Here is a 115,343-nt window from a genome sequence, read left to right as displayed (position 1 = left end):
AGCAGTTGTTAAATTTTGATATAAAATAGGTTTCATGATAAAAGCGAAATTGTTATTGCTGAGCCTGCTGTTTTTTAGTTTTGCAGTAAATGCCCAGCAGGTTTTTAGTACTCAGAAATATCCATTGGTAGATTTCAGGTCACCGTTGGATATTGTTCCTCCAGCACTGGCCGGTTCTTTTGGAGAGCTCCGTCCTAATCATTTTCATTCAGGAATGGATTTCCGCACCAATCAGCGGGAAGGCTATCCGGTATATGCCATCGCCGACGGCTTCGTTTCCCGGTTGAGGGTACAAAATAGCGGCTTTGGACTGGCAGTTTACCTGACACACCCGAATGGCTACACTTCCGTGTATGGCCATTTATCGCGTTTTAATTCTAAAATTGCACAGCAGGTGAAAACCTTACAGTATCAAAAAAAATCTTATGAAATTGACACCTTTCCCTCAAACCTACTATTACCTGTCCGCAAGGGAGATATTATAGCTTACACAGGCAATACAGGAAGCTCCGGTGGTCCTCACTTACATTTTGAGATCAGGGATACGAAGACAGAAGCCATCATTAACCCACAATTATTTGGTTTTGAAATCCCTGATAATATCCCTCCGGTAATTTATGCGATGTACACCTACCGTTTAAACCATTTACCTTTTAATGAACTGACACCAAAACAGTATTTTCAGGTAGTGGGTGGTTCCGGCAATTACGCCCTGAATCAGGTAAACACAATTCATTTAGATGGAGAAGTTGGATTCGGAGTAATCAGCACCGACAAGCACAATGGTGCTTCGGGCACCAATGGCGTATATTCTATTGAATTGGAGCTGGATGGTAAAATCATTTTCACCTCTGCGATGGAACGTTTCAAATTTGAAAACAGCAAGGCGATCAATTCACACATTGACTATCCTACATTTATAAATACAAAAAGAAGCATTCAAAAGAGTTTTGTAGATCCTGGAAATCCATTGGGCATCTACAGCAATCTTGTGAATAATGGCAGGATCGAGTTTAATGATGACAAACTGCATCAGTTAAAATACATCATTACTGATGGTAAAGGAAATAAAAGTGTGCTGCAGTTTAAGGTGCAGTCGGATCCGAAAGCAGTGATTAAAACTCCAGATATGGCCACAGGAATTCGTTATGCGTATGGCAATGTAAACGAATTTAACAATTCAGAAGTAAAAGTGATCTTTCCTAAAGGCACTTTATACAATGATCTGAACTTCCAGTATAAAGCTTTTCCTAAACCTGCAGGCAATGCTTTCTCTGCAGCACATCAGATTCATAACAGCCTGACGCCGCTTCACCTTGGTTTTGAGCTTTGGATTAAAGCCGATAGCAGTTTGTTGAAGTATAAAGAAAAAGCATTGATCGTTAATTCTGGTGGTGGTTCTCAAGGCGGTAGTTTTGACAATGGTTACGTGAAAGCTACACCAAGAAACTTTGGCCGTTTCCACATCGCGATAGATACCATTCCCCCAACACTGACGCCGTTAAATATCAGTGATGGAAAGAATATGGCCGGAATTAGTAAGATGTCATTCAAACTAAGAGATAACCTTTCCGGATTGAAAAGCTTTAATGGCTATGTAGACGGCAAATGGATTTTGATGGAGTTTGATGCTAAAACTGCCAGTTTATGGCATACTTTTGATGGCAGTATTGCGCCAGGGAAACATAGCCTGGAACTGATTGTGAGCGATATGAAAGGCAACAATAGAAATTATTCAATTACATTTTATAAATAGTATGATGACTGAATTAACAGCAGGTCAGGCAGCGCCTGATTTTACCGCAACGGATCAGGATGGAAATGCAATTTCCCTGAACCAGTTTAAAGGAAAAAAGGTGGTACTTTACTTCTATCCAAAAGACAATACTCCGGGTTGTACTGCGGAGGCATGTGATTTCAGAGACAATTACCAGGGCTTAATTTCGAAGGGCATTGTGGTATTGGGTGTAAGTGTAGATTCTGAGCAATCTCACCAGAAATTTGCCAGCAAATACGAACTTCCTTTTACATTAATTGCTGATCCCGACAAAAAGATCGTGGAGGCTTATGGTGTTTGGGGCGAGAAGAATATGTATGGTAAGAAGTATATGGGCACTAATAGAAAAACCTTCCTAATTGATGAAAACGGCGTCATTACGCACATCATTGCGAAGGTGGATACCAAGAATGCGACAGCTCAGGTATTGGAATTACTGAACGCATAACTAACACTGAAAGAGCCAGATTTAGGATTTTTGATCGGAAACTATCCTGGATCTGGCTTTTTCTATGATGATTTCTATCTTTTGATACAGCTCTGAAGCATAAAAAGGCTTAGAGATATAATCATTCATTCCGATACTGACACATTTTTCCAGCTCACCTTTGATCGTATGGGCGGTCATAGCCACGATCGGGATCTCACCTTTATCGCCGGGCATCTTTCGGATAATCCGTGTGGTTTCATAACCATCCAATTCCGGCATCTGCAAATCCATCAGGATAATATCAAATGATTGCTTTTCGTATTGTTCCAATGCGATCCGGCCATTGCCAGCCAGGGTAATTTCATAACCTTGATTTTCAAGCACTTTAACAACCAGCAGTTGATTGATCGGATTGTCCTCCACGATCAGCACTTTAATTCCTTTTCCATTTTGCAGGATAGGCTGCTGCATTCTCGATTCCCGGCTATTTATGGTCTGTGTTTTCAATTCCTCCGATACTTTCTGAAAATTCATGGTAAAGTAGAAATCTGAGCCACGACCTACCACGCTGTCCATCGCCACTGCACCGCCCTGCAGCTCTACCAGACGTTTTACAATACTTAAACCAAGTCCAGTTCCCGCATACCTTCTGGAGGTATCATTGGTGACCTGCTCAAAGAAATCAAATACTTTCTGCTGTTTATTCATTGGAATCCCTATTCCTGTATCGTGCAATTGAAATCCAATGGAGATCGTATCTTCTTGCTCTTCTACTGCCCTCAAAGAAATTTTCACTTCACCTTTTTCAGTGAATTTGATGGCATTAGAGGTGAGATTCAATAAAATCTGCCCCAGACGAAGCGCATCACCGCTCAACACTTCGGGCAGGGTATCAGGAATCTCGTAGCTAAAGTTCAGATTTTTACATTTTGCGCTATGTTCCATCATCCTATAAATGGAATGCACAGTATCTTTAAGTGTGAAAGGAAGGTTTTGAAAATTGATGTCTCCGGATTCCAACCTGGAAAAGTCGAGGATGTCATTGAGGATGGCCATCAGCTGATCGGCCGATTTGATGATCAGCTGAAGGGATTGATGGTGGTCTTCATCCACCAAAGATGCTTCCAATAACTGTGCGAAACCCATAATTCCATTCATAGGGGTGCGTATTTCATGGCTGATATTGACAAGAAATATTTGTTTAGCTTTTTCAGAAGCTTCCCTGATTTCCTGCTCTTTAACCAGCTCCAGGGCCATTCCGTTTAATTTTTTGTTTTTTTGTGCTATGATTTGATGAAGCCGATCATTTTCCGGCATTTGCAGCTTAGTTTTAAAGACCTTTTTACACTGTTGGATCAGGAATTGACAGGCGACCAGGACTGCAATACAGGAAAAAATTGAAAACCAGATACGGAATTGCTGGTTGTCCGTAGAAAGGACTATCCAGTAACTGAACACCATACAAAGTACGATAAAGGACACTAAAAGATATATTGTCCCTAAAGCTGGAACACTATTCTCCCCCCTTCTAAAGGTAGAAATTGCCATACACACACATTAAAGTTAAGCCCCCCAGGCAAACAATAAGGACAAAAATACTGTTTTATGTGCGATTAAGACTTCTGATCGGGCATTCATTTTGTTCAGTATTAAGGAGATAAGCCCGGTTCAAAAAACTTACTGGAGCAACAACCATTTTGCATTTAAAGAATGGTTGTTCAGGATTCCTAAACCATAAAAAAGGGAGAAACGAATGTTTCTCCCTTTTTTATGGTTTAGGCTGTTTGCCGCCTATTTATATTATCCTTTAGTACGAACTTTATGTCCGGCTACTGCAAAATACCAGATGTATAAGTAACAAGGAAGCACGCTCACAAAGAATGCCAGCTGGAAATCCATGTGTAAATAATCTTTCAGGTAACCGTAAATCAATGGCCAAACCGCACCACCTGCAATACCCATTACCATAATCGCTGATCCGGTTTTAGTGAATTTACCCAGGCCTTTGATCCCTAGAGGGAAGATTGCCGGCCACATTAATGAATTCGCCAGTCCTAATAAACCTACGAAAATCACGGAGGTATAGCCATGCGTTAAATAAGCAGCACCTACAAAAATCACCCCCAAAATCGCACAGATTTTTAAAGCAAATTGCTGCGTAATATATTTAGGGATCACAATAATACCAATCACATAACCTACCAGCATACTGGCTAAGGTAAGGGTGGTAAAGTACTTGGTAATATCAGCACTGATACCTAATGATTTTCCATATACACCGATGATATCACCCGCCATAACCTCTGCAGCGACGTAAACGAAAATACAGAAGGCACCAAGGAAAAGGTGAGGGAATTGGAAGATCGAGGTTTTTGTAACTTTAACTTCTCCCTCAATTACTTCATCTTCTTTATCTAAGTCAACTTCCGGCAAATTTGAATATTTAATAAATACAGCAAAAAGTGTGAACACAATTGCCAATACGATATAAGGTGTGTGTACACGTCCTAAAACTTCTTGTAATAAAACTTCACGTTCTGCAGCTGTAGTAGCGATGTCAGCGATTTTGCTTTCAATTGCACTTGCATTTTTAAGGAAAATAGTACCCATTACAATTGGTACAATTACCCCGGCAAATTTATTACACAGCCCCATGATACTCATGCGTTTTGCTGCACTTTCTATTGGACCAATGATGCTGATGTAAGGGTTAGAAGCCGTTTGTAATAGCGAAAGGGCTGCTCCCTGGATAAAGATACCGGTTAAGAACAAGCCAAAACTTCTGCTGTCTGCCGCAGGAATAAAAATTAAAGATCCGAACGCCAAAATCAGTAGGCCTATAATAATTCCGTTTTTAAATCCCAGTTTTTTTAAGATCCATGAAGAAGGAAGGGCTAGGAAAAAGTAAGCGATGTACGACGCGAAGGTTACCAGAAAGGCTTCAAAATCTGTTTTAAGTCCGCAAGCTATCTTTAGAAACGGAATTAAGGTACTATTGGCCCAGGTCACGAAGCCAAAGATGAAGAATAAAGCCCCAATGGTTACAATGGGCGAAATGACTGATTTTTGTGTTTGGTTTGTCATGATTTATTTTGTGTGGTTTTAGTTATCAATTTTTTGAAGTTTGGTTAGTATTTTTATCAAAATCGAACATAAAAGTTCCTAAAAATATAGAATTCTACGGAATAACAAGCTTATATTGATAAATCGATAGAAAAATAAAACAAAAACCAGGTAATGGTTGTATTTCAAGCCTTTCTACCCAACTTTAGCTTAACATGTTACGTCCAAAGTATTTTTAATTACATTTGTCATATTAATCAACAACCCCAATTAATGAAACATACAATCAATGAATTAGAAGATATCGCTTCTCAAGTAAGAAGAGATATTGTTAGAATGGTGCATGGTTGCCAATCAGGCCACCCCGGAGGATCATTAGGATGTGCAGACTTTATGACTGCATTGTATTTTGATGTGATGAACCACACTACTGATTTTAAAATGGATGGAATAGGAGAAGATATATTTTTCCTTTCTAACGGACATATTTCACCAGTTTTCTATAGTGCCCTGGCGAGATCAGGTTATTTTGAAGTGAGTGAATTGGCGACATTCAGAAAATTAAATTCAAGATTACAAGGACACCCAACTACGCATGAGCACCTTCCAGGTATCAGAATTGCTTCCGGATCATTAGGTCAGGGCATGTCTGTAGCCATTGGAGCTGCACAAGCGAAGAAATTAAATAAGGACCATTCCACAGTTTATGTGTTATTAGGGGACGGAGAATTACAGGAAGGCCAAAATTGGGAAGCCATCATGTATGCACCATTCAATAAGGTGGATAATTTGATTGCTACTATTGATTATAATGGACAGCAGATTGATGGTCCTACAGAAAAAGTACTTTCATTAGAGAGTTTACAGGCTAAATTCGAAGCTTTCGGATGGCACGTGATCACGTCTAACGGCAACGATATGACTGATATTGTTAAAGCTTTACATTATGCTAAATCTTTAACCGGTAAAGGCAAACCGATTTTAAACTTAATGAGCACCATCATGGGTAATGGTGTAGATTTCATGATGGGATCACACAAATGGCATGGTATTGCTCCAAATGACGAGCAATTAGCCGCATCCTTAGCACAATTACCTTCTACCCTAAAAGACTATTAAGCATGAAAAAGTACACATATACTGAAAAGAAAGATACCCGTTCTGGTTTTGGAGCAGGATTACTTGAAGCAGGACAGAAAAACCCGGAAGTAGTTGCACTTTGTGCGGATTTGGTAGGTTCTTTGAAAATGGATGCCTTTATTAAAGAATTCCCTGAGCGCTTTTTCCAGATTGGTATTGCCGAAGCAAATATGATCGGTATCGCTGCTGGTTTAACTATTGGTGGTAAAATTCCTTTCACAGGAACTTTTGCCAACTTCTCTACAGGAAGGGTTTATGACCAGATCAGACAGTCTGTTGCTTATTCAAATAAAAATGTAAAAATCTGTGCTTCTCATGCTGGTTTAACACTAGGTGAAGACGGGGCAACTCACCAGATTTTGGAAGATATCGGTTTGATGAAAATGCTTCCGGGCATGACCGTGATCAACACTTGTGATTACAACCAGACTAAAGCGGCAACCATTGCGATCGCCGAATTTGAAGGTCCTGTTTACTTACGTTTCGGCAGACCAGTAATTCCTGTATTTACTGATCCTGATCAAAAATTTGAGATCGGCAAAGCATGGATGGTCAACGAAGGTACTGATGTGACTATCGTGGCCACCGGACACATGGTTTGGAAAGCAATTGAAGCTGGTGAGCAATTGGCAGAATTGGGTATCGATGCGGAAATCATCAATATTCACACGATTAAGCCATTGGATGAAGCTGCAATCTTAAAATCTGTGAAGAAAACAGGTTGCGTAGTGACTTGCGAAGAACACAATAAATTTGGTGGTCTTGGAGAAAGTGTAGCCAGATTATTGTCTACAGAACTTCCTTCACCTCAGGAATTTGTAGCTGTAAATGATAGCTTCGGAGAAAGCGGTACTCCTGATCAATTGATGACGAAGTACGGTTTAGATACGATCAATATCGTTGAAGCTGTTCAAAAAGTAATGAAAAGAGCCAATAAATAAGCCTTAACTGGCGTTAAATATATCTGTCCATATTAACAGATTAAACACTATAAATGAAGCAGGTTGAAGATTCAGAAATTTTAGAGAAATTCTCCAGTAAGGAGACTCGCAATGAAGCCTTTAACCTGCTTCTTCAAAAGTACCAGCAAAAGATCTATTGGCATATCCGCCGATTGGTGATCGACCATGATGATACGGACGACCTGGTTCAGGAAGTTTTCGTGAAAGTCTGGAAAAATCTGGACAAATTTCGCAGCGATTCCAAATTGTATACCTGGATTTATCGCATCGCCACCAATGAATCTATTACTTTCCTGAATAAAAAGAAACAGCGCAACAATACTCCCTTGGATGATGTTTCCGAAGAACTGGCCGAAAGCCTTGTTGCTTCTTCTTATTTCAATGGAGATAAAATCCAGATGAAACTGCAACAGGCACTGTTGACCTTACCGGAAAAACAACGCCTGATTTTTAACATGAAGTATTTTGACGACCTTAAATATGAGGAGATTGCGGAGATCACAGGAACCAGTGTAGGTGCCTTAAAAGCCTCTTTTCATATCGCAGTAAAAAAAGTGGAAACTTTTATGCTAAATGAGGACATTACCTTTTAAACCTTTTGCTCTGAAATGTATCAATACTTATGCAATGGAAAATGATTTAGAAAATAGCGAATGGATGAACGAAGCCCCTCACCTGGCCGGCTTAGACCTGAAACATCCTTTTTCTATTCCAAAAGGCTATTTTGAAGAACTGCCTACGCACATTCATGAGGCCATATTTTTGGATGATCTGAAAACAAGCAGACCAGAATCGGGATTTAGTATGCCAGAAGGTTACTTCGAATCACTTGCTGCGAAAATTCAGGCAGAAGTGGTTGGTTATACTGTCCCTCAGGATTATTTCCAGCAGCTGCAGGCAAAGATTGCTGCAAAAACGACGGAAGAGAAAGTGGCAAAAACCATTCGCCTATGGCATTCTAAGTCGCTTAAATATGCTTCCGCAGCCTGTTTTGTATTGGTGAGTGCCTTGGGTATGTATTTTTATCAAAATACAAATTCCACAGCAGCGCTTCCGCTTTCGGCTGAGGTCGCCACAGAACAGATGCTTTTTGATATTGACGAAAGTACCATTATAGAACATATTCAATCTAATCGCCTCACGCAGGAACAACCTTCGGTAGCAGATGCTGATTTAGAAAACTATATTCTCAGCAATTACAGCCAAAATGAAATTGCTTCAGATCTATAATTTTTGATCTCTTCATCACTAATAAAATAATACCTCAATGAAAAATATAATTGTTGCCTCAATTCTTTTTATGCTGCCCTTCTTTACTTCCGCACAGAAGTCCGGAAGTAGATCTCCTGAAATCGAATCTTTAAGAATTAGCTATTTAACACAGAAATTAGACCTTTCTGAGGAAGAAGCGAAGATTTTTTGGCCGATATACAATGACTACAAAAGAGAACAATCTGCGCTGCGTAAAGAAAAGTATCAAAATATGATCAGCTTTAAAAAGAGTACTGAAATAGACGATTTGTCAGATACAGAAATACAAAACCTGATTGTGAATGAGTTGGACTTTAAACAAAAAGACTTATTAATTGATAAAAAGTATTTTGGCAAATTTAAATCAAGCCTGCCGATCAAAACCGTAGGAAAATATTATCGCGCTCAGGAGACTTTTAAAAGAGAACTCCTATCGAGATACAAAAATGGCAGGCCTGAGCGGAATTAATTTGTATTTTTGTGTATGCTTACACAACGTCAATTATTCCTTCAACATAACGCCCAAACTACACTAGAGCCACTTCTTTTAGAATTCACTAAAGCCAGCGGTATGTATCTTTACGATACTGCAGGCAAAAAATACCTGGATTTAATTGCCGGTATTGGTGTGAGTAATGTTGGCCATTGTCACCCTGCAGTAGTAAATGCGGTGAAGGAGCAAGTGGAAAACTACATGCACATCATGGTTTATGGCGAATTTGTTCAGAGTCCGCAGGTAAACTTTGCTAAAGCCTTAGCAGATGTGCTCCCAAGTCATTTAAACTGTACCTATTTCGTGAATTCCGGTGCAGAAGCCGTAGAAGGCGCCATGAAGCTGGCCAAAAGATATACCGGTCGCTCGGAAATAATTTCCTGCCATAATTCTTACCATGGCAGTACCCAGGGGGCTTTAAGCCTAATGGGCAATGAAGAATTCAAACAAGCCTACAGGCCATTACTTCCCGACATCCGATTTATCAATTTTAATGTAACCGCAGACCTTGATCTGATTACAGAACGCACCGCAGCAGTATTTATGGAGACCGTACAAGGAGAGGCTGGTCTTAGAACTGCCGATAAAGCCTATTTTGAGGCGCTAAGAGCAAAATGTACTGCCACAGGCACCTTGTTAGTACTGGACGAGATTCAATGCGGTTTTGGACGTACAGGAAAGATGTTTGGTTTTGAACATTACGGGATTGCTCCTGACATTCTTTTACTAGCTAAAGGTATCGGTGGCGGTATGCCAATCGGTGCATTCATCAGTTCTACGGAGATCATGAGGGCCTTGGCAACAAACCCTATTTTGGGACACCTCACTACCTTTGGCGGCCACCCAGTGAGCTGTGCAGCAGGCTTGGCGACTTTGCAAACCATCCAAAAAGAAAACATCGTAGCTGGTGTGGAAGAAAAGGGAGAATTATTTAAAAAACTATTGGTTCACCCTGCCATCAAAGAGGTACGTGGAAAAGGTTTAATGATGGCCATTGAATTTGAAAATTTTGAGATCAATAAAAAAATCATTGATGCCTGTATTTCCGATGGTGTGATCAGCGATTGGTTCCTGCATTGCAGTAACTCTATGCGCGTAGCTCCACCATTGATCATTACACATGAAGAAATTGAATATGCCTGCGAAGTGATGCTAAGAAATGTAGCAGCAGTAGTTGCATCCACTTAACTCATTTTTTGCCTTTTGATCAGATAGGCCTCCAATATAGGTTGAAATCCAGCAGCAATATCGGCATCGATCATGTCGATTTTGTATTGGTTGCATTTCAGCTGGATGGCCTGTCTGTATTTGCTCATTCTGCTGAGGTATTCTGTTTTCAGATTTGCAGCATGTGCTTTAATAGTAGCCCCCGTTTCCATATCTATAAATTCATACGGCCGGTTTTCAAATTCGAAATCTACTTCCCTGGATTTGTCTGTCACATTAAAAATCACCACTTCATGTTTGTTGAACTTCAAGTGCTGAAGCGCTGAAAACAATGTTTCCAAGTGCTCCTCCCCCTGATTACTATTCAGCATATCACTAAAAATCACGACCAATGAACGCTTATGGATCAGTTCTGCCACCTGATGTAAGGCTTGTGCCACATTGGTTTTTAGGTTCATTTCTGTTTTACTTAAGGCTTTTTCCAGGTGACTGAACAGGTATTTCTGATGAGCAGTGGTAGATTTAGCAGGGGTATTCAGTAATAAATGATCGGAAAATAAGCTGAGCCCGAAAGCATCTCTTTGTCTTTTCAATAAATAGATCAACGCCGCAGTCGCCTGTACAGAAAAATTAAGTTTATTATATTCTCCAGACGGGAAGTACATGGAAGATGAAACATCCACAATAAACTGACATCTCAAATTAGTTTCTTCTTCGAAGCGTTTACTAAAGAGCTTGTCTGTTTTTGCGAAAAGCTTCCAGTCGATGTTTTTTACGCTATCTCCTACATTATATAGTCGGTGTTCCGCAAACTCCACAGAAAAACCATGGAAAGGACTTTTGTGAAGCCCGGTTATAAAGCCTTCTACAACTTGTTTGGCTAATAATTCAAGATTGCCATGAAACGAGATGCCTTGCTCATCAATTGGATACTGCATAGGGTAAATATAAAAAAAGCGTTCATAAATCTATGAACGCTTTTCTAACTAGTATATGTTGAGTTGATTACAACTGTGCATCTAATTTTTGTGCCAATACTGATTTTGGAACAGCACCAACTTGTTTATCTACAACTTCACCGTTTTTGAAGAACAATAAGGCTGGAATGTTGCGGATACCGAACTGAGTAGAGATTTGAGGGTTATTGTCCACATTTACTTTACCTACGATCGCTTTTCCTTCGTATTCTTTTGAGATCTCGTCTACTACTGGTCCTACCATGCGACATGGACCACACCACTCTGCCCAAAAATCAACCAAAACGGGTTTATCTGATTTTAATACAACTTCCTCGAAGTTTGCATCTGTAATTTCCAAAGCCATAATTCTTATTTTTTAATTAGTTTTTTATTGTATCGTCTATTAGTTTGAATCGGCAAATCTAATCTTTAAATCCAAACTCTGTGCAAAGATATAATCAATTGTAATGCCATCACCCTGACAATGCCAAAATGACATTAGTTCAACTTAGGATTTACATTCAAAGCAGTTAACTGCTCCAAAAAGTCATTATTAGGATTTATCTTCAATGATTTGGAAGGCAGTTTCACGTTTACGTTCTGTTCTCTATCATAAACATCGAACAGCAACTGACAAGTCTGGTGGTCAGTACTGGCCTTGTTCTCTTCCAGTATCGCATTGATTTTCAACATGAAATCATCGGTAATCTTTTCAATAGGCACTTGAATCGTCACACTTTTCGCCAGTTTATCACGCAATTCAGAAAGTAAATGAATAGAAGTGATTTTGAACTCCCAATCTCCTTCTTTTCTGAAACGTTCTCCTACCCTACCTCTGATCTGCAAGAAATAGCCATCGGTCAGGAATTGTTTAAACTTGATAAAATCATCACCAAATAGGGCCAGTTCACAGGTATCTTCATAGTCTTCGAACACAATGGTTCCAAAGGGTTTACCGGTCTTTGTCATTCTTTGCGCAGAAATCACCACTAATCCACCTACTACCAGTTCTTTATTCTTGATGCCTTCGAACTCCGCGAGGACTTCCTCGGTAGAGTCGCCGGTTCTGATCTTATTGACTACAGAAAGGTGTCTGACTTTATGCTGGCAAAATTCTTTAAGTTCTAATTTATAATTATCGAGCGGGTGCCCACTTAAAAAGATCCCAATGGCATCTTTCTCATATTTTAGCCTGTCGATCAGACTCCATTCGGGAGATACTGGTAAACTAGGTTCGTACACCATATCAGAAGCCGTTCCACCAAATAAAGAAGATTGTGCAGAAGACTCGTTGTTCTGGAAGTCATTGGCAAACTTGATCATCTTCTCAATGCCATTCATTTTATCATTAATGCCAACAAAGAAATACTGTGCCCTATGGTACCCGAAGCCATCAAAAGCACCGCTATAGACAAAACTTTCATAAGCTTTCTTATTAACGGTACGGGTATTGGAACGTTTGGCAAAATCATAAACACTCTTATATTGACCATTTTCATTGCGGTCAATGATGATACTTTCTACCGCTTTCTCTCCTACTCCTTTGATTCCAGAAAGCCCAAAACGCACTTGTCCACTCGTGTTTACAGAGAACTTAGTACCCGATTCGTTTACATCTGGTCCCAGTACAGAAACGCCCATCTGCTTGCATTCTTCCATAAAGAAGGCGACTTGCTTGATGTCACTCATGTTGTTGGAAAGTACCGCAGCCATGTATTCGGCTGGATAATGGGCTTTTAAATAGGCCGTTTGGTAAGCAATCCAAGCATAACAAGTAGAGTGAGATTTATTGAAAGCATAAGAAGCAAATGCCTCCCAATCTTTCCAAATCTTCTCTAGTACTATAGGATCATGTCCTTTTTCTGCAGCCTGAGCTACGAACTTAGGCTTCATCTTATCCAGTACATCTTTTTGCTTCTTACCCATCGCCTTACGTAATACGTCGGCCTCACCTTTGGTAAATCCGGCAAGTTTCTGTGAAAGAAGCATCACCTGTTCCTGGTATACGGTAATTCCGTAAGTTTCTTTTAAATACTCTTCGCAAGCATCAAGGTCATATTTGATCTCCTCTTCGCCGTTTTTTCTACGTACAAAAGATGGGATATACTCTAATGGCCCCGGACGATAAAGTGCGTTCATGGCAATTAAATCCCCAAAAACTGTAGGTTTTAATTCCTTCATGTACTTCTGCATCCCGTTAGACTCATACTGGAAGATTCCGATAGTTTCTCCACGCTGGAACAGTTCATAAGTCTTCGCATCATCAATCGGGAAATTATCCGGATCGAGGTCTATCTTATGTCTGAATTTAACCAGTTTTACGGTGTCTTTAATCAGTGTAAGTGTTTTTAGCCCCAGGAAGTCCATTTTCAACAGACCGGCACTTTCTACAACGGAGTTGTCGAATTGAGTGACATACAGGTCTGAATCTTTGGCGGTGGCTACTGGTACAAAGTTAGTAATGTCGCTTGGTGTAATGATTACCCCGCAGGCATGAATCCCTGTATTTCTTAGTGAGCCTTCCAGGATTTGCGCCTGTTCTAATGTTTTTGCACCCAAATCATTGGCACCTGCCAAAGATTTTAACTCCAGCACCTTTTCATATTCATCTGCCCGAAGTGCGCCTTTCAGGCTCTTCTCATCCAGTGTGAATATTTTTGCCAGTTTCATGTTAGGAATCAGCTTGGCAATTTTCTCTGCCTCATAAAGCGGCAAATCCAGCACCCTTGCCGTATCCTTCACAGAAGATTTGGCGGCCATAGTACCATAGGTGATGATCTGTGCCACCTGATTGGCTCCATATTTATTAATTACATAGTCCATTACCCTTCCACGGCCCTCATCATCAAAGTCGATGTCGATATCGGGCATGGAAACACGGTCTGGATTCAAAAAACGCTCAAATAGCAAATCGTATTTTATGGGGTCAATATTGGTAATCCATAAACAGTAGGCCACCGCAGATCCCGCTGCAGATCCCCTTCCAGGTCCTACAGACACATCAAGTTCCCTGGCTTTGGCAATAAAATCCTGTACAATCAAAAAGTATCCCGGATATCCGGTCTTCTCAATCGTCTGTAATTCAAAGTCCAGACGCTCGGCAATGTCGTCCGTAATTATTCCGTAACGTTTTTTCGCTCCCTCATAAGTCAGGTGGCGTAAATATTTATTCTCCCCTCTTTTACCACCATCTTCTTCATCCTCTTTTACAAGGAATTCTTCAGAAATATCGAACTTAGGCAAAAGGACTTCACGGGCGAGCTTGTAGATTTCTATTTTATCTACAATTTCCTGTATGTTGATAATCGCCTCTGGTAAATCAGCGAAAAGGTTTTTCATTTCTTCAGGAGTTTTGAAATAATACTCCTGATTTGGTAAGCCAAAACGGTATCCACGGCCACGACCAATTGGTGTTGCTTGTTTCTCTCCGTCTTTTACACACAATAAAATATCATGGGCATTGGCGTCTTTTTTATTGATATAATAGGTATTGTTCGTGGCAATCACCTTTACATCGTGTTTTTTAGCCAGCGCGACTAAAGAAACATTGACAATGTCTTCATCCTCCTGGCTATGGCGCATCACTTCAATATAGAAGTCTTCACCAAATTGCGATTTCCACCACAACAATGCTTCTTCAGCTTGTTTTTCACCAAGGTTCAGCAATTTGCTGGAAATCTCACCATATAAGTTACCAGACAGGACAATGATATCGTCTTTATATTGCTCTATAACAGCCTTATCAATCCTTGGGATATAGTAAAATCCTTTCGTATAAGCGATAGAAGACATTTTTGCCAGGTTATGGTACCCTTGTTTGTTCTTCGCCAGTAATACGACCTGGTATCCGTCATCCTTTCTTTTCTTATCTAAATGGTCGTCACAGACAAAGAATTCACAACCAACGATGGGTTTAATAATGACCTCATCAGGTGTTTCTCCTTTTTCCATGGCTTCCTTATTCCTGGTCTCCACTCCCTTATTATGGTTCAGAATCTGCGCCACAAAATGGAAAGCCCCCATCATATTCGCATGGTCGGTCATTGCTACAGCTGGCATTTTATGCGCGGCTGTGGCTTTGATTAAAGAAGGAATATTGATGGTGGATTGTAAAACCGAAAATTGCGTATGGTTGTGCAAATGGGCAAAGGCGACATTGGCCAGTTCCTGCTTGTTCTCTTCCAGTGTCTTTTTAGATACTTTCGGGGCCTCAGTTTTTTGCAGCCTTTTTCTGATTTCATCAGAAGCGGATTTAAGGTTTACATGGTTTAAACCTATCCTTTCTATTGTCCCTGGATTTTGCTTATTAAAGGTCGGAATATAGTTGGCATCCGCCTGTAATTGCTCCAGCGTAAACACCTCCATCTTGATCAGCTGCAAGAAGCAACGCGTGGTTGCCTCCACGTCTGCTGTAGCATTGTGGGCTTCTGAAAATGGGGTTCCAAAAAGGTATTGGTGTAATTCTGTAAGTGTAGGCAGTTTAAATTTACCTCCTCGACCTCCTGGAATCTTCAATAATTCTGCCGTTACTTCCGTACAAGTATCCAGCACAGGCATGGTACTCATCGGGCTTTCTACACCTAAACGGTGAAACTCACATCCCATAATATTGACATCAAAGCCAATATTTTGTCCAACAACAAATTTAGATTTTGAAAGGGCAACATTAAATTTATCTAATACTTCTGCTAGTGAAATACCCTGTTCGTCGGCTAATTCTGTCGAAATACCATGAATTCGTTCTGCGTCATAAGGGATATTGAAGCCTTCAGGTTTTACCAGATAATCCTGGTGTTCGATCAGATTTCCAAGTTCATCATGTAACTGCCAGGCAATTTGAATACATCTGGGCCAATTATCCGTATCTGTAATCGGCGCATTCCAATTGCGTGGCAATCCCGTCGTTTCGGTATCAAAAATCAAATACATAGCTAGGTAATTAGAAAATCGTCTTTTTAGAAATCAATATGATTGCTCAAAAATACGGAAATTTCAGTTCTTCCAATAATTGAAGCAGGGAATTTTACCTAGAAGAACCGTAATTTTTACATAGAATGGACTGCCGGAATTGGTCCGGAAGATTTGTGTTCCTGAGAAACCAGTTTACTGGTATCGTAACCCTTTTTCTGACAGCGGTCTATAATTTCTATAAGTAAATCTTCAGGAATATTAGGCTTCCTCGCCATAATGAAAAGGTATTTGAATTTCGGATGGCCAACTACTACATAAGAGTAATCCTCAGCCAGTTCGATCACCCAGTAATCCACTTTTACCGGCCAGATAAATTCAGCTTTAAAGCGGGCATTCCGACTTCCGCGTACTACAAAAAGTTTAGACCTGAAGTACTTTTGTTTATCCTCTCCCTGTACTTTATAACCAGTAAAAACAGCATAATAGCCATCAGGATGGATCACATAAGTCTCCACAGTTTGGCGCCAATGTTTATCAATGAAAGTGGGAATCGAATATAAAGAGTACCACTTCCCTGCATACAACATAATATCAACTTTTTCTACAGGTACATTATCCATAATAGGTTCTATTTGTTTGCGACTATTAAGCAAATGTAAATTCTTTATCATAAAACCAGCAAGGTTGAAGAAAGTTTTAAAAAGCGTTTTTTAAACTGACCTAAATTTATAACTTCGGCAGGAGGCGTAACCAGGTTGGCTTTGCTTTAATAATTAATAATATTGTAAATTACTTTATCAATGCGCATTTAAAAACAATAGATTTAACCCCTGTAAACAAGCCCTAAGCTTGTTGCTATTAAAATAAAATCAGATTCATTATGAAAATAACGGTTGTAGGTGCCGGCGCTGTAGGCGCCACTTGTGCAGATAATATTGCCAGAAAAGAATTAGCAGAAGAGCTTGTTTTATTAGACATCAAAGAAGGTTTTGCAGAAGGCAAAGCAATTGACATGATGCAAACGGCCACTCTATTGGGCTTTGATACAAAAATAAAAGGGGTTACAAATGATTATAGTCAGACTGCAGGATCAACAGTAGCAGTCATCACTTCAGGCTTACCGCGTAAACCGGGAATGACACGTGAAGAACTGATTGGAATCAATGCAGGAATCGTTAAAGGTGTCGCAGAAAATATTCTTAAATACTCTCCAGAGGCCATCATAATTGTGATCAGCAATCCAATGGATACCATGACTTATCTGGCCTTAAAATCACTAGGATTACCTAAAAACAGAATTATAGGTATGGGCGGAACTTTAGACAGCGCCCGCTTCAAATACTATTTAAGCGTAGCCTTAAATTGCAATTCAAATGACCTTCAGGGTTTTGTAATTGGTGGTCATGGCGATACAACCATGATTCCATTGACACGCTATGCCACTTATCAAAGTTTACCGGTAACGGAATTGCTGGATAAAGCAACTTTAGACAAAGTAGCCGCAGATACAATGGTTGGTGGCGCTACATTAACTGGTCTTTTAGGCACTTCTGCCTGGTATGCTCCAGGAGCAGCAGGTGCAGCTTTGGTAGAAAGCATTGTACGTGATGAAAAGAAATTATTTACCTGCTGTGTAGCCCTTGATGGTGAATATGGCCAGAAAGACATCTGTTTAGGTGTCCCAGTAATTGTTGGCCGCAATGGCTGGGAAAAAGTAATTGATTATAAATTGAATGATGAAGAACAAGCATCCTTCAATAAAAGTGCAGATGCAGTCCGTGCCATGAACAGTGTTTTACATGACATGAAACTAGTATAAATTTAATGAGAACGATTACTGTTCCCTTAACCTTAATAAATTTACACGATGACGGTTTCCACCTTTTGGTGGAAATTGTTGTTTTTGGGAAGAAGTGTTTTGCTGTTTTAGACACAGGAGCCTCCCGTTCCGTCTTTGACGTGGCATTGATCAAGAACAATATTTCAGAACTTGCGTATACTGAGGAAACCCAGGCTACTACACTTTTTGCTACCTCCAGCACAATTCAGGCGACCATCCCAAAAATCAAAATGGGGAGATTGATCATTCCTGACTATGAAACTGTAGCCCTGGATCTGGAGAGTGTGAACCAGGCTTATGATCAAATGGGACATCCCATGATTGCGGGCATTATTGGCAGTGATGTGCTCCTGAAATACCAGGCAGTGATCAATTATAAAAAGCTGAAGCTGTTTTTATACAGTGAATAGGCCCTGCACTTCCCTAGAAAAGCTTTCAATAAGCTCAATAAAACCAGTTTATACAAAAGGAGGTACCTTTATCGGGCACCTCCTTTTGTATTTTAATTGTTATTTTGAACTGCTAATTAAGCGTCAATCTTAGCATATTTAGCATTTCTCTCAATGAAATCTCTTCTTGGACCAACTTCATCACCCATTAACATGGAGAAGGTATGGTCACATTCAGCAGCATTTTCAATAGTTGCCTGTAATAAAGTACGTGTTGCAGGATTTAAAGTAGTATCCCATAACTGCTCAGCGTTCATCTCTCCAAGACCTTTATAGCGTTGGATGTGTACACTTTCTTCTTTACCTGCACCTTTTAAGCGTTGTACTGCCTGATCACGCTGCTGATCATTCCAGCAATATTCATGTTCTTTTCCTTTTTTAACCTGGTATAACGGTGGCGCTGCGATGTACACATACCCCGCTTCAATCAATGCTTTCATGTATCTGAAGAAGAAAGTAAGGATCAGGGTGGTAATGTGTGATCCATCGATGTCCGCATCCGTCATGATCACTACCTTATGGTAACGAAGTTTGGTTAAGTTCAGCGCTTTATCATCTTCCGGAGTTCCGATGCTTACCCCTAAGGCCGTAAACATATTCTTAATCTCGTCATTTTCATAGATCTTGTGCTCCATTGCTTTCTCTACGTTCAGGATTTTACCTTTCAGTGGAAGAATAGCCTGGAAATTACGGTCTCTACCCTGTTTGGCAGTTCCACCCGCGGAATCTCCCTCGACCAGGTAAATCTCACATTTTTCCGGATCACTATCAGAACAATCGGCTAACTTACCAGGTAAACCTGAACCGCCCATTACGCTCTTACGCTGTACCATCTCACGTGCTTTACGTGCAGCAGCACGTGCAGTAGCGGCAAGAATTACTTTATTAACAATCAGTTTTGCTTCTCTAGGGTTTTCTTCCAGGTAATTATTCAGCGCTTCACCAACGGCGATATCCACTGCTCCCATTACCTCTGAGTTACCTAACTTTGTTTTCGTCTGACCTTCAAACTGTGGTTCCTGTACTTTCACGGAAACTACGGCTGTCAATCCTTCTCTAAAGTCATCACCGGTAATCTCAAATTTCACATTTTTCAGTAAGCCAGATTTATCAGCATACGCTTTTAAGGTTCTGGTTAAACCTCTTCTGAAACCTGCAATATGTGTACCACCTTCATGTGTATTAATGTTGTTCACATAAGAGTGTACATTTTCTGCATAGCTATCATTGTACTGTAAAGCCAGCTCTACTGGAATACCATTTTTGATACCTTCTACATAAATCGGCTCTGCAATCAGGGAAGGACGACCTCCATCTAAAAACTGAACAAATTCTTTTAAACCACCCTGAGAATGGAAAAGTTCCGTAATCGGATTTCCTTCTTCGTCTAATTCACGCTCATCAGTAAGTGTCAGTTTAATTCCTTTATTCAGGAAAGACAATTCTCTTAATCTGCTGGCTAAAGTATCATAACGGTACTCTAATGTTTGGGTAAAGATTTCAGGATCCGGAGAAAACGTAATTACCGTTCCTCTTTTATCGGTTGTACCTACGATTTTAACATCGTATTGCGGCTTACCTTTTTCATATTCCTGTTCCCAAACTTGTCCATCACGGTGAACTTCTGCTTTTAAATGCGTTGATAATGCGTTCACGCAACTTACCCCTACACCATGCAGACCTCCGGAAACTTTATAAGTATCCTTATCAAATTTACCCCCGGCATGTAATACCGTCATTACGATCTCCAGCGCTGACTTTTGCTCTTTCTGCATAATTCCCGTAGGAATACCACGACCGTTATCTTCAACTCTAATCGAGTTGTCTTGAAGAATATTTACATATATCGTGTCAGCATGACCTGCTAACGCCTCATCAATAGAGTTATCTACTACCTCGTAAACTAAATGGTGTAATCCTTTTACTCCGGTGTCTCCTATATACATCGAAGGGCGCTTACGCACCGCTTCTAAACCTTCTAAAACCTGTATATTATCTGCCGAATAATTTGACTTTGGATCCTTTTCTTCGCTCATAATTTTTAAAAAAACAATTAGATTCAAAAATAACCATTTTAGCCCAATTAACCGCAAATGTGGATAACTATTTGACCAAAAAACCACTAAAAATGAGCTAAAAATCGTAGTTTTTTAGGATACTAAATTTGAAATTTTATATTTGTTGAAATTTATCATTCCAAAGGGAAAACAATATCCGAAAAAAGTAAAACAAAAAATCAATTATACTCATTAGATGAAAAGATCAACATTAAAACTTGGCAGCATTGCTACTGCAGTTGCATTAGTTTCCGTAATGGCTTCTTGCCAGAACAAAGAAAACGCAGGGACTACTACTGCTCCAAAATCTGAGTCGGCCACAGTAACAAGCGCAGAGAAAATCGTCTATGTTAATTCTGATTCCCTGTTAACAAAATATCAGTATTTCAAAGACTTAAAAACTAAACTTGACGCGAAGTCAAAAACAGCACAAACAGATCTTGCTTCTAAACAACAAGCTTTCCAACGTGAAGTCACTCAATATCAACAACAGCAAAACACTTTGCCTGCTGATCAAAGAGCTGCTACTGAAGAAAGATTAGCACGTAAACAACAAGAGCTACAAGCTTATTCTCAAAATGCAGGTGCTGCACTTCAAAATGAGCAAGCTACTGAGAATGAAAAATTATACGATAAAGTTGCAGAATACTTGAAAACTTATGCCAAAGGAAAAGGTTTCAAAATGGTATTAACTTATTCAAAAGGTAACAGCGCAATTTTATTTGCTGACGAATCTTTAGATGTAACCAGCGAAGTAATCGTAGGATTAAACGAAGCTTACTCAAAAGACAAAAAATAATCATCATCTGATGAATTTTAAATGCTCCGCTTAATCGGGGCATTTTTTTTGTGCTCCTATTTTTAGCATAAACATTGAGCTATCTATACTGGCAGCAGTATGATCCTCATTTCTAATCTCAATAAATCGACAATATGGACGTTACAACGCAGCAGCACGAAAAATTTATGAGAATGGCCATTGGCCTTTCAGAGAAGAATGTGACCGAAGAACTAGGTGGCCCATTTGGTGCAGTAGTGGTCAAAGATGGAAAAGTGATCGCAAAGAGCGGCAATAAAGTGACCAGTACAAATGATCCAACAGCCCATGCAGAGGTTTCCGCGATTAGAATGGCCTGCAAAAAACTGAAGACTTTTGACCTGAGCGGATGTGTGATTTATACCAGCTGTGAGCCTTGCCCGATGTGCCTAAGTGCGGTTTATTGGTCCAGAATCAACACGATTTATTATGCCAATACAAAAGTAGATGCAGCGAATATTGGCTTTGATGATCAATTCATTTATGAAGAATTGGAAAAACCAATGGCAGCGCGCAGCTTACCTATCCAGCAAATGCTAAGAGACGAAGCCCTCCAGGCTTTTAAACTTTGGGAGCAATCTTCCATGAGGGTCACTTATTAAATTCAACCGTTTAGGAGCTTAAAGAAATAATTATTGTAATATACACCCTGTGAATTACGAAGAGAAAATAACCATTGAACTGGAATTCTGGAAGCGAAAAATGAGGCTTAAACCCTCATTTTTCAATAAAATCACCAATAACGTTCAAAAGAAAATCAATAGCTATATTCCTAAAAAAATTCATACCGCGATCACGGTGACCATTAAAAATATGATCAAAGGGGTGTTGTACGGCTCTACCTATACCACTTCAAATATGCCTGCAATGGAAACGAGTCTGGTCCATAGAGAGGCTTTGGTAAAGCAGAAAATTGACAATTATTGCAGAACTGGAGCTGCAGAAGGAGGCATTACAGGTGCAGGCGGCTTCCTGATGAGCATGGCCGATTTCCCTATTCTCATTGGCATAAAAATGAAACTGCTATTTGAAATTGCAGCCCTGTATGGCTTTGATGTAAAGGATTATAGAGAACGCTTATATTTGCTCTATATTTTTCAGCTCGCTTTCTCCAGTCAGCAGGGAAGGACGAAGGTTTTCATGCACCTTGAAAACTGGGAAGATAAACTACATATCCTCCCGGAAAACGTAGACAGTATCGACTGGAAAACCCTTCAGCAGGAATACCGCGATTACATCGACCTCGCCAAACTAGCGCAGCTGTTACCAGTAGTTGGTGCAGCTATAGGTGCAATTGCCAATTATCAATTGATCAAACAGCTGGGAGAAACAGCAATGCAAGCTTATAGAATGAGATTATTAAAATAACACCCACTATTTTTCGCCTTCTTCCTCTTCAAAAAGACCACCAGTCAGGTCGTCGATTTCCCTGCGGTCTTTCTTTGTAGGCCTTCCTGCACCACGATCTCTGATCAATACCGGTGAATGGAACATTGATTTATAACCATGAGTCTCCTCTAAAGGGGTAATATCTTTATATTTAGTGACCGCTATTTTAGCCTCTACCCTATTGTATAAAAGCTCCACCACTTCAATTACTTTCTTCTCTATTCCTTTGGATACCTGATACACATCTCCAGGTTTGACTATTGCAGAAGCTTTAAGATTATTCCCATTGAATTTCACCCGACCCGCTTTACAAGCCTCTGTCGCTAAACTCCTGGTCTTAAATAATCTGATTGCCCATAAGTACTTATCTATCCGTAATTTTTCTTGCTCTGCCATAAAAAATCAAAAATACATTATAGAAAACAATGGTCTATACATAAAATTGATTTATTTTGTCAAAAAATAACTTAAAACATGATAGCACAATTAAAAAAGTTAGTAGAAGCCGCTTGGGAAGACAGAACTTTATTAGGATATAGTGAATATTGCGAAGCAATAGAAACGGTAATTATGCAACTTGATAAAGGTGAATTGCGCGTTGCTGAACCAGTACTGAACTCGTGGGCTGTGAATGAATGGATCAAAAAGGCAGTAATCCTTTATTTTCCAATCAGAGAAATGAAAGAAATTGAAGTTGGTCCTTTCGTATTTCATGATAAAATGAAATTGAAAACCAATTATAAAGAACTAGGTGTAAGAGTAGTACCTCATGGTATTGCACGATATGGCGCTTATTTGGCCAAAGGTGTGATCATGATGCCATCTTATGTAAATATCGGTGCCTACGTTGACGAAGGTACAATGGTGGATACATGGGCAACTGTAGGTTCATGTGCGCAAATCGGTAAACACGTTCACTTGAGTGGTGGTGTAGGTATTGGTGGTGTGTTAGAGCCAATTCAAGCTGCTCCGGTAATCATCGAAGACAATGTTTTCATTGGTTCAAGAGCAATCGTTGTGGAAGGTGTTCGTGTGGAAAGAGAAGCAGTGCTAGGTGCAAATGTAGTTTTAACAGCCTCTACTAAAATCATCGACGTTACAGGCAACACACCCGTTGAATATAAAGGTATCGTTCCTGCACGTTCAGTAGTAATTCCAGGTAGCTATGCGAAGAAATTCCCAGCTGGTGAATTCCAAGTTCCATGTGCATTGATCATTGGTCAGCGTAAAGAATCTACAGATAAAAAGACTTCTCTAAATGATGCATTGAGAGAAAATAATGTAGCAGTATAATATAATGAAGATTGGTTTTGACGGAAAGAGGGCAGCGAATAATTTAACAGGACTAGGGAATTACAGCAGGTCTTTAGTTACCCACCTGGCAGAATTTTTTCCTCAAAACCAATACTTTGTTTATACACCCAAAGTAAAAAATCATGCTCAGATTTCTCGATTTTTGAAAATAAAGGGGATTAAAACGGAGCTTCCTGATCGTCCGGGATGGTTCTGGAGAACTTCCGGAATCAAAAAACAATTACTAAAAGATCAGATTGACTTATTTCATGGCTTGAGTCATGAGATCCCCCTGGGTATCAAAAATTCAGGAATAGCAAGTGTAGTCACGATACATGACCTGATTTTCCTCAGGTTCCCCCAATATTACGGAAGGATAGACCGATTCATCTACCAGCTGAAATTTCGCTATGCCTGCAAACATGCAGACAAAATAGTAGCCATCAGTGAATGTACAAAAAGAGATCTTATCCATTTTTTCCATACCGACCCTGATAAAATTGAAGTCGTTTACCAAAGCTGTGACGACAGTTTTAAATCTGCAACTGATCAAAAGAAAAAACAGGACGTCAGGGATAAACACGAGCTGCCGGAAAAATATATTCTGAATGTAGGAACGATTGAAAGCCGGAAAAACCTGCTAACGCTAATCAAAGCATTGCCAGAAATTCATCCGGATTATCACCTCGTGGTTGTAGGAAAAAAAACAGCTTATACCGAACTGGTTAACAAAGAAATTGAGGTACTTGGCTTAAAATCAAGGGTCACCTTTTTACAGAATGTACCTTTCGAGGACCTACCCTCTATTTATCAAATGGCTAAGGCCTTCGTTTATCCATCATTATATGAAGGATTCGGAATTCCAATCATTGAAGCCTTGTATTCCGCTGTCCCGGTCATCGCCGCAACAGGTTCTTGTTTAGAAGAAGCAGGAGGCGAAAACAGCTTATATGTGGCCCCTTATGACAAAATTGCACTCTCTAACGCCATAAATAGAGTATTAAACAGTCCTGATCTCGCCACAAAGATGACAGTAAAAGGGCTGGAATATGTTAAAAAATTTGATACCCGGGTCCTCACAGAGGAAATGATTAAAATTTATACCCAGGTACTTTCCAACCAATAGAAATAACAGGTTATGCTTAGAACAGAAATTGAAAAGACCCTTCAGGTATTAAAAAACGGAGGGGTGATTCTTTATCCTACAGACACGGTTTGGGGGTTAGGATGTGATGCGACAAATGAAGCCGCAGTAGCCAGAATAAATGAGATCAAACAACGCAGCGCAGATAAAAGCTTTATCGTCCTGCTCGACAATGATGCTAAACTTCAAAGTTATGTCACGGAGATTCCTGAAGTCGCTTACGACTTAATCGAATACGCGGAAAACCCATTGACGATCATTTTCTCAGGTGCTAAAAATTTGGCTAAAAACGTGATCAATGAAGATGGCAGTGTAGGGATTAGAATTGTAAAGCATGATTTCTGCAAGGAGCTCATTCAACGCTTCCGTAAACCGATTACTTCCACTTCTGCTAATAAATCTGGTGAACCTTCCCCAGTCATCTTTGATGAGATTTCAGAAGAAATTAAAGCAGCAGTGGATTACGTAGTTGATTGGGAACAAGCACTGCAGACTCCGAAGAAACCTTCTACCATCATGAAATTAGCTCCCGGAGGTCAATTTTCCTTTATTAGAAAGTAAGTTTTATTACTTTTGTAACTCATTAATGGAAAAACATTTACAAAATCCAATATTTAAAGTCCTTGCCGATATTGCTCAAACACATCAGATTGAAGCATACGTAATAGGTGGGTATGTGCGCGATATTTTCTTGAAAAGACCCTCTAAAGACATCGATGTTGTGGTGCTGGGGAATGGGATTGAGTTTGCTGAATTAGTAGGTAAGCAACTCAAAACCAAGGTTGCGGTATTTAAAAACTTCGGCACTGCCATGTTAAAAACCCGCGATCTGGAAATAGAATTTGTTGGGGCCCGAAAAGAGTCCTATCGTGCAGATTCCCGCAAGCCTATCGTAGAAAACGGCACTATCAAAGACGATCAGCTGAGAAGAGATTTCACGATCAATGCCCTGGCCATCTCCCTGAATAAAGAAAATTATGCACAACTTGTTGATCCATTTAACGGAATTAACGACCTGGAGCAAAAACTCATCAGAACACCCCTTGATCCTGAGCTTACTTTTTCAGATGATCCATTAAGGATGATGAGGGCAATTCGTTTTGCCACCCAATTGGAGTTTAGCATAGACGAAAGTGCAATCAATGCCATCAAAAAACAGAAAGAAAGAATCAATATCGTATCAAAAGAGCGCATTACTGATGAACTCAACAAGATTATTCTTTCTAAAACACCTTCTATAGGTTTTAAATACCTGTTTGATACCGGTCTTTTGCACCTGGTATTTCCACAAATGGCCAATCTTTACGGAGTGGAGATCATTAATGGAAAAGGGCATAAAGATAATTTTTATCATACCTTGCAAGTTCTTGATAATATTTGTGAGGCTACCGACGACCTTTGGCTCCGTTGGGCGGCCATTCTTCATGACATTGCCAAACCAGCAACCAAGCGTTTTGAAGAAGGACATGGCTGGACTTTTCATGGTCATGAAGACAAAGGTGCAAGAATGGTACCTCAGATTTTCAATCAATTGAAACTTCCATTAAATGAGAAGATGAAATTGGTTCAGAAATTGGTACAGCTTCACCTCAGACCGATTGTTCTGGCACAGGAAGTGGTTACAGATTCGGCAGTCAGGAGGTTATTATTTGACGCCGGTGAAGATATAGAGAGTCTGATGATGCTCTGCAACGCCGATGTCACTACTAAAAACGAGTACAAAGTAAAAAAGTACCGTAATAACTTTGAGCTGGTTAAACAGAAGCTTAAAGACGTAGAAGAACGCGACAAGGTAAGAAACTGGCAACCGCCGATCACAGGTACCCACATCATGGAGATCTTTGGTTTAGGCGCAGGCAAAGAAGTAGGGCTCATCAAAAATGCCATCCGTGAAGCAATTCTGGAAGGTGAGATCAAAAATGACTATGATGAGGCACTACAGTTTATGCTGGAAAAAGCCAAAGAATTTGGCCTTCAGCCCGTAAAGCACTAATACAAAGTACAATAATATTTTATAATTTTATAGCTAGAAAAAAAGCTCAGATGGCAATTTATAGATTTAGAATAAGTTTCGAGGATTTCGATGAGGTAGTTAGGGAAATCGATATTAAACCAAGCCAGACATTTGAAGATTTACATCGTGCGATACATCGCTCAACAGGATATTCTGCTGAAAAATCCTCTTCTTTTTATGTGAGTACTGACCATTGGATCAAAGGGGACGAAATTGCCTACCTGCCAAATCAACGTAAAACAGATAGAGGGGTAACTTTAATGGAAAAAGCCAAACTGAGCAGCTTCATCGAAGATCCGCACCAGAAATTCTATTATATCTACAACTTCGATCGTCCGTTTGATTTTCATGTAGAATTGATCAAGATCATTCTGGAAACTGATCCGAACCTAGAGTACCCTGTACTGGTTAAAAGTGTTGGAGAAGCGCCTAAAATCATTGATAAAGACAATTTCAACGCAGTTGCAGTATCCTCAAATGAGGCATCTACTGAATTTGACTTCTTAAATGAGCTGGATTTTGTTCCTGGTGATACGGAAGAATTAGCCGCCATGGACGGAAGAGGCATCAATACGGAAGAAAAAACGATTGATGACGACGCTGATGAAGATTCGGCTGATGCAGATGAGTATGGCAGCGACGAAGACAGCTATGAAGATGATGAGTACGGTGGTAAAGACGACGATTACTAGGATTCGATCATGCTATTGAATAAAACCTTAATTGTAATTGTAGGCCCTACCGGAATAGGAAAAACTGCATTGGCTATTGAACTGGCCAGACACTTTTCTACAGAGATCATTTCGGCGGATTCCCGTCAGTTCTTTAAGGAGATGCAAATTGGGACTGCAAAACCTTCCCAGGAAGAGTTAAATGCGGCCCCTCATCATTTCATTAACTCCCATAGTATAACAACCCTGTTTAGCACCGGAGACTTTGAAGTACAAGCCTTACAGCTGATGGAAGAACTTTTTAAAAAACAGGATCTGCTGATGATGGTCGGCGGATCCGGTTTATACATTGATGCTGTATGCAATGGCCTCGATGACCTTCCGGATACAGACCTCAACATCCGCGAACAATTAAAACAAAAGCTGGAAAATGAAGGGATTGAATCCATCAAACAGCAGCTAAAAATCCATGATCCTGAGTATTATGAAAAAGTAGATCAGGCCAACCCACAAAGGATGGTCAGGGGATTGGAATTCTTCCTGTCTACTGGCGAGAAACTCTCCTCCTATCAAACCAACAGTAAAAAGCAAAGACCTTTCAACATCATTAAAATAGGGCTCAATATAGACCGTATAGCACTCTATCAGCGCATCAACCATAGAGTTGACCAAATGATGGACGCAGGTTTGCTGGAAGAGGTAAAAGGGCTACAGGAGTATAGAAAGTACAATGCCTTAAATACGGTAGGTTATTCGGAATTATTCGACTTTCTTGATGGTCATACCCCACTAGAAGCTGCGGTAGATAAAATCAAGCAAAACACACGTCGCTTTGCGAAACGCCAGCTGACCTGGTTTAGAAGGGATGACAACACTGCCTGGTTCGAACCCAATGCCAGCAAAGCCGTCATCCTTCATATCAATAATGCATTAAAATCTTAAGCCTGAGCTGTTGGTCCTCCAAAATTCATTGGAAATCCAGGAGGCTCATCCTGCGTTTTAATTTTGCCATAAGCAGTTTCATATTTTTCGAGATTATCTTGCATTGCCGCCATTAACCTTTTAGCATGTTCCGGTGTCAGTATAATTCTTGATTTCACTCTCGCCTTAGGCACCCCAGGCATCACTCTGATAAAGTCCAGTACAAACTCCGTATTGGAATGTGTGATGATGGCTAGATTCGAAAAAATCCCTTCTGCGATCTCTTCAGAAAGTTCAATACTTAATTGGTTGTCATTTTGCTGTTCTTCCATAGCACAAAACTATTACTTTAATCCATATGGAGGTAGTGGATGGCCAATTATTTTCCAAAGCATTACGCATAAAAAAAGTCCCCCGACTTTATCAGAAGGGGGACTTTTCAAAAGATATTTAAATATTAAGCATCTACTTCTTCTTGTTTCGAAGCTAATAATTTATCGTATTCTTCTTGTGAACCTACAATGATACGCTCATATCCACGTACACCTGTACCTGAAGGAATTAAGTGTCCAACAATTACGTTTTCTTTTAATCCAAGCATGTTATCACGTTTACCAGCGATTGCTGCTTCGTTTAACACTTTTGTAGTCTCCTGGAAGGATGCTGCAGAGATGAACGATTTCGTTCCTAATGAAGCACGTGTAATACCTTGTAACATTGAACTCGCAGTTGCAGGTCTTGCATCACGAACTTCAATTTGTCTCAGATCTTTACGTTTCAATTGAGAATTTTCATCTCTTAATTTACGTAAAGAAAGGATTTGTCCAGGTTTCACTGTGTTAGAATCACCAGCTTCTACCACAACTTTCTTGTCATAGATCTCGTCATTCTCAATCATGAAGTCCCAACGATCTGCAAGATTATTCTCTAAGAAAGTGGTATCTCCCGGATCTTCAATATGGACTTTTTGCATCATCTGGTGTACAATCACCTCAAAGTGTTTATCATTGATTTTCACACCTTGTAAGCGGTAAACCTCTTGGATACCATTCACTAGATATTCTTGTACAGCAGCAGGGCCTTTAATCGCTAAGATATCCGCTGGAGAGATAGAACCATCAGACAGAGGCATACCTGCTTTCACAAAGTCATTATCCTGAACCAGGATGTGTTTAGACAATGGAACAAGGTATTTTTTAACTTCGCCGTCTTTAGATTCGATCGTCATTTCGCGGTTACCACGTTTAACGCCACCTAAGGTTACCACACCATCAATCTCTGTTACTACAGCAGGGTTTGAAGGGTTACGTGCTTCGAAAAGCTCCGTTACACGTGGTAAACCACCCGTGATATCTCTAGTTTTACCAGTTGCACGAGGAATCTTAACCAGGATCTGACCAGTTTTAACTGCGTCACCTTCATCGATAGCGATGTGGGCTCCAACAGGGATGTTATATCCTCTGATCAATTCACCTTTTTTATCCACAACCCGTACAGAAGGGTTTTTAGTTTTATCACGTGTATCGATAATTACTTTCTCACGGTGACCAGTTTGCTCATCTGACTCTTCACGGAAGGTTACACCTTCAACGATCGCATCAAATTCGATTTTACCAGCGAACTCAGAGATAATTACCGCGTTATATGGATCCCATGAACAAATCTTATCCCCTTTAGTGATTTTAGCACCATCCTCAACATATAAGAATGAACCGTAAGGAATGTTATTGGTCATGATCACTTTGTTTGTACCAGGCTCTACAATTTTGAACTCACCTGAACGACCTAAAACAATTTGTTTCACACCATCTTCAGTATCATTCTCAACTGTACGAACATTTTCAAACTCGATGATACCATCAAATTTAGCATTGATTTGAGATTCTGCAGCAATGTTCGATGCAGTACCCCCAACGTGGAACGTACGAAGTGTTAACTGTGTACCCGGCTCACCGATGGATTGTGCAGCAATTACACCGACAGCTTCCCCTTTTTGAACACGTTTACCAGTTGCTAAGTTACGACCGTAACAAAGCGCACAAACTCCGCGTTTATTTTCGCAGGTTAATACCGAACGAATTTCAACACCTTCTAATGGTGATTCTTCAATTGCTTTTGCAATATCTTCATCAATATCCATTCCGGCTCCCACTAACAGTTCACCATTCATAGGATTGAATACATCATGTAGAGAGATACGACCTAATAATCTGTCATATAACGGCTCAACAATGTCTTCATTATCTTTCAATGCAGTAGTGTACATACCTCTTAAAGTACCACAATCTTCTGCATTAACGATCATATCCTGTGCTACATCATGTAAACGACGTGTCAAGTAACCCGCATCCGCCGTTTTTAACGCCGTATCCGCAAGACCTTTACGCGCACCGTGAGTAGAGATAAAGTATTCTAATACCGATAGACCTTCCTTAAAGTTAGATAGAATCGGATTTTCAATAATCTCACCACCTGAACCTGATTTCTGAGGCTTAGCCATCAAACCACGCATACCGCATAGCTGACGAATCTGCTCTTTCGAACCACGGGCTCCAGAATCCAACATCATGTAAACTGAGTTGAAACCTTGATTATCGCTCGATAACTGAGTCATCACGAATGATGTTAAACGGTTATTGATACGAGTCCAGATATCGATAATTTGGTTGTAACGCTCGTTGTTGGTAATGAATCCCATGTTATAGTTATTCCTTACTTCTTCAACTTCAGCAGAAGCTTGTTCCAATAGCGCTTGTTTCTCAACAGGAATGTTTACATCTTGTAAATTAAATGATAAACCTCCTCTGAATGCCATTTGGAAACCTAATTCTTTGATATCATCTAAGAATCTTGCTGCGCGAGACATACCGGTAACTTTTACTACGTGACCAATGATATCTCTAAGAGATTTCTTAGTCAATAGTTCATTGATGTAACCAACTTCTGCCGGAACCATTTGATTAAATAGTACACGACCTACAGTTGTATCCAACAATTTATTAACGATTGTTCCGTCTTCCAGTTTCACATTTACCTTCACTTTGATAAACGCGTGAAGATCAATTCTCTTCTCATTGTAAGCAATGATTACTTCTTCAGGAGAATAGAAGGAGAAATCTTGTCCGTTAACTACACGTTTATCGTCTGTTCTACGGCCTTTAGTAATGTAGTAAAGACCCAAAACCATATCCTGTGAAGGTACAGTAATCGGCGTTCCGTTTGCAGGGTTTAGAATGTTGTGCGCAGCAAGCATTAATACTTGTGCCTCTAAGATTGCGGCGTGTCCTAATGGCAAGTGTACTGCCATCTGGTCACCGTCAAAATCCGCGTTAAATGCGGTACATACTAATGGGTGTAATTGGATCGCTTTACCTTCCACCAATTTAGGTTGGAAAGACTGGATACCCAATCTGTGTAGTGTTGGTGCACGATTCAGTAATACCGGGTGACCTTTTAAAACATTCTCCAGAATATCCCAAACTAATGGGTCTTTTCTGTCTACAATTTTCTTTGCAGATTTTACTGTTTTAACGATACCTCTTTCTATCATCTTGCGAATGATAAACGGTTTGAATAGCTCAGCAGCCATATCTTTAGGTAAACCGCATTCATGTAATTTAAGGTTTGGACCGACAACAATTACCGAACGAGCAGAATAATCCACACGTTTACCTAATAAATTCTGACGGAAACGACCTTGTTTACCTTTCAGGATGTCTGAAAGAGATTTTAAAGCACGGTTACCTTCAGTTTTAACTGCATTTACTTTTCGTGAGTTATCAAATAACGAATCTACCGCTTCCTGTAACATACGTTTTTCGTTACGTAAAATTACTTCCGGCGCTTTGATCTCGATTAAACGTTTCAAACGATTGTTACGGATAATCACACGACGGTATAGATCATTTAGATCTGAAGTCGCGAAACGACCACCTTCAAGAGGTACTAACGGACGCAATTCCGGTGGAATAACTGGAACGATCTTGATGATCATCCACTCTGGGTTATTCTCAATACGGGTTCTTGCACCACGGAAAGCTTCCACTACCTGTAAACGTTTCAAAGCTTCGTTTTTACGTTGCTGAGAAGTTTCGTTTGCAGCCTGGTGGCGTAAATTATAAGATAAAGTATCTAAATCAATACGTTTCAATAAATCTTCTAATGCTTCAGCACCCATTTTGGCGATGAATTTATTAGGGTCTTTATCGTCTAAATATTGGTTTTCTTTTGGCAACTTATCAAGAATATCAAGATATTCCTCTTCAGTTAAGAAATCCATGTATTGAATGCCTTCTTCTGCCATGAAACCAGGTTGAATTACTACATAACGCTCGTAGTAAATGATCAAATCTAATCTCTTTGTAGGCAATCCTAATAAGTATCCAATTTTATTTGGTAAAGAGCGGAAATACCAGATATGCGCCACAGGAACTACCAGATTGATGTGTCCCATACGCTCTCTACGTACTTTCTTTTCTGTAACCTCAACACCACAACGGTCACATACAATACCCTTATAACGGATACGTTTGTATTTACCGCAATGACATTCGTAATCTTTAACCGGACCGAAAATACGCTCGCAGAACAAACCATCACGCTCAGGTTTGTAAGTACGGTAATTGATCGTCTCAGGTTTTAACACCTCCCCACTAGAGCGCTCTAAAATAGCCTCCGGCGATGCCAAACTAATGGTGATCGAGGTGAAATTGCTTTTTAATTTATTATCCTTTTTGTAAGACATAGCTCTTTTGTTTGAATTTGAAAATTTAAAAAGCCGGAACGGACACCAGCTTAACTGCGGTCCGTTCCAGCATTAAAAAATTCAACATTAGTCTAACGTAATATCTAAACCTAATCCGCGTAACTCATGTACCAATACATTGAATGATTCTGGTACACCTGGCGTAGGAAGGTTTTCGCCTTTTACAATCGCCTCATAAGTTTTGGCCCTACCGATCACATCATCTGACTTAACAGTTAAGATCTCTTGTAGGATATTAGCCGCACCGAATGCCTCTAATGCCCAAACCTCCATCTCACCAAAACGCTGTCCACCGAACTGAGCTTTACCACCCAATGGCTGTTGTGTAATTAATGAATATGGTCCGATTGAACGAGCGTGCATCTTATCATCAACCATGTGCCCTAATTTCAACATGTAGATAATACCTACAGTTGTTGGCTGGTCAAATTTCTCACCCGTTAAACCATTATGTAAGTAAGTTCTACCTGAAGCAGGTACACCAGCTTTAGCGATCCAGTCTTCTACCTCGTCATGTTTAGCACCATCAAAGATTGGAGTGGCAAATTTCACACCCAACTCTTTACCGGCCCATGCCAATACAGTTTCATAGATCTGGCCCAAGTTCATACGTGAAGGTACACCCAGTGGGTTCAACACGATATCAACAGGTGTTCCATCTTCTAAGAACGGCATATCTTCATCACGAACGATACGGGCTACAATACCCTTATTACCGTGACGACCAGCCATCTTATCACCTACTTTTAATTTACGTTTTTTAGCTACATAAACCTTAGCCATTTGTACAATACCTGATGGCAATTCATCACCAACACTGATGGCGAATTTATCACGTTTGTAAGCACCTAGTTCTTCGTTCACACGAATACCATAGTTGTGCAACAGCAATTTAATCTGGTCATTTTTCTCTTCATCAGTAGTCCATTTGTATGGGTTGATGTGAGCATATTCCAGATCAGCAAGACTTTTCTGCGTAAATTTAGCGCCTTTAGGGAACAATAATTCCTTGTAAACATTGAATACACCTTGAGATGTTTTACCGTTTACAATCTGGAATAACTTATCTACAAGCTCATTTTTCAGATTAGTAGTTGCAAGGTCATATCTCTTATCTAATTTCTCTATCGCCGCTTTTTCTTCAGCTTTAGTAGTTTTCTTAGCTCTAGAGAATAACTTCGTATCAATTACCACACCTTTAATCGATGGTGGAGTTTTCAAGGATGCATCTTTCACATCACCTGCTTTATCACCAAAGATCGCACGTAATAATTTCTCTTCCGGCGAAGGATCAGATTCTCCTTTAGGAGTGATTTTACCAATCAGGATGTCTCCTTCTTTCACTTCAGCACCTACACGGATGATACCGTTTTCATCTAAATCTTTAGTAGCTTCTTCAGAAACGTTAGGGATATCTGGTGTTAATTCCTCTTCTCCACGTTTTGTATCACGTACTTCTAATTCAAACTCTTCGATGTGTAATGAAGTAAAGATATCTTCACGAACAATACGTTCGCTAATTACGATCGCATCCTCAAAGTTGTATCCTTGCCAAGGCATGAAAGCAACTTTTAAGTTTCTTCCTAATGCCAACTCCCCATTTTCAGTAGCATAACCTTCACATAGTACTTGTCCTTTTACTACTTTCTGACCTTTCTTAACGATTGGTTTCAAGTTGATACAAGTATTCTGATTGGTTTTCTTGAATTTGATTAATTTATATGTTTTGCTATCACCTTCGAATGAAACCAAACGATCTGCATCGTTTCTTACATACTTGATGGTGATTTCATTTGAATCCACATATTCTACTACACCTTCACCTTCAGCATTGATCAGTGTTCTTGAATCGCGGGCTACGCGACCTTCTAAACCTGTACCAACGATTGGTGCTTCAGGACGTAACAATGGTACGGCCTGACGTTGCATGTTGGATCCCATCAAGGCCCTGTTCGCATCATCATGCTCCAGGAACGGAATCAACGAAGCAGCGATCGATGTAATCTGATTAGGTGCCACGTCCATTAAGTCTAATTTCTCAGGCTCAATAACCGGGAAGTCACCCTCGTAACGTGCTTTAACACGTGCAGTGGTGAAATTACCTTGATCATCATAAGCAGCATTCGCTTGTGCAATAGTTTTACCATCTTCATCTTCTGCAGACAGGTAAATCACATCCTCATCTACCTGAACAATTCCGTCTTTAACTTTTTTGTATGGAGTTTCAATAAAACCTAAGTTATTGATCTTCGCGTGAACGCAAAGAGAAGAGATCAAACCAATGTTTGGACCCTCCGGAGTTTCAATCGTACAAAGACGACCGTAGTGAGTATAGTGAACGTCACGTACCTCGAAACCGGCACGTTCACGTGAAAGACCACCTGGGCCTAAGGCTGAAAGACGACGCTTGTGCGTAATCTCTGCCAGAGGATTCGTCTGGTCCATGAACTGCGACAACTGGTTGGTACCAAAGAATGAATTAATTACCGACGATAAAGTACGGGCATTAATTAAGTCTGTTGGCGTAAACACCTCGTTATCACGAATGTTCATACGTTCACGAATGGTACGAGCCATACGCGCTAAACCAACACCAAATTGAGCGTATAATTGCTCACCTACTGTACGAACACGACGATTCGACAAGTGATCAATATCATCCACTTCTTCTTTTGAGTTGATCAATTTGATCAGGTATTTAACAATCGCAATAATATCCGCTTTTGTCAATACTTTAACGTGATCTGGAGTATCCATTTTCAACTTACGGTTGATGCGGTATCTACCTACATCTCCTAAGTCATAACGTTTATCCGAGAAGAACAAACGCTCAATGATACCTCTTGCAGTTTCCTCATCAGGCGGTTCTGCGTTACGCAAAGCACGATAGATGTTTTCAACAGCCTCTTTTTCAGAGTTTGAAGTATCTTTTTGTAATGTATTATAGATAATGGTATAATCAGCTTGGCTGGCACCATCATCTTTAGATAAGATGATCGTTTTAACGCCCGCATCAATGATCATATCAATGTGCTCATCTTCTAAAACAGTATCTCTGTCTAAGATTACTTCGTTACGATCAATGGAAACTACCTCACCGGTATCTTCATCCACAAAATCTTCAACCCATTTTCTTAGAACCCTTGCAGCAAGTTTACGTCCGATATATTTCTTTAAACCTGATTTGCTAACTTTTACTTCATCAGCAAGATCAAATAATTCAAGGATGTCTTTATCAGAATCGTAACCGATCGCACGCAATAACGTAGTTACCGGGAATTTTTTCTTACGGTCGATGTAAGCATACATCACGTTGTTCACGTCTGTAGCAAACTCGATCCATGATCCTTTGAAAGGAATCACACGCGCAGAATAAAGCTTAGTACCATTTGTGTGACGGCTCTGGCCGAAGAACACACCTGGCGACCTGTGTAATTGCGAAACAATTACGCGCTCTGCACCGTTGATTACGAAGGTACCTTTAGGGGTCATATATGGAATAGTTCCCAGGTACACATCTTGAATGATGGTTTCAAAATCTTCGTGTTCTGCATCATTACAAGAAAGTTTCAGCTTCGCTTTTAATGGAACACTATACGTTAACCCACGGTCAATACACTCAGGTATATCGTAACGCGGTGGATCAATAAAATAATCTAGGAATTCTAAAACAAAGATATTTCTAGAATCTGTGATTGGGAAGTTTTCAGCAAACACCTTAAATAAACCTTCTGTGTGACGATTATCTGAAGTGGTCTCGATCTGAAAAAATTCTCTGAATGATTGCAACTGTACATCTAGAAAATCCGGGTAATCTATGATGTGCTTACTACGTGCAAAATTTACTCTTTGGTCGACTTTATTTGCCAATGGACTAAAGTTAATTTAGTTTAAGAATAAACTATTTGTTTGGTTTGCCGTTAAACGTTTTCACCAGCCAAACAAGATGAAATGTTTATAAACAGGTATAGACTCCGACTATACAGTCGGAGTCTATGTTTAAAGTTATATTAAAATTAAGTGATTACTTAATTTCAACTACAGCTCCAGCTTCTTCTAATTGTTTTTTCAAAGCTTCAGCTTCGTCTTTAGAAACACCAGCTTTTAATTCTTTTGGTGCGCCATCAACTAAATCTTTAGCTTCTTTCAAACCTAGACCAGTTAAGTCTTTTACCAATTTCACAACTGCTAATTTCTGACCACCAGCTTCTTTCAAGATTACATCAAAAGTTGATTTTTCTTCAGCTGCAGGAGCAGCATCAGCAGGACCTGCAACAGCAACTGCAGCAGCAGCTGGTTCGATACCATACTCGTCTTTTAAGATTTGAGCTAATTCGTTAACTTCTTTAACTGTTAAGTTTACCAATTGCTCAGCAAACGCTTTTAAATCTGCCATATTTATAGATTTTAAAAAATTTTACGTAAAATAATAATTTATAATTTGAACTTTTAAGGTGTTCCTTAACCTTCTCTCTCTTGAAGAGTTTTAACAATTCCTGCAATTTTGTTACCGCCTGACTGTAAAGCTGAAACCACATTTTTAGCTGGTGATTGTAATAATCCAATGATGTCTCCAATAAGCTCTTCTCTTGATTTCAAGCTTACTAAGGTATCTAATTGGTTATCGCCAACAAATACTGTAGAATCGATATAAGCTGCTTTAAGTTGTGGTTTATCAGATCCTTTTCTCAAGGCTTTGATCAGCTTAGCTGGACCATTACCTACTGTAGAGAACAATAATGCTGATTGACCTTTAAGCGCAACATAGATTTCTGATGCATCACCTTCTAATCCTTCGATCGCTTTTTTGATCAAAGTATTTTTAGCTACCTGCATTTCAATCCCGCTTTCGAAACATTTGCGACGGATGTTGTTTACTTTCTCAACAGATAAGCTTGATGTATCGGCAATATAAAAGTTACCGAATTCCTGCATCTTCTCTAGAAGTGCTGAAACTACTACGTGTTTTTCTTCTCTGTTCATAATTAAATCCCCGCTACTGATTTAGTTTCGATTGCAATTCCAGGACTCATAGTTGAAGAAACATGAATGCTCTTAAAATAAGTTCCTTTTGCAGCAGATGGTTTTAGCTTAGAAATTACTTGAAGTACTTCTAATGCGTTTTCATATATTTTTTCTGCTGGGAATGATACTTTTCCTATTGAAGCGTGTATAATACCACTTTTGTCAACTTTAAAATCAATCTTACCGCCTTTTACATCAGTTACTGCTTTACCAACTTCGTTAGTTACAGTACCTGACTTAGGGTTTGGCATAAGGTTACGTGGACCTAAAACGCGGCCCAGTTTACCTACTTTTGCCATACAAGCAGGAGTAGTGATAATAATGTCAACATCAGTCCATCCACCTTCAATCTTGGCTACATATTCGTCTAAACCTACAAAATCTGCACCTGCTGCTTTAGCTTCTTCTTCCTTATCAGGATTACAAAGAACTAATACACGTACAGTTTTACCTGTACCGTGTGGTAAAGTAGCAATACCACGTACCATTTGATTGGCTTTACGTGGATCTACTCCTAATGCTACATCGATATCAACCGATGCATCAAATTTAGTAGTAGTGATATCTTTTACCAAAGCAGCCGCATCCTGTAAAGAATACGTTTTACCAGATTCTAGTTTAGCATGTGCCTTTTTTTGATTTTTTGTTAATTTAGCCACTGTTGTAAACTGTTTTTTGTTAATTAATTTGTCCAAGGTGCATCACCACTAACGGTGATTCCCATACTGCGTGCTGTACCTGCAACCATACTCATTGCAGATTCGATAGTGAAAGCATTTAAATCAGTCATTTTATCTTCAGCAATTGACTTAACCTGATCCCAAGTCACCGAACCAACTTTCTTACGGTTGGGCTCAGCAGAACCACTCGCTAATTTAGTAGCATCCTTTAACTGGATAGCAACCGGAGGGGTTTTGATGATAAATTCGAAAGACTTGTCAGCATAAACAGTGATTACAACTGGTAATACTTTACCTGGCTTATCTTGGGTACGAGCATTGAATTGCTTGCAAAACTCCATAATGTTCACCCCCTTAGCACCTAAAGCAGGTCCTACTGGTGGTGATGGATTTGCAGCTCCACCCTTGATTTGTAACTTAACAAGTGCACTGACTTCTTTTGCCATTTTCTGTTTTGTTAATTTTAATACTCAATGTTATAATGTTGGAAGCAAGTAACATTTAAGATCTTATATAATATTTCTATTCTTTTTCTACCTGCATATAGTTAAGCTCCAGTGGAGTTTTTCTTCCGAAAATCTTAACCATTACTTTCAGTTTTTTCTTCTCTTCGTTCACCTCTTCGATCACGCCGGTAAAACCATTAAATGGTCCATCCATTACTTTTACGTTCTCTCCAACATAGTAAGTTACGTTCATGGTTTCACCTTGCTGGCTCATCTCATCAACTTTACCTAAAATGCGATTAACCTCTGCTTGACGCATAGGCACCGGGTTTCCGCCTTTATCTCCTAAAAAGCCAATTACACTATTCACATTCTTAATAATGTGTTCTAGCTCTCCATCCAAATTCGCTTCAATTAAAACATATCCGGGGTAGAAGTTACGTTCTTTCGCAATCTTTTTTCCCTCTTTCATTTGATAGTATTTCTCCATTGGGATCAATACCTGAGGAACAAGGTGAGAAAAACCTAAACGGCTAATTTCAGAATCGATATACTGTTTTACCTTCTTCTCTTTACCGCTTACCGCCCTAACTACATACCATTTCAACTGATCGTCCATTTAGCTATATTAATTAGAAAGTGATTTATAAAAAGTATCTAAAACAAAAGTAGATCCCTTATCCATTGCAAAAACGACTAATGCAATGATAAACGAAGCTACTAGAACCAGCACTGCAGAATTTTGCAATTCTCCCCATGTAGGCCAAGTAACCTTCTGGGTCATTTCTTCATACGATTCTTTAATAAACTGAACTACTTTAGCCATAATCTTTTATTAGCACGGGAACAAGGATTCGAACCCTGATCAAAGGTTTTGGAGACCTCTATTCTACCGTTGAACTATTCCCGTGTATATTATGCTTTATCTCTTCAACTAAGATTTAGCAGCTTTATTAGAAACAAAGTAGTGGGTTTTTAAAGCCCAGCTACTTTGCTTTATTTTTGTGCTTTAAGGCCTATTGGCTTTAAATTACTTTACAATTTCAGTTACCTGACCAGCACCTACTGTTCTACCACCCTCACGGATTGCGAAACGTAGACCTTTTTCCATTGCGATTGCGTTGATCAATTTAACATTGATAGTCACGTTATCACCTGGCATTACCATTTCAGTTCCTTCAACTAAGGTGATTTCACCTGTAACGTCTGTGGTACGGAAATAGAATTGTGGACGGTATTTGTTAAAGAATGGAGTGTGACGTCCACCTTCTGCTTTTGATAATACATAGATCTCAGCTTTGAAATCTGTGTGAGGAGTTACTGAACCTGGTTTACAGATTACCATACCACGACGGATATCAGTTTTCTCAATACCACGTAACAATAGACCTACGTTATCACCAGCTTCACCATAATCAAGGATCTTACGGAACATCTCAACACCTGTTACAGTTGATTTAAGATTTTCAGCACCCATACCTAAGATCTCAACTGGATCTCCAGAGTTGATTACACCACGCTCAATACGACCAGTTGCTACAGTACCACGACCAGTGATCGAGAATACATCTTCAACAGGCATTAAGAATGGAAGGTCAGTTAAACGTGGAGGGATTGGAATGTAGCTATCTACAGCATCCATTAATTCCATGATTTTAGCAACCCAAGTAGGATCTCCGTTCAAGCCACCAAGAGCTGAACCTTGAATTACAGGGATATCATCACCAGGGAATTCATAGAAAGATAACAATTCACGAACTTCCATCTCTACTAGTTCTAGTAATTCAGGATCGTCAACCATATCCACTTTATTCATGAATACTACCAATGAAGGAACACCAACCTGACGAGCCAATAGAATGTGCTCACGAGTTTGTGGCATTGGACCATCTGTAGCAGCTACAACGATGATAGCTCCATCCATTTGTGCAGCACCAGTAACCATGTTCTTTACATAATCCGCGTGACCTGGACAGTCAACGTGTGCATAGTGACGGTTAGCTGTTGAATACTCAACGTGTGCTGTATTGATAGTGATACCTCTTTCTTTTTCCTCTGGAGCAGAGTCAATAGAATCAAATGAACGCGCCTCAGATAAACCAGCATCAGATAACACTTTAGTGATAGCTGCTGTTAAGGTTGTTTTACCGTGGTCAACGTGACCGATTGTGCCGATGTTTAAGTGCGGCTTGCTGCGGTCAAACTTTTCTTTTGCCATGTTTTTATACTTATTAGTAGGTTATAACTTTTTTATTTATTAATTGTTTTGATACAAATTCAACACAAAAAACCTTGTTCAACTGCTATAAACGACAGATTCAACAAAGCTTGTTTTTATCTTGAGCCAAAGATGGGACTTGAACCCACGACCTCTTCCTTACCAAGGAAGTGCTCTACCGCTGAGCTACTTCGGCTTTTAATCTCAGCTTCAATCTAATTTAAATTAAGTAGCTCAATTTTCATAATTGAATTGAGCTACTCAATTCCTTGCCGATTCTCCAGCTTTTCCAATTTTGAGCGAAAGACGAGGTTCGAACTCGCGACCTATAGCTTGGAAGGCTATCGCTCTACCAACTGAGCTACTTTCGCTTTTTTATTGTGGGGGGAGAAGGATTCGAACCTTCGAAGTCTTGCGACAACAGAGTTACAGTCTGTCCCATTTGGCCACTCTGGTATCCCCCCCTACCTTTAACTTGCCAATACTTTGCAGTATCGAAGTTAAAAGAGCCTCCTATCGGGATCGAACCAATGACCTACTGATTACAAGTCAGTTGCTCTACCAGCTGAGCTAAGGAGGCTAATATGATCATTGCAATGGTATGCACAATGATTTTTCTAAATGTTAATCTTTCACAGAACTAATCCGAATCTTTTAAGAGAAACGCCCTCTCTGATTGGGATTGCAAATGTACACCAATTTTAATATGATCCAAAATTATTTTAAAAAAAAAATGGCAGGACTTGATCCTGCCACCCTTTTTATTAAAAACCTCAAAAATATCAGCCTAATAATCAGATACTTCGTTGGCATTTAAAATTGCTTTATGTTCGCTTAATTTTTCTCGCGTTTTATCTTTGTGTTTAGTAATTTGTTTCCTCAGGGACTCAATTGCCAAATCTGTGGCCTCCTCAAAAGATTTACATTGCTCCTTTGCGAACATCGTAACTCCTGGAACCATCAGTTTGATTTCACTTATCTTGTTTGCTTCATCGTCTACATTTTCTAATTTTAAATAAACCTCCCCACTAATAATCTGGTCGAAGTACTGATCTAACTTATCTGTTTTCTTCTGAATAAACTCCAACAATTTCTGGTCTGCATTGAAATGGATCGATTGAACTGTAATTTTCATTGTTTCCTCCTTTTTTATGCCTTTGGATGGGCTTGTTTATATATTGATTTTAATCTCTCTATAGAGTTATGGGTGTATACCTGAGTTGCAGCCAGGCTGGCATGGCCCAATAACTCTTTTATTGCATTTAAGTCCGCCCCCCTGTTCAATAGGCTCGTCGCATAAGAATGACGCAGTACATGGGGGCTTTTTTTATCCTGTGTAGATATATATGTCAAATAACTGGTCACAATCCTGTAAATTAGTTTAGGATAAGCAGCTGCTCCCTTATCTGTAACGAATAAGGTGCCCGTTTTGTTATGAAAATTTTGTAATGTTTTTATGTCAAGGTAAGCTTTCAGCTGATCCGCAAGGAGTTTGCTGATGGGAATGATTCTTTCTTTATTCCTTTTTCCCAGTACACGGATTGTAGCCCCATAAAAATCGATGCTCTCTTCGCGTAGCGAAAGCATTTCTGCCAAACGCATGCCGGTTCCAAACAGCGTTTCTATCACCAGTTTATCACGAACAGAAGGAAAGCTGTCATTGAAAAATTCGCCGGAGTCCAGTAAAACATCCAGCTTCTGATCTTCGATAAATACAGGAAGTCTTTGAGGGATCTTTGGTGCCCTAACTAAGGTCATCGGACTCGCGCTGATCAAACCTTCGCGCAGCAGATACTTATAGAAACTACGGAGGGTAGACAATTTCCTGCCTATAGAACGCTCGGAAACCTCCTCCTCTAATAAGGCCACTATATAATTTCTTACCTGTATATGGCCGGCTCCTACCAGTGGCAGCTCAAAAGTCTGCTCCAGATAATCGCTGAACTGCAATAAATCCGTTTGATAAGATTTTAAGGTGTGTGGAGAATAACGTTTCTCGTGCTGGAGATAAAGGAGGAATTGCGCAACAACCATAGGCGTAGTATTTGTAAAACACGATAAGTGAATATACAAAAGATACGATGTGAAATGGTCAGAATTTTCACATTAAAAATAAAAAAGCGCTATCGGGTTCACCAATAGCGCTTTAATATCATAGAAACTTTTTTAGAAACTATACAGTTCCTTCAAGTTGCATGTTCTGCTTGTAAATTGCATGTTTAACTAACGTACGACGAGCTACAGATTTTTTCTCATAAGCTTGGCGGCTACGTAATTCTCTTAACACACCTGTTTTTTCAAATTTCTTTTTGAAACGTTTCAACGCCTTATCTAGTGATTCGCCGTCTTTAATATTAATGATAATCATAACGTAAATATACCCCCTCTCGTTGTTTTTAGGATTGCAAAGATAGAGCTTTGTTTTGAGAATCAAAACAATAACTGTATTTTTATTTAAAACAATGCTCATCTAATTTTGTCTATGATTTAACACTTACTTAAAAACCTATGAAAACAAAAAAAACGCTTTTCATCGTCCTCGGCATCGTCTTGCTCGTCCTGGCGGGATTTATCTACTTCCGCTTCTATTTTGTACTTGGAGAAGGCGTAAAGGCAGGAGAGCTCAACTATGTCGTCAAAAAAGGTTATCTCTTTAAGACCTACGAAGGGAAACTGATCCAGACCGGCTTAAGATCTAAACAAACCGGAAACATTCAATCCAATGAGTTTGAGTTTTCTGTGGAAAATGCCGCAATTGCTGAGAAAATGATGCTGAACAGTGGAAAAGTATTTGAATTGCGTTACAAAGAATATATGGGGGCTTTGCCATGGAGAGGCTATAGTAACTATGTCGTCTATGAGATCATTTCGATCCAGTAAAATAAAAAAATACGGCGACCCTAAAAGTCGCCGTATCCGTTCTTGGTTATATTTGGTTAGAATATGCTTTTATATATCAGGTAAGATATCAAATTAATCTCTTAATATCTCCCTTGCAATCACAATTTTTTGTATTTCGGACGTTCCTTCCCCAATCGTACACAATTTACTATCCCTATAAAACTTCTCTACCGGGAAATCTTTCGTATAGCCATATCCCCCAAAAATCTGTACCGACTCTGTCGCACAGCGCACCGACACTTCAGAGGCGAAGTATTTAGCCATAGCCGATTCTTTAGTCATCGGTAATCCTCGATTCTTCAAATCAGCCGCCTGTCTGATCAATAATTCTGCAGCCTCAATCTCTGTGGCCATATCTGCCAGCTTAAAGCTGATACCCTGGAAGCTAGAAATAGGCTGTCCAAACTGATGACGTTCCTTCGAATAGGCTACGGCAGCTTCATAAGCTCCTTTAGCAATCCCCAATGATAAGGCTGCAATAGAAATCCTGCCGCCATCCAACACCTTCATCGCTTGCTTGAATCCTTCACCTACCTTACCCAGCAGATTTTCTTTAGGTACCCTGCAATTGTCGAAAATCATTTCTGTCGTCTCAGAAGCGCGCATTCCCAGTTTATTTTCCTTTTTACCGGCAGCAAAACCTGGAGTACCTCGCTCTACCACAATTGCTGAAATTCCTTTTGAATCTCCTTTTTCACCTGTACGAACCATTACAACGGCGATATCACCGCTTTTACCATGGGTAATCCAGTTTTTAGCTCCATTGATCACATACTCATCGCCTTCTAAACGGGCGGTAGTCATCATGCCCAAAGCATCAGAACCCGTATTTGCTTCTGTTAATCCCCATGCACCAATCCATTCTGCACTCGCTAGTTTAGGCAGCCATTTATGTTTTTGTTCTTCCGTTCCAAAAGCTAAAATATGCCCGGTACATAAAGAATTGTGCGCTGCCAGCGATAAGCCGATAGAACCACACACTTTAGCCACTTCTACAATTACATCAACATATTCCTGATAACCGAAACCAGATCCCCCGTAAATTTCAGGAACCAGTACACCCATCAATCCTAATCCGCCAAGCTTTTTGAAAACCTCTACCGGAAATTGCTGCGTTTCATCCCATTCCATTACATGAGGACGAATATTTTTTTCAGCGAAATCTTTTACCATCTTCCTGATCATCTCCTGATTTTCTGAAATACTAAAGTTATAGCCTACAGAACTATCCATCGTTTCTAACATATCTTATTGTTTGAATTTCAACAATTATAAGGAATAAAAACGCTTCTAACCACAGTTGAAAATTCGCCTCCTGATAGAACGAAACGGTATTTAGTTCATTAACCGTACCCCTTCATTTTTAGAGAAAGCTATGAAGAAGATTAGTAGTTTATATTTTTTTTTAATTTAGTTTTGAAAAGACTATAAATTAAACGCAATCATGAGATTTATTACGAGAAAAGACATCCTCCAACAATTAAAAAATGACTTGATTGGAAAAGATGCCTACCGTGGAGTAACGCTTACCTACTCCTGGATGGCCAATCAGTTCGGCCACTTCTCACTCGGATTTATTCCAACCTTTATATTGTTTGCTTTTCTGACTTCCAAAACCGAAATGTCCAGGCCGGAAATCTGGGCACCAGTGATCATCTGGGGATGTTGGATCTTATTTGAACTCTATAATTTCCTTGGGCCATTACTTTTTAATGTCAACTCAAAAAGTCAGGGCCTGCAAAATAAGGACTATATCTTTCATCCGGAATGGGGGAATATCACTTTTGATACACTCACAGACCTTTGTTTTTTTGGCTTAGGCGCATTTGCCTGCAGCTTACTCTGTACTTACAGTCTGCCAACACTGCTTACTTTTCTAATTTTATGTGCCCTCGCCATCTATCCTTCTTATTATTGGTATTCCACTAAAATGCATTTGCAAAATGCCGGTTATCCCTTCCAGCTGCGACTGAGCCAATGGAAATTCAATATCCAGGAAAACCATAAAATGGTAATTGCAGATTTTGTAAAAAATCCACAATCAGGAAAACACCTGTTACTATTCGGATCTAAAGGCAGTGGAAAAACCTCTCTTTCTGTAGCCATCGCTACCGAATTATCCATTAAGAACAACCGATGCAGCTATGTGACCGCTACAAAATTACTGTCTATGTTTTTCGAGAAAGCAGAACGGGTGGCCATTTCACCGGGCTCATGGGCATGGCATGATTCCTCCCTACTGATTATTGACGACATCAATCCTGGCGGACAAATCAAAAAAGACATCTTGCGGGCTCCATTATTTTATGAATTACTAGACAATCCCGAGTATGGTCCTTTTAATAAAGAACACCTAAAAAAGATGAACACCATTTGGGTGATGGGAAATGAGGAATCTCCGGAACAGCAGGAAGAACGCTGGGAGCATTTATTTCAGCAGATTGGCATCGCCGATTCGAATGTACTCCGCGTCAATCTTAATCCCCCTTTAAGGTAAAATAGAATTGTCGTAAGCAAAACTCACCAGATGCGTGAGGCTTTTTACATTGAAACGCTTATATAAAGGAATGATCCGTTTCTCTATAGCAGAGTGCGACACCTTCAAATCACGGGCGATCTCTTTGAAGGAATAACCTTTTGCCACCAATTCTAATGCTTCGCGCTCCTTATTAGAAATGGCCAGGTAGCTGAATAAAATCTTGTTCAGCTCCTCTTCAAACTTTTCCTTTTCAGGGCCATAAGCCGCATAACGCATCACTTTCCCAAAGATCAGGCTTCTGTTCACCTGGAAACGACCAATAATTGCAGTGATCTTTCCATTTTCTGAACTGTATACCCCCACCCTTACAGACATTGGAACAGCTGTTCCGTCCTTATGGATCTTCTTCAATTCAATGCTGAAGCTATACTTTTCAAGATCTTTACTTTTTTGGTGGATAAACTGAAGCGCTTTATCGTTCAGTTCATGAGAAAAAGGAGCAAATTCCGGCGCCGACATATTCACCAAAGCCAGCATATTAATTTCACTGTCTTTATAGCCTAATATCTCTTCCCAGCCACCGGCATAAATCATGCGGTTTTCCTTAAAAGAGTAAATATAAATTGCTTCATCCGGGAATCTGGGTAAGGTTTTATCAAAAAAAATAGCCTGCTCACTTTCCATATCCGAAGGTATATCGGTGATGAATGTTTTAGAATAATCCCCAAAGTTCTCTCTCAGCTGCATTTTCATTGAAATATATTTCCATAAACTGCGTGTTTTCACAGTTGACAATCCTTAAATCTAGGAGTAATTTTACGCCAAATTAAATAAATAAACAAAAAACTATTCCAAGAATATAGAAAACAGACTATTTATCTATATAAATAATAAACCATGTATCTAAAAAATCTCAACAAATCTTATGTCACCCGATACACGATAGTCCTTTTAAAGGCGATCGCGATTATATTATTCCTCTTTTGCTTTTATCAAGCCTGTAAAATTACCAGCTAGCATATAACTCCCCCCTTTTATATATATGAATATGCAATCCTATCCTCCATAGGATTGCATTCATAAATCTTTTGAAAACACTTAGTACCCCGCCAGGGAATATACGCTGGCGTGGTAAGGAGTTAAACGGTCTTTTCCATTTAAAAAGTCAAGACTAATGATAAAAGAATAAGCCGCCACTTCTGCACCCAGCTGCATGATCAGCTTGGAAGCTGCTACTACGGTACCACCGGTAGCCAGTAAGTCGTCATGAATCAACACCCGCTGTCCTGATCGTAAGGCATCCTCATGAACTTCAATCGTTGCCGTACCATATTCCAGTGCATAAGACTCTTTTATCGTTTTATAAGGTAATTTTCCTGCCTTGCGAATCGGAATAAAAGGAACGTTTAAAAGTTGTGCTAATCCAGGACCAAACAAGAATCCCCTGCTTTCAATTCCTGCCACCACATCAATTTTCACATCGGCCAGCTGTGCAGCTAAAGATTTAATGATCTCCAGACACAATTCAGGGTCTTTTAAGATCGGCGTAATGTCTTTAAACACAATTCCAGGTTTCGGAAAATCATTAACGTCCCTAACTGTCTTTTTAATTTTTTCTGCTATCATTTCTAAAAAATAAGATAAGGCGCTAATTTTTCAATCAATTCAGGTGTTAAAACAACCACCTTATTTAAGTCTGCAATATTACTATAATTTCCGTGTTGTTTTCTATAAGCAATTACCGCATTGACCTGCTGGTAACGAAGATAAGGATGGCGGTTGAAATCAGCTGCCGAAGCCGTGTTGATATTGATCTTTCGCAGCAAAGAAGGATCAACAGTGACCTGCCCTTTGATTTCCTCATATTTCAAACTGTCCACTCCAAACACCTCCATCAGCTGTTCTTTTTTATAGAAACCACCAATCCTTTCCCGGTAAGCCACTATCCTTCTGGCAAATACTTTTCCTATGCCATGAATGCGATCCAGCGCTAAAGTATCGGCGGTATTCAGTGCAACCATGACCTTTTCTTTTACAGGGAAATTTTGTGCAGGGCGATCCCGATAATCAGCACGATGATCCAGTATTTTTTCCCTGAGCTCAATTTGAACATACGGCTCCAGCTGCAGATACAATTCCGGAGCAATCGTATACATCTTCTTCAGATCTGAGGGAAGACGAAATACGCCGCCCTTAGCGCGATAGTTTAAAATCGCCTGGGCCTGCTTTGGAGATAAACCCAATTCTTGCCAGCCTTTAGCAGTAATTGTATTCGGGTCAAAATAAAACATTTTGGATTTTCTTTTTTGCCGAAGCCCGGGAGAAGAGTGATGCTTCCCTAGCTTGCTTTCGGCCCTTTCCGACTCCCTGTCCAGCTCCAGTTTCAGCAGCGCGACCTGTTCCTCTTGTGTCGGTCCCTTTAAAGGAATCAAAATCCGGTAAAAAGCCGGAAATACCGCGATCATACCAATCAGCACAATTAACACCAACAGCCCATTGAACTCCCTTTTGGAAAATTGAAAGTAGTTATTTAGCCATTTTCTGATCACCTGCACAAGGTAGGTACTGTTATTTAAAAATATAAATCTTATTTTTGAAATTGCTTTATTATTCACAAACAAAATTAGATGAAGATCATAACCACCAAAGAGTTTGCAGAGGCTACAAAAATAGATAAGCTGGGTGTGCCTGGCCTGGCAGCCCTGCTTATGGAGATGATGAAATTGAATGACATCAACAAGGTTTTTTCCCAAAACAAACATTATAACGGGTTAGAATTTGTTGACAAAATATTAGAAACCATTGGCGTTACCATAGACTTTGACGAAGACGATCTGAAAAGTATTCCTAAAACCGGAGGTTTTATCGCGATCGCCAACCATCCTTATGGAGGTATCGAAGGTTTAGCACTGGTAAAGTTACTTTGTACCGTTAGACCAGAAGCCAAAGTGATGGTCAACTTCATCCTGAAAAAGATCCCTAACCTGAGTGAATTCTTCGTTGCCGTAAACCCATTCGAAAACGTACAGCATACATCCAGCATCAGCGGACTTAAAGCCACCTTCGACCTATTGCAGAGCGGCACCCCAATAGGGATTTTCCCTGCCGGTGAGGTATCTACCTTTAGCCTGGACAAACAGGAGATTACCGATCGCCTATGGCATCCGGTAGTGGGTAAATTAATTGCCCGTGCTAAAGTTCCGGTAGTGCCCATTTATTTCCATGGCAACAATGGTGTACTATTTAATATTTTAAGCTTTATCCACCCGACTTTAAGAACAGCTAAGCTCCCTTCAGAATTCCTGAATAAACAAGGCCTTAAAATAAAGGTAAGAATCGGAAAACCGATTCATATCGAAGACATCTCTTATAGAAACAATACCAATAAACTCCTTGATTTCTTACGTGCCCGTACCTATGCTTTAGGAACAGGTTTAGAGCAAGAGAAAAAACTATTCAATCCGATCAATCTTTTCAAAATTAAGAAGACACCAGTGCCTGTCATTCAAGAAACCGAACGCTCACTGATTGTTTCAGAGATTGAAGAACTGGAAACCTTCAGGGTATGGCAGGAGAAGAACTATGAGGTATACATTACGCCAACTTCCAGTATTCCAAATATCCTGAAAGAGATCGGCCGTTTACGCGAGATCACCTTCAGAGAAGTTGGAGAAGGGACCAACAAAAAGATTGACCTGGACAACTATGATATTTATTACCATCACCTGTTTATCTGGGATACAGAAAAGCAAAATATTGTAGGCGCGTACCGCATTGGTAAAGGCGATGAGATTTTGGATACCATGGGCAGAAGAGGATTTTATCTTTCTGAACTCTTCAAAATCAAAGAACCTTTTTATCCAATCCTGAGAAAAGGAATAGAGCTTGGCCGTTCCTGGATCCGCAAGGAATACCAGTTAAAACCACTACCGCTATTCTTACTTTGGAAAGGTATCTTAAAATACCTGCTGGACAATCCCCAGTACCGTTATATGTTCGGTCCGGTAAGTATCAGTAATAACTTCTCTAAGTTTTCCAAATCACTGATTGTGGATTACATTACGAAGAACCATTTTGATTACGAACTGGCGGCTTTCGTGAAACCTAAGAACAAATTTAAAGCAGACTTATCTGCCATTGACAAGAACCTGCTGGTAGAAAGTAGTGAATCCTTGAAAGACCTGGATAGTTTGATCTCAGATATTGAGAATACACACATTAAGATTCCGGTATTGTTAAGACAATACATGAACCTGAATGCAAAAATCATCTGTTTCAATATTGACCCTAAATTCTCCGATTGTCTGGACGGATTCCTCCTGGTAGATATGCAGAACATTCCTGCAGAAATGCTGGAGAAGGTTGGCAAGAACTTTTAAAAACAAAGAACCCCGATAGTTGCTATCGGGGTTCTTTGTTTTTTACATGGATATCTGTTTTCCAGTTTTTAAATACTTCACAGCTACTCTCCGTGTTCAGCACGATAAATATTCGCCATCTAATAATGATCCTCTATCTCCGTTCTATTGAATTTGATATTTCTTATCAGAAATTCATTCGAATCTTTCAAATAGGAAATTTCCGATAGCTGAACACCAAGAGATATGGACAGGAACTTAAGCAAGTGTTCATCAGCTACTCTATTCATTATACCGGGGATTGTTATTATCGGCTCTTTAACCAACACAACATCTTCCTTCTCACATGAGGAAACAATAACCAATTCAGGTCAATATCAAAAGATAATAACCAAAATACCCTATGAGTAATTTACTCATAGGGTATTTTGGTTATGGAGAAGAGGAATGGTTATAGCTCAATGAACATATCCATTGTCATCCTTGTTTTTAGAATGTTGCACCAGCAGCGGCAGATGATCCTGCTTTCAATAAGAAGTTAGGAGCAGTTAGACTAAATGGACTTTCCAATAATGCAGCTGCAGCAGTTGCATCAATAAAGGTATTTCCTTTTGAAGTCAGGTAGGTTTTAAGCAAATCAACATTTGCGAAAGATGGTGTTGTTCCGTCAGCTACTATATCTTTACCTGCAATAAACGATTGGTAAATATTATTTTTGATCAATGAGTTTCCTTCAGTAGTTGCAACTAAAGCATCACCAGTTTCTTTATCACGGATATCGATACCATATTTAAATCCGATGAAAATAGAGTTTGCCAAAATCATTTTTGAACCCCTTCTCCATAGGTTAGCATATTCATGTTTTGCATCAGCAGTCACACCAGGACCAATCAAAGTCATGTTAGAAATCACTGGACGTGTTCTTGGATTAGAATCCCAAACTTTCTCAGAGTTATCAGACTCAATACCGTTAGACTGGCCAGCCTGATCCGCTAATTCTGGATTTCTTTGTGCTACTAAAAATTGTAGTCTACCTGAGAAACCATTATCAAAGTCAAAGATATCATCAACATTTGCAATAGAAACCAAGTGTTTTGCATTTACCGTACCACCAAACCATTCAAATGAATCATCACCAGAATAAGAAACCTGAACATAATCAACTACAGTTTTAGAACCTACAGAACCAAAAGTAATCCCATTAATTTCATTATTAGTTGCATAAGCAATACCAGGGAATTCTACACGTACATATTTAAGCACACCAGAGTTATCATCAGGAATATTACCACCATGGTTTCCTTCAGGAAGTGTTAAACCACCTTCAATTAACCCCTCACCACCAGGGATGTTATTGGTTGATTTACCAAGAATGATAATTCCACCCCAGTCACCAGGAGCTCTGTTTCCTACAGCCTCATTTGAAGTAAACACGATTGGTTTTGCAGCAGTTCCTTCTGCATTGATTTTACCACCACGTGTCACTACTAAAGTAGCCTTAGAAACTTTATCACCACGGATTACCGTTCCCGCAGGAATCGTTAGGGTAACCCCATTTTTAACATATACAAATCCTTTCAACAAATAAACTACTGAAGCATCTAAAGTCATGTTTGCAGAAATATCACCTGATAAGGTCACTGTAGGTGTACCATAAGCAGCAGCCTTTGGTGTGAAGTTGGTCCAGTTAGCAGTCCAATCTGTGGTACCAAATGCACCTCTGTAACTTACTTTATCAAAAAATGCATCTGCTAATGTAGCAGGAACAGATGGGTCAACAATAGGATCAATAATTGCATCGCCACCGCCTTTCTTACAACTGGTTATTGCTGTCGCTCCTGTAACTAGTAATGCTAACAGGCTTAAGTTTAATCTATTTTTCATGTCTGTTTATTGTTTGTTCAAATCTACAGCGGCTACATTAATCTGGCATTAATTCAGGATTAAGTATAGCCGCTATACGTGTTAAGTTATGGTTAAGACTATTTGATTTTGTAAGAGAAGCCAATAGATACTGAAGACCCAAAACGGTCTGCAATGTTCACATTATCAGTTTTCTTGTCGAATGATGCATTTGGATCAGAACCTTTTACTTTCTGGTAGTAATAAGCTTTGTTATTCAAAATATCACTGTAGTTCAGTTTTACTTCTGCTCTGGACTTGGCAAACTTCTTAGAAACCTGAAGATCCAGTACATTTCTTGAATACTCATAGATATCAGGATCTTCTACGTTACCGATTGCCCAGATGCGTGGACCTACCCTATTGTACAATAAAGTCACACCCAAAGTATTTGCAGCAGTGCTGTTATAAGTAAGGCCTGCATTGATCAGATAGGGAGACTGTCCCTGCATTGGTCTTACACCTTTTACATTCACCAGTTTAGAAACCACCACTTCCGACTTGATATAAGAAGCATTGGTATTGAAAGTAAAGTTGTTGAATTGCTCCCCAATGAATTTCAATGATTTTCTGAATTCCAGTTCGATTCCATATACTGTAGCAGATTCAGAGTTGGCATAGCTCAATGACCTGCCCGAATTTCCCAATTGCAAAGTCTGCTCTATCGGCAATTCGAAGTACTTATAGAAAGTAGATACTGAGAAGGTTTCTCCTGAAGCAGGGTAATAGGCGTAACCTAAATCCAAATTGGTAGTTTTCGATTGTTTCAAATTAGCATTACCCCTGATATTCATGTTTTTATTGAAATCATAAAAAGGGAAAGGAGCAAGCTCTCTGAATTCTGCACGCCCAACTGTTTGAGAAGCAGAAACCCGGATATCCGCTTTATCTGTTAAATTGTAAATCAAATTGGCAGATGGCAACAAGTTTGTTGTTGTAGAATCAATTTTCACCGGTTTACCATTGTCTACACTATTCAATTTCAATTGGTAAGACTCTAATCTTGCACCAACACTAAATCTTATTTTCTTAGTCAGGTACCCATCAAACATCGCATAACCAGCATTCAGGAGCGCACTAGCATCATAATGATCGCCACCATTGGTAATCTCATCATATACAAATCCATTTGGGCGGATATTCTCAGGAGCAAAAATCTGATCCTGTGGTAAAGTCAATAAAGCGTTGTCAAAATCACCGTTTCTGATCAGACCTAGAATCCTTGCATCGAAATCTCGCTTTCTGTACTGACCAAAATAACCAAACTTAATTTTGTTCTTATCCTGGAACCAGGAAACCGGAATGGTAAAGTTTAAGGCACCACCATAAGCATTCTCATTCAGCTTAGAGTTGAAGTTACCAGCAAGTCTGGCGTCAGCTGAAGCCGGTTGAATTGCAGCGACACCATCTTTAGAATATTCCATACGCTTGTAACCTGGCTCTTTTCTATCCGTATTCGCATAGTTCAGATTCCAATCCATTTTGATTTTACTATCTGAAGTTAATAAATGTTCACCGGTTAACTGGTTGCTCAATAAAGAACGCTGCAATAGGTAATCACCGGTTCTAAGAAATTCGCCACCCGCATCATCTTTACCTTCACGAATGGTAAACTGGTTTTCAAGCACCCTGTTATAGATGTTTTTTAGGGTGATTTTATTAGTACCCCAAGAGTAAGCGAAGTTGGCTAAAGCACCTATATTGGTGTTGAAGTTATATTGATTGTCATGAAACTGATCACCCAATGCCTGTCCGGTATAAGCCTTCTGGTCTGAAGTTTTCAATCTCTCATCATACCTGTATGTTAATGACAATACCGTTCCGAATTTAGAATCGTCTTTATACACTTTACTTGTACCGTAATTCAATTGAAAGATCGGACCCAGTTTAGCCGTTACTTTGTTATAACCCCAATTGTTTTTGAACTGTCTGGATAAATCAAATCTTTCTGCCGAATTCGGTTCCAGGGCTCTGAACACATCTGTTGATGGGAAGCCTTTTGGAATATCTCTTCCTTTATCATAAATCCCTAAAGCTTCCAGACCACCTCTTGGTGCTACATAAAAGTCTTTAAACGCAGACTGCATATTGATCGATGTTCCTAAAGATAAATTCAGGAAAGGGTTATCAGGAAAGTCTTTAGTGGTGATCTGTACTACGCCACCAGAAAAGTCTGCTGGAATATCTGCGGAAGCAGTTTTGTTGATCACTATGGCATCGATTAAATTCGAAGGCAGGATGTCAAATGAAAAGGCTCTCTTATCCACTTCCGTATTTGGAAGCATAGAGTTGTTCAGCATGGCTGAGTTATAGCGATCAGATAAACCACGAACAATCACAAATTTGTTGTCCTGGATACTGGCACCACTCACACGTTTCAACACTTCTGAAGTATTCTTATCCGGACTTTTTCTGATCAGCTCTGCAGAAATACCGCTGGAAATACTGATGCTGGCTTTTTGATTGGCAAAAAGCGTATTCACAGACTCCTTACTTGCGCTTGCAGAAATCACAACCTCGTTTAAGTTGTTAGAAGAAGATTCGTCTAATACAAAATCTATACTGGTAGAACCAGTTGCTTTCACTTCAATATCAGTAATTCTTTTTGTAGTATATCCGATGTAAGAAGCCTCTACAATATACTTACCAGCAGCAAGACCGCTAATGATATATCTTCCTTCCACATCCGTTGATGATCCTTTTGTGGTACCTGCAATTTTAACAGTCACACCAATCAGTGTTTCCCCTGTTTTTTTATCAGATACTTTACCAGAAATTTTGCCGGTTTGGGCAAACACTGTGCTGCCAATAATTACGAATAAAACGGTAATTAATGCCTTTTTGAACTGTAGTTGTGATTTCAATTTTCCCTGTTATTTGTTTCAGGCAAAACTATTACCACAATGTTAGGTCTATATTAGCTCACAATTACCATTCGTTTATCACAGTGTTAACTTCATGTTAAATGAGGTTTGGCTCAATATTTTAACCCGATTTTTTTGCATATAAAGTGCAATAACCAAATTGGGCCAATTAACAAAAACTTAACATCTTCTAAAAACGAAGGTTTTTTTCCTTCGATCTTATGGCCGATAAACTGGCCGATCCAGGAGCCTACAAAGATCACTGCGCAGACTAACCAAACTGCCGGTCCGCCGGCCAATTCCCATTTCTCTAACATCACAATAAAGAAAGACATCAGACAGATTAGCAGCAGCATCAGGTAAGACATGATCGGGGAAAGCTTATAGTAATAATACACCGAGAAAGCGATCAGGAAGGAGGCCCAGTTTACAAAACCATTGTACTTGCCAAGGAAGGCCAGATATGGAAAAGGAATCGCCCATACCAGACCCAGCAGACTAAAAACAATCAATGGTACACATATCCAATGGATCATTTCATTGGTATGATTTTGATGACTTTCTGCATATTTATCAAAAAGAACATCCACTTTGCTTTTCTCTACTGCTTTCGTCTTCATGTGTTTCTTCATTTTTTGTAGCGATCCGATATTAGATTTTTTAAAAATAAAGAAAGCGATGGATAATTCCACCGCTTTCGCTTTAAATATGAGTCAGCTTAATTACTTAAGCCTTAACGCTCAACTATTTCGCAAAAGAAACAGATCTGGTTTCCCTGATTACTGTGACTTTAATCTGACCTGGGTAAGTCATTTCTGTTTGAATGCGGTTAGAGATATCGGCTGCTAGCAGTTCTGCCTGCTGATCCGTTACTCTTTCACTTTCTACGACTACCCTTAGTTCTCTACCTGCCTGGATGGCGAAAGTTTTCTCTACACCAGGGTAAGAAAGCGCCAGTTCTTCCAGTTCTTTCAAACGCTTGATGTAACTTTCTACAACCTCACGACGAGCACCTGGACGCGCACCAGAGATGGCATCGCAAGCCTGAACGATTGGAGAAATCATAGAAGTCATCTCGATCTCGTCATGGTGAGCACCAATGGCATTACAAATTTCAGGATGTTCCTTATATTTTTCTGCCAACTGCATTCCTAAGATTGCGTGAGGCAATTCCGGGTTGTCATCAGGTACTTTACCTATATCGTGTAACAATCCGGCACGTTTCGCCATTTTAGCATTTAAGCCTAATTCAGCAGCCATCGTTGCACAGAAATTCGCTACCTCACGAGAGTGATGTAATAAGTTTTGTCCGTAAGAAGAACGGTAACGCATACGTCCTACCATTCTGATCAATTCCGGGTGTAAACCATGAATCTGTAAATCGATTACGGTACGTTCACCAATTTCTACGATCTCATCTTCAATTTGTTTCTTTGTTTTAGCTACCACCTCTTCAATACGTGCAGGGTGAATCCTGCCATCCGTTACTAAACGGTGTAAAGCCAAACGGGCAATCTCTCTTCTTACCGGGTCGAAACCTGATAAAATGATCGCTTCCGGAGTATCATCCACGATGATTTCAATTCCTGTAGCGGCTTCTAAAGCACGAATGTTACGTCCTTCTCTACCAATTACACGACCTTTAATCTCATCACTTTCAATATGGAAGATCGAAACTGTGTTTTCAATCGCTGCTTCTACTGCAGTACGCTGAATGGTTTGAATCACCACCTTTTTCGCTTCTTTCGTTGCAGTTAGTTTGGCTTCATCCACAATGTCCTTAACCTGAATCATCGCCTGCGTACGGGCTTCCTGCTTCATGTTTTCTACCAATTGGTTTTTCGCTTCTTCCGCACTTAAACCGGCAATGGTTTCCAGCTGTTTTACATGCTGATTTTTCAGCAAGTCTACTTCTTCCTGTTTTTTAATCGCTACATCAGTCTGTTTCTCCAGGTTCTTCTTCGTATTGTCCAGCTCCTGTTCCTTGCGGTTCATGTTTTCCAAACGCTGATTCACAGATTGTTCTTTCTGTTTCATTGCGTTTTCACGCTGATTGATCTGGTTGTTCTTTGTATTGACTTCCTGCTCATGCTCAGACTTCAACTGTAAAAATTTCTCTTTTGCTTCCAGTAGCTTGTCTTTCCTTAGAATTTCAGCCTTACTTTCTGCATCTTTAAGCATCTTTTTAACCTTGGTCTGTGCGGCAATCTCCTGGTTCTTCAGCAAGCTGCGCAGCAGGTATCTGCCTACTAAAACGCCAACAACTAAGCCGGCCAGTACATATCCAATTATTCCTACTATTTCCATTTTAATTCATCTGTATTTATATATTTCCCTTGTCCCGAGGGCAGAACAGCTCTTGGTGTTCATTTCCCATGCGACAACGTAAATTTTTTCTGTAAAAAAAACCGCAACTAAATCTTAAAGTCCCACGTATTAAAAACCTCAACGAGTTATAATTAGAATTTAGGTCATTTTCAGGTACATAAATGCAGATGAAATACACCCTCTTAATTCTATAAATATTGAAGTGTTAAGTTTTTAAAATTGTGAAACTCAAGATCTAGCTGCGGCTATATCGTTGTGCTAATCTTAACTCATATAAAGAACGATCCTATTTGGAGAAAAAATCATTTAATAAACTATCCAGTTCCTCTACCTTTTCAGCGACTACAGTATCCTGATCCTGGACTTTATTCTCTACCCTCAGTACTGCCGTTGCATAATGCAGCACTGCCATAGAAAGCAAATCCTGTTTATCCCTAACCGCATAATTTTCCTGATAGTCTTTTATGCGCTCATTGATAATCTTTGCTGCCCGCCTCACAATTTCTTCCTCTTCAGTATTTACCTTTAAAGGATAGATACGGTCGGAAATAGTTATTTTTATCGAGATTTCTCCCATTTCTTAGCTTTGTTTCACTTTTTCTGTTTTCCTTACTTCTTCAGTAAGACCACGCACTTATCTATTTCACGCACAAAATCGTTAATTTTTTGCTTTATATCAAGTGTCTTTTCACTTGTACCCTCAATACTCTTCGCTAATTTCAATACACGGAGCTTTTCTTCCAGGTCTGCGCGCTGAGTTTTAGCATTATCCAGTGCCCCTTTTACCGCTTGATTTTCCTGCTTTAATAAATCGTTTTCTTCCTGTAAGGCATTACAGAGCTCTATTACGCGAGCTGTTTTTTGCAATACGGAGTTTAATTGATCGGCAACCGAAGACATGTTATTAAAGTTTTTGTACTAATCTAAAAATTATTTAAAAGCAATAAATTATTTTCTTATTTCCGCTTTTGCTGTTTGCGCTAAGTTAGAAATAATCTTTTGCATCACCGCATCAATTTGCTTGTCGGTTAAGGTCTGCTCTTCATCTTGCAAAGTGAAGTTTAAGGCATAAGATTTCTTCCCTTCCGGTAAGCGGTCTCCAACGTATACATCGAACACCTGTACGCTCTTAATCAGCTTCTTCTCTGTCTTAAAAGCAATAGTTTTCAATTGATCGAAGGTCACATCCAGGTCTACCAACATCGATAAATCTCTCCTTACTGCAGGATATTTCGATACTTCCTTGTTCACAATCTTATTCTTTTTAATGATCTCTAACAGCAATGCCCAGTCAAAATCTGCGTAAAACACGTCTTTTTCCACATCAGCCGTTTTCTGATCAGCAGCAGTCACCGCACCAAAAGTAACGATCGCTTTATCGCCTCTGAAATACTTCAGCCCATAAGCGAAGTTTTCATCTTTTACCTCTTCCGATTGGTAATTGGTAATCCCCAGACGTCCGATTACTGCATCTACAGCTGCTTTTAAATTGTAGAAAGTTACTGGTGATGGCTTGTGATTCCATTGCTCTGATTGATTAGATCCAGACAATACGATCAGTAAACGCGGACGTTCTACATATTTCTCATTGATCAAATGATAAGTTTTACCGAATTCATAAAACTTAATATCAGTTGTTTTCCTGTTCAGGTTATAGGCTACACTTTCCAATGCAGGCATTAATAAGCCCTGACGCATCACGTTCAAATCTGAACTCAATGGGTTCAAAATATGAACCGCTTCTTCCGGTACTTTAGAATAAGCCCCTTTAGTTAGTGAGTTACACCAGATCTCTAAATAGCCGTTTGCAGTTAACATATCTGCAATTACATGCTGTGTTTGTTCTTTATTAGGTTTAGTACCGTAAGATAAAGAAGCATTCACTTTAGTTGGAATCTCAATATTATTGTAACCGAAGATTCTCAATACCTCTTCCGTTACATCGCATTCACGGGTCACATCTACTTTATAAGTTGGTACTTTTAGAGACAATCCTTCCGCAGTTTCTGCTGCGACTTCCATGTTCAATGAAGTAATGATGGCTTTGATCTCTTCATGAGGAATCTCTACACCGATCAGCTTATTGATGTTGTTGTAGTTTACTTCTACATCAAAAGCAGCAATTGGTGCTGGATAAATATCAGAAACAGTAGAAGAAATCTCTCCGCCTGCTAATTCCTGGATCAATAAAGCCGCACGTTTTAAAGCGTAAACGGTAATTTCAGGATCTGTACCACGCTCAAATCTGAAAGAGGCATCAGTCTTTAAACCATGTCTTTTTGAAGTCTTACGTACCGATTTAGCATCGAAATAAGCACTCTCCAGGAAGATATTTGTAGTCGTTTCGCTTACACCAGAGTTTTTACCGCCAAATACACCAGCGATACACATTGGCGCTTCCGCATTACAGATCATCAGATCCTCTGATGAAAGCTTGCGTTCTACGCCGTCAAGCGTTACAAAAGCGGTACCCTCGGTACATTTCTTCACGATAACTTTGCCACCAGTCAGTTGATCTGCATCAAAAGCATGTAAAGGCTGTCCTAATTCATGCAATACATAATTGGTGATGTCTACGATATTGTTGATCGGGCGAATGCCGATGACTTTTAATTTATCCTGTAACCAGTCTGGAGAAACTGTTACGGTTACTCCAGAGATAGAAACACTGCTGTATCTTGGACAAGCTTCACTATCTTCCACCGTTACCGGGATGCTTAGATTTTCATTTGCTGTTTTGAAAGCAGCAACATCTGGCATGGTGATCGGCAAACGTAAGTAAGCTGCTAAATCTCTTGCTACACCTAAATGAGAAGCTGCATCAGCGCGATTAGGCGTCAATCCAATTTCATACAAATAATCATCTTCCAGATTAAAATAGGCTTTCGCAGTAATCCCAACTTCGGTAGCTTCTGGAAGCACCATAATCCCATCATGAGAAACCCCCAATCCGATTTCATCTTCTGCACAGATCATTCCTTCAGAAACTTCGCCTCTGATCTTAGATTTGTTGATTTTGAAAGGCTCCCCTTCATTCGGATAAACGGTAGTTCCTACAGTAGCCACCACCACTTTCTGGCCCTCACCTACATTTGGCGCGCCGCATACCACTTGAATATTCGTTCCTGTCCCTACATCTACCGTAGTCACACGTAAACGATCGGCATTAGGATGTTGCACACAGCTGATGACCTGCCCAATCACCAATCCTTCTAAACCACCTGCAATCGGTTGTACGGTTTCCAGACTTTCTACTTCCAGCCCGATATTGGTCAGGATTAAGGAAAGTTCTTCAGGAGTTTTATCAGTTGTCAGAAATTGTGTCAGCCACTTGTATGATATCTTCATGTTATATGTTCGGTATAAAATGCAAAGATATAAAATAATGCCGTCGGTGTAAACCTCTTAGAAAGATAAACGGGCAATAATTGGTAAGTGGTCTGATGGATACCTTAAATTTTTACTGTCAGATAACACGCCAAACTTTTGCACCTTAAAACCTTTGTTCACAAAGATGTAATCAATCTTATCCTTTAAAGGGCTGTCGAACTTAAAGTTATTGAAAGTTCCTTCCGGTCCGTAAGCAGGCTCCGCCGAAGCCATCTTCGCATCAATAAGAAAAGATTTAATGGTGGCAATCGCTTCTGTTTCAGGAGTTACATTTAAATCTCCGGTTAACACTACCGGTAAGTTTGGTGCAATTTCCTGTATTTTTCTTTTGATGAGCTTAGCAGATTCAATCCTCGCCTGCACACCAATATGATCATAATGGGTATTGAACACCAGAAATTCTTTTTTATTGAGGCGATCGTACAGTCTTACCCAGGAACAAACCCGGTTTAGCACCGCATCCCATCCTTTAGAAGGCTTCTCTGGCGTTTCCGACAACCAGAAAGTCCCGCCATCTTTCCTCGTAAACCTGGATTTATCATAATAGATGGCAGAAAATTCCCCTTCACGCTTTCCGTCATCACGCCCTACTCCTTCCATCGCATAGTTTGTGTTTTCCAGCAGCTGCGCTACCTGTAAAGGCAAGGCCTCCTGCACGCATAAAATATCTGCATCGTGAAACCTCACTAAAGCTTTCACTTCATCTTTACGGTTTGGCCAGGCATTTACGCCATCAGAGGCTACATTTAAACGGATGTTATAGGACATTACATGGAACGGTTTTCCCGATTGCGCATAGGCTGTTGCCATCAGCAGCAGACAAGCTATACTGAGTTGGATGATTTTCTTCATGGCTGGCTAAATTAAGCCATCATCATTGAAACTAAAGAAGGATTTGTTTGTAATAATTAAGTGATCCAGCACCGGCAGGTCCAGTAACTTCCCTGCGGACACTAGTTTATTGGTGAGCTGAAGATCTTCAGGGCTGGGCTTTAGATTTCCCGAAGGATGGTTGTGTGCCAATACGATATAAGATGCCCCATGTTCCAGCGCAATCTTGTAAATTATTTTTGGATCGGCTACCGTTCCCGATAATCCACCCACACTGATTTGTAGTTTTGCCAGCACTTCATTGGCCCTGTTGAGTAATAAGATCCAAAACTCCTCATGGGTTAAATCTGTCAATACCGGGGAGAGTTCCCGGTAACAATCATGAGAACTGGTAATTTTCGGTAGGATAACCGTACTTGGTTTTCGCCTGCGGCCAAGTTCTAATGCGCTGATGATGGAGATCGCCCTCGCCTCGCCTATTCCACGAAACTTGCATAAATCCTGCACGCTCATCCTGCCTAAAGCATCCAGGTCATGATTGCAGGAAGCCAGAATACGCTTGCTTAAATCTACGGCAGATTCTTCCACATTCCCTGAAACGATAAATATTGCAACCAATTCGGCATCGGTCAAGTGCCTGCGCCCATGAAGGATGAGCTTCTCCCGGGGCCGATCTGCTTCTGCCCATTGCTTAATTCCTAATCTCGTTTCATAAATAGCCATAAACAAAAAAACGGGATATGCCATAAGCACATCCCGTCTATAATATTGTAAAGCTATGCTTATTTTAAGCCATTAACAAATTTAGTCAATTTAGATTTGTTGTTAGCTGCTTTATTCTTGTGAATAACATTTTTCTTAGCCAAACGATCTAACATAGAGATTACTTTCGGTAATAACTCTTTTCCTGTTTTTTGATCTTCAGCAGCACGTAACCTTTTGATAAAGGTACGAGTAGTTTTTGCCTGATATCTGTTACGTAAACGTTTAGTTGCGTTTGCTCTAATTCTTTTTAACGAAGATTTATGATTTGCCATTTTTCAATATTATAATATTCCTTTTAAAGCTTTCAAGAATATTGGGCACAAACCCAACCGCTACCAGCCTTTTGTTTTTCCTTTTTTTCGGACTGCAAATATAGAATTAATGTTTTTAATATGCAAAATGAACTCGTAAATATTTTCAATAAATCTTAATTATTGATTTATAATACTTTAGAAAGATAAGCTTATTTAAAAATTTCAATTCCTGATGAAGCATCCGCTGCGAGCATACCGAATACCATAAGGTGATTTTGCATACTGCGACAAAGGTAACAGAAAAAACGACATAAAGAGAAATTATCAGAAAAGGCGGAAATGAAGTGTAGATGTGACCGGGAAGAGACCTGCCCGACTTAAGATGGAGGAAGAGGTTCGGTTAGGGTCTGGATAACACAGACTAAGGCAACCCTACGCGAACCCTAACCAAAGCCCTTCCGTTCCCTATTATAAGGCCGACCACTTCCCGAACACTTCCCGAACACTTCCCCGCTTTTTTAGATCATTCCTACCATTAAAAAAACAAATCCCCCCCGCTCCTCTGCTACAAAAAGACAAAAAGCAACAAAAAGCTTCCAGTAAAGCCTTAAAATACTATTTTTGAAAAATATTATCCGCCTTTAAACAGGCAGAGCCCGCTTGATTTCTCTTAAAAAAAATGCACCTATGAAAAAACGCATCGCTATATTCGCTTCAGGCTCGGGTTCTAATGCCCAGAAATTAATGGAGCATTTTAAACACCATCCTGAAGCAGAAATCGCATTGGTACTGACCAACAATCCTGATGCTTACGTATTACAGCGTGCAGATAATTTTGAAATCCCTTCTCATATCTTTGACAGGAACGAATTTTACCATACTGAAAAAATCATTGGCTTACTGAAAAATCTGGAGATCGATTTAATTGTATTGGCTGGATTCTTATGGCTGATTCCAAAAAACCTGATTCATGAATACCCAGGACGTATTGTCAACATTCATCCTGCAATCCTGCCTAAATTTGGCGGAAAAGGTATGTATGGCGATCATGTACACCATGCAGTGATGGCAGCAAAAGAACCAGAAGGCGGCATTACCATTCATTATGTAGACGAAAACTACGATGAAGGTGAATACATTTACCAGGCAAAATACAAGATTGAAAAAGATGACAACCTGGAAATGATCAAATTTAAAGGACAGCAGCTGGAACACAACCACTATCCGCGCATCGTAGAATCGATCCTCAAAAAGATCAAAAAATAGCAGCAGATTCAGCAGGATTTCTTTCTAAACAACAGCTGAAAAAGAGCCAGATGATTAGAAAGATAATCTTCCTTTAATATACTGCAAATAAGCATTTGACATTAAAAGAAAAATGGGTACTTTTGCGGCTCAAAATTTTTCTCTAATGAGTCAATCGATAAAGATCAAAAACGCTTTAATTTCAGTTTATTACAAGGATGGTTTAGAACCTTTAGTTCGCCTGTTAGCTAAACAGGGTGTCCAGTTATTTTCAACTGGTGGCACCGAACAATTTATTAAAGACCTAAATCTGCCGGTTACAGCAGTGGAAGACCTTACAGGTTATCCTTCTATTTTAGGAGGCAGGGTAAAGACATTACACCCTAAAGTTTTCGGCGGTATCTTAAACAGAAGAGGCCTGGCTTCAGATCAGGAGCAGATCAATGAATATGAAATCCCTGAAATTGACCTGGTTATTGTAGATTTATACCCATTCGAAGAAACTTTAAAAGCTGGTGGTTCTGAAGAAGAAATCATTGAGAAAATTGACATCGGTGGTATCTCTCTGATCAGAGCAGCTGCTAAAAACTTCAATGACGTAGTGATCCTTGCTTCAAAAGACGACTACTCCACTTTACAACTTCAATTAGAAGAACAAGAAGGAACAACAACGATCGCTCAGCGTAAAGCTTATGCGAAAAAAGCTTTCCATACTTCTTCTCACTATGATACGGCCATCTTCAACTACTTCAATACAGAAGAGCCATTAAATGTATTTAAACAAAGTATCAATACTGCTCAGGTACTGAGATACGGTGAAAACCCTCATCAGCAAGGTGTGTTCTATGGTGATTTAAACGCTATGTTCACTAAATTGAATGGTAAAGAGCTTTCTTATAACAACCTGGTTGACGTAGATGCTGCTGTTGCTTTAATCGATGAATTCGAAGAGCCTACATTTGCCATCTTAAAACATACCAATGCTTGTGGTGTAGCTTCAAAAGCAACCATCAAAGAAGCATGGGATACCGCATTGGCTTGTGATCCGGTCAGTGCTTTCGGTGGTGTATTGATCGCTAACCGCGAAATCGACCTGGCAACTGCTGAAGAAATCAACAAATTATTCTTCGAAGTACTGATCGCCCCTGCTTACCAGCCGGAAGCTGTAGCACTTTTCCGCGCGAAAAAGAACAGAGTGATCTTACAGAGAAATGAAGTAGAATTGAGCAAAAAACAATTCAAAACTTTATTGAATGGTGTAATTGAACAAGATAAAGATCTGATCATCGAAAATGCAGATCAGATGACTACAGTAACGGAGAAAGCACCTACTGCTGAAGAACTTAAAGATCTTTTCTTTGCAAATAAAATCGTAAAACACACCAAATCTAATACCATTGTATTTGTAAAAAACAACCAATTGTTATCGAGTGGTGTAGGTCAAACTTCAAGGGTAGACGCTTTGAAACAAGCCATCGTAAAAGCAAATGCATTCAACTTCCCATTGGAAGGTTCAGTAATGGCATCTGATGCGTTCTTCCCTTTCCCGGATTGTGTAGAAATCGCAGCTGAAGCAGGCATTACTGCAGTTTTACAACCAGGTGGTTCAATTAAAGATGCCGACTCGATCAATATGGCAAATGAGAAAGGCATCGCAATGGTTACCACGGGTATTAGACATTTTAAACACTAATTTATTTAACTGCGAATACAATAAAAAGACGTAGTTTTACATTACTATAGTATACAGAATTTTTAATACTTAAATTATCACCTAATAAATGGGTTTATTTAATTGGTTTACACAAGAGGTAGCTATCGATTTAGGTACGGCTAACACTCTAATCATACATAATGACAAAGTAGTAGTGGATGAGCCATCCATTGTTGCTTTCGACAGACAAACAAATAAAATCATCGCTATTGGCCGTCAGGCCATGCAAATGGAGGGAAAGACGCACGATAATATTCGTACAGTAAGACCGCTTAAAGATGGTGTAATTGCCGATTTCAATGCCGCAGAAGCGATGATCAAAGGAATGATCCGCATGCTGAATGGTGGTAAAGGATGGATGTTCCCTTCGTTAAGAATGGTGATTTGTATCCCTTCCGGTATCACTGAGGTAGAGAAACGTGCAGTAAGAGATTCAGCGGAAATCGCAGGCGCAAAAGAAGTTTACCTGATTCATGAGCCTATGGCAGCTGCTGTAGGGATCGGAATCGACGTAGAAGAGCCGATGGGTAATATGATCATCGATATAGGTGGTGGTACTACTGAGATCGCGGTAATCGCGTTATCAGGTATCGTATGTGACCAGTCGATCCGTGTTGCAGGAGATAACTTTGATTCTGACATCGTGAATTACATCCGTCGTCAGCACAACATTATGATCGGAGATCGTACTGCCGAAAAAATCAAAATTGAAGTAGGTGCGGCATTGCCGGAATTGACTGATCCACCTGCAGACTTCGCTGTTCAAGGTAGAGATTTAATGACAGGTGTACCAAAACAAATCACCGTTTCTTACACTGAAATCGCACATTGCCTGGACAAATCTATTTCGAAAATTGAAGAAGCAATTCTTAAAGCATTAGAGATCACTCCTCCGGAGCTTTCTGCCGATATTTATCAGACTGGTATTTACCTGACTGGTGGGGGTGCCCTATTACGCGGTTTAGATAAACGTGTAGCAGCAAAAACCAAACTTCCAGTACACGTTGCCGAAGATCCACTTCGTGCAGTAGTACGTGGGACAGGTATCGCCCTGAAAAATATTGGTGGTTATAAATTCTTAATGCAATAAAAGTAGCCTGAGTTTAAGTTTTAAGCATTTCCCGGCTGATCAGGCCTTTTGGCAAACTTAAAGCTTAAACTCAGTTTACAAAAACTAAAACCCCGAATCGAAAAGTATGCGTAACCTTTGGATTTTTATAAACAGATACAACGCATTTTTCTTTTTTATCATTTTCTTTACTATCGGAATTTACCTGACAGTAAGCAATAACTCCTATCAGCGCAGTGTAACCGTTAACTCCACTAATGAAGTAGTCGGTACCGCTTATAAAAACCTGAATGTATTAAAAAAATACATCAATCTAGGGGATGTAAATGATAGCTTGGCAGCAGAAAATGCGAAGCTAAAAACAGAACTTCTTGCACTCAACAGTATCGACAGTGCCAAAAATGTGGTCGTTAAAGACACGCTCAACAAAAGTCAATACACATATCTCTCAGCAAGGGTCATCAAAAATTCGATTGCGCTAAGGAATAACATCATCACCATTAACCGCGGTTCTGCCGATGGTATTCAAAGTGGTATGGCTGTTATTTCTGCAGGAAAAGGTGTAGTGGGCTATATCAGAGATGTTTCAGAACACCTGGCCACCATTGAATCTCTACTGCATAAAGACACCAAAGTGAGTGTCACCTTAAAGAAGAACAATGCAATGGGGACCTTAGTATGGGGAACCAAGAATTTTGACTATAGAAAGGCCTATATCAAAGATGTGCCTAATCACTTCAAGATTGCCTTAAAAGATACGGTCGTGACCTCCAGTTACTCCCATTTCCCTCCAGGCATCCTAGTTGGTAGAGTGAGCAATACCGGCATCTCCACAGGGGATAATTTCATGACGATCGAAATCGATCTTTTCAATGATTTTAGTACCTTACAATATGTTTATGTCATTAAAGACAAATTAGCACAAGAACAGAAAGCTTTAGAATTAAAATTGCCAAATGAACAGTAAAATAATATTGGTAAACATCTTCAGATGGTTCTTACTACTTTTTATTCAGATCTTACTTCTTAGAAACCTGAGCTTTTACAGCCTGGCCACTCCCTTTGTTTACATACTTTTTTTACTCTTACTGCCCTTTAAAACACCAAACCTGCTATTATACCTGATTGCTTTTGCAACCGGTTTAACCATGGATGCGTTTTATGATACTTTGGGCGTACATACCACTGCCTGTGTGACCCTGGTATTTGTCAGGATATCCTTTATTGCATTGACCGTAAACAAAGACAATTTTGACGAACCGGAGCCTACGCTCGGAAATATGGGTTTCAAATGGTTCAGCATTTATGCCACCCTTTGTACTTTTGCTCATCACCTGGTGCTCTTTTTCCTGGAAACATTCCGCTTAACAGAGTTCTCTTACACCCTATTGAGGTGTCTTTTGAGTGGTATATTTACATTATTTTTAATTATACTCATAGAATTCATGTTCTATAACAGGAAGGCACGCTAATGGATAATCTGTTTAACCGTAAATATATTATTCAGGGCTTATTTATACTGGTTGCCTTAATCCTGGTCGGTACGCTGTTTTATATTCAGGTGGCCAGCGATAAGTACTTCCTTTCTGCCGAAAGTAACGTACTGCGTAAGATCTATACCTTCCCAGCCAGAGGGGTAATTCTCGATAGAAATGAAAAAGTGTTGGTTCAAAATGAGCCGGTATATGACCTGATGGTGATCCCAAATCAGGTGAAAGAATTTGATACACTATCGCTGATCAACATCATTGGCATCGACATGAAACGCTTTAAGAAGAGTTTCAACAGAGCGACTGTCCAATCCAGATACCAGCCTAGTATTTTTGAAAAACAACTTTCCGTACAGGTTTATGCTGCCTTATCTGAGCAGCTTGCTCGTTTTCCAGGCTTCTTTGTGCAAAGCAGAACGGTGAGGTATTATCCCGATAGTCTCGCAGGTCATTTCTTTGGCTATGTAAAAGAAGTGTCCAAGAAAGATATAGAAATGAGCGAGGGCTATTACCGTCCTGGTGATTATATTGGAAAAGCAGGTGTCGAAAAGCAATATAACGATGTGCTTCGTGGTGAAAAAGGGATCATCAACATGCTGTATGATGCCCGAAATGTACCGAAAGGCAGTTATGCCGAGGGGAAATTTGATACACTTGCCAGATCCGGAGAAAAAGTAATTTCTTCCCTGGACTTCCGCATTCAGAAGCTGGGCGAAGAGCTGATGAAAAATAAAGTGGGCAGTATTGTAGCCATTGAACCTGCAACAGGAGAAATTCTTGCTTTTGTAAGTAGCCCAGGTTACGATCCCAATCTCATGGTGGGCCGTCAGCAGGGTAATAATTACATGGACCTGATCAATCAGGAGAAAAATCCAAACCGCGTGTTGACCGTGCGTCCGATTCAGGGTTATTATTCCCCAGGGTCTTCGTTCAAGCCACTGGATGCCTTATTGGGCTTACAGGAAGGTGTCATAGATCCAAATACTACCTTTAACTGTCCAGGTTATTATATGGCTGGAAACCATAAGGTAAAATGTGAGCACGTAGACGGAAATATCAGTCTGCGGAAAGGTTTGGCCAGATCTTGTAATACTTACGCACTCTATGTGTTTCAAAAACTCATCACGCAGAAGAAATTCAAAAACCAGCAGATCGCCTACGATGAATGGCAGAAGCGGGTAAGGAAATTTGGGCTTGGCGAAAAACTAGGAGTAGATCTTCCATCAGAACGTCCAGGAAATTTATATACTGCTGAGCATTACAATAAGAAATACGGCAATCGCTGGAGATATACCACGGTGATTTCCTTAGGAATTGGACAAGGAGAAATGGATGCTACGCCATTACAGATGGCCAACATCATGGCCATTATTGCGAACAGAGGTTATTATGTAAAACCCCACCTGATTAAAGCGATCGGTGAGAATAAAGTGATCAAAAAAGAATATGCCCGAAAAAACTATGTGGATGTGGATGCCCGACACTTTGAACCCGTTATTGACGGGATGCAGGATGCGGTAAATGCACCATGGGGTACTGCCAGACAATCCGCAATTGAAAACATTATCATGTGTGGTAAAACAGGAACAGTACAAAACCCACGTGGAAAAAACCACTCGGTATTTATTGGTTTTGCGCCCCGCGACAATCCAAAGATTGCCATCGCGGTAGTGGTAGAAAATGCAGGTTTCGGAAGTACGTATGCTGCTCCTATTGCCAGTTATATCGCAGAAAAATACTTAAAAGATAGCCTTTCGGTAAATAAAAAAGCTGGTGCAGAATGGATGAAAAAACAAGTCATCTTACCTGTGCCGAAAAAACCGAAACTAAAAGCGAAGCCATTGCTGACTGATTCTTTGAAAAAAGACTCTACTCAAAAGTCTCTGGCCCCTGCAAAGGTCCTAACTGCTCCAGCCTCTGGTGCAGCAACAGCTACAGCACCCGCAAAAGCGGCAATCGTACCCGTAAAACCAGTAGGTATACCTGCAAAAACAACAAATAGTAAACCCATTTCACAAACACCATAAATGACAACACAGCAAGGCAACCGTTTCTTTTTCAATGTAGACTGGATTACCATCCTGCTTTACGTCGCCTTGTGTACCATTGGGTTTGTAAATATTTACGCTTCGATTTTTAATGGCGTGGAGTCTAACGATTTTAGCTTTGCCGCCAAATACGGGAAGCAACTGATCTATATCATTACCGGATTGATTCTTGGATTTTCCATCTTATTACTGGATGCCAAATTCTTCAGTGTCTTCTCGCCCATTGTGTATGGGCTCACGATGCTCCTCCTCATTGCCGTACTCGTTGTAGGAAGAAAAGTAGCCGGAAACCAGGCCTGGATCCCTTTGGGAAGCTTTAGACTCCAGCCCTCTGAACTGGCAAAATTCGGTACCGCCTTGCTCCTGGCAAGGTATGTGAGCTCTTTTAATCCCAAATTCAGGGATATCAAATCTATATTTTTCGCTGCTGTGATCGTAGGGATTCCACTGTTTTTGATTATGCTTCAACCGGATACAGGGTCAGCATTGGTGTTTTTATCCTTTATGTTTCCATTGTACAGAGAAGGACTATCAGGCTATTTCTTATTGATCTTTTTAGGAATGATCGTGCTGTTTATCGCAGATTTCCTAGTTCCCTCGGAGATATTAATCCCGCTCATCCTCGCCATAGGTGGTCTGTTTATCTATCAGAATAGAAGAAAACACAAGGTCATGATCTCCTGTATCATCGTCACAGTGGTGGCAGTTGGTTACTTGTTTCTGGTAAAATTCGCATATGAAAAGGTGTTAGAGCCTCACCAGCGCACAAGGATTGAAATCCTGCTGGGCCTTAAAACAGACCCTAAAGGAGCTGGATATAATGTCATTCAATCGAAGATTGCCATTGGTTCCGGGCAGTTAACCGGAAGAGGGTTTTTGGAAGGTACACAAACGAAATATGGTTATGTACCTGAGCAAAGTACTGACTTCATTTTCTCCACCATTGGTGAAGAATGGGGTTTTGTAGGCTGCTTTACGGTGGTTGCATTGTACATCTTTATGCTCCTTCGGATCATCAATCTCGCCGAGCGACAGCGTTCTACCTTTTCCAGGGTGTACGGCTATTGCGTGGCCAGTATTCTCTTTTTCCACGTTTTCATTAACATAGGAATGACCATTGGGATCATTCCCGTAATTGGAATTCCTTTACCTTTTATCAGCTACGGTGGGTCCTCACTTTGGAGTTTCACTGTATTGCTGTTTATCTTCTTAAAACTGGACTCTAACCGGATGGGCTTTATTTAACAGGAAAGCGCTGTTTTAACAGTTCATAAAACTTAGTTACCGTTGCTGATTTTGCCGCCCAGTTGTTCTTTTCTGCATAGTTATTTTGCAGAAAGGTATCCGCAGTTTTAAAGTCAGCCATCTTATTCAATAAATCTATCACTTCTGCATAAGCCAGGTTGTAACCGTTAAACAGGTCTTTAATGTACAGCATTTTATCGTTTAGATTGATGCCCTGCTTCAAATCACTTAAGGTGTTTTTATTTGAATCAGTATTGTTCGTAGCAGAATTTGTTCCCAACTGACTTGCCAATCGCTCATTTAAAGACATTGGTTTAGCTGGAGCTTCTTCAGGGCTTTCGGTTTTAATTGGGCTTAATGGAGTATTTTGCGCTACAGGAGCTGGTCTTTCTACAGTTGGAACGATAGGCGCTACGAAAATCGTTTCTGAAACAATCCTTTCTGTAAAGATCTTTTCTGCGATTGGATCAGGCTGCAATTGGGTATGCGCAGGAGGAACAACATCTTCTTCTTTGGCTACCAAAAATGGCTCAGGACCCATCTCGTCCTCGTTGTTAGCCGCTACTGATGCCTGATGCGGTGCTTCCTGCTCTTTTAACTTTTTCTTTTCGGCAATGATGCGTGCTTCTTCTTCAGTCAGAGGACGGTCGAAAATCGCATCTACAGATTTCTCTTCGAAGTCGAATTTATCGGTAGCCCCAAGGTCTTTCAGGATGAACTCAAAGCTTGACGGTTCTTTATCCAGCTGGAAGGACTCTTTTTCAGTCGCAGATTCCGTAAAGAATTCGTTGGAATATGTTGGTGTTTCCGCAATTACAGGAGGAACAAATGTTGGAAGTTCTGGTGCTGGAATCGGTGTTATTTCTTCTTCTTTGTGGTCATATACGCCAGTTACTGGAACTTCTGTTGCGGATTCCTGTGCTGAAGCTATAGTCGTGTTTTCCACGATTACATTTTTCTCAGGGCTCTCCGAATGCGCTTGAAGTTTTGATGGCTGATCCCAGGTCACCTGATTTTCCGCATTTGCAGTTTCAGAAACAGCATCCTGGCTGGCTTGTGCTGGAATTTCCTTTACAATTTTCGCGGAGTTTAATTTCCTGACAATCTGAACATGATCGGACAAAAAGCTGGCATTTGCCATAAACAATTCCAGCTCTAACTCATTTAATTGCTGCTGGTTTCTCGCCAGATAGGCATATTGATCTTGAAGTTCTTCTAAAATCAATCCTATCTTTCTAAAAATATCTTCTTGGTTCATCATAGGCTTAATAACGACAGATTTGATGTTTTATGTTGGTAACTTGCTACTCAAAAGTACTACAAAATTTCGATATTAGTGGGCTATAAAGATCACAATCATAGATGTTATTCAGCGAACAAAATTACAGAAGAGGAGAATTTTGCGGGAGTATAGAGGTAATTTGCGGCTCTATGTTTTCAGGTAAAACAGAAGAATTATTAAGAAGATTAAAGCGTGCAACGATTGCTAAGTTAAAAGTAGAAATCTTCAAACCCGCCACTGATACCCGATATGATAATCGTGATGTTGTTTCCCACGACAGGAATTCTATCCCTTCTACTCCGGTAGAGAACTCTGCTGCCATCCTGTTATTAGATACCGATGTGCAGGTGGTAGGGATTGATGAGGCCCAGTTTTTTGATGAAAATCTTCCTGAAGTCTGCAATATTCTAGCGCAGCGCGGCATCCGTGTAATCGTTGCTGGTTTGGACATGGATTTTAGTGGAAAACCATTCGGCCCAATGCCAAATTTGATGGCCATTGCAGAGCTGGTCACTAAAGTAAATGCGATATGCGTCCGTTGCGGCAGTCCCGCAGCCTACTCTTACCGCACTGTAGCCGATCAATCAAAAGTCCTTTTGGGAGAGAAAGATAGTTACGAACCAAGATGCCGCCCCTGCTTCCATGCCAAGGACTAATCTGTCTTAAATTGGCTTATCATCATATAATTCCCGATCTTTGCGGTTGGAAAGGAAAAAGATGAATATAGCCATTGACAAAAAAGACATTAAAGAAGTTTATGAGACTTCAATAGTTCAGCAAACTGCATTCTGGTCGGAAGTAAAAACCCAACAAGGCCTCCAATCTAAAGCATTCAATTTTAAAGTCAGCAATGAAGACATTTATCATGATGCTTTAACGAATACTTATACGCATGCTGATTTTCTGGTATTACTTCAGCCCCTGGATAGCGAACATAGCGTTGCTTACGTTCCTTATGGGCCGGAGATTGAACCCAATGAAGAATATCAGGGGAAGTTCCTGGAAGAATTGTCGGAGAACCTCCGGGCACATCTTCCAAAAAAATGTATCCTGATCAGGTATGACCTGGCCTGGGAATCGCATTGGGCAAAAGAAAATGATAGTTTTGATGAGTCTGGTATCTGGAACGGTCCGCCGGAAAAGAAGTACCAGGAGTTTCGATTTAACATCAACACGACCAACTGGAACCTGAAAAAGACAAATTCAGATATCCTGCCTTCAAATACCATTTTCCTGGATCTGCAAAAAGACGAAAGCACTTTGCTGAATTCGATGAAGCCTAAAACCAGGTACAACATTAACCTGTCTCATAGAAAAGGAGTGAATGTGACCCGAGTAGGGATGGAAAATCTCCATGTCTGGTACGCATTGTATCAGGAAACTGCGATCAGAAACCGCATACATATCAATGATATTGAATATTTCAGAACGGTACTTTCTGCACGTGCAGAAGACACAGCGTCGCCGGCAGAAGTAGAATTGTTGCTGGCCGATAGCGATGGGCAACCATTGGCAGCTATGTTTCTCGTGATTGCCGGACAAAGAGGCACCTATCTTTATGGGGCTTCCTCTTCCAGTAACCGGAATTACATGGCCACATATGCCTTACAATGGGAAGCCATGAAAATTGCTAAAAACAAAGGATGTCTGGAATATGACTTTTTTGGCGTAGCACCGCAGCCAGATCCTGCGCATCCATTGTATGGTCTATATAAGTTTAAAACCGGATTTGGAGGAGAGTTATACCATAGAATGGGTTGTTGGGATTATCCGCTGGATACAGAACAATACCATCGTTTTATTGCCGCAGAAATGCAAAGCCAGGGTTATCATCTTTAGAAAAAAAGAAGCTGAGCAAAAATCCCTGATGATGATCAAAAAGAACAATGACGCATCATCTCTAAAATAGCTTAAACAACAAAGCCCTTTGAAAAATTTCAAAGGGCTTTGTTTAGGATGCATTGGTTCAATTCAGCAAACCTTCCAGGTCATTATTGAAGTTCCCAAATACAGGTATCTGCTAAGGTGCTTCCAGCAGATTTTCCTTTTACCAGGACCTCATTTTTCCCTTTATTCAGCTTCACATTTTCCCAGATCATCGTATTCATCGCATTCTTCTTCTTCTTACCCATGCTTTTTCCATTGATCCAAAGTTCTGCATCTGGTAAATTGCTAAAGATTTTCACTGGTGTGACAGCTTTGGTACGCATCGTATTTCTTCTGGAGGTAATGTAAACCATCGGCTCTGGGTTCCAGTTTGCTTTATAAAAATAGAAAGCATCCTTTTTAATCTTGCGATCGTAAGTCACCAGCCCTTTATCATTGATGCCATTGTTGTCGCCTTCTGTTCTGATTCCAGAACCAAAATCTGCCAGTACCCAGATAAATTTACCCCAGATATAAGGACGTTTCTTCAGTTCTTCCCAATGTTTTTCATGGAATGCCGTTTGCCATTCTTCCGGATGGAAGCGCCCTTTTGCTTCTGGCGCGGTCAATTCTTCGATATGCTTAAAAGGACTTGCCCCGGCACCATATTCAGAGATAGAAATCGGTTTACCGGGCAAGGCTTGATGCGTTTGATCTGCCCATTTGGCTACCTGATCAAAGCTTCCCCCATACCAGCCGAAATACTGGTTCCAGCCCATCAGGTCAGTCAGATCGGTAAAATTAGCCGGACCTAAGTTAGAGGCCAATGTGGTTAATCTCCCCGGATCTTCGGCTTTCGCCAATTCATTCAGTTCTTTAATAAAGGGCTGTGGATCGTCGTAATTAAGTTTTAACTCATTGAATAAGCCCCAAAAGCATACCGAAGGATGATTGTAATTCTGACGGATCAATTCTTTCAGCATCTTCTTTGTATTTTCTTCCAGCTGCGGATCTTTCACATAGCCAGTTCCAGTGTACCCTCCTGGGCCCACAAATGGAATCTCCGACCATAATACCATCCCATTCTGATCACATAAATCATAGAAATGCTTGCTGTGGGGATAATGGGTTAACCTTGCAGCCGTTGCCCCCATTTCCTTCATCAGCTCCATATCCTGATCATGATCTGCATCTGTTAAGGCAGAACCTTTCCCCGACCAATCTTCATGTCTTCCTGCACCATATAAATCCAGGTACTTCCCATTCAGAAAAAAGCCTTTATCTGGGTCTACGCTATAATACCGGAAACCCAGAGGCTGAGAGATATGATCGGTTACTTTTCCATCCTCAAGTAGATCTACGGCTACACTATACAAATAAGGATCGGCTTTACCATTCCACAAATGTGGACTTTGAATGCGCATTTGTGTCTTAATTTGAGTGGTTCTTCCAGCACCTGCTCCCGTATTTACAGGATGAGTAATGGAACGTATTTCTTTTCCAGTCTGGTCAAAAAGGGTTGTTTTAAGGCTTAAGTTTTTAGCATCGGACAAAGATAACTTTGTCAGGATTTCCAGATCTGCGGAATTTTCAGAAACGGCCTTTTGCGTCAGGTACACGCCTGAAGAGCCATAATCCAAGGGACTGATACAATTCTTTTCTGTCAGAATCAAAGAAACCGGACGGTGCAAGCCACCATAAATATTGAAATCGCCATGTAACGGAATCACGTCCAAACGGTAAGCATTGCTGACCTGAACGGCGATGGAGTTATTCCCCGGCTTCACATAGTCGGTGATTTCTACTGCAAATCCAGTATAACCACCCTTATGCTCCGCAACCGCTTTGTTGTTTACAAATACCGTGGCCACACTATTGGCCCCTTCGAAATAAAGGAATAATCTTTTAGCGCCCCATTCTTTTAGAACATTCAGGCTATTCTCATAAATCGCTGCACTGCGTTTGTATTCCGCTACTCCCTCCAATACCTCATTGGCATTCCAGGTATGCGGCAGGTTGACCGTTTCCTTTTTGATGCCTTGTTCAAAGTTATATGCAAAATAAAATTGCCAATTGGCATTAAATGGAATGGTTTCCCTCCCATTTAATGCATTAGTAACAGGTTTTGCTGTCGTTACAGCCAGTTGAAATAGAAAGAAAAGGATCGTGGCAATAATTTTTTGTCGATACATTATGTTAATTTTTATAGAAGCCTAACTCGGCAAATTGTGCGAATTGTTCGCCATCCCAGCTTGATTTCGCCAGGACTTTAAAATATCTGAAACTCAATGGTGCTTGAAAAGCAAAATTTTGAATGGACCCTAGTTTAGGGATTTGTAAAGTGGAGGCCAGGCTGAAGTTGATACCGTCAGTACTGTATAAAATATCCACATCTTTAATCGCACGTCTGTCGCCGTTTAAAATAGTAAAGCCATCCAGCGTTTTAAGCTGTCCAAGATCTATCGTAATAAAATGCGGATAACTTGCAGCCGGCGCAACAGACCACTGGCTATGCCATCCGGTTGACAAATTATTGTCGATCACATTTGCGGCAACAGCAGTAGTTTGCTGGGAGCTGAAGGCAGCGATAGACCAGCCTGCTTTGCTGATTTCATTTTTTGTACTGAATTCCAGAACCGGCAGCGCATTCACAAATTTATAAGCATAGCTATTCTGTGTTACTGTTCCATTGTCGTGGACTAGCTTTAAACGCAGCTCATAAGGACTAGCATCTTTATATTTAAAATCAGCGATAGGCATTTCCACATAAAAGCTGTCTGTTCCAATCGCCTTAGATTCCCAGGTTACTGCATTATAATCTTTGTTTGCACCTACCCCTTCATTGTTTACATTCGGGTCATTGTAATAAACGATGCTATTGACCTTCGTATCACTTGTAAATCTACCGGAAAGTACAATTGCTGATTTTGTGGCAGAGTAATCTGCATGAATTCTGGTTACCCGGGCATTCAGGGCTCCGTAATAAGTCTTGCTGTCGTTGTTAAAAATCTGGTTGACATTTAAAATGGCACAATCTGTAGCAGTCAGGAAGGTGTTAGATTTACCTAGCGTTCCATTTCCTGCCCACATTAAGGCCATACCAAGCGTCGCATTTTCGGAAACTTTCTGACAATTGTGTGGAAGGTTTAATCCATGGCCCAGCTCATGTACCAATCCGCCGAACCAAACACTGAAACGATTGCCTTCAGTATCAGTTTTTCCAAGATTTTTGATGTCTAATCCTTCATAATCTAATGCGAAGCACCATCTTCCCAAACCAAAAAAGGGCCCGCCATCAGGTGTTCCATCCGGGCGGAAACTATATCTCGGTAAGATCACCAGCGTATGGTCACTGGTTTTCTCTGTGGGATGTGCGGTAAAATAGGCGTTAATCTCTGCCTGTACATTTCCAGCACCGCTGGAATAGGAATAATCACTCTTTGGTTTTGTACCTCTGATGGTGATGATTTTCACCCTGTTAATGCTCAGATCGGCAAACATTCCAAAGGTTTTGTTTGGATATCCGTTACGCAGCATTTCCTGTTTCACGTAATTTTGTGTCCATAACATCAGCTCACTTAAACGCTTTTCGTACGCAGGAAGCGTATCAAGGTCGTTGGGCACAAAATAAACCAGGTTCAAATTGCGCGACTGCGGACTGGTGTACACCGTGTCGGTGCTCAGTTCTAAGGCAGTTACGTCTGCTGCAACTGGAGATTTTTTGCACGCAAAGAGGCTAGTTGCCAGTAATAGGCAAAGTGCTAAAGTTTTGGTTCTCATAAATTTGGTTTAGGGATGATTGTTTGATTATTTAAATATTCACATATAGTTTAAATATAATAAATTAGAGCAATTTCTCAAGTTTCAATGCCTTAATGAAACTCCAAGGAAATTCTTTCAAATTCTTTTTCTTTATTACAGGCTCTTGTTTAACATTTAGTAGTTGATCTTTTCCGGCGATATTCCCCTTGAACACGTTTCCCATCCAGGTTAATGCGGCGTATTGTTTTGCAGATTTGGTAAAAATGCCTGTGGCTAATCCTCGATATTCGAAGATATTACCATCCAGCACTACGTTTTTAGGTACGCCATGTTCGATGTCTATCAATTCCATTTTCACAGCATCCAATCCACTGTTGTAAAAAATATTATTACTGATTTGGGTATCGTCTGTGACTAAAGCAAAATTGAACAGGCGCTTGCGTTTATTGCCATCATTTATACTTAGGTTATTCCTGATGATGCTGTTAGTAGTCATTTTACTTTTTGCATTAATCGCATCCGAAATCACCAGCATAAACCCGCCATCATTGTCATGGCTATAATTGTTCTGAATGATGGTGTTGTTGCAATTCCCATCGATATCAAATGATTGTCCGTCATTAGACCAATCCAGATTTTTTGTAAAAGCGACCTCATTGTATTGAATGATGGTATTGTCGCTGCTATGTGGCCAGATACCTACTGCATTGTCTTTAGCACGGGTTCTGATGTGAAACAGCTTATTATGCTCTATTAAAGAACCATCAAATGCTTTGACCACAATCCCATCTCCGCCAATATCTTCCAGGGTACAACCTCGGATGATTAAATTTTTATTGGGAAACCAATGGTTACGGAAGGCAAAAGTTCCATTGCCCCGAATTCCATTCCTGTCCACTTTGACCACTCTACAATTTTCGATCAGCAGGTTTTCAATATTACTTGGTTTTGGCCCCTGACAATCCCAGAAAATTCCGTTTCCTTCGTTACTTCCTTTTTTATTGTCGCCATTAATGTCGTGTACATAAAGATTAGAAAGGCGGATATTACTGATCGTCCCGATGTTTTCTGCAAGAATACGGACCCCAGTAGGGCCTGTTTTCTGCGTTTTGACTAAAGCATCAAAATTAGAAAGGTCCAAATTCTCCAAAGCGATATTGCTGATATTCTTTAGCAATACCGCATCTTTAAACTGACCTTCCGCAGCGATAACCGGAAGCTCACCTTTTCCATAAGCGGTAAAAATAATTGGACTTTTCTTTGTTCCGGAGCCCTGAGGCATCAATTGCCCTTTCCATTTGCCACCACGCTTGAAAAGAACCTGATCACCAGGAGTAAAGGTTTGCGCGTTTACCTTGCTCAATGATCTCCAGGCTAATTTTTGTGACTTTCCGGAATAGTCATCATTGCCATTCTGGCTATCCACATAATATTTACTCCTATTGATCAGCTCCTGAGCTTTCGTACCGGAGGAAAATCCAGCCAACAAACTCAAAGCGATCAAACAACAAAACAGGAACTTTTCTCTCATCATCTACTTGGTATTACAGACCGTCGATCTGTTGATTTAAAATTAAATTTATTGCCGTTAAAGTACCAAAAAGAGACGAAGAACCTCCGTCTCTTTTAAAGAAAGCTTACCAGCCTGGGTTTTGTACAAACTTTGGCGATTTGGCCATTTCTGATTCTGGAATCGGAAATAGATAAAATGCAGGTCTGAAAAAATGTGGTTTAATATCGATCACTTCATAAGTCAGCTTATTTCCTGTTTTAGTAATTTTCATTCCTTTTAACATGACATTATTGGTCACCTCTGCAATTTTCCATCTCCTCACATCCCAAAGGCGGTGTTCTTCCAAGGCCAGCTCTACTCTGCGTTCATTTTGAATCACCAAACGCATATCTGCTTTACTGATGCCTGATTTCAGGCCATAATTATCGTCTAAACCTGGTAAGATCCCTGCACGTTTTCTAATTTGGATTAAGGTGCTGTAAACTTCAGTGGTTGGTCCCTGGTATTCATTCAATGCTTCCGCATAATTCAACAAAATTTCTGCGTACCTGATCAATGGATAACAGCGGTCGGTATTACCACCACCGTCTTCTACCATCATCTTTCTCCAGTAATATCCTGGAATAGCGATTGGCCCTGTTGCAGCCGGCCCATCGGGACTAGCGCCTACAAATGTATTTACCGCTACCATGGCATTACTACTCGTCAGGAAAAATGTGGAGCCATTGTAAATGATACTATTTCCGAAGCGAGGGTCGCGTTTCAGATAAGGATCGTTAGGATTGTATCCGGAAGCAGGGTCCGTAATTGGCAAGCCATTTTCCATTCCAAAAGCATCTACCAGTTGTTGCGTTGGTGCACTTGATCTTCCACTCCCTGTTCTGGAAGTTGGCAGCAAGTTATTTTCATATTCTCTATTAGGTGCTTTCATTCCTCCGAACAAATATTCTCTATTGTAACGGTTCAAAAACACACTGTAAAAACCATATCCCCGACGGGTAACATTGTCTTCTCTTAAGGAATATGTACCAGAATTGATGATGTCTTTAGCGGCCTGTGCTGCTTTATTCCAGCGTTCCAAATCTGCATTTGCATAGCCGGTGATACTTTTCAGTGCCGCATCTGCTGCAATTCCTTCCCCATTAAATAATGGACTTGCTGCGTACAATAACATTCTTGATTTAAGCCCCATACAGGCACCTTTTGTAGCGCGACCATAATCTTGCTGCAGCTGCGTATCGAAGTCTGGCAAATCTGCGGCAGCTGCATTACATTCGTTCACGATATAATCTACACAGTCGCTGTAACTGGAACGCGGCAAATCAATATTATCTGCAATTCCATAATTCACATCACCGATCAAAGGCACACCTCCATATACTTTTACCAGCTGGAAATAATACCAGGCGCGTAGGAAACGGGTTTCGGCTTTCAGTTTTTTCTTTAAACCGGCACTCAGGGGACTGCGGTCTATATTGCTAAGGAATACATTTGCCCTACGGATATTCTCCCAAGGCAATTTCCAGTTATTGAGTACTTCAGCTTGTTTTGTAACGTTGGTACTGGAGGCCGAAAGTGCACCACTGGCCATTAGAATGGCATCATTTTGTGGTCCTGTATAGCGAACCGGGATCGCTTCATCTGCCAGTACCGGGTGTCCGCCACCTTCCCACCTATTGGCATCAAAGTTAAATCCGACATTCGTATAGAGTCTGGTTAAAAAAGCAATGGTACGTACACTATCTGTAAAAGTTGTGGTTTCATTTAGGTCGCTGGCCAGTTTTGCATCAAGGAAGCCTCCTTTTTTACAAGCCCCTGCCATCAGCAGAAATACTGCCATCACCAGGTGTATAAATTTTATCTTCATGGTCTTGAGATTTTTTCGTTATAATGAGAAAGTAACACCGAAATTATAGATGCGTTGATTTGGGTAAGCGGTAATCGCTCCGGTATTGATAATTCCACCAGAAGCATTCACCGATTCTGGATCTGCCTGATAGAATTTATCCACGTTAGTCCAGGTTAACAGGTTATAGCCATTGGTGTATACCCTGATTCCTTTAAAGCCAATTGGTTTCACCCATGATGTTGGCAGCTGATAGCCAATTTCCATAGTTTTTAAACGCAGGTAACGCGCATCTACTAACCAAAAGTCTGAAAGAGATACGTTAGGGCGGCTGATCGTGCTATTGGTACCTAACAGTGGAAACTTTGCATTATTACCCAGTTCTGGTGTCCATGCTTGCTGGTGAATCGGTTGAAAATTAGTGCTTAGTCCTTCAATCGCTTCTGAAGCAAAGTACATGCTATAATCATAAGCCCCTTGAAGTAACATACTGAAGCTAATCCCTTTGTAAGTAAAGCCTAAGGTTAATCCTAAAGTGGTACTTGGTAAATTCGGACTACCCACGGCACGCTGATCCAATGCGTCAATAATTCCATCCCCATTCAGGTCTTTGTATTTTAAATCCCCTGGTTTGATGCTTGTGGTTGGCTTAGGGCTATTGGCAATGTCTTCCAGACTTTGGTAATAGCCATCAAAGATATAACCGAACCCTTGTCCGATTGGCTGTCCTGTTCTTGCTAACCAAGGGTAGCGAGGATTGGCTTCATCTTTGAAAATAATCTTATTTTTCGCATAAGAGAAAGTTCCTCTGGCAAAGTATTGCACGCCTTTAAAGCTATTCCTGTAATTGATCTCTCCATCCCATCCTTTGTTATTCACTTTACCCAGGTTCATCGGCGGTAATCCAACCCCCATAATCAAGGGCACACTTGCTCTAGGCGTCAAAATATCATACCTGTTGTTATTGAAATAATCCACGGTAAAGGAAAGTTTTCCCTCGAACATGGAAACGTCTAAACCGATATCCAGTTTATTTTCTTTTTCCCAGGTCACATTATCATTTCCTAACGTACCTTCTTTGATGCCAGCGTAATTGTTGTGCTGCTGCCCGAATGAATAAGAGCCGTCGTTGGTATACACCTGCTCATAGACAAACTTACCATCACCAATATTATCTGAACCCACTAGACCATAAGAACCACGGATTTTAAACAAGTTGACAAAGGAAACCTTCTTCTTAAAGAATGACTCTTCCGCAATGTTCCATCCTCCGGAAATAGCCGGGAACCATCCATAGCGTTTCTTTCCTACAAACTTATCCGTTCCATTATAAGCGGCATTAAACTCCAATAAATACTTTTGTTTGTAATCATAACCAGTTCTCATCGTCATTCCTCTAAAATTGGCTGGAATGCTGGAATCGGTTACGGCGTTGTCGTTCTGAATGTAACTGTTTTGATTATATAGTCCGAGCGCATATATCCTATGGTCCCCGAAATTGCGATCATAATTTAAGGAAGCCTGAACATTGGTAGTTCTGGAAGCTCCGCCAGCAGAACGTGTCAGGTTGTATGGTGGAATCCGATATACCGTAGCATCTTTTGGCGTATACACACCCGTTTCCTGATTGTAGTAATACATTGGGAAATTGGTATTGCTTCTTGCCAGACCTCTTTTGTTGACCTGAGCACTTGCGTAAGAAATTAAAGCTTTCGCTGACAATCCCTGAGTCAGCATATCCAATTTCTGAACCCCACCAAAGGTGATGTTTAAATCGTTATCGAAACTTCTGTTGTACCCTTGTGTGGCCAGACGACCCACGATATTGACGCCTCCCAGGTTTGAACCGGTCGCGTAACTGCCATCTGGATTATATACTGCATAAGCAAATGGCGGTAAAAAGTTATAACTATAGATCTCGCCAATCAGACCATTCCCATTAGGGCTATTGGTAATAGGATCATTTGTTTCTCCAAAACGACCTGTCATATCCAGCTTAAAGCTCAGCGTTTTAGTAGCTTGTACGTCTAGGTTGGAACGGAAATTATAACGTTTGTAGTAATGGGTATTGTTTACTTCACTTTTAGAGCTGAAATCTTTTAAAGCACCATTCTGCCATAAGTAGCCCATCGAGACAAAATATTTTACGCTTTCCGTACCACCCGAGATGTCCAGGTTATTTCTGGAGATCAACGCGGTAGGATTCATCAAAGTACTATACCAATCTACATCCGGGTGCCCATAAGGGTCAGTACCATCTTTAAAAAGCTGAATATCTTTATCCGTAAAACGCAAAGACTGATCACTGTTGCGCAAGGCCTGATTGGTCAATATTGCTGCATCATAAGAACCCAAGAACTTAGGTGTAAAGGTTTTTTGCTGTAAGCCCAGCTCCGTTTTAAAATTGATCACTGGTGCGCCAGAGATCCCTCTTCTAGTGGTAATCACCATCACCCCGTTTGCTCCTTTTACCCCGTAAATAGCCGTGGTAGATGCATCTTTCAAAATAGAAATACTTTCAATCTCATTAGGATCCAGTTGTGAAACATCTGAATAGCTGTATTCAATATCATCCACAATAATCAATGGGCGCTGAGTACCTGCATAGCTGCTCATCCCGCGAATAAAGAAATCTGCTCCATCTTTTCCCGGCTGTCCAGATCTTTGCTGAGAAAAGAAACCAGGTAAACGTCCGGCAAGCGTATTCTGGACACTTGCGGTAGGATTTTGTCTGATTTCTGCCCCATTAATAGAACTTACTGCACCGGTATTGGTGATCTTCTTTTGTTTGCCGTAACCTACAACGATGAGTTCTTCCAGTCCTTTCGCATCTACTGCAAGGGCTACTGTAACTTCTTTCTTATTGGATACGTTTATTTCCTGGCTGATAAAACCAATGCTCTTGATCAAAATGGTCTGACTACTGCCTTTTAAAGTCAGCTGAAAGCGGCCATCATTGTCAGTTTGGGTGCCATTTCCAGCTACCCCTTTCTCCACAACGGTAGCTCCTGGAAGCGGCCCTCCGCTTTCCTTTACCAAGCCTTTGATCACTTTGGTTTGTGCCAAAAGGAGCCCTGGCAGGAAAAAAACCATTGCAAGTGTGATATATATAAATCTTTGCATAACCTGTTTTGTTTATTTTGTATGAACCGGAAGGGCCTACCAACCTGTGTTTTGGGTAAAATTTGTGTTTTTGGTGATTTCCGAATATGGAATCGGATAGCTGTACATCTTTGCGGCATTGAAGCTCACGGTTGATGCTTCAAAAGGGGCGTAAGTAAATACTCCCGGAGTGATTTGCGTGATCTTCATCCCATGCAATTTTCCATTTAACACCTGCTCGGCAATTTTCCACCTTCTGATGTCCCAAAAACGCTGCTCTTCGAAAGCCATCTCTACCCTTCTTTCATTTCTGATGACGATGCGCATTTGTTCTTTTGAAAGACCAGTAGGCAAGGCAAAAGGAACAAGACCAGCACGCTGCCTAATGTCTTCCACTGCTTTGATCACTTCTGAGTTTGGTCCGCTGAATTCATTCTGTGCTTCCGCGAAATTCAAAAGAATTTCTGCGTATCTAAAGATCACAGGGTTATGCGTCTGGTTGCTATAGGTTGTGGCATTAGAAAAATCAGCCATAAATTTGCGCATATAATAACCAGTACGGGTTTGGGTTACAATACCTCCTGGTTTATCGAGTCCACCCTCAAATGTTTGTACTGCACGCTTTACCCACATCATCCCATTATGAAAGATGGTGCTATAAAATCTTGGGTCGCGATTTAGATAAGGATTGTTAGGATTATAACCTGAGGTAGGATCAGTAATTGCTTTTCCGTTTTTCATGCCAAAGGCATCAACTAGCTCTTGCGTCGGACTGGTTAATCCATTACTAGCTACAGCATCCGTATAACCGATTGGTGCATTATCCACCTCTACACTTGTTCCTACATTCCGTTGAAAAGCGAGGATCACCTCTTTATTTTTACGGTTTAAAAACATACTCTGAAAGCTGGCTTCCAATCCGAGGCTGGAAGTAAGGCTCATCAGGTCTTTGGCCGCTATGGCCGCAGCCTGCCATTTCGCAGGGTCATTCCCTGGATTGTACAATGGGCTTGCCAGGTACAATAACAGGCGTGACTTTAAGGCTAATGCTGCCGCTTTTGAAGCCCTTCCAATATCAGCATCCTGAATCGGGTTAGGTCTAAGCTTATCCTTAACGGCTTCTATCTCTGAAAGGATATATTGTGCCACTTCATCCTGGCTGTTTCTTTTTAAAGAAAGGTCATCATCCAGACTAAGGATTCTATCCCCCAATAAAGGCACTCCACCATAACGTTTAAACAATTCAAAGTAGAACATCGCCCTTAAAAAGCGACTTTCTGCAATCCAGTAGTTTTTTTCTACTACCATAGACTGCTTAAAAGGGACGATGCCGATGTTTGCCAAAAAATAATTTACCCTTCTGATTCCAATGTAATTTTTTGCCCAGGCATCATCTACAGGTGCATTACTGCTGATTCTTCCATTGGTAAACGACTCCACATTGCTGGAATTTCTCGATGAAATGGCATCATCACTGGCTGCATCTAAAACATCATTCGCACTGATAGAACCAAATGTGGTTCCTATGCGGTTGAAACCGGTAGGCAGCTGTACATAAGTATCGTTCAGGAAGTTTTTGGCATAATTCCCTAATGAATCCGTAGGATCAAAAATGACGTCTTTAGTCCATTTCTCCAATGGCGTCTGTTCAATATTGCTTTTCTTACAGGCGGTTAAACACAGTACTCCGCCGAATATGATGTATATAAAATGTTTCATTAGGTTATAGTTTAATGTTAATACCGGCATTGATCGTTCTGAGGGCAGGATATGCCGTACCATAAACCTCAGGATCGATATCCTTGTTGTCCGAAATGGTAAACAGGTTCATGCCATTGGCAAAAAATCTTACGGAAGCCAGTTTAATTCTGGCCGCAAATCTTTGTGGAAGGGTATACCCGATTTCCATATTTTTCAACCTCATGTAATTTCCTGAACGCAGCCAGAAGGAAGACATCGCCTGGTTGTTTGGATTACGGCCTACTGCAAGTCTTGGATAAGTAGCGGTGGCAGCCGTCTCAGGAGTCCAGCGATCCAGATGATGCTCAAATGCCTGTCCTTTTCCATCATTCTGGAATTCCCATTGTGTAGGGCCCGATAGATAGATCATCCGGTTTGCGGCTCCCTGCAGAAGCGCACTGAAGTCAAAGCCCTTAAAGTCAAAGCCCAGAGAGAATCCATAATAAATAATCGCCTTATTATTTTTTAGACCTTCTATATCGAATTGGTTGATCACGCCATCGCCATTCAGGTCTTTGTACTTAATATCGCCGGGAACCGGATTATAGCCCTCTGTCTTTGGACTGTTTGCTATATCCGCTGCATTCTGGTAAAAGCCATCTGCCTGATAACCATAAACCTGGTCTGTACGCTGTCCGGTACGTTTCATCCAATCATACTCACGAAATACTTCGTCCTGATATTTGATGATTTGGTTGTTTGCGGTTAGATTTCCAGAAACAAAATAATTGAAGTTGTTGAGGTGATTGCGGTAACTCGCCGTAAAATCCAGCCCGGTATAATTGGTGGTTCCAATATTCTCGAGTGGATAAGTATTTCCGATAATCGCCGTGTTTTTTCCTCTCACCTGCAGCAAGTCAAAGTATTTATTGCGGTAATATTCGGTCGTTAACGTCAGCTGATCATTAAACAAGCTCAGGTCTAAACCCAGATTCAGCTTATTTGCTTTTTCCCAGGTAATTTTTGGATTGGCCAGGGTTTGCTCCCTAACGGAATATACAAACGTTCCTGAACCACCGCCAAAATAATAACCGTCACCATCTGCAAAATATTGGTTGTATACAAAGTATCCTGCATTTGCATTACCTGTGCGGCCATAAGAAGCACGAAGTTTTAAGGTATTTAACCATTTTACATGATCAGCGATAAAGCTTTCTTTAGCAATATTCCAGCCTAGACCAGCAGTAGGAAAAAGACCGAATCGTTTATTGTCGGGATAACGATTTAAACCGCTATAACTCATAACCACCTCGGCAAGATATTTTTCCTTGTAATCGTAAGCAACGGATCCAGCAAGCGTTTGATACGTTAAAGGCAGGTCGCTATAGACAGATATGTTCTGAATATTGGCATTTGCCAGTGCTTTCACATGATGGTTCCCAATGGTTCTATCGTATCCTGCTGAAAGCGCTGAATAGAAGTTTTTATACTGGTAAGTATTCAAGCTGGTACCGGCTACAATCGTTCCATCCGTACCAAAACGCTGGTAAGTTACACCAGATGGGGCATTTTGACCTTGATAAACTGCGAATGTTTTACCTCTGGAGGTCACTTCCGAAAGATTGGTATTAAAAGAAACCAGCCCTTTTAACCATAGTCCCTTAGTCACATCATCCAGTGTTCGCTTAAATGAAACATCTGCCGACATCTCCCTGCCATAGCTTAGCGTGTAACCGGATTGTGTGCTCTGTCCATAAATATTATTCTGAAAGTCCTTATTTCCTCCTAAAGAACCATCTGGATTCAGCATCGGATAAGCACCATTAGGGGTACTGGCAAGGGAATTGAAAATACTATTTACGCCCAGGTTCACTTCACGTCCATTGAAGGAGATTACATTTCTCGCCCCCGGTGAATTTCCATTTTCGATACGCCCAAACAGGTTTAAATTAACCGTCAGGTTCTTTGTTAGGTCCACATCAATATTGGTACGTACGATGTATCTTTTAAAATCAGCGTTTGTATTGTAACTGTTCTTATTGGAAGTTTTTAGCAAACCCTGCTGATCCAGGTAATCAACATCCAGGAAATACCTGGCATTATTGCCACCACCAGAAGTGTTCAGGTTATAACGTGTAAATGGAGCATTGTTCCTTAATATTTCTTTATACCAATCTACATTAGGGTGTCCCATCGGATCAGATCCTGTTCTATAGGCTTCCAAATCAGCTGATGAATATACAGGAGCCTTGCCATCATTCAACAAAGCTTCATTATATAAATTGGCATAGTGATAGGCATCTAATGTTTTAGGCAGCTTAACCGGGCTTTGTAACCCCGTTTGAGCAGTAAAGGAGATTTTCTGTTTACCGACCTCTCCTTGTTTAGTGGTGATCAGAATGGCACCGCCTGAACCCCTCAGTCCCAGCATACCCGTCGCTAAGGCATCTTTAAGTACAGTTACCGATTCTATTTGCTCAAAATCAATGGAAATCAGATCTCTGGGAATTCCATTTACAAGTATCGTTGGATCCTGTCCCCGTAACGAATATCCCGCAGCATCCAATCCTGGAATTCCAGTAGATTGAAGGGTTGATAAGCCAGAAAGTCTTCCTGATAATGCATTGTTTAGTGCGGTAACAGGAGAACTAAGCAGGTCTTTAGTATACACACTTTCAGTGGATAAGATGCTGGTCGACTTTTTCTGAGTATCATATAGTCGCTGAACAACCGTTTGTGGTTTTTCGGCTTCCGTCAATACCATGTTCAATTTATTCCCGGTTACCACTTGTTCATGAACAAGATATCCTTTTAAAGAAAAGACAATCACCTCTCCTGAATCAATCAGAAGTGCATAATCACCATTCTTACTTGAAATCACATCCGTTCCAGCGGTCTTATTCTTTACGGATACGCCGAACAGTGGCTCGCCATAAATGCTGGTGATTTTACCCTTCAGCAATCCAGGGGTTTCAGCAGAGCTATTGGTTCCTTTAATGCCCTTATTTTTTTGAGCAGCTAAAGAAAGTGGGAAAAACAGGAGTATCATCAGCCACTTAAAAAGAGACTTGCCACATCCATTCATACCCTTTACTTTTAAGTAAGGTTTCATCATAATTGGTTTTTTGGTTTGTTTGTTGCCTGGGAGACAACAGCTATTTGGTTTCTCGTAAAGTTGTAGCCAATTCAAAAAACATAGGGGTGAAAAACGGTTGTTTATGGGGTGAAAATTCATTTTACTTACCTGAGTTGGGCAATAAAGCACTAAGGACCACCTTAATCTCAGTTGAATTTGTAATTTTAACAGGGATAAAATTTTACTGAAACAGATTTATTATGGGGGTATGATAAAGCAGACTATTATTAGCACACTCCTCCTGCTCATACAGCTATACAGCAATGGGCAGGAGTTAAATTTCAATCACTTGAAGACAGAGAACGGGCTGTCGCAAAACTCTATATTCGCCATTACTCAGGATGGCCGCGGCTTCATGTGGTTTGGATCCAGGTTTGGACTCAACCGATATGATGGCCATCAGTTTCAATTGTACAAAAGCAACGCGAATGACAGCACTACCCTTTCAGACGATTACATTACCGCTTTGCGGAGCGACAGAAAAAATGTGCTTTGGGTAGGCACAGCAAATGGCTTAAACCGCTTCAATCCGAAAAAAAACACTTTTGAACGCATCTATTTAAATGGCAACAAGTATAACAAGCGGTATGCACCAGTCAACGAAATTTATGAAGACCGAAAAGGGAACCTTTGGATTGCAGCCAGGACAGGGCTTTACTTATTGACAGACCGGAAAAAAAACACCTTTACCCCTGCTCATCAACTAGGCCTTAAAAATGGTATTGCCAATGCAGAGGTACTTAGTATTTATGAAGATCAGCAAGGCTACTTATGGTTAGGTACTAATTACGGACTCAGCAAGCTGATCTTTAATGGTAAAATCAAAGAACTGGCGAATTTCAGTCATATGGATCGTCAGGAAAATAGCCTGAGCGATAATTCCGTTACGGCCATTGCAGAAGACAACCAGCATAATTTATGGGTAGCCACGGAAAGTGCTGGAATTAATCTTTTCCACCCCAGCACAAATACCTTTAGCAGATTTGTACATGAGGAGGGCAATAAAAATAGTTTAGTGCATAATTCCGTTCGTCGAATGACAAAAAACAAGGATGGAAAACTAGCTATTGGGACACAGGAAGGACTGAGTATATTGGATCCACTGAGCAAACAATTCAAAACCTATCAGCACCTCAAATCCCATGACCGCAGTTTAAACCAAAATTCTATCTACAGCATATTTGAAGATATCAACGGTTCTCTATGGATTGGTACTTATTATGGTGGTGTAAATGTGGCCTACGCACATGCTACTAATTTCAAGACGATACAGTACAATGAAAAATTGAAAGGCATCAGTCACAATGTAGTGAGCTCGATTATTGCGGATGTAGATGATCACCTCTGGATAGGAACAGAAGGCGGCGGATTAAACCATCTGGATCAGCGAACACAGCAGTTCAGCACTTATAAGTTAAAAGCCTCAGATCCAAGAAGCCTGGGCTCAGATTTGGTGAAAGTGATTTACAAAGATAAGACTGGTGACATTTGGGTAGGCACACATGGTGGAGGTTTAAATCGTTTTGACCACCATACCAGCAGCTTTCAACGCTTCTTCATCAGTGGAGATAATGCTAAAATCACGCGCTCTGAAATGGTGGCCCTCCTGGAAGACCACAATGGCGTATTCTGGACCGGCAGTCAGAGTGGCATCCGTATTTTCAGAAAGAAAGGAGCTCTATTAAAACCCTATCCAGAAATCCCAGCCTTGCAAGGCATAAAGAACAACAACATTAAGGTATTATTCGAAGATACGCAGCAAAACATCTGGATAGCGACTACAAAAGGTCTTTTCCTCCTCTCAGCAGATCAGCGGCAGCTACAATCGTTTAACCTCCCAAATGGAAGTAATAGTGTGAACAATAATGCCAACTACATCAATTGCATTCAGGAAGATGACCAGGGAAATATTTGGGTAGGGCTTTATTACGGGGGCCTCAGCAAGTACGATTACAAAAAGAAAGAGTTTGTAAAAATCTATACCACAAAACATGGCCTGCCCAATAACAATGTGGTAGGGATACTGCAGGATGATGCTCATTTCCTTTGGATCAGTACTTCAAATGGTTTAGCCAAGTTTAATCCGAAATCAGAGATCTTCCTGACTTATACGACAAGTGATGGTCTTGCAGGGGATGAATTCAACTACAATTCCTTTTTTAAGGCCAAAAACGGGGACCTTTATTTTGGTGGCTTTAATGGCCTGAGTTATTTTTCTCCAAAAGAGATAGAAAGAAACAATTATTCTGCACCCTTGATCTTTACTGCCTTAAAACTTTTTAATGAGCCCGTAAAAATTAATTCGGCAGATGGAATCCTCCATCACGACATCAGTTTTACTGATCAACTGATTTTCCCCTATTATAAAAATATATTTACAATTGAGTTTGCCTTGTTGAATTACATTAAATCCGAGAAAAACAGGTATGCCTATCGCCTGGAAGGTGTCAATGGAGGTTGGGTGGAAAGTAATAATCCCACAGCAACTTATACCAACCTAGCCTCTGGAACGTATACTTTATGGGTTAAAGGCGCTAATAATGATGGGATCTGGAGCAGCCCTGTCAGCATGAGAATCAAAATTCTCCCACCATTCTGGAAGAGCTGGTGGGCTTACCTCAGCTACCTGACCATCTTTGGCATCATGCTGTTTTTTATTACCCGATTCTTTTATCTGCGAGGTTTATTACTCAAAGACGAAGAACTGCACCAGATCAAGCTCAACTTCTTTACAAATATTTCTCATGAAATCCGTACGCACCTCACCCTAATTATGGCGCCTATAGAGAAACTCCAGGAAGGGCAGCACCATGATGGATTAATGAAACAACGTTTAAACCAGGTAAAGAAAAATGCAGACCGCCTGTTAAAACTGGTGAGTGAACTGATGGATTTCAGAAAAGCAGAGACTAAAAATCTAAAATTAAAAGTGGCTTCCTACGACTTCATCGCTTTCATGAAAGAAATCTTTAACAGTTTTGAAGAATTCTCCAATAGAAAGAATATTGATTTTAGGCTCAGCTATGACAACGATATCCCCTTGCTTTACTTTGATAAAGAACAATTGGAAAAAGTCTTTTTTAACCTGCTTTCCAATGCCTTTAAATTCACGCCCGAAAGCGGTCGAATTGCCATCGACATCAGGATGAATGTAAATTCTCTAAATGTCAGCATTACAGATACCGGCAGAGGAATAGCGGCCCAGTACCTGGAGCAGCTTTTTGAGAATTATTTCCAGGTAGATGACCATAGCATACAGAATACCGGATATGGAATTGGCCTGGCCTTATCAAAACATATCATTGAACTACATTATGGCCATATTGAGGTCAGCAGCGTTCCTGGAGAAGAAAAGAAAGCTGGGAATACCTGCTTTAATGTCACCCTATTACTAGGTCACAGACATTTCAAGACACAGCAGTTAAAATCTCAATGGGAGCTTCCAGTGCCGGAGCCCAGCCCTTCAGCAAGCAGCAACACTGGGCTTCCGATTAAGCCTGCAGAAGGGTCATTCTCTGTGACTGATCCTAAACAGGCTCAGCAGAAGAGCGCAACCCTCCTTGTGGTGGAGGACAATCCAGAGCTGCGTCAGCTAATTAAAGAATCACTGGAAGCCGATTATAACGTGATCTTATCTGAAAATGGCAGGTTGGGATGGGAAACTGCAATTGAAGAAATCCCCGACCTGATCGTCAGCGATGTCATGATGCCTGAAATGGACGGATTAACGCTTTGTCATCAGTTAAAAACTGACGAACGGACTAATCATATCCCTGTGGTTTTATTGACCGCTAAAAGCGGCCAAACCGATCAAATCCGCGGACTTACCCAAGGAGCAGACCTGTACCTGAGCAAACCTTTTAGCCCTAAAATTTTACAGTTGCAAGTGCGCAACCTTTTAATGGCAAGGGAGCTCATGCGTAAAAAATATAGTAAGGCGCTGGTGCTGGAGCCGAATGAGCCGGCAGTAGATCCTATTGATGAGCGATTCTTATCCAGATTGATCGGAATTATTGAATCACATATGGAGCATGAAGATTTTGGGGTAGACCTGATGGCCGAGAAAATTGGCATGAGCCAATCCGTCCTATATAAAAAGCTGAAAGCGCTGACGGATTTATCGGTGAATGATTTTGCCAAGTCTATCCGGCTGAAAAAGGCGGCTCAATTACTTTTACAGCAGAAATATACCGTATATGAAGTGGGGTATATGGTCGGTTTTGCAGACCGTAAGTATTTCAGCAGGGAGTTTAAGAAGCAATTTTCCAAAACTCCATCTGAATATATTGAAGCGAATAAGGATGCTGCTATTGAATAGCGCATCCTTCCGAAAACAGACCATTTATCCGTTAGGACAATTCTTGCAGCGTTTCCCCCTCAGGTATTTCTCGCAGCAAACCTTTTTCTTCTTGTCTTTTTTATCCTGCTTATCCTTTTTCTTATCTTTTCCCTTCTTTGACATCCCCCTGGTTTTAATTGACAACAAAAAAAGCACATGCGATGTTTTAACATCCGCATGTGCTTTATAAATTTATTTTGAAGCTAATCTTTTTGGATTATCCTTCGTTGTAAACGATCTGACCAACGTTTTTGTCAATCTGCCATCTTCCAGTTCCTTCTTCACCAATTACGTCGAACAATTCTAAAGCACGTCTCGCTTTGAATTCTTCTTCACGTTGTTCTTTGAAGAACCAGTTTAAGAACTCTAAAGTCACATAGTCCTGTTCTTTATGACAACGTGCAGCGATGTTTTTAATAGATTGTGTGACACTGATTTCCTGCTCTAATGCTTCTTCAAACACTTCACGGAAAGAGTTATATTCCAATTTGATATTGGTTACTTCAGGTGAAACTGCCATTCCGCCCATATCAAGAACATATTTGTAAAATTTTAACTGGTGCATTCTTTCTTCTTCAGCTTGTTTAAAGAAATAATCCGCTGAATTGTCATATCCATTGCGGCCACACCATGATGCCATCGAAAGATAAATGGAAGAGGAAAGGGCTTCTTTTTTAATCTGTTGGTTTAAAAGCGTCTCTATATCTGTAGAGATTAGACTTTTTACGCGCATGATATCTTTCATAGTATTGTAGATTTAATTCCTAATTGTTGAAACAAAAATAGGGCTAAAAATGAACAATACTCAATTTAAAGGCAATATGGAAAGATTCTAATTCTAATTAAATCAGGCAGGTAGCCTAAAAAGACGGTCTTGAATGATGTGGTTCAGTTCCAGCATCACAAAAGTTCCTTGCAATAATTCCTTTAAAGCAATGATCTGAATTAAGGACAATACATAACAATGATCACAAGCACAGATGAAGATAATTTCTACGTCTGCAGATTTATCACTCGTTAGCAAAATGTTTTCTATGTCAATCTTATAAACTGCTTTTTGTAATTTCAACAAGTTACGGTAATCAAAACGAGCAAGTTTTCCGGCAAAGTCTATATACCAGCAGTTTTCACTGTCTGACTGATAGATGGAACCTTTAGTGGTACTAAATACTTCTTCAAAATGGATTGGAGATGCTATAGCTGTCTTTTGCATGTATTGAACCTTATTGATATGCAAAGGTTGTTATTATTTAGATTTAATCCAAATGAAACGACTAAAAAAAAAATTATGCAATGGTCATACAGTTCAGTCTTTTTGCCAAAACCCTATTTTTGAGCTTTAATGAGGGATTTTATCCTTCTGAGCTGCAGGACAAGCTATATAGCTTGTCCTCAAATTGTAATCTCAATTTAATAATTTGAATTCCTATTTTCTAAGGTTAGAATTATTTCTACATTTGTCCCTGAGAGCGTTAATTTAAACGGGGGTAAGTCGGAGGACTTGCTCCCGTTTTCCTTTTTACAGCCTTTTTTTAAAAAAGTTTTACCCGTTTTTTACGAGGGGCTATAAATAAAAAATCCCCGCCGAAGCAGGGATCTGATTTATTAATTAAAAGAGAGCGTCATCAGTTACTTATTGCTTATCCCACCATACTCTGGAAGTCAGTACATCTCCTCCAGGAATCGAAGCTACCGCAGCATTATAATTAGCCGTGTTAAAACCTGCCTCATCAATTGGATAAGGGAAACGCCTTGGGATGGTACCATTCGTAGAGTTTCCAGGATAAACCACTGGTGTCAATACAGGAAAACCTGTTCTTCTCCAGTTAGACCATGACTCATAGAAATCCAGTTTAGAATTGGTTAATACCCAGTACTGCGTATTGATCATGTTTAAACCATTTACTGCATTGTAAGGGTTGGCATCCACATAAGCATTTGCAGTAGCTTCAGGAACACCGGCTGCTGCATCATACTGCGATAAATAGGTCATTGCTGCCACTACCCCTTTGCGGTAATGATCGGCTGCACTTCCAGCAATTCCGAAACGCTGTGCTGCATCAGCAAGTAACAATTCAGATTCTGCATAAGTCAGCACAAAGGTTAACCCATCTTTTTTAAGCAACGCTGGACTTGGGGAAGAATAGTCGGGAAAAGTTGTAAAGCTTGGATCAAAAGAAATTCCCAAAGTAGCTACCTGACTTAAATCTTTACCATTTGGCATTCCTTTTTGCGATGCCGCCATATAATTTGGTAACGGATTTTGATCTTTAGTTTTATCATTAAGGTACAACTGCGTCACTGAGATTTTGCTTAGACGTGGGTCATTTGTACTTTTCAAATAATCGATAAAGGTCTTTGACCATCTGGTGTAATAATTCTCCTGTCCGCCCAGGCCCAATAGAATCTGACTGTTTCTGTTAATGGTTACCCTATCTCCTTTATCATCTCCCTTAAGGAAAGCGTTATCATCATTGCTGGTCATAGTATTACCCAGCACTTTTTGAACGTAAGTTTGTGCCGTTGCCGGATCTACTTTACTCAAACGCATCGCCATTCTTAGTATCAAGGTATTTCCAAAGCGTTTCCATTTATTCACATCACCATTATAATAAACATCACCACTTGGTCTATCTTTAGCAGGATCTAAAGCAGCAACTGCTTCAGTTACTTCTTTTAACATGTCTGCATAGATCGCCTGTTGCTTGTCATATACCGGAAAATACGTTTTATCGTAAAAACCTATCCCTGCCTGAGAATAAGGAACATCACCATATAAATCAGTAATTCGCTGAAATATCAAGGCCTTCATTATCCTTGCAATCTGGTGCAAATTAGCATATTGAGGTTTGTCTTGCGTAGATTTAACTACATCTACAATCGGCCTTACCTGCTCTGCATAAGCGCCATCGCCACCTGTTGGATTCTCTCCTTTAAAGCCCCAATAAGCGGCTGTATATCCTGCATTCAAAATGTACTTATCACCAGCCCAGTAACCAATTACAGAAGACATTCCCTGCATCATAGTGGAACAATAGATCAAATTTGCACGCCAGGTATCGTAACTAAAATCTATACTTCCTGAATACCCAAGCTGGGCACTGGTCAATACAAAGTTAGGGTCAAAGTTTCCTGGATTATAGGTAGAAGGATCAGTATTGATCACATCGAAATTCTTTCTGCAACCTACTGATGTAAGTAAACAAACAGAAGCGATTATAGTCAGTTTAAATATCTTTTTCATATCAAATATATTTGATTTCATTATTAAAATTTCACACTTAGATTTAGTCCGTAAGTACGGGTTGGCGGCACACCACCTAGCTCCATTCCTTTAGCATTAATGCTATAATCAGACTCAGGATCGATATTATCTGTATGCTTTTTAAAGAAAAACAGGTTACGTCCTACTAAGCTTAATGTTGCTCCTTTAATCACATTGTTAAACACTTTACCCGGGAAGGTATAGCCTAACATTAACTGACGAAGCTTAATGAAATCTGCATTCTGTACAAATTTACTAGATATATTATTGGCTACTCCTGTATAATAGGTTGCAGCATTCGCTCCAAGTGCTTCTCGATTTTCCAAGGTTGCTTTATGTAAACCAAGTACGTAACCATAATAATCTGTTGCAGAGAAGATTTTACCACCAAACTTGCTATCAATCAAGAAAGACAGGTTTAGGCCTTTATAAGAAAACTCATTGTTCCAACCCGCTACATATTTCGCATAAGCAGATCCAAAAGGCTTCAATTCGCTGCTTTCAGGAATACCAGCACTATTCAGCACCACATTACCATTTGCATCATATTTATAATCAAAAGCCACGATCTGTCCGAAAGGAAGTCCAACAATATTCTGTGTAAAACCATTTCCTGAACGTGATGTTGATCCAGGTAAGATGGTTTGACCATCTGCAAGAGAAAGCACTTTGTTATGATTCACAGAACCATTAAATGAGGTAGTCCAACGGAAATCTTCTGTTTGAACAGGAATACCAGAAAGCAATAATTCCACTCCTTTATTCTGTAATTCACCGATATTCAATATCGCCCCAGAATAACCGGAAGTGATGGAAGCCGGTGCCCTTACAATCTCATCTTTAGATTTTTTATTATACCAGGTCAGGTCTACTGTTAAGCGGTTATTAAAGAAACGTGCTTCTGCCCCAATTTCAAACTCAGATGCAATCGAAGCCACTAAATCTGTATTCGGGATATAGAAATTGGAAATCAGTCCCAGTGGTCTTCCATTTAGGGAAGCCGTATTAAAGTTATAGGCCAATTGTGTTTGATATGGATCCGTCGCCTGTCCTACCTGTGCAAAACCTGCACGGATTTTACCGAAGCTCAGCCAATCGTTTTTAACCAGTTCAGAAAACACAAATGAACCGTTTACCGAAGGATACAGGGCATTTAAAGCGTTTGTTTTACCTGGGGTAGCCAATGTAGAATACCAATCATTACGAAGTGATCCGTTCAAATAAAGGTAGTTTTTATAGCTCACATCTAAAGTACCATAGATGGCCATTACTTCACTTTCCGAAGGTTTATATACTGGTGTAGACTGCAATTTAGCATTGGTAATTACATAAACATAAGGAACAGCAAATTCATTACCCGTCATGGTAAAGGTTTCCGATTTCGTTCTTCTGTAACTTCCACCAATATTAGGGGTAATGGTGAAATCGTCTATTGTGAATGCTTTTCCTGTTAACACATCGGCATTGATATCCGAGAAATTAGTGCTGGTTTCAGAAATAGTTCCTTTTGCACGATAAGCAGTTCCTGTAGGCACTACTGCTGTATAACGGTCATTATAAGCATCACGACCTACACGTCCCTGAAGAAATGCGCCATTGTCGAAATTATACCGAAGACTTACCGAGGAAATCAATCGCTGTCTTTTGGTATTGTTAATAAAATTATTAGCTGCAAACCATGGATTTGTCGCAAATGTATTTGCAGAATAAGCGTATTCCGATCCATCATCATTTACTGTCTTTTTCAATGTTCTTACGTCTACACTTGTTGGCAACAAGGTCACATTGTAATTGGAGTTACCCGCACCATCACTTAAGAAGGGTCTGTTTTTTGCCTGTTCCAAAATATAGTTCGCACGGGCATCTACTGTTAGATTTTTGCTGATGTTATAATTTGCACTTAAGTTAAATGATTGTCTATTTAACCCAGATCCCGGAGTAATCGCTCTGTTTGATAAATCACTTGCCGAAAAACGAATAGAACCTCCATCAAAACCACGGTTAAATGCGATCGTATTTGTAGCGGTTCCTCCGGTACGGTAAAAATTCTCCAGATTATCCTTTTGTGCTACATAAGGTCGTAAAACACCATCAAACTGCATGACATCACTCCCATCCAGTCTTGCTCCCCAGCTCGACTGTCCTGTTTGAAAAGCACCTGCCTGCGTAGTCGGCTTTATTCCGTTTGCGCCATTTCCATATACATATTGCCAATTTGTTGGGTCTACTACTTTTTCAATCACATAGTTAGAATTGAATTCTATAGAATTTCCCTTTCCACTTTTTGTAGTGATCAGGATAACGCCTGCTTTACCACGAGAACCATACAGTGCAGAAGCCGCAGCTCCTTTCAATACAGAGATAGTTTCAATGTCATCAGGGTTAAGGTTACCAATCGCATCTCCAAGGTCCGGAGCATTGTCGTATTGCTGTCCAGCTGCACCGTTTGGTTTATTTTCCATTGGAATGCCGTTCACTACATATAGCGGCTGGTTGGTTTGTGAAATACTGGAAACCCCACGAATCGTCACGTTAGTCGATGCTCCTACTCCACCAGCAATAGAACTTACATTCAAACCGGCAACTTTACCTACCAATGAGTTCATCACGTTGTTTTCTCTGGCCTGAGTCAGCTCATCACCTTTTACTTCTGTAACTGAATATCCTAAAGCTTTTCTTTCTTTTTTGATCCCTAAGGCCGTCACTACAACTTCACTCAGGAGCTTAGAATTTTCATCTAATAAGATATTCAATGAACCAGGCGTAGTAATCGTGACTTGTTTAGTGATATAGCCCAAATAGCTCAACACCAACACATCACCAATATTTGCATCAATCACAAACTGACCGTTTGAGTTAGAGCTGGTACCCACCTGAGTGCCTTTTACCTGGATGCTTACGCCAACCAAGGGCTGACCGCTCGCATCTCTCACCACCCCATTAATCTTCAGGCGGTTGCTGTTTGCAACTCCAGAAAGACTAAGGTTTGGCATACTGGCTACATTTTCAGCAACGCCAATATAATTTCCCATTAACCTAAATTCCAGACTTGTCTTTTCCCGAAGTTTATTGAGCACATCCTGGAGTGGTTCATTTTTAAAATCCAGGCTCAGATTAGACAGTGCAGCAATCACTTCTTCATCATAAACGAAGGTTACATTGGCTTGCTGCTCAATTTTCTTAAAGACTTGTTTAACGCTGGCTTTCACTACTTTGAAGCTCATTGACTGGGCTTTTGTGGGATTCGCCATCAGTAGGGTGCTAAAACACACCTGTATGCCAATAATAATTGTAGAAATGCGCATGCATTTTCGGAATATAGGCAAGAATTTGCCGTAAAAATTCATCATATTTGTTTTGGTTTAATTTTTAAACTGAAGCCTACTGTCTATGGGTCTCAAGCATGTACACAGTGGCTAATCTATTTCCGGGGGCATCTTTTGTCCCCGGTTCCTTACTTAGCTGCTAAGGAGGAGGCGCTCTTAATTGTTATACTGTCATCGGCGATTTTATATTTAAAATGTTTAGTAAAGCCTAAAATATCCATGATCACGGATAAATGCTGATCTCCAAGGGTGATCGAGATCTTCTCCTCTAACAGTGATTTATCTTCTGCATTGATTTTAACGTCGTATTTCTTTTCCAGAACAGAAAAGACATTTCCTAAAGTTTCTTGTTCAAATACCAGTTTACTCCTACACCAGGCGTTTACCGCGATTTCCGGTGCTTTGGCTTTAATCAGGTTGTTTTTAATCTCACTCAATACCACCTGCTGCTTTGGCAGTAACATGATGGCTGGCTTTTTCAACGCTCCAGTCATCGTGACACCTACTTTACCAGTGACCACACTTACTTTGGTACTGCCTTCTTTTTTATAAGCACGAACATCAAATGAAGTACCAAGTACCACTACATTCAAGCTGTTGGTTTTCACAACAAAGGGATGACCGCTTTTATGTTTGACCTCAAAGAAAGCACGTCCATCCACCAGTTCTACACTACGGTTGTCTGCACTGAATTTTTTGGGATACTTAAATACAGAACCGGAACTTAACCATACTTTGGAACCATCAGGCAAAAGGATCTCCATGATTTTCTTCTCCGGAACACTCACCATTCTCTTCTCTGCCTGAATGAACTGATCTGTACCCAACTGCCAGCCAAAAAATACCAGGGCCAGTACCGCAGCCGCTGAAGTGATTCTAAAGATCAGCGTACGACGTGTAAGCTGTTTTTTAACCGGAGCTTCCAAAGACTCCTTGTTCAGAAATCCTTTACTTTTCAGGTTCTCAAAAAGTCTTTGTTTTACTTCTTCTTCGCTTTCCGGTGTTTTGGTCTCTACTTTCTCCAGCCAGCCATGTTCAGCAGCATCATCATACCATTGATTCAGCAACGTTTTCTCTTCCGTACTAGCTTCTCCAGCGAGATATTTTTGTGCCAATCGTTTCAGTTCGTTCCTATTCATCTGAATTTAATAACCCTCATTTCTCTTATAGAGTCTGATGGAAGGAAGATACCCTTAGTCTAAAAAAAATATATTTTAAGAATAGATGATAATTTCTGCGTTTGCTGGAAATGATGAGATGGGGATGCTTAAAAAGAAGAGACGTATCAAGGTAAAAGCATCAAAATCCCTTTAGATAATCAAGAGAACATGGTAATCGTATAGAGTACGATCAGGAAATGAAGTACATCACCAACATTTGACCTGATGATCCGTAAGGCTTTAGTCAAATGAGCTTCTGCTGTTTTTTGGGAGATATTCAGTTGAGCGGCAACATCGGCAAGCGATTGATCCTGCAATTTATTGTATTGAAATACCAGGCGGCATTTTTCAGGTAACTTATTCGACAACTCGGTGATGATCTCTAACAGTATTTTGTGGTCGATGTCAATCTCTGAGGTCGCATTGGCCGTTAACAGACCGACAATATTTTCTTGTTGTTTCGATCTTTTCTCTTTAGATAGGTAACGGAATACCGCATAACGGGTCATGGCCGCAAGGTAAGAGGGAATACATGCCATGTTTAACCCTTCTCTTTTTTTCCAGATCATCAGAAAAACGTCCTGAACAATTCCTTCGGCCGCCTCCTGATCTTTCAAAAGTTTATGGGCAATGTAATAGAGTTTATCCCAGTACAGATTGTAAATTTCTGTAAAAGCGAGCTCATCGCCCTGTTTAAGGCGCAGCATAAGTCCATCGTCCGGAGTTGAATGGTTAGCAATCACAGTTTGGTTAGAAATTTGGTTAGTAGTTGAAAACGAATCTAACATAAAAATAACAAAAAGTGTATTCAAAAAATAAATATTTTGTGATATGTATAATATATTACAGATCCTGTGTAACTAATTTCGGCTGTTATCAGATAAATCGCGGGTTTCCCCGCGATCTAATTCAGCTAGTGCTTTTCTACGCTTCATATTTAGCAGAAAACCAAAGTTTTTCACCGTTTTAAATATTTAAGGTTTTTCTCCTTCTTTCAACTCTTCAGTTCCCTTTTTGAAGACTTTGTCGCTCACATCTAAGTCGCCAAATACTTCCAGCAATGCCCCTTGACGTGTGCCTATCATGACTGGAACTCTTTTCACCAGCTCATCCACCAGCTTCACAATAAACACCCCTGATTGTGCCTGTACAACCGCAGAAGCGGGCAGCCAAAAAGTAGCCTGCGGTCTGCGCAGGTCCATGATCACCTGTGCATACTCCCCACCGCCTAATTGTCCGTCTTTATTTGATACATCAAACTCAGTGGTTACTGACCGCAGCTTTTGCTGTAGAAAGGCTGCATTTCTAGACAATGAAGCATGGAATACCTTGCCCGGCAAAGCGCTTACCGTAAAAGCAGCTTTGGCATCTTTTGAAATCGCCCGACTATGCTTCTCTGGAATCGCTACCGTTAATCTCAAACGGTCATTCTGAACAATAGAGAACAAAGGAATTGTACTGTTCTCACCAACCAATGCACCAACGGATACATTTTTGTCCATTACTGTACCATCAAAAGGAGCTCTGAGGTTTAAATATTGCTGCAATTGATCAGAAATACGCGTATTAGATTTAATAGCTGCATACGCTGCACTATCACTTCTCAATTTACTCCAGGCCTTATCTAATTCTATCGCTGCGACTGCTCCAGATTTACTAGCTGCTTTCTTTAAGCGGTCAAAACTCTGGCGACTGTACAAATAATCTTCATAAGATTTACGTTCATCAGACTTTGCAGATTGGTAACGCTGGGCGATTTCAGGAGCCTCCAACACTGCCAGCAACTGTCCCTTTTTCACTTTAGTACCGCGATCTACAAAGATCTTTTTCACAAAGCCTTTCACTTTTGGATACACCAAAACCTCTTCGTAAGGTTTCAACTCTCCAGGTAAGGAAAGCTGGTATACGGGCTGTTCCAAAACAGGATTTACAAACTGTCCTTCCAAGCCTTTAACAGCATCGGCTTTGTCTGCCTTCACTCCATGCTCCTCCTTCGAGGATCCAGAAGAACATGCTGCTAAAACCACGGAGATCAACAGCAATAGTGTATAATTATAATTTTTTAGAAAAATACTTTTCATTGGAATACATTTATTTGTCAATGGTTATGAAGCGATCATCAGCCCCCTTGTATCAGGATATTCCTTGCTGTTTGTAAGCCAAATACTGATGATCGTTTCCTATTTAAGAATTATATAGAAGAAATTAATACGTTTTTATTCAGTGGATCATCAGGATCCAGACTCAGGCTATCGGTGGTTTTATTCTTCATCACCAGTACAAATAGTTGTGGTAATACTAGCAATGCCGTCATGGTAGACAAGATTAAACCACCAATTACTGCTTGTCCCAATGGGGCAATTTGTTCTCCGCCTTCTCCCATTCCAATCGCCATCGGCACCATACCGGCAATCATAGCCATTGTGGTCATAATAATCGGCCGTAAACGAGAAGAAGCAGCCAATAATGCGGCTTGTTTTACGGTCATGCCAGGCTTAAGCCGGTTGACTTCCGCCTGATTGATCATCAGCACCGCATTAGACACAGACACTCCTACCGACATAATTATTCCCATATAAGATTGCAGATTCAAAGTGCTTCCGCAAGTGAGTAGCATCAATAAACTGCCCCCAATCACCGCAGGAACTACCGCCAGGATCAATCCCGACAAAGCGAAAGACTGATAATAAGCGGTTAACATCAGGAAAATCACCACAATGGCGACCGCCAGTCCGGTTTGTAATCCAGATAAGGTTTCCTCTAATAATGGCATCAAACCTTCCGAGTTGACGATTACTCCTCTAGGCGCCTCTCCTACCTTCTTTAAAACTTCATCCACTGCTTTTGAGGCGGCTCCTAAGTCTGCACCATGCATATTTGCCAGGACGGTCACGTACCTGTTTGGCCCCTGACGGTTCACTTGTGCTGGTAATTTTACCATTTCCAATGTCGCTACATCTTCCAATACCGGGCGCGATTGTCCGGATTTAAGTGGTAAAGAACGTAGCTTATCTAAAGATTCCATATCTGGCTCCGGCACTTGAACCTGTACCTGGAACACCAATCCAGACTTCGGATCTATCCAAAGATTTTTATTGGTAAACCTGGTAGAAGAAGTGGCCATCGTTAAGGCTTTACTCACATCATCCATGCTCAGGCCAAACTGCGCAGCCAATTCCCGGTTTACATGAATCTGTACGCTCGGATAATTGAGCGGTTCAGCAATCCGGACATCCCTTAGAAAAGGAATGTTTTTCAGTTCTTTTTCAATCTTCAGTGCATATTTCTCCGCTCCTTTTATTTGTCCGGCGGCTACTTTAATCTGTACAGGATTCATCGCTCCCTGGCTCATAATTTTCTCCACCAGCTCCATTGGTTCGAAACTGATGCGCAGTTCCGGCAATTGCTTTTTCAACTCATTTCGAATCTGTTCTTTCAATCCTGCAATGGCCCCGGTATAGATCTTCTGATCGATCGACACCTGCAATACCGCTTCATGGGAAGCACTGGTAAAAAGAAAAATTGGATTAATCGCGGTTGCAGAAGGTTGTAAACCCACATAAGCAGAACTTATTTTTACCGCGTCTTCCGGCAGCTCTGCTTTGATAATGTTTGTCATCCTGGCCAGGTAATCTTCAGTCATTTCTAGCCTACTACCCTCCGGCGCCAGCATTCGAATCTGAAGATCTCCGCTATTACTTGCAGGCATAATGTCCGTACCAATCTGTTTACCGGAAAAACCAATCATCACCATCACCAATAGCGTATAGACGCCAATCACTAAAACCATTCGCTGCTGCCCTCCACGAATTAAAATCAGATAACGACGCTTAAACTTTTCAAACCTTGTCAATTTCTTTCTATGGAGGCTGATTTTATGGTGCTGAAAAAGCGCGGGCTTCATTAACCAGTTGGCCAGAATAGGCACGAAAGTCTGGGAAGCGATGAAAGAAGCAATCATGGCAAAAGCAACGGCCAGCGACAATGGCATAAACATATCTCTTGGAATCCCAGTCATCATGAAAGAAGGGATCAAAACCGCCAGAATACAGAAAAGAATCAGGATCTTTGGAACAGAAATTTCTAGTAAAGCATCCAAAATAGCCCTTTGTTTGGGTTTCTCCATCTCAAAATGCTGGTGTATATTCTCTATGGTCACTGTGGCCTCATCCACCAGGATGCCGATGGCAAGCGCGAGCCCGCTAAGTGTCATCACATTGATCGTTTGCCCAAACATATAGAGCATAATGACTGCCGAAAGGATAGCGATCGGAATGGTCAATACTACAATTAAGGCACCCCTGGAATCTCCAAGGAAAAGAAACACCATTAACCCGGTTAAAATTGCCCCTAATACTCCTTCATGAATCAGATTTTCTAAAGATCGTTCAATATAACCAGATTGATCAAATACATATTTCACATCTACATCTTCCGGCAGTGCTGCTTTCAATTTAGGAATAGAAGACTTCAGGTTTTCTACGACTTTAAGAGTAGAAGCATCGGCTTTTTTGATCACCGGAAGGTAAACAGAGCGCTTGCCATTGATCACGGCATACCCAGTAGTCACATCTGCTGCGTCCTCTACACTGGCAATGTCTTTTACAAAAACATTGGTTCCCGAACCAGTTCTAATTGGAATATCCAAAAACTCCTCTGGTCCCTGAGCCATCGTATTGGCGGGACTCATCAGGTTCTGGTCACCAATTCTGATATTTCCTGCAGGTGCTGGAAAGTTATTTTTGGCAATGGCCATGGTGACTTCTTCTGCGGATAAACCGTAAGAAAGCATGAGTTCCGGATTCACCTTGACCACCATTGTACGGGCATTTCCACCGAAAGGTGCTGGTGCGGTCACCCCAGGAATGGTCACAAACATCGGCCTGATTTTAGTCAGTGCAAGGGTTTGCAATTCTGTAATAGAGCGCTGAGAACTTTCAAACACCAATTGTCCGATGGGCAGGGAGCTGCCGTCGAACCGGACTACTTGCGGCGGTACCGCGCCGGGAGGCAGGAAACCCATCGCCCTGGCTACCTGTGCGGCCAATTCTCCTGATGCCTGGGCCATATCCGTACCAGGGTAAAAGGTAAGCTTCATCAACGTGAATCCCTGTACACTTTTGAAGTCAATTCCTTTTATACCTGATACGAAAATGAGGACCTTTTGAAACTCATTGGCCATAAAGCCGTCCATATAAGCAGGAGTTAGTCCACCATAAGGCATGGCGATATATATCACCGGCAGCTCCACTTTAGGAAAAATATCGACATTGATATTCCTGATGGCGGTAAAAGAAAAATAAGCGATCGCCAATACGGCGACCATTATTGTTAAAGGTTTTTTTAACGCAAACCTGATCATATTCATAGTTCTTATTTAAGTTGGTTAAACAGAAAACTGTAGTCGCCGCTCAGCTCGGCCTTGGTATTTAACTGGGTCCAAAGCTCCTGATGAACTTCAATATTGCTTTTCTCTACCTGCTGCAATAAAGATTGAATCTGCAGGAGATCCGTCAGGTTAATTAAACCGGCTTCATACCTCGATAGGTAAAGCTCATATGCTGCGGTAGTTTTTTGCACTGCAGATTCGGTTTTTAATACCTGTTTCAGCTGTGCCGCTATCCTTGAAGACACGTACTGTAAGCTGGTATTCATTTGGAGTTTTTGCAGCTGATATCTGGATCTTGCGGCATCAATTTGCTTCTGGGCGCGCTTTTTCACCACCGAGCCGGTATAAAGGCCGGTTAAATTCCAGCTCAGTCCTATCCCAACCAAATAATTCTGTGCTCCATTATTGAATCCTGAAGCATAGTTATTTTGCACAGTTCCATCGGAATTGATTCCGGTACCACGGGCAGAAAGCCCTGCCAGCAGAGAAATTGAAGGCAATTGCTCCCTTCCAATCACTTCCTTCTTTACCTGTTGTATCAGCAGCTGTTTGTCTAATGTTTGCAGGAAAGGATGGCTAGCCGCAACAGAATCCAAATTTTCTATGGTAAATAGCTTCCCCATATATTGCTGCAATGGAACAAATTGTTCTCCAATAAGGGTTGGTGCCAATTCTTTGACATTCACTTGTCCGGCTTGGTACTTTCCGTTCCAATCTTCCTGCTGTGCCTGGGCTTGCAGATAAGCAGCAGCTGCCAATGCAGTGTCTGCACCTGGTTTCAACCCTGCTTCCGCCAGACTCACAGATAAGTCGAGGATCTCTTTTACACGAACTGCATTTTTATCAGCCCAGGTCCTACCCGAGCTGGTGTACAATAAATCCAGATAACGGCCTGTGGTTTTAGCAAGAAGCGCTAGTTTTGAAGCTTCAAAATTACGCTGCGCCTCCTGCACTTCATAGCCTGCAGTTTCGATCATTTTCTGCTGCTTGCCAAACTGAGATACTTTCCAGTCCATCAATACAGAACCAAAGCTGTTCATCGTATTGCTGCCAGATCCTGGCTGACCAGTGCCGCCGTTTCCACTCACATTAAATACACCTGGAACTGGGAAAAAGGCGCCATTTGTGCCTTCAAAGGTGCCCAATGAGTTTTGTAGTTGTAGTTGAACTTGTGGAAATGCCGCATTGCGCAATTCCTTTTTCCGATATTCGGACTCCTCAATCCTCGCCTGATTTTCAGTAAGCGATGGATAATGATCCGCTGTCAATTCCCATAAACGGGAAAGAGAAAGTTCTTTATGCTGTTGCGAATATCCGCCGACACTCAATAGCATCAGCAACATACCCGTCAAATAAAGAGGGGTTTTCTTCATCATCAATAATTAAAATTTTAGAAATAAGTAATGAGGGTGAAACTCAGAAAGAGTGACACCTGCAAGATGAAAAGCGGGATTCTATATTAGTAAAAACCTGTTTTTGATAAACAGGGGAACCGGGGAGCCGGAAGGAACCAAACCTGAAGTTACGCTGGAAAGCTTGTCCTTTTTAAGCGACAATACAGAGAGCAGAAAGGTTGGTAACAGGAAGAATAACAGCAGGGCCGATGTCAACTGCTGCGTAATACTGGATTTAAAAATGGTGTTTCTATCTTCGGAAGCTATGGCTGGCGCACAAGAAAAGGCGACATCCGTACTCAGTAAATCTCTTGACGACAAGATTTTATTGAGCTTCATTGTCGTATGATGCACAGGACTAACTTCCGTAAAAAAAGATTGAAGACCTTTTCTCACAGCACACGCAGAAAGCAGAAAACAGGCCATCAGTACAAATAGCAGCAAAGACTTCGCTCTGCCGGCATTTTGATGGATTCTGGGTTTTATTAATTTATGCATGTGCTGCAAACATAGCTATTTTTTAGGCTTACAAAAATTTAAGGGTGAACAATTGCCCAGCCTTCAGCCTCACGAATGATGATTTCTCCATTGCCAGAAGGCACAAAACTGATAAAATCAAACAACTCAGATTTATCAATTTTTCGCTCTCTCAGCGTGTTTTCGCATTGTGCCAAAACCACTCCTTTAGCCTGTAAAGTCTTTAATGCCGCTTCATAATTGCTGTTTTTATTGTAAACTGCTACGCCATCACCAAACACAATCAGCTCCACTTCTAATTTACCTTTCAGACGAGGATCTTCCAATGCATTTTTTATGTTACGTAAGCATCCATTGATTCTTTTTTCTTCTCCGTTATTCAAAACATACAAAGCTTTGTAGTGCTTTTTTGTCGCTTTTGCACCAGTAAAAACTGGTGTATCTTGTGCCATTACCGGACTAAAAAATGTGCTGCATACAAATACGGACAGGATCAGGAAGAAATTTCTCATGTTAAATTTGGTTAAGTACTTAGAATTGCAATATATGTTTTTTAATGGGCCGGATCAAAATCCAGTCCTAAGGAGATTTCCTATCTTTAGCCAGTTCTAAACGAAATTATTAGGCTATGTCTCATAAAATAAACATCCTGGCCATCTCTGGAAGTACCCGAAAAAATTCCTCGAACGGAAACCTGATTAAGGCAATTGCGATGCTGACTACCGCTATCTTTACGATTGAAATTTTTGAAGGAATCGATATGCTTCCTCATTTCAACCCAGACCTGGATTATGGACAGGTGGAGGAAAACGCACAAGTAGCAGAATTTAGAAGAAAAATAAGCGCTGCGGATGCCATTTTGATTTGTACCCCAGAATATGCCCTTGGTGTGCCGGGAACCTTAAAAAACGCGATCGACTGGACCGTTTCTACGATGAACTTTTCCCAAAAACCTGTCGCGTTAATTACGGCTTCTACTGCAGGTACCAGAGGTCACCAATCTCTATTAGGTACTTTACTAATTATTGAATCAAAAATCACCAAGGACACCGAAGTATTAATTTCCTCCATTCAAACGAAAGTTAATTCAGATTTAGAAATCACAGATCAAGAAACGCTAGGCCTGATCAATAAACTGATAAATTCACTTATAGAAATGGTCAAAGGAAATGTCCCTGTAGAAACGCTACTACCAGCACCCCTACTTTAAACGATGAAACCGAATATGTTTCCTAAACTATCAAGCCCTATTTTATTTCTTTTCTTGAGTTACTGTCTATTGCTTTTCCTGAATTCCTGCAATAATGAAAACAAGCAGGATAAACACCCGGAAATAAAGTACTTCCCTGAGTTTAATGCTGCTAACCCTAAAATTCAACTACAACAGCTGAGTGCAGCTGGAGAGGATGTGCGTAGAGTGTATGTCTCCAGGGACAAAAAAAGATTAATCCTACTGGTAAAACCATCAGAAAAATCTGCAGACAATAATTATCATTTCAGGCTCTACGATGAGCAACTTAACCTCATTAAAGAAATCACAGCCCCTGAATTGGATGGATTATTTGGTCAGGACGACCTAGAAAATATTTATGCAGGTAAAGGTTATTTTGAGCATAATAGTTATCATTACCGGCCGATCCAGCAATTACGTATCACCGATCAACCTCGAAAAGATAGAAAATTCCTTGAAAAGGATATGAAAAGCTTCGAGCGAATGTTAAACATTAAGGATACTTTACTCAGCTTTCAGCGAAAAGACTATAAAGGCAGTTTCTATTTTCTCAAAAATTCAGGAATGGTATATCAGCTCTTTTTCAAAGATTGTGCGTACTGTGAAGGAAAATACAATGCGGCTGAATCTGTTTCAGAATATCGTGCCGCTGATAACGGAGCTGATCAGGTACTAAAAGCCTCAGAAAGAACCTTACCTGGATGGATTCAAAAAGAACCTTTGTTCTATTACCACCTAAAAACAGAATACGGACCAGTGGACTTTAAAATTAGCTATCCCAATGAAAATCTATATGCCCAGATTAAAAAAATTGATTTCACCGGAAATCCCCTCCTCCTCTACCAATTACCAGGAAAATCATTTGCTACGCTTTATTTTTTCAAGGAAACACATTAAAAACCTAAAACATATTTCTAGGTCAGCGCCCGATCGACGGAAACCCGAATAAAAGAGGATAGGCTAGGAAAAAGCCTGGGAGGATTTTAATAGTTCCTATCTCTTTTTAGGCGGGTGTAAAGCAGTTTAAATCCCTTTAAAAACTTCCGAAAGCAGTTTATAAGAAGTTAATCTTGCCTGATGATCGAAAATATGAGAGGTTGCCATCACCTCATCTACTTGAGTTTGATCTAAAAATTGCTGTAAATCATTAGCAATGGTCTGTTTAGTACCCGTAAAAGTACAAGCCAACATTTGTCCAGCCTGTTCCTCTTCATAGGCTGTCCAAACATCGTCCATATGATCTACCGGAGGTTGTAAAAGCATGCGCTTTCCAGTTACTATGCCTCTGAACAGCTGATACAATGAAGTCGCAATTTTATTTGCTTCTGCATCAGTCTCCGCTGCCACCACATTTACGCAAGCCAATACATAAGGCTCTTTTAAATGCTCCGATGGTTTAAAGTTTTGTCTATAAATCTGAATAGCCGTCATGAATTGTGCAGGTGCGAAATGACTTGCAAACGCGTAGGGTAAACCTAATGCTGCAGCCAAACGTGCACTATCCGTACTCGAACCCAGAATCCAGATTGGGATATCCAAGCCTTCACCAGGGATTGCCCTCACGCTGCTATGGCGATTCTCTGCAGAAAAATAGGCCTGAAGCTTCAAGACATCCTGAGGAAAACTATTGGCCGCATTCATTCTTTCACCACGAATCGCCATTGCCGTCACCTGATCTGTACCAGGAGCTCTTCCTAAGCCTAGGTCAATCCTTCCCGGATACAAGGACTCCAGCGTACCGAATTGTTCAGCAATCACTAATGGAGAGTGATTTGGCAGCATAATACCCCCGGATCCTACCCTGATAGTCTTTGTTCCACCAGCAATATGTCCAATCACTACAGAGGTTGCAGAGCTTGCTACGCTGATCATGTTGTGATGTTCGGCCAGCCAATATCGGTGATACCCCCAGTTTTCCGCATGCTGCGCAAGGTCTAAACTATTTCTAAAAGTATCAGCAGGAGTTTTCCCCTCTATAACAGTAGCCAGATCCAATACAGAATATGGGATGGAAGTCAGTTCTTTCTTCATGTGAATTAAATAAACACAAAAGTACGACCAAATTACTTCCCATATCCAAGCCCTTATGTGTTATGACTTTCAATTCACAAGTCGAAATCAAGATTCGCTTTTTGCAACCGTAGAGCCTCTTTCTATAAGTCTTGATGCGATCTGCAATTTCGTTGCAGCTGCATTTTCTGGCGTAGCCCCTTTCATTTGAGAGAGTAAAAGATCGATACCATATTTTGCAATTTGGTAAACGGGCTGCTGAATAGTGGTGATTCCAGGAGGATAGACGCTGAATATCTCTGTATCGTCAAAGCTGATAAAGGCCAGATCCTGAGGAATGCGCAGTCCCAATTCTTTAACGCAGATGATGCCCATTACACCGAGATAATTTGTGGTGAACAGGAGGGCATCCATTTCGGGATGTGCGTTTATAAATGTTTTAATTTGTTTCAGCCCATCTGATTTATCCAGGAGATAGGGCAGTTTAAAAATCAGCTCTGGATTTTCTTTGATCCCATTGCTAATTAAGGCGCTTTTATAACCCGACAAACGTTCGTCCAATTGAATCAAATCCAGATCTGAAGTTACAAGACCTATCTCTTTATACCCTCCTTCAATAAAACAGTTGACTGCTTTAAGCACGCTGTTATAATTGTCGACCAGCACATGGGAAATGTTAAGACCAGGGAAATACCCATCTACCAGCACCACTGGTTTCCCCTGATCAATAAGTTTCAGAACTTCTTCTTCCAGCCCTTTAAAAGGTGTAATGATATAGCCATCTACCAATTGCTGTGTCAGCATACGGATGGCCTCTGTCCCCTTTTTAACATTATTGTCTGTGCTGCAATAGATAATGCGGTAACCAGATTTCTCTGCCTCTAGTTCGATCACCTTGCTCATCTCGCCGAAAAACGGCCCACCTATATTCTCTACCACCAGACCAATTACTTTAGAAACACCGGTACGGAGACCGATCGCCATCCTATTGGGTTCATACCCGATCTCTTTGGCGGTATCCAGAATTTTCTTGCTGATCTCTTTACTGATATGTCCTTTGCCATTTAAAACAAAGGAAACCGTAGTAATCGACGTATTGGTTAATTTTGCGATGTCTTTAATAGAAACCTTCTTGCCCATTTTACTTCTTTATAAAGTCTTGATTTTTATTTTTCATAATGAATTTCGAGGGATGAAAAGAAAGATACATCAAAGGTTCCAATAAATAACACGAAAAAAATCTATAAAACAAGAAAGCTCCAGATTTCTCTGAAGCTTTTGAAGTGGTGTGGGCCGGGATCGAACCGGCGACACAAGGATTTTCAGTCCTTTGCTCTACCGACTGAGCTACCGCACCGTTTTTATGATCTTGTCCCGTTGTTTGGGATTGCAAATGTAGGGTCTTTTTTTGAAAAACAAAATATTATTTGAAAATAGCTAAACAATTATGGGGACTGAATTAAAAAAATGAACCTAACTATTTATAAACCAAGGAAATCTATGGTCCATTTTTTTTTATAAAAAAACACGTTTCAGTTCATCTAAACTGCATTTTTTGCTTTTATCTAATACCCAAGCCTTACCCTGCCCTTTCAGGATCAGCATACCTCAAGACTCAAAGGCTAGACAAAGATAGCCAGGACTTGAGTAAATCATTAAATCTAGGTCATGCAGGATCAAGCGGAATTCTTGGGGGGAAGGAAGTTTAAGCATAGATTTTAGAAAGTCTGAACAGAAAGAATTTGACATCTCTTACGCCCCTGGAAGTAGCCCTGAAAGCTTTCACTTTTGCATTGAAAG

91 protein-coding genes and 6 tRNA genes (1 of these 97 running past the window's edge) are annotated in these 115,343 nt (G+C 40.4%); 35 read left to right on the top strand and 62 right to left on the bottom strand.

Going from position 1 to position 115,343, the window contains the following annotated elements; all coding sequences use genetic code 11:
* The 3 genes in view from H9X96_RS16560 to bcp are tightly spaced (at most 5 nt apart) and all read left to right on the top strand, a layout consistent with a single transcriptional unit that may run on beyond the window.
* Window positions 1–29, top strand: the end of a protein-coding gene (locus H9X96_RS16560) for a fumarylacetoacetate hydrolase family protein (RefSeq protein ID WP_187667355.1). Its footprint begins 583 nt before the window's first position; the window shows 29 of its 612 coding nt (coding positions 584–612); its start codon lies beyond the left edge, outside the window; the stop codon is at window positions 27–29.
* A gap of 5 nt (window positions 30–34) precedes the next feature.
* Window positions 35–1,756 (top strand): M23 family metallopeptidase, encoded by a 1,722-nt coding sequence (locus tag H9X96_RS16555; RefSeq protein WP_187667354.1) that lies wholly within the window; start codon window positions 35–37, stop codon window positions 1,754–1,756.
* Between the two features lie 4 nt (window positions 1,757–1,760).
* Window positions 1,761–2,225, top strand: a complete 465-nt coding sequence (gene bcp, locus H9X96_RS16550; RefSeq protein WP_187667439.1) for a thioredoxin-dependent thiol peroxidase — start codon at window positions 1,761–1,763, stop codon at window positions 2,223–2,225.
* A gap of 21 nt (window positions 2,226–2,246) precedes the next feature.
* On the opposite strand, the gene H9X96_RS16545 is transcribed toward bcp, so the two are convergent.
* Together H9X96_RS16545 and H9X96_RS16540 are read right to left on the bottom strand one after the other, a co-directional pair.
* Window positions 2,247–3,755 (bottom strand): response regulator, encoded by a 1,509-nt coding sequence (locus H9X96_RS16545; RefSeq protein ID WP_187667353.1) that lies wholly within the window; start codon window positions 3,753–3,755, stop codon window positions 2,247–2,249.
* Window positions 3,756–4,007: 252 nt separating this feature from the next.
* Window positions 4,008–5,291: a sugar MFS transporter gene (locus H9X96_RS16540; protein WP_187667352.1), complete on the bottom strand. Its 1,284-nt coding sequence runs from the start codon at window positions 5,289–5,291 to the stop codon at window positions 4,008–4,010.
* Window positions 5,292–5,444: 153 nt separating this feature from the next.
* On the opposite strand from H9X96_RS16540, the gene H9X96_RS16535 reads away from it, so the two are divergent.
* From H9X96_RS16535 to H9X96_RS16510, 6 genes are read left to right on the top strand one after another with little or no spacing between them, the layout of a single operon-like run.
* Entirely contained in the window at window positions 5,445–6,389 is a 945-nt protein-coding gene (locus tag H9X96_RS16535) for a transketolase (RefSeq protein WP_255431144.1), read from the top strand.
* 2 nt (window positions 6,390–6,391) lie between these two features.
* A complete protein-coding gene (locus tag H9X96_RS16530; protein WP_187667350.1) occupies window positions 6,392–7,351 on the top strand; it encodes a transketolase family protein in 960 nt (319 codons plus the stop codon).
* A 53-nt stretch (window positions 7,352–7,404) separates the two neighbouring features.
* A complete protein-coding gene (locus H9X96_RS16525; RefSeq protein ID WP_187667349.1) occupies window positions 7,405–7,965 on the top strand; it encodes an RNA polymerase sigma factor in 561 nt (186 codons plus the stop codon).
* The gene (locus tag H9X96_RS16520; protein ID WP_187667348.1) at window positions 7,946–8,602 is read left to right on the top strand and encodes a hypothetical protein; all 657 of its coding nucleotides are present in this window, start codon (window positions 7,946–7,948) and stop codon (window positions 8,600–8,602) included. Before H9X96_RS16525 ends, H9X96_RS16520 begins: the two co-directional genes overlap by 20 nt.
* A gap of 37 nt (window positions 8,603–8,639) precedes the next feature.
* Entirely contained in the window at window positions 8,640–9,092 is a 453-nt protein-coding gene (locus H9X96_RS16515; RefSeq protein ID WP_187667347.1) for a hypothetical protein, read from the top strand.
* A 15-nt stretch (window positions 9,093–9,107) separates the two neighbouring features.
* The gene (locus H9X96_RS16510) at window positions 9,108–10,304 is read left to right on the top strand and encodes an aspartate aminotransferase family protein (protein WP_187667346.1); all 1,197 of its coding nucleotides are present in this window, start codon (window positions 9,108–9,110) and stop codon (window positions 10,302–10,304) included.
* Here the strand turns inward: H9X96_RS16510 and H9X96_RS16505 are convergent.
* The 4 genes from H9X96_RS16505 to H9X96_RS16490 all read right to left on the bottom strand — a co-directional run bounded on the left by H9X96_RS16505 (window position 10,301) and on the right by H9X96_RS16490 (window position 16,773).
* Complete coding sequence (locus H9X96_RS16505; RefSeq protein WP_187667345.1) at window positions 10,301–11,221, bottom strand: DUF58 domain-containing protein; 921 nt, start codon at window positions 11,219–11,221, stop codon at window positions 10,301–10,303. The genes H9X96_RS16510 and H9X96_RS16505 overlap by 4 nt on opposite strands.
* A 67-nt stretch (window positions 11,222–11,288) precedes the next feature.
* Window positions 11,289–11,606 carry a thioredoxin gene (gene trxA / locus H9X96_RS16500; RefSeq protein ID WP_062550270.1) on the bottom strand — a complete coding sequence of 106 codons (318 nt, stop codon included), beginning with the start codon at window positions 11,604–11,606 and terminating at the stop codon, window positions 11,289–11,291.
* A 134-nt stretch (window positions 11,607–11,740) separates the two neighbouring features.
* Window positions 11,741–16,171, bottom strand: coding sequence for a DNA polymerase III subunit alpha (dnaE, locus tag H9X96_RS16495; protein WP_187667344.1), 4,431 nt, complete (start codon window positions 16,169–16,171; stop codon window positions 11,741–11,743).
* 116 nt (window positions 16,172–16,287) lie between these two features.
* Entirely contained in the window at window positions 16,288–16,773 is a 486-nt protein-coding gene (locus H9X96_RS16490; RefSeq protein WP_187667343.1) for a lipocalin family protein, read from the bottom strand.
* Window positions 16,774–17,033: 260 nt separating this feature from the next.
* Between H9X96_RS16490 and mdh the strand changes: the two genes are divergently transcribed.
* Entirely contained in the window at window positions 17,034–17,972 is a 939-nt protein-coding gene (mdh, locus tag H9X96_RS16485; protein WP_187667342.1) for a malate dehydrogenase, read from the top strand.
* A gap of 5 nt (window positions 17,973–17,977) precedes the next feature.
* The gene (locus H9X96_RS16480) at window positions 17,978–18,403 is read left to right on the top strand and encodes an aspartyl protease family protein (RefSeq protein ID WP_187667341.1); all 426 of its coding nucleotides are present in this window, start codon (window positions 17,978–17,980) and stop codon (window positions 18,401–18,403) included.
* Window positions 18,404–18,519: 116 nt separating this feature from the next.
* Here the strand turns inward: H9X96_RS16480 and gyrB are convergent, their stop codons facing one another.
* Window positions 18,520–20,478 (bottom strand): DNA topoisomerase (ATP-hydrolyzing) subunit B, encoded by a 1,959-nt coding sequence (gene gyrB / locus H9X96_RS16475; RefSeq protein ID WP_187667340.1) that lies wholly within the window; start codon window positions 20,476–20,478, stop codon window positions 18,520–18,522.
* Window positions 20,479–20,695: 217 nt separating this feature from the next.
* On the opposite strand from gyrB, the gene H9X96_RS16470 reads away from it, so the two are divergent.
* From H9X96_RS16470 to H9X96_RS16460, 3 genes are all read left to right on the top strand, one after another.
* The gene (locus tag H9X96_RS16470; protein ID WP_187667339.1) at window positions 20,696–21,298 is read left to right on the top strand and encodes an OmpH family outer membrane protein; all 603 of its coding nucleotides are present in this window, start codon (window positions 20,696–20,698) and stop codon (window positions 21,296–21,298) included.
* A 134-nt stretch (window positions 21,299–21,432) separates the two neighbouring features.
* Window positions 21,433–21,918 (top strand): nucleoside deaminase, encoded by a 486-nt coding sequence (locus tag H9X96_RS16465; protein ID WP_187667338.1) that lies wholly within the window; start codon window positions 21,433–21,435, stop codon window positions 21,916–21,918.
* Window positions 21,919–21,967: 49 nt separating this feature from the next.
* On the top strand, window positions 21,968–22,684 hold the full coding sequence (locus tag H9X96_RS16460) for an EcsC family protein (RefSeq protein WP_370576749.1): 717 nt from the start codon (window positions 21,968–21,970) through the stop codon (window positions 22,682–22,684).
* Window positions 22,685–22,690: 6 nt separating this feature from the next.
* On the opposite strand, the gene H9X96_RS16455 is transcribed toward H9X96_RS16460, so the two are convergent.
* On the bottom strand, window positions 22,691–23,101 hold the full coding sequence (locus H9X96_RS16455; protein ID WP_187667337.1) for an RNA-binding S4 domain-containing protein: 411 nt from the start codon (window positions 23,099–23,101) through the stop codon (window positions 22,691–22,693).
* Window positions 23,102–23,179: 78 nt separating this feature from the next.
* Here H9X96_RS16455 and H9X96_RS16450 point away from each other — a divergent pair, with 78 nt between their 5' ends.
* Genes H9X96_RS16450 through miaA form a run of 6 tightly spaced genes read left to right on the top strand, consistent with a single transcriptional unit; the run spans window position 23,180 to window position 28,769 of the window.
* On the top strand, window positions 23,180–23,998 hold the full coding sequence (locus H9X96_RS16450) for a 2,3,4,5-tetrahydropyridine-2,6-dicarboxylate N-succinyltransferase (protein ID WP_062550280.1): 819 nt from the start codon (window positions 23,180–23,182) through the stop codon (window positions 23,996–23,998).
* Between the two features lie 4 nt (window positions 23,999–24,002).
* Entirely contained in the window at window positions 24,003–25,124 is a 1,122-nt protein-coding gene (locus tag H9X96_RS16445; protein WP_187667336.1) for a glycosyltransferase family 1 protein, read from the top strand.
* Window positions 25,125–25,136: 12 nt separating this feature from the next.
* Window positions 25,137–25,703 carry an L-threonylcarbamoyladenylate synthase gene (locus tag H9X96_RS16440; protein WP_187667335.1) on the top strand — a complete coding sequence of 189 codons (567 nt, stop codon included), beginning with the start codon at window positions 25,137–25,139 and terminating at the stop codon, window positions 25,701–25,703.
* Window positions 25,704–25,728: 25 nt separating this feature from the next.
* Complete coding sequence (locus tag H9X96_RS16435; RefSeq protein WP_187667334.1) at window positions 25,729–27,135, top strand: CCA tRNA nucleotidyltransferase; 1,407 nt, start codon at window positions 25,729–25,731, stop codon at window positions 27,133–27,135.
* A 50-nt stretch (window positions 27,136–27,185) separates the two neighbouring features.
* Complete coding sequence (locus H9X96_RS16430) at window positions 27,186–27,848, top strand: hypothetical protein (RefSeq protein WP_187667333.1); 663 nt, start codon at window positions 27,186–27,188, stop codon at window positions 27,846–27,848.
* A 9-nt stretch (window positions 27,849–27,857) separates the two neighbouring features.
* A complete protein-coding gene (miaA, locus tag H9X96_RS16425) occupies window positions 27,858–28,769 on the top strand; it encodes a tRNA (adenosine(37)-N6)-dimethylallyltransferase MiaA (protein WP_187667332.1) in 912 nt (303 codons plus the stop codon).
* On the opposite strand, the gene H9X96_RS16420 is transcribed toward miaA, so the two are convergent.
* The 18 genes from H9X96_RS16420 to rpsU form a co-directional block, all read right to left on the bottom strand.
* Window positions 28,766–29,080: a DUF3467 domain-containing protein gene (locus H9X96_RS16420; protein WP_062550286.1), complete on the bottom strand. Its 315-nt coding sequence runs from the start codon at window positions 29,078–29,080 to the stop codon at window positions 28,766–28,768. The genes miaA and H9X96_RS16420 overlap by 4 nt on opposite strands.
* 125 nt (window positions 29,081–29,205) lie before the next feature.
* Window positions 29,206–33,492, bottom strand: coding sequence for a DNA-directed RNA polymerase subunit beta' (gene rpoC, locus H9X96_RS16415; RefSeq protein ID WP_187667331.1), 4,287 nt, complete (start codon window positions 33,490–33,492; stop codon window positions 29,206–29,208).
* An 87-nt stretch (window positions 33,493–33,579) separates the two neighbouring features.
* Entirely contained in the window at window positions 33,580–37,383 is a 3,804-nt protein-coding gene (gene rpoB / locus H9X96_RS16410; RefSeq protein WP_062550288.1) for a DNA-directed RNA polymerase subunit beta, read from the bottom strand.
* Window positions 37,384–37,537: 154 nt separating this feature from the next.
* Complete coding sequence (gene rplL / locus H9X96_RS16405) at window positions 37,538–37,909, bottom strand: 50S ribosomal protein L7/L12 (RefSeq protein ID WP_187667330.1); 372 nt, start codon at window positions 37,907–37,909, stop codon at window positions 37,538–37,540.
* A 65-nt stretch (window positions 37,910–37,974) separates the two neighbouring features.
* Window positions 37,975–38,496 (bottom strand): 50S ribosomal protein L10, encoded by a 522-nt coding sequence (rplJ, locus tag H9X96_RS16400; RefSeq protein WP_187667329.1) that lies wholly within the window; start codon window positions 38,494–38,496, stop codon window positions 37,975–37,977.
* A 2-nt stretch (window positions 38,497–38,498) separates the two neighbouring features.
* A complete protein-coding gene (rplA, locus tag H9X96_RS16395; protein ID WP_062551168.1) occupies window positions 38,499–39,197 on the bottom strand; it encodes a 50S ribosomal protein L1 in 699 nt (232 codons plus the stop codon).
* A gap of 23 nt (window positions 39,198–39,220) precedes the next feature.
* A complete protein-coding gene (gene rplK, locus H9X96_RS16390) occupies window positions 39,221–39,664 on the bottom strand; it encodes a 50S ribosomal protein L11 (protein WP_037443979.1) in 444 nt (147 codons plus the stop codon).
* A 76-nt stretch (window positions 39,665–39,740) separates the two neighbouring features.
* Window positions 39,741–40,283, bottom strand: a complete 543-nt coding sequence (gene nusG / locus H9X96_RS16385; protein ID WP_062550291.1) for a transcription termination/antitermination protein NusG — start codon at window positions 40,281–40,283, stop codon at window positions 39,741–39,743.
* Between the two features lie 9 nt (window positions 40,284–40,292).
* Window positions 40,293–40,490, bottom strand: coding sequence for a preprotein translocase subunit SecE (gene secE / locus H9X96_RS16380; RefSeq protein WP_062550292.1), 198 nt, complete (start codon window positions 40,488–40,490; stop codon window positions 40,293–40,295).
* Between the two features lie 13 nt (window positions 40,491–40,503).
* Window positions 40,504–40,574: transfer RNA gene (locus tag H9X96_RS16375), tRNA-Trp, on the bottom strand.
* A 120-nt stretch (window positions 40,575–40,694) separates the two neighbouring features.
* Complete coding sequence (gene tuf, locus H9X96_RS16370) at window positions 40,695–41,882, bottom strand: elongation factor Tu (RefSeq protein WP_182956986.1); 1,188 nt, start codon at window positions 41,880–41,882, stop codon at window positions 40,695–40,697.
* Between the two features lie 124 nt (window positions 41,883–42,006).
* Window positions 42,007–42,078 (bottom strand) — tRNA-Thr (locus H9X96_RS16365).
* A gap of 102 nt (window positions 42,079–42,180) precedes the next feature.
* Window positions 42,181–42,253 (bottom strand) — tRNA-Gly (locus H9X96_RS16360).
* A 10-nt stretch (window positions 42,254–42,263) separates the two neighbouring features.
* Window positions 42,264–42,346: transfer RNA gene (locus H9X96_RS16355), tRNA-Tyr, on the bottom strand.
* A gap of 43 nt (window positions 42,347–42,389) precedes the next feature.
* Window positions 42,390–42,462: transfer RNA gene (locus tag H9X96_RS16350), tRNA-Thr, on the bottom strand.
* A 207-nt stretch (window positions 42,463–42,669) separates the two neighbouring features.
* Complete coding sequence (gene hpf, locus H9X96_RS16345; RefSeq protein WP_187667328.1) at window positions 42,670–43,017, bottom strand: ribosome hibernation-promoting factor, HPF/YfiA family; 348 nt, start codon at window positions 43,015–43,017, stop codon at window positions 42,670–42,672.
* A gap of 14 nt (window positions 43,018–43,031) precedes the next feature.
* Entirely contained in the window at window positions 43,032–43,916 is an 885-nt protein-coding gene (locus H9X96_RS16340) for a tyrosine-type recombinase/integrase (RefSeq protein ID WP_187667327.1), read from the bottom strand.
* 139 nt (window positions 43,917–44,055) lie between these two features.
* Window positions 44,056–44,250 (bottom strand): 30S ribosomal protein S21, encoded by a 195-nt coding sequence (gene rpsU / locus H9X96_RS16335; RefSeq protein ID WP_062551169.1) that lies wholly within the window; start codon window positions 44,248–44,250, stop codon window positions 44,056–44,058.
* A gap of 140 nt (window positions 44,251–44,390) precedes the next feature.
* On the opposite strand from rpsU, the gene H9X96_RS16330 reads away from it, so the two are divergent.
* Entirely contained in the window at window positions 44,391–44,762 is a 372-nt protein-coding gene (locus H9X96_RS16330; protein ID WP_187667326.1) for a hypothetical protein, read from the top strand.
* Window positions 44,763–44,855: 93 nt separating this feature from the next.
* Here the strand turns inward: H9X96_RS16330 and H9X96_RS16325 are convergent, their stop codons facing one another.
* Window positions 44,856–46,028, bottom strand: coding sequence for an acyl-CoA dehydrogenase family protein (locus H9X96_RS16325; protein ID WP_187667325.1), 1,173 nt, complete (start codon window positions 46,026–46,028; stop codon window positions 44,856–44,858).
* A 199-nt stretch (window positions 46,029–46,227) separates the two neighbouring features.
* Between H9X96_RS16325 and H9X96_RS16320 the strand changes: the two genes are divergently transcribed.
* Window positions 46,228–47,280 (top strand): ATP-binding protein, encoded by a 1,053-nt coding sequence (locus H9X96_RS16320; protein WP_222943920.1) that lies wholly within the window; start codon window positions 46,228–46,230, stop codon window positions 47,278–47,280.
* Here the strand turns inward: H9X96_RS16320 and H9X96_RS16315 are convergent.
* From H9X96_RS16315 to H9X96_RS16305, 3 genes are all read right to left on the bottom strand, one after another.
* Complete coding sequence (locus H9X96_RS16315; protein ID WP_255431143.1) at window positions 47,272–48,015, bottom strand: LuxR C-terminal-related transcriptional regulator; 744 nt, start codon at window positions 48,013–48,015, stop codon at window positions 47,272–47,274. The genes H9X96_RS16320 and H9X96_RS16315 overlap by 9 nt on opposite strands.
* Window positions 48,016–48,360: 345 nt before the next feature.
* Window positions 48,361–48,888: an adenine phosphoribosyltransferase gene (locus tag H9X96_RS16310; RefSeq protein WP_187667324.1), complete on the bottom strand. Its 528-nt coding sequence runs from the start codon at window positions 48,886–48,888 to the stop codon at window positions 48,361–48,363.
* 2 nt (window positions 48,889–48,890) lie between these two features.
* On the bottom strand, window positions 48,891–49,877 hold the full coding sequence (locus tag H9X96_RS16305) for a helix-hairpin-helix domain-containing protein (protein WP_187667323.1): 987 nt from the start codon (window positions 49,875–49,877) through the stop codon (window positions 48,891–48,893).
* A gap of 12 nt (window positions 49,878–49,889) precedes the next feature.
* Between H9X96_RS16305 and H9X96_RS16300 the strand changes: the two genes are divergently transcribed.
* On the top strand, window positions 49,890–51,641 hold the full coding sequence (locus H9X96_RS16300) for a lysophospholipid acyltransferase family protein (protein ID WP_187667322.1): 1,752 nt from the start codon (window positions 49,890–49,892) through the stop codon (window positions 51,639–51,641).
* A gap of 468 nt (window positions 51,642–52,109) precedes the next feature.
* On the opposite strand, the gene H9X96_RS16295 is transcribed toward H9X96_RS16300, so the two are convergent.
* The 10 genes from H9X96_RS16295 to rpsT form a co-directional block, all read right to left on the bottom strand.
* The gene (locus H9X96_RS16295; protein ID WP_187667321.1) at window positions 52,110–53,504 is read right to left on the bottom strand and encodes a hypothetical protein; all 1,395 of its coding nucleotides are present in this window, start codon (window positions 53,502–53,504) and stop codon (window positions 52,110–52,112) included.
* A gap of 98 nt (window positions 53,505–53,602) precedes the next feature.
* On the bottom strand, window positions 53,603–56,386 hold the full coding sequence (locus tag H9X96_RS16290; protein ID WP_187667320.1) for a TonB-dependent receptor: 2,784 nt from the start codon (window positions 56,384–56,386) through the stop codon (window positions 53,603–53,605).
* Between the two features lie 113 nt (window positions 56,387–56,499).
* Window positions 56,500–57,006, bottom strand: coding sequence for a DUF962 domain-containing protein (locus tag H9X96_RS16285; protein ID WP_187667319.1), 507 nt, complete (start codon window positions 57,004–57,006; stop codon window positions 56,500–56,502).
* A gap of 124 nt (window positions 57,007–57,130) precedes the next feature.
* Entirely contained in the window at window positions 57,131–58,693 is a 1,563-nt protein-coding gene (gene rny / locus H9X96_RS16280; RefSeq protein ID WP_187667318.1) for a ribonuclease Y, read from the bottom strand.
* Window positions 58,694–59,000: 307 nt separating this feature from the next.
* Window positions 59,001–59,291 carry a cell division protein ZapA gene (locus tag H9X96_RS16275; protein WP_062550307.1) on the bottom strand — a complete coding sequence of 97 codons (291 nt, stop codon included), beginning with the start codon at window positions 59,289–59,291 and terminating at the stop codon, window positions 59,001–59,003.
* A 32-nt stretch (window positions 59,292–59,323) separates the two neighbouring features.
* Window positions 59,324–59,614, bottom strand: a complete 291-nt coding sequence (locus H9X96_RS16270) for a hypothetical protein (RefSeq protein WP_187667317.1) — start codon at window positions 59,612–59,614, stop codon at window positions 59,324–59,326.
* A gap of 48 nt (window positions 59,615–59,662) precedes the next feature.
* Window positions 59,663–62,062: a phenylalanine--tRNA ligase subunit beta gene (gene pheT / locus H9X96_RS16265; protein ID WP_187667316.1), complete on the bottom strand. Its 2,400-nt coding sequence runs from the start codon at window positions 62,060–62,062 to the stop codon at window positions 59,663–59,665.
* Window positions 62,063–62,119: 57 nt separating this feature from the next.
* Window positions 62,120–62,956: an endonuclease/exonuclease/phosphatase family protein gene (locus tag H9X96_RS16260; RefSeq protein WP_187667315.1), complete on the bottom strand. Its 837-nt coding sequence runs from the start codon at window positions 62,954–62,956 to the stop codon at window positions 62,120–62,122.
* A gap of 6 nt (window positions 62,957–62,962) precedes the next feature.
* Window positions 62,963–63,658, bottom strand: coding sequence for a DNA repair protein RadC (gene radC / locus H9X96_RS16255; RefSeq protein WP_187667314.1), 696 nt, complete (start codon window positions 63,656–63,658; stop codon window positions 62,963–62,965).
* A gap of 59 nt (window positions 63,659–63,717) precedes the next feature.
* Window positions 63,718–63,972, bottom strand: a complete 255-nt coding sequence (gene rpsT, locus H9X96_RS16250) for a 30S ribosomal protein S20 (protein ID WP_062550312.1) — start codon at window positions 63,970–63,972, stop codon at window positions 63,718–63,720.
* A gap of 669 nt (window positions 63,973–64,641) precedes the next feature.
* On the opposite strand from rpsT, the gene purN reads away from it, so the two are divergent.
* The 7 genes from purN to rodA all read left to right on the top strand — a co-directional run bounded on the left by purN (window position 64,642) and on the right by rodA (window position 72,765).
* Window positions 64,642–65,220, top strand: coding sequence for a phosphoribosylglycinamide formyltransferase (purN, locus tag H9X96_RS16245; RefSeq protein WP_187667313.1), 579 nt, complete (start codon window positions 64,642–64,644; stop codon window positions 65,218–65,220).
* 145 nt (window positions 65,221–65,365) lie between these two features.
* Complete coding sequence (gene purH / locus H9X96_RS16240) at window positions 65,366–66,892, top strand: bifunctional phosphoribosylaminoimidazolecarboxamide formyltransferase/IMP cyclohydrolase (RefSeq protein ID WP_187667312.1); 1,527 nt, start codon at window positions 65,366–65,368, stop codon at window positions 66,890–66,892.
* An 88-nt stretch (window positions 66,893–66,980) separates the two neighbouring features.
* Window positions 66,981–68,003: a rod shape-determining protein gene (locus tag H9X96_RS16235; RefSeq protein ID WP_008246482.1), complete on the top strand. Its 1,023-nt coding sequence runs from the start codon at window positions 66,981–66,983 to the stop codon at window positions 68,001–68,003.
* Between the two features lie 106 nt (window positions 68,004–68,109).
* Entirely contained in the window at window positions 68,110–68,949 is an 840-nt protein-coding gene (gene mreC / locus H9X96_RS16230) for a rod shape-determining protein MreC (protein ID WP_187667311.1), read from the top strand.
* A complete protein-coding gene (locus H9X96_RS16225) occupies window positions 68,939–69,454 on the top strand; it encodes a rod shape-determining protein MreD (protein WP_187667310.1) in 516 nt (171 codons plus the stop codon). The genes mreC and H9X96_RS16225 overlap by 11 nt, the downstream gene beginning before the upstream one ends.
* The gene (gene mrdA, locus H9X96_RS16220; RefSeq protein WP_187667309.1) at window positions 69,454–71,499 is read left to right on the top strand and encodes a penicillin-binding protein 2; all 2,046 of its coding nucleotides are present in this window, start codon (window positions 69,454–69,456) and stop codon (window positions 71,497–71,499) included. The genes H9X96_RS16225 and mrdA overlap by 1 nt, the downstream gene beginning before the upstream one ends.
* Window positions 71,500–72,765 carry a rod shape-determining protein RodA gene (rodA, locus tag H9X96_RS16215; RefSeq protein ID WP_187667308.1) on the top strand — a complete coding sequence of 422 codons (1,266 nt, stop codon included), beginning with the start codon at window positions 71,500–71,502 and terminating at the stop codon, window positions 72,763–72,765.
* Here rodA and H9X96_RS16210 read toward each other — a convergent pair.
* A complete protein-coding gene (locus H9X96_RS16210) occupies window positions 72,758–74,026 on the bottom strand; it encodes a hypothetical protein (protein WP_187667307.1) in 1,269 nt (422 codons plus the stop codon). The genes rodA and H9X96_RS16210 overlap by 8 nt on opposite strands.
* A 101-nt stretch (window positions 74,027–74,127) precedes the next feature.
* Here H9X96_RS16210 and H9X96_RS16205 point away from each other — a divergent pair, with 101 nt between their 5' ends.
* Both H9X96_RS16205 and H9X96_RS16200 read left to right on the top strand, forming a co-directional pair.
* Window positions 74,128–74,703 (top strand): thymidine kinase, encoded by a 576-nt coding sequence (locus H9X96_RS16205; protein WP_187667306.1) that lies wholly within the window; start codon window positions 74,128–74,130, stop codon window positions 74,701–74,703.
* Between the two features lie 61 nt (window positions 74,704–74,764).
* Window positions 74,765–75,886, top strand: coding sequence for a peptidoglycan bridge formation glycyltransferase FemA/FemB family protein (locus tag H9X96_RS16200; protein WP_187667305.1), 1,122 nt, complete (start codon window positions 74,765–74,767; stop codon window positions 75,884–75,886).
* Window positions 75,887–76,038: 152 nt separating this feature from the next.
* Here H9X96_RS16200 and H9X96_RS16195 read toward each other — a convergent pair whose 3' ends face one another.
* The 7 genes from H9X96_RS16195 to H9X96_RS16165 form a co-directional block, all read right to left on the bottom strand.
* Window positions 76,039–78,105 carry a glycoside hydrolase family 2 TIM barrel-domain containing protein gene (locus tag H9X96_RS16195; RefSeq protein ID WP_187667304.1) on the bottom strand — a complete coding sequence of 689 codons (2,067 nt, stop codon included), beginning with the start codon at window positions 78,103–78,105 and terminating at the stop codon, window positions 76,039–76,041.
* Window positions 78,106–78,109: 4 nt separating this feature from the next.
* Window positions 78,110–79,693 (bottom strand): discoidin domain-containing protein, encoded by a 1,584-nt coding sequence (locus H9X96_RS16190; protein ID WP_187667303.1) that lies wholly within the window; start codon window positions 79,691–79,693, stop codon window positions 78,110–78,112.
* 64 nt (window positions 79,694–79,757) lie between these two features.
* Window positions 79,758–81,209: a right-handed parallel beta-helix repeat-containing protein gene (locus tag H9X96_RS16185; RefSeq protein ID WP_187667302.1), complete on the bottom strand. Its 1,452-nt coding sequence runs from the start codon at window positions 81,207–81,209 to the stop codon at window positions 79,758–79,760.
* 103 nt (window positions 81,210–81,312) lie between these two features.
* Entirely contained in the window at window positions 81,313–83,055 is a 1,743-nt protein-coding gene (locus H9X96_RS16180; protein ID WP_187667301.1) for a RagB/SusD family nutrient uptake outer membrane protein, read from the bottom strand.
* An 18-nt stretch (window positions 83,056–83,073) separates the two neighbouring features.
* Window positions 83,074–86,157, bottom strand: a complete 3,084-nt coding sequence (locus tag H9X96_RS16175) for a TonB-dependent receptor (RefSeq protein ID WP_187667300.1) — start codon at window positions 86,155–86,157, stop codon at window positions 83,074–83,076.
* A 36-nt stretch (window positions 86,158–86,193) separates the two neighbouring features.
* Complete coding sequence (locus H9X96_RS16170) at window positions 86,194–87,855, bottom strand: RagB/SusD family nutrient uptake outer membrane protein (protein WP_187667299.1); 1,662 nt, start codon at window positions 87,853–87,855, stop codon at window positions 86,194–86,196.
* Window positions 87,856–87,859: 4 nt separating this feature from the next.
* The gene (locus tag H9X96_RS16165; RefSeq protein WP_370576753.1) at window positions 87,860–90,865 is read right to left on the bottom strand and encodes a SusC/RagA family TonB-linked outer membrane protein; all 3,006 of its coding nucleotides are present in this window, start codon (window positions 90,863–90,865) and stop codon (window positions 87,860–87,862) included.
* A 295-nt stretch (window positions 90,866–91,160) separates the two neighbouring features.
* Here H9X96_RS16165 and H9X96_RS16160 point away from each other — a divergent pair, with 295 nt between their 5' ends.
* Window positions 91,161–95,270: a two-component regulator propeller domain-containing protein gene (locus H9X96_RS16160; protein WP_187667297.1), complete on the top strand. Its 4,110-nt coding sequence runs from the start codon at window positions 91,161–91,163 to the stop codon at window positions 95,268–95,270.
* Window positions 95,271–95,508: 238 nt separating this feature from the next.
* Here the strand turns inward: H9X96_RS16160 and H9X96_RS16155 are convergent, their stop codons facing one another.
* The 11 genes from H9X96_RS16155 to H9X96_RS16105 form a co-directional block, all read right to left on the bottom strand.
* Entirely contained in the window at window positions 95,509–96,036 is a 528-nt protein-coding gene (locus tag H9X96_RS16155) for a ferritin (protein ID WP_187667296.1), read from the bottom strand.
* A 102-nt stretch (window positions 96,037–96,138) separates the two neighbouring features.
* Complete coding sequence (locus tag H9X96_RS16150; RefSeq protein ID WP_062550328.1) at window positions 96,139–96,504, bottom strand: hypothetical protein; 366 nt, start codon at window positions 96,502–96,504, stop codon at window positions 96,139–96,141.
* Window positions 96,505–96,924: 420 nt separating this feature from the next.
* Window positions 96,925–98,535 (bottom strand): SusD/RagB family nutrient-binding outer membrane lipoprotein, encoded by a 1,611-nt coding sequence (locus H9X96_RS16145; protein WP_187667295.1) that lies wholly within the window; start codon window positions 98,533–98,535, stop codon window positions 96,925–96,927.
* A 23-nt stretch (window positions 98,536–98,558) separates the two neighbouring features.
* Window positions 98,559–101,780, bottom strand: a complete 3,222-nt coding sequence (locus H9X96_RS16140) for a SusC/RagA family TonB-linked outer membrane protein (RefSeq protein WP_255431142.1) — start codon at window positions 101,778–101,780, stop codon at window positions 98,559–98,561.
* Between the two features lie 230 nt (window positions 101,781–102,010).
* Window positions 102,011–103,021 (bottom strand): FecR family protein, encoded by a 1,011-nt coding sequence (locus tag H9X96_RS16135; protein WP_187667293.1) that lies wholly within the window; start codon window positions 103,019–103,021, stop codon window positions 102,011–102,013.
* A 179-nt stretch (window positions 103,022–103,200) separates the two neighbouring features.
* Window positions 103,201–103,785, bottom strand: coding sequence for a sigma-70 family RNA polymerase sigma factor (locus H9X96_RS16130; RefSeq protein WP_187667292.1), 585 nt, complete (start codon window positions 103,783–103,785; stop codon window positions 103,201–103,203).
* Window positions 103,786–104,016: 231 nt separating this feature from the next.
* Window positions 104,017–105,123, bottom strand: a complete 1,107-nt coding sequence (locus H9X96_RS16125) for an efflux RND transporter periplasmic adaptor subunit (RefSeq protein ID WP_187667291.1) — start codon at window positions 105,121–105,123, stop codon at window positions 104,017–104,019.
* Between the two features lie 110 nt (window positions 105,124–105,233).
* Entirely contained in the window at window positions 105,234–108,410 is a 3,177-nt protein-coding gene (locus H9X96_RS16120; protein ID WP_187667290.1) for an efflux RND transporter permease subunit, read from the bottom strand.
* Between the two features lie 5 nt (window positions 108,411–108,415).
* Entirely contained in the window at window positions 108,416–109,807 is a 1,392-nt protein-coding gene (locus H9X96_RS16115) for a TolC family protein (protein ID WP_187667289.1), read from the bottom strand.
* 78 nt (window positions 109,808–109,885) lie between these two features.
* Window positions 109,886–110,323 carry a hypothetical protein gene (locus H9X96_RS16110; protein ID WP_187667288.1) on the bottom strand — a complete coding sequence of 146 codons (438 nt, stop codon included), beginning with the start codon at window positions 110,321–110,323 and terminating at the stop codon, window positions 109,886–109,888.
* Window positions 110,324–110,361: 38 nt separating this feature from the next.
* A complete protein-coding gene (locus H9X96_RS16105) occupies window positions 110,362–110,814 on the bottom strand; it encodes a DsrE family protein (RefSeq protein WP_187667287.1) in 453 nt (150 codons plus the stop codon).
* A gap of 116 nt (window positions 110,815–110,930) precedes the next feature.
* Here H9X96_RS16105 and H9X96_RS16100 point away from each other — a divergent pair, with 116 nt between their 5' ends.
* Both H9X96_RS16100 and H9X96_RS16095 read left to right on the top strand, forming a co-directional pair.
* Window positions 110,931–111,512, top strand: a complete 582-nt coding sequence (locus tag H9X96_RS16100) for an NADPH-dependent FMN reductase (protein WP_187667286.1) — start codon at window positions 110,931–110,933, stop codon at window positions 111,510–111,512.
* A 54-nt stretch (window positions 111,513–111,566) separates the two neighbouring features.
* Window positions 111,567–112,430 (top strand): hypothetical protein, encoded by an 864-nt coding sequence (locus tag H9X96_RS16095; protein ID WP_187667285.1) that lies wholly within the window; start codon window positions 111,567–111,569, stop codon window positions 112,428–112,430.
* Between the two features lie 126 nt (window positions 112,431–112,556).
* Here H9X96_RS16095 and H9X96_RS16090 read toward each other — a convergent pair whose 3' ends face one another.
* The 3 genes from H9X96_RS16090 to H9X96_RS16080 all read right to left on the bottom strand — a co-directional run bounded on the left by H9X96_RS16090 (window position 112,557) and on the right by H9X96_RS16080 (window position 114,900).
* Window positions 112,557–113,564: an LLM class flavin-dependent oxidoreductase gene (locus H9X96_RS16090; protein ID WP_187667284.1), complete on the bottom strand. Its 1,008-nt coding sequence runs from the start codon at window positions 113,562–113,564 to the stop codon at window positions 112,557–112,559.
* 87 nt (window positions 113,565–113,651) lie between these two features.
* The gene (locus tag H9X96_RS16085) at window positions 113,652–114,683 is read right to left on the bottom strand and encodes a LacI family DNA-binding transcriptional regulator (RefSeq protein ID WP_187667283.1); all 1,032 of its coding nucleotides are present in this window, start codon (window positions 114,681–114,683) and stop codon (window positions 113,652–113,654) included.
* 144 nt (window positions 114,684–114,827) lie between these two features.
* Window positions 114,828–114,900, bottom strand: a tRNA-Phe gene (locus tag H9X96_RS16080).
* Window positions 114,901–115,343: the final 443 nt, after the last annotated feature.

The organism is Pedobacter sp. N36a, assembly GCF_014472395.1.
Taxonomy (GTDB): Bacteria; Bacteroidota; Bacteroidia; order Sphingobacteriales; family Sphingobacteriaceae; genus Pedobacter.
The sequence above is the reverse complement of the archived record's forward strand: the minus strand, read 5'-3'. Positions and strand labels throughout refer to the sequence as shown.

What these genes read in the sequence shown, in the direction of transcription:
- dnaE (WP_187667344.1), bottom strand. Translation starts at nt 16,171, where the DNA reads ATGTATTTGATTTTTGATACCGAAACGACGGGATTGCCACGCAATTGG.
- H9X96_RS16110 (WP_187667288.1), bottom strand. Translation starts at nt 110,323, where the DNA reads ATGCATAAATTAATAAAACCCAGAATCCATCAAAATGCCGGCAGAGCG.
- H9X96_RS16545 (WP_187667353.1), bottom strand. Translation starts at nt 3,755, where the DNA reads ATGGCAATTTCTACCTTTAGAAGGGGGGAGAATAGTGTTCCAGCTTTA.
- H9X96_RS16295 (WP_187667321.1), bottom strand. Translation starts at nt 53,504, where the DNA reads ATGAAAAATAGATTAAACTTAAGCCTGTTAGCATTACTAGTTACAGGA.
- rplK (WP_037443979.1), bottom strand. Translation starts at nt 39,664, where the DNA reads ATGGCAAAAGAAGTCAGTGCACTTGTTAAGTTACAAATCAAGGGTGGA.
- H9X96_RS16555 (WP_187667354.1), top strand. Translation starts at nt 35, where the DNA reads ATGATAAAAGCGAAATTGTTATTGCTGAGCCTGCTGTTTTTTAGTTTT.
- H9X96_RS16135 (WP_187667293.1), bottom strand. Translation starts at nt 103,021, where the DNA reads ATGAATAGGAACGAACTGAAACGATTGGCACAAAAATATCTCGCTGGA.
- H9X96_RS16190 (WP_187667303.1), bottom strand. Translation starts at nt 79,693, where the DNA reads ATGAGAACCAAAACTTTAGCACTTTGCCTATTACTGGCAACTAGCCTC.
- H9X96_RS16100 (WP_187667286.1), top strand. Translation starts at nt 110,931, where the DNA reads ATGTCTCATAAAATAAACATCCTGGCCATCTCTGGAAGTACCCGAAAA.
- rplL (WP_187667330.1), bottom strand. Translation starts at nt 37,909, where the DNA reads ATGGCAGATTTAAAAGCGTTTGCTGAGCAATTGGTAAACTTAACAGTT.
- purN (WP_187667313.1), top strand. Translation starts at nt 64,642, where the DNA reads ATGAAAAAACGCATCGCTATATTCGCTTCAGGCTCGGGTTCTAATGCC.
- H9X96_RS16450 (WP_062550280.1), top strand. Translation starts at nt 23,180, where the DNA reads ATGATAGCACAATTAAAAAAGTTAGTAGAAGCCGCTTGGGAAGACAGA.
- H9X96_RS16150 (WP_062550328.1), bottom strand. Translation starts at nt 96,504, where the DNA reads ATGCAAAAGACAGCTATAGCATCTCCAATCCATTTTGAAGAAGTATTT.
- H9X96_RS16090 (WP_187667284.1), bottom strand. Translation starts at nt 113,564, where the DNA reads ATGAAGAAAGAACTGACTTCCATCCCATATTCTGTATTGGATCTGGCT.
- rodA (WP_187667308.1), top strand. Translation starts at nt 71,500, where the DNA reads ATGACAACACAGCAAGGCAACCGTTTCTTTTTCAATGTAGACTGGATT.
- H9X96_RS16170 (WP_187667299.1), bottom strand. Translation starts at nt 87,855, where the DNA reads ATGAAACATTTTATATACATCATATTCGGCGGAGTACTGTGTTTAACC.
- H9X96_RS16530 (WP_187667350.1), top strand. Translation starts at nt 6,392, where the DNA reads ATGAAAAAGTACACATATACTGAAAAGAAAGATACCCGTTCTGGTTTT.
- H9X96_RS16160 (WP_187667297.1), top strand. Translation starts at nt 91,161, where the DNA reads ATGATAAAGCAGACTATTATTAGCACACTCCTCCTGCTCATACAGCTA.
- H9X96_RS16510 (WP_187667346.1), top strand. Translation starts at nt 9,108, where the DNA reads ATGCTTACACAACGTCAATTATTCCTTCAACATAACGCCCAAACTACA.
- H9X96_RS16320 (WP_222943920.1), top strand. Translation starts at nt 46,228, where the DNA reads ATGAGATTTATTACGAGAAAAGACATCCTCCAACAATTAAAAAATGAC.
- hpf (WP_187667328.1), bottom strand. Translation starts at nt 43,017, where the DNA reads ATGAAAATTACAGTTCAATCGATCCATTTCAATGCAGACCAGAAATTG.
- H9X96_RS16330 (WP_187667326.1), top strand. Translation starts at nt 44,391, where the DNA reads ATGAAAACAAAAAAAACGCTTTTCATCGTCCTCGGCATCGTCTTGCTC.
- rplJ (WP_187667329.1), bottom strand. Translation starts at nt 38,496, where the DNA reads ATGAACAGAGAAGAAAAACACGTAGTAGTTTCAGCACTTCTAGAGAAG.
- H9X96_RS16430 (WP_187667333.1), top strand. Translation starts at nt 27,186, where the DNA reads ATGGCAATTTATAGATTTAGAATAAGTTTCGAGGATTTCGATGAGGTA.
- H9X96_RS16525 (WP_187667349.1), top strand. Translation starts at nt 7,405, where the DNA reads ATGAAGCAGGTTGAAGATTCAGAAATTTTAGAGAAATTCTCCAGTAAG.
- H9X96_RS16270 (WP_187667317.1), bottom strand. Translation starts at nt 59,614, where the DNA reads ATGTCTTCGGTTGCCGATCAATTAAACTCCGTATTGCAAAAAACAGCT.
- H9X96_RS16445 (WP_187667336.1), top strand. Translation starts at nt 24,003, where the DNA reads ATGAAGATTGGTTTTGACGGAAAGAGGGCAGCGAATAATTTAACAGGA.
- mrdA (WP_187667309.1), top strand. Translation starts at nt 69,454, where the DNA reads ATGGATAATCTGTTTAACCGTAAATATATTATTCAGGGCTTATTTATA.
- H9X96_RS16200 (WP_187667305.1), top strand. Translation starts at nt 74,765, where the DNA reads ATGAATATAGCCATTGACAAAAAAGACATTAAAGAAGTTTATGAGACT.
- rpsU (WP_062551169.1), bottom strand. Translation starts at nt 44,250, where the DNA reads ATGATTATCATTAATATTAAAGACGGCGAATCACTAGATAAGGCGTTG.
- H9X96_RS16125 (WP_187667291.1), bottom strand. Translation starts at nt 105,123, where the DNA reads ATGAAAAGTATTTTTCTAAAAAATTATAATTATACACTATTGCTGTTG.
- H9X96_RS16455 (WP_187667337.1), bottom strand. Translation starts at nt 23,101, where the DNA reads ATGGCAGAGCAAGAAAAATTACGGATAGATAAGTACTTATGGGCAATC.
- miaA (WP_187667332.1), top strand. Translation starts at nt 27,858, where the DNA reads ATGCTATTGAATAAAACCTTAATTGTAATTGTAGGCCCTACCGGAATA.
- H9X96_RS16420 (WP_062550286.1), bottom strand. Translation starts at nt 29,080, where the DNA reads ATGGAAGAACAGCAAAATGACAACCAATTAAGTATTGAACTTTCTGAA.
- H9X96_RS16180 (WP_187667301.1), bottom strand. Translation starts at nt 83,055, where the DNA reads ATGAAGATAAAATTTATACACCTGGTGATGGCAGTATTTCTGCTGATG.
- H9X96_RS16205 (WP_187667306.1), top strand. Translation starts at nt 74,128, where the DNA reads ATGTTATTCAGCGAACAAAATTACAGAAGAGGAGAATTTTGCGGGAGT.
- mreC (WP_187667311.1), top strand. Translation starts at nt 68,110, where the DNA reads ATGCGTAACCTTTGGATTTTTATAAACAGATACAACGCATTTTTCTTT.
- H9X96_RS16325 (WP_187667325.1), bottom strand. Translation starts at nt 46,028, where the DNA reads ATGTTAGAAACGATGGATAGTTCTGTAGGCTATAACTTTAGTATTTCA.
- H9X96_RS16235 (WP_008246482.1), top strand. Translation starts at nt 66,981, where the DNA reads ATGGGTTTATTTAATTGGTTTACACAAGAGGTAGCTATCGATTTAGGT.
- H9X96_RS16085 (WP_187667283.1), bottom strand. Translation starts at nt 114,683, where the DNA reads ATGGGCAAGAAGGTTTCTATTAAAGACATCGCAAAATTAACCAATACG.
- H9X96_RS16140 (WP_255431142.1), bottom strand. Translation starts at nt 101,780, where the DNA reads ATGAGCTTCAAAGTAGTGAAAGCCAGCGTTAAACAAGTCTTTAAGAAA.
- H9X96_RS16105 (WP_187667287.1), bottom strand. Translation starts at nt 110,814, where the DNA reads ATGAGAAATTTCTTCCTGATCCTGTCCGTATTTGTATGCAGCACATTT.
- H9X96_RS16315 (WP_255431143.1), bottom strand. Translation starts at nt 48,015, where the DNA reads ATGAAAATGCAGCTGAGAGAGAACTTTGGGGATTATTCTAAAACATTC.
- H9X96_RS16175 (WP_187667300.1), bottom strand. Translation starts at nt 86,157, where the DNA reads ATGCAAAGATTTATATATATCACACTTGCAATGGTTTTTTTCCTGCCA.
- H9X96_RS16490 (WP_187667343.1), bottom strand. Translation starts at nt 16,773, where the DNA reads ATGGATAATGTACCTGTAGAAAAAGTTGATATTATGTTGTATGCAGGG.
- H9X96_RS16120 (WP_187667290.1), bottom strand. Translation starts at nt 108,410, where the DNA reads ATGAATATGATCAGGTTTGCGTTAAAAAAACCTTTAACAATAATGGTC.
- mdh (WP_187667342.1), top strand. Translation starts at nt 17,034, where the DNA reads ATGAAAATAACGGTTGTAGGTGCCGGCGCTGTAGGCGCCACTTGTGCA.
- H9X96_RS16435 (WP_187667334.1), top strand. Translation starts at nt 25,729, where the DNA reads ATGGAAAAACATTTACAAAATCCAATATTTAAAGTCCTTGCCGATATT.
- H9X96_RS16210 (WP_187667307.1), bottom strand. Translation starts at nt 74,026, where the DNA reads ATGATGAACCAAGAAGATATTTTTAGAAAGATAGGATTGATTTTAGAA.
- trxA (WP_062550270.1), bottom strand. Translation starts at nt 11,606, where the DNA reads ATGGCTTTGGAAATTACAGATGCAAACTTCGAGGAAGTTGTATTAAAA.
- rpsT (WP_062550312.1), bottom strand. Translation starts at nt 63,972, where the DNA reads ATGGCAAATCATAAATCTTCGTTAAAAAGAATTAGAGCAAACGCAACT.
- H9X96_RS16195 (WP_187667304.1), bottom strand. Translation starts at nt 78,105, where the DNA reads ATGTATCGACAAAAAATTATTGCCACGATCCTTTTCTTTCTATTTCAA.
- pheT (WP_187667316.1), bottom strand. Translation starts at nt 62,062, where the DNA reads ATGAAGATATCATACAAGTGGCTGACACAATTTCTGACAACTGATAAA.
- H9X96_RS16260 (WP_187667315.1), bottom strand. Translation starts at nt 62,956, where the DNA reads ATGAAGAAAATCATCCAACTCAGTATAGCTTGTCTGCTGCTGATGGCA.
- H9X96_RS16145 (WP_187667295.1), bottom strand. Translation starts at nt 98,535, where the DNA reads ATGAAAAAGATATTTAAACTGACTATAATCGCTTCTGTTTGTTTACTT.
- H9X96_RS16465 (WP_187667338.1), top strand. Translation starts at nt 21,433, where the DNA reads ATGGACGTTACAACGCAGCAGCACGAAAAATTTATGAGAATGGCCATT.
- H9X96_RS16535 (WP_255431144.1), top strand. Translation starts at nt 5,445, where the DNA reads ATGGTTGTATTTCAAGCCTTTCTACCCAACTTTAGCTTAACATGTTAC.
- secE (WP_062550292.1), bottom strand. Translation starts at nt 40,490, where the DNA reads ATGGCTAAAGTAGTTCAGTTTATTAAAGAATCGTATGAAGAAATGACC.
- H9X96_RS16155 (WP_187667296.1), bottom strand. Translation starts at nt 96,036, where the DNA reads ATGAAAGATATCATGCGCGTAAAAAGTCTAATCTCTACAGATATAGAG.
- H9X96_RS16310 (WP_187667324.1), bottom strand. Translation starts at nt 48,888, where the DNA reads ATGATAGCAGAAAAAATTAAAAAGACAGTTAGGGACGTTAATGATTTT.
- bcp (WP_187667439.1), top strand. Translation starts at nt 1,761, where the DNA reads ATGACTGAATTAACAGCAGGTCAGGCAGCGCCTGATTTTACCGCAACG.
- nusG (WP_062550291.1), bottom strand. Translation starts at nt 40,283, where the DNA reads ATGGACGATCAGTTGAAATGGTATGTAGTTAGGGCGGTAAGCGGTAAA.
- gyrB (WP_187667340.1), bottom strand. Translation starts at nt 20,478, where the DNA reads ATGAGCGAAGAAAAGGATCCAAAGTCAAATTATTCGGCAGATAATATA.
- rpoC (WP_187667331.1), bottom strand. Translation starts at nt 33,492, where the DNA reads ATGTCTTACAAAAAGGATAATAAATTAAAAAGCAATTTCACCTCGATC.
- H9X96_RS16515 (WP_187667347.1), top strand. Translation starts at nt 8,640, where the DNA reads ATGAAAAATATAATTGTTGCCTCAATTCTTTTTATGCTGCCCTTCTTT.
- purH (WP_187667312.1), top strand. Translation starts at nt 65,366, where the DNA reads ATGAGTCAATCGATAAAGATCAAAAACGCTTTAATTTCAGTTTATTAC.
- H9X96_RS16300 (WP_187667322.1), top strand. Translation starts at nt 49,890, where the DNA reads ATGAAGATCATAACCACCAAAGAGTTTGCAGAGGCTACAAAAATAGAT.
- H9X96_RS16185 (WP_187667302.1), bottom strand. Translation starts at nt 81,209, where the DNA reads ATGATGAGAGAAAAGTTCCTGTTTTGTTGTTTGATCGCTTTGAGTTTG.
- H9X96_RS16115 (WP_187667289.1), bottom strand. Translation starts at nt 109,807, where the DNA reads ATGATGAAGAAAACCCCTCTTTATTTGACGGGTATGTTGCTGATGCTA.
- tuf (WP_182956986.1), bottom strand. Translation starts at nt 41,882, where the DNA reads ATGGCAAAAGAAAAGTTTGACCGCAGCAAGCCGCACTTAAACATCGGC.
- H9X96_RS16505 (WP_187667345.1), bottom strand. Translation starts at nt 11,221, where the DNA reads ATGCAGTATCCAATTGATGAGCAAGGCATCTCGTTTCATGGCAATCTT.
- H9X96_RS16340 (WP_187667327.1), bottom strand. Translation starts at nt 43,916, where the DNA reads ATGGTTGTTGCGCAATTCCTCCTTTATCTCCAGCACGAGAAACGTTAT.
- H9X96_RS16540 (WP_187667352.1), bottom strand. Translation starts at nt 5,291, where the DNA reads ATGACAAACCAAACACAAAAATCAGTCATTTCGCCCATTGTAACCATT.
- H9X96_RS16520 (WP_187667348.1), top strand. Translation starts at nt 7,946, where the DNA reads ATGAGGACATTACCTTTTAAACCTTTTGCTCTGAAATGTATCAATACT.
- H9X96_RS16275 (WP_062550307.1), bottom strand. Translation starts at nt 59,291, where the DNA reads ATGGGAGAAATCTCGATAAAAATAACTATTTCCGACCGTATCTATCCT.
- H9X96_RS16470 (WP_187667339.1), top strand. Translation starts at nt 20,696, where the DNA reads ATGAAAAGATCAACATTAAAACTTGGCAGCATTGCTACTGCAGTTGCA.
- H9X96_RS16225 (WP_187667310.1), top strand. Translation starts at nt 68,939, where the DNA reads ATGAACAGTAAAATAATATTGGTAAACATCTTCAGATGGTTCTTACTA.
- rny (WP_187667318.1), bottom strand. Translation starts at nt 58,693, where the DNA reads ATGGAAATAGTAGGAATAATTGGATATGTACTGGCCGGCTTAGTTGTT.
- H9X96_RS16165 (WP_370576753.1), bottom strand. Translation starts at nt 90,865, where the DNA reads ATGATACTCCTGTTTTTCCCACTTTCTTTAGCTGCTCAAAAAAATAAG.
- radC (WP_187667314.1), bottom strand. Translation starts at nt 63,658, where the DNA reads ATGGCTATTTATGAAACGAGATTAGGAATTAAGCAATGGGCAGAAGCA.
- H9X96_RS16285 (WP_187667319.1), bottom strand. Translation starts at nt 57,006, where the DNA reads ATGAAGACGAAAGCAGTAGAGAAAAGCAAAGTGGATGTTCTTTTTGAT.
- H9X96_RS16440 (WP_187667335.1), top strand. Translation starts at nt 25,137, where the DNA reads ATGCTTAGAACAGAAATTGAAAAGACCCTTCAGGTATTAAAAAACGGA.
- H9X96_RS16480 (WP_187667341.1), top strand. Translation starts at nt 17,978, where the DNA reads ATGAGAACGATTACTGTTCCCTTAACCTTAATAAATTTACACGATGAC.